At 61.9% G+C, this 115,343-nt stretch carries 84 protein-coding genes, 2 tRNA genes, 10 rRNA genes and 1 riboswitch (2 of these 97 cut by a window edge); of the genes, 39 read left to right on the plus strand and 57 right to left on the minus strand.

Going from position 1 to position 115,343, the window contains the following annotated elements; genetic code table 11:
• The 5 genes from ACN9MY_RS30485 to ACN9MY_RS30505 all read right to left on the minus strand — a co-directional run.
• Positions 1-278 carry the 5' portion of a lysozyme gene (locus ACN9MY_RS30485; protein WP_426166098.1) on the minus strand. 130 nt of this gene lie to the left of the window's left edge, so only the first 278 of its 408 coding nucleotides appear in the window; it begins with the start codon at positions 276-278; the stop codon falls past the left edge of the window.
• 85 nt (positions 279-363) lie between these two features.
• Complete coding sequence (locus ACN9MY_RS30490; protein WP_426172341.1) at positions 364-2,034, minus strand: long-chain-fatty-acid--CoA ligase; 1,671 nt, start codon at positions 2,032-2,034, stop codon at positions 364-366.
• Positions 2,035-2,061: 27 nt separating this feature from the next.
• Complete coding sequence (locus tag ACN9MY_RS30495) at positions 2,062-3,756, minus strand: long-chain fatty acid--CoA ligase (RefSeq protein WP_426319622.1); 1,695 nt, start codon at positions 3,754-3,756, stop codon at positions 2,062-2,064.
• Positions 3,757-3,926: 170 nt separating this feature from the next.
• A complete protein-coding gene (locus tag ACN9MY_RS30500) occupies positions 3,927-5,057 on the minus strand; it encodes an aminopeptidase (protein WP_426166103.1) in 1,131 nt (376 codons plus the stop codon).
• A gap of 9 nt (positions 5,058-5,066) precedes the next feature.
• Positions 5,067-7,121, minus strand: a complete 2,055-nt coding sequence (locus tag ACN9MY_RS30505; protein WP_426336605.1) for a molybdopterin-containing oxidoreductase family protein — start codon at positions 7,119-7,121, stop codon at positions 5,067-5,069.
• Between the two features lie 96 nt (positions 7,122-7,217).
• On the opposite strand from ACN9MY_RS30505, the gene ACN9MY_RS30510 reads away from it, so the two are divergent.
• Positions 7,218-8,414, plus strand: coding sequence for a M20 aminoacylase family protein (locus ACN9MY_RS30510; protein WP_426319627.1), 1,197 nt, complete (start codon positions 7,218-7,220; stop codon positions 8,412-8,414).
• Here ACN9MY_RS30510 and ACN9MY_RS30515 read toward each other — a convergent pair.
• Complete coding sequence (locus tag ACN9MY_RS30515; RefSeq protein WP_426319629.1) at positions 8,411-9,313, minus strand: NAD(P)-dependent oxidoreductase; 903 nt, start codon at positions 9,311-9,313, stop codon at positions 8,411-8,413. The genes ACN9MY_RS30510 and ACN9MY_RS30515 overlap by 4 nt on opposite strands.
• A 137-nt stretch (positions 9,314-9,450) precedes the next feature.
• On the opposite strand from ACN9MY_RS30515, the gene ACN9MY_RS30520 reads away from it, so the two are divergent.
• The gene (locus tag ACN9MY_RS30520; protein ID WP_426319631.1) at positions 9,451-9,996 is read left to right on the plus strand and encodes an acyloxyacyl hydrolase; all 546 of its coding nucleotides are present in this window, start codon (positions 9,451-9,453) and stop codon (positions 9,994-9,996) included.
• A 1-nt stretch (position 9,997) separates the two neighbouring features.
• Here the strand turns inward: ACN9MY_RS30520 and ACN9MY_RS30525 are convergent, their stop codons facing one another.
• Both ACN9MY_RS30525 and ACN9MY_RS30530 read right to left on the minus strand, forming a co-directional pair.
• Positions 9,998-10,732 carry an SDR family NAD(P)-dependent oxidoreductase gene (locus tag ACN9MY_RS30525; RefSeq protein WP_426319633.1) on the minus strand — a complete coding sequence of 245 codons (735 nt, stop codon included), beginning with the start codon at positions 10,730-10,732 and terminating at the stop codon, positions 9,998-10,000.
• Positions 10,729-11,805 carry a patatin-like phospholipase family protein gene (locus ACN9MY_RS30530; RefSeq protein WP_426319635.1) on the minus strand — a complete coding sequence of 359 codons (1,077 nt, stop codon included), beginning with the start codon at positions 11,803-11,805 and terminating at the stop codon, positions 10,729-10,731. The genes ACN9MY_RS30525 and ACN9MY_RS30530 overlap by 4 nt, the downstream gene beginning before the upstream one ends.
• Before the next feature lie 22 nt (positions 11,806-11,827).
• Here ACN9MY_RS30530 and ACN9MY_RS30535 point away from each other — a divergent pair, with 22 nt between their 5' ends.
• Together ACN9MY_RS30535 and ACN9MY_RS30540 are read left to right on the plus strand one after the other, a co-directional pair.
• Positions 11,828-12,988, plus strand: coding sequence for a phosphatase PAP2 family protein (locus ACN9MY_RS30535; RefSeq protein ID WP_426319637.1), 1,161 nt, complete (start codon positions 11,828-11,830; stop codon positions 12,986-12,988).
• Positions 12,985-13,602, plus strand: coding sequence for a CDP-alcohol phosphatidyltransferase family protein (locus ACN9MY_RS30540; protein WP_426319639.1), 618 nt, complete (start codon positions 12,985-12,987; stop codon positions 13,600-13,602). The genes ACN9MY_RS30535 and ACN9MY_RS30540 overlap by 4 nt, the downstream gene beginning before the upstream one ends.
• On the opposite strand, the gene ACN9MY_RS30545 is transcribed toward ACN9MY_RS30540, so the two are convergent.
• From ACN9MY_RS30545 to ACN9MY_RS30600, 12 genes are all read right to left on the minus strand, one after another.
• Entirely contained in the window at positions 13,553-15,343 is a 1,791-nt protein-coding gene (locus ACN9MY_RS30545) for a bifunctional alpha/beta hydrolase/class I SAM-dependent methyltransferase (protein WP_426319641.1), read from the minus strand. The two genes, ACN9MY_RS30540 and ACN9MY_RS30545, sit on opposite strands and share 50 nt — an antisense overlap.
• 10 nt (positions 15,344-15,353) lie before the next feature.
• Positions 15,354-16,199 (minus strand): phosphatidate cytidylyltransferase, encoded by an 846-nt coding sequence (locus ACN9MY_RS30550; RefSeq protein ID WP_426166127.1) that lies wholly within the window; start codon positions 16,197-16,199, stop codon positions 15,354-15,356.
• 143 nt (positions 16,200-16,342) lie between these two features.
• Complete coding sequence (locus ACN9MY_RS30555; protein WP_426166130.1) at positions 16,343-18,058, minus strand: M4 family metallopeptidase; 1,716 nt, start codon at positions 18,056-18,058, stop codon at positions 16,343-16,345.
• 179 nt (positions 18,059-18,237) lie between these two features.
• Positions 18,238-18,350 (minus strand): 5S ribosomal RNA (gene rrf, locus ACN9MY_RS30560).
• An 83-nt stretch (positions 18,351-18,433) separates the two neighbouring features.
• Positions 18,434-21,305 (minus strand): 23S ribosomal RNA (locus ACN9MY_RS30565).
• Between the two features lie 178 nt (positions 21,306-21,483).
• Positions 21,484-21,559 (minus strand) — tRNA-Ala (locus ACN9MY_RS30570).
• Positions 21,560-21,566: 7 nt separating this feature from the next.
• Positions 21,567-21,643, minus strand: a tRNA-Ile gene (locus ACN9MY_RS30575).
• A 67-nt stretch (positions 21,644-21,710) separates the two neighbouring features.
• Positions 21,711-23,241: ribosomal RNA gene (locus ACN9MY_RS30580) — 16S ribosomal RNA — on the minus strand.
• Together the 16S, 23S and 5S rRNA genes with 2 tRNA genes alongside form the textbook arrangement of a ribosomal RNA operon.
• Before the next feature lie 281 nt (positions 23,242-23,522).
• Complete coding sequence (locus ACN9MY_RS30585; RefSeq protein WP_426166133.1) at positions 23,523-24,248, minus strand: phosphatase PAP2 family protein; 726 nt, start codon at positions 24,246-24,248, stop codon at positions 23,523-23,525.
• Positions 24,238-25,863, minus strand: a complete 1,626-nt coding sequence (locus ACN9MY_RS30590; protein ID WP_426166135.1) for a phosphoethanolamine transferase — start codon at positions 25,861-25,863, stop codon at positions 24,238-24,240. The genes ACN9MY_RS30585 and ACN9MY_RS30590 overlap by 11 nt, the downstream gene beginning before the upstream one ends.
• 46 nt (positions 25,864-25,909) lie before the next feature.
• On the minus strand, positions 25,910-27,154 hold the full coding sequence (locus tag ACN9MY_RS30595; RefSeq protein WP_426166138.1) for a sensor histidine kinase: 1,245 nt from the start codon (positions 27,152-27,154) through the stop codon (positions 25,910-25,912).
• Positions 27,141-27,830, minus strand: coding sequence for a response regulator transcription factor (locus tag ACN9MY_RS30600; RefSeq protein WP_426166141.1), 690 nt, complete (start codon positions 27,828-27,830; stop codon positions 27,141-27,143). The genes ACN9MY_RS30595 and ACN9MY_RS30600 overlap by 14 nt, the downstream gene beginning before the upstream one ends.
• Before the next feature lie 20 nt (positions 27,831-27,850).
• Between ACN9MY_RS30600 and cobT the strand changes: the two genes are divergently transcribed.
• The 17 genes from cobT (at position 27,851) to ACN9MY_RS30685 (ending at position 47,849) form a co-directional block, all read left to right on the plus strand.
• Positions 27,851-28,885, plus strand: coding sequence for a nicotinate-nucleotide--dimethylbenzimidazole phosphoribosyltransferase (gene cobT, locus ACN9MY_RS30605; RefSeq protein WP_426166144.1), 1,035 nt, complete (start codon positions 27,851-27,853; stop codon positions 28,883-28,885).
• Positions 28,886-28,891: 6 nt separating this feature from the next.
• Positions 28,892-29,659, plus strand: a complete 768-nt coding sequence (locus ACN9MY_RS30610; RefSeq protein WP_426166147.1) for an adenosylcobinamide-GDP ribazoletransferase — start codon at positions 28,892-28,894, stop codon at positions 29,657-29,659.
• On the plus strand, positions 29,650-30,189 hold the full coding sequence (locus tag ACN9MY_RS30615) for a histidine phosphatase family protein (protein ID WP_426336606.1): 540 nt from the start codon (positions 29,650-29,652) through the stop codon (positions 30,187-30,189). Before ACN9MY_RS30610 ends, ACN9MY_RS30615 begins: the two co-directional genes overlap by 10 nt.
• Positions 30,184-30,404: riboswitch (cobalamin riboswitch) on the plus strand. It overlaps the preceding gene by 6 nt.
• Before the next feature lie 69 nt (positions 30,405-30,473).
• The gene (locus tag ACN9MY_RS30620; RefSeq protein WP_426336607.1) at positions 30,474-32,312 is read left to right on the plus strand and encodes a TonB-dependent receptor domain-containing protein; all 1,839 of its coding nucleotides are present in this window, start codon (positions 30,474-30,476) and stop codon (positions 32,310-32,312) included.
• Positions 32,313-32,331: 19 nt separating this feature from the next.
• A complete protein-coding gene (locus tag ACN9MY_RS30625; protein ID WP_426336608.1) occupies positions 32,332-33,354 on the plus strand; it encodes a FecCD family ABC transporter permease in 1,023 nt (340 codons plus the stop codon).
• 1 nt (position 33,355) lies between these two features.
• Positions 33,356-34,126: an ABC transporter ATP-binding protein gene (locus ACN9MY_RS30630; RefSeq protein ID WP_426166158.1), complete on the plus strand. Its 771-nt coding sequence runs from the start codon at positions 33,356-33,358 to the stop codon at positions 34,124-34,126.
• Positions 34,123-34,725: a cob(I)yrinic acid a,c-diamide adenosyltransferase gene (gene cobO, locus ACN9MY_RS30635; protein WP_426166161.1), complete on the plus strand. Its 603-nt coding sequence runs from the start codon at positions 34,123-34,125 to the stop codon at positions 34,723-34,725. The genes ACN9MY_RS30630 and cobO overlap by 4 nt, the downstream gene beginning before the upstream one ends.
• The gene (locus ACN9MY_RS30640) at positions 34,719-36,023 is read left to right on the plus strand and encodes a cobyrinate a,c-diamide synthase (protein ID WP_426336609.1); all 1,305 of its coding nucleotides are present in this window, start codon (positions 34,719-34,721) and stop codon (positions 36,021-36,023) included. Before cobO ends, ACN9MY_RS30640 begins: the two co-directional genes overlap by 7 nt.
• Entirely contained in the window at positions 36,020-36,571 is a 552-nt protein-coding gene (cobU, locus tag ACN9MY_RS30645; RefSeq protein ID WP_426166165.1) for a bifunctional adenosylcobinamide kinase/adenosylcobinamide-phosphate guanylyltransferase, read from the plus strand. The genes ACN9MY_RS30640 and cobU overlap by 4 nt, the downstream gene beginning before the upstream one ends.
• Positions 36,572-36,573: 2 nt before the next feature.
• Positions 36,574-37,551 carry a CobD/CbiB family cobalamin biosynthesis protein gene (locus tag ACN9MY_RS30650; protein WP_426337666.1) on the plus strand — a complete coding sequence of 326 codons (978 nt, stop codon included), beginning with the start codon at positions 36,574-36,576 and terminating at the stop codon, positions 37,549-37,551.
• A complete protein-coding gene (cobD, locus tag ACN9MY_RS30655; protein WP_426336610.1) occupies positions 37,544-38,524 on the plus strand; it encodes a threonine-phosphate decarboxylase CobD in 981 nt (326 codons plus the stop codon). The genes ACN9MY_RS30650 and cobD overlap by 8 nt, the downstream gene beginning before the upstream one ends.
• The gene (locus tag ACN9MY_RS30660) at positions 38,521-39,399 is read left to right on the plus strand and encodes a cobalamin-binding protein (protein WP_426336611.1); all 879 of its coding nucleotides are present in this window, start codon (positions 38,521-38,523) and stop codon (positions 39,397-39,399) included. The genes cobD and ACN9MY_RS30660 overlap by 4 nt, the downstream gene beginning before the upstream one ends.
• Entirely contained in the window at positions 39,396-40,838 is a 1,443-nt protein-coding gene (locus tag ACN9MY_RS30665) for a cobyric acid synthase (protein WP_426166172.1), read from the plus strand. Before ACN9MY_RS30660 ends, ACN9MY_RS30665 begins: the two co-directional genes overlap by 4 nt.
• A 175-nt stretch (positions 40,839-41,013) precedes the next feature.
• Positions 41,014-43,896, plus strand: a complete 2,883-nt coding sequence (locus ACN9MY_RS30670) for a hypothetical protein (protein ID WP_426336612.1) — start codon at positions 41,014-41,016, stop codon at positions 43,894-43,896.
• Positions 43,866-44,027, plus strand: a complete 162-nt coding sequence (locus ACN9MY_RS30675; RefSeq protein WP_426336613.1) for a hypothetical protein — start codon at positions 43,866-43,868, stop codon at positions 44,025-44,027. Before ACN9MY_RS30670 ends, ACN9MY_RS30675 begins: the two co-directional genes overlap by 31 nt.
• Positions 44,024-45,664, plus strand: coding sequence for an SWIM zinc finger family protein (locus ACN9MY_RS30680; protein ID WP_426336614.1), 1,641 nt, complete (start codon positions 44,024-44,026; stop codon positions 45,662-45,664). Before ACN9MY_RS30675 ends, ACN9MY_RS30680 begins: the two co-directional genes overlap by 4 nt.
• A gap of 307 nt (positions 45,665-45,971) precedes the next feature.
• Entirely contained in the window at positions 45,972-47,849 is a 1,878-nt protein-coding gene (locus ACN9MY_RS30685; protein ID WP_426336615.1) for a reverse transcriptase domain-containing protein, read from the plus strand.
• Positions 47,850-47,904: 55 nt separating this feature from the next.
• On the opposite strand, the gene ACN9MY_RS30690 is transcribed toward ACN9MY_RS30685, so the two are convergent.
• From ACN9MY_RS30690 to ACN9MY_RS30710, 5 genes are all read right to left on the minus strand, one after another.
• The gene (locus ACN9MY_RS30690) at positions 47,905-49,632 is read right to left on the minus strand and encodes a M4 family metallopeptidase (RefSeq protein WP_426166181.1); all 1,728 of its coding nucleotides are present in this window, start codon (positions 49,630-49,632) and stop codon (positions 47,905-47,907) included.
• A 211-nt stretch (positions 49,633-49,843) separates the two neighbouring features.
• Positions 49,844-51,556, minus strand: a complete 1,713-nt coding sequence (locus ACN9MY_RS30695) for a lactate permease LctP family transporter (RefSeq protein WP_426336616.1) — start codon at positions 51,554-51,556, stop codon at positions 49,844-49,846.
• Between the two features lie 70 nt (positions 51,557-51,626).
• Positions 51,627-53,072 (minus strand): LutB/LldF family L-lactate oxidation iron-sulfur protein, encoded by a 1,446-nt coding sequence (locus ACN9MY_RS30700; RefSeq protein ID WP_426336617.1) that lies wholly within the window; start codon positions 53,070-53,072, stop codon positions 51,627-51,629.
• Positions 53,069-53,770, minus strand: coding sequence for a LutC/YkgG family protein (locus tag ACN9MY_RS30705; protein ID WP_426336618.1), 702 nt, complete (start codon positions 53,768-53,770; stop codon positions 53,069-53,071). Before ACN9MY_RS30705 ends, ACN9MY_RS30700 begins: the two co-directional genes overlap by 4 nt.
• Positions 53,767-54,579, minus strand: a complete 813-nt coding sequence (locus ACN9MY_RS30710) for a (Fe-S)-binding protein (protein ID WP_426336619.1) — start codon at positions 54,577-54,579, stop codon at positions 53,767-53,769. Before ACN9MY_RS30710 ends, ACN9MY_RS30705 begins: the two co-directional genes overlap by 4 nt.
• A gap of 108 nt (positions 54,580-54,687) precedes the next feature.
• On the opposite strand from ACN9MY_RS30710, the gene ACN9MY_RS30715 reads away from it, so the two are divergent.
• On the plus strand, positions 54,688-55,383 hold the full coding sequence (locus ACN9MY_RS30715) for a FadR/GntR family transcriptional regulator (protein ID WP_426336620.1): 696 nt from the start codon (positions 54,688-54,690) through the stop codon (positions 55,381-55,383).
• An 80-nt stretch (positions 55,384-55,463) separates the two neighbouring features.
• Here the strand turns inward: ACN9MY_RS30715 and rrf (ACN9MY_RS30720) are convergent.
• The 3 genes from rrf (ACN9MY_RS30720) to ACN9MY_RS30730 all read right to left on the minus strand — a co-directional run bounded on the left by rrf (ACN9MY_RS30720) (position 55,464) and on the right by ACN9MY_RS30730 (position 60,289).
• Positions 55,464-55,576 (minus strand): 5S ribosomal RNA (rrf, locus tag ACN9MY_RS30720).
• Positions 55,577-55,660: 84 nt separating this feature from the next.
• Positions 55,661-58,532 (minus strand): 23S ribosomal RNA (locus ACN9MY_RS30725).
• A gap of 226 nt (positions 58,533-58,758) precedes the next feature.
• Positions 58,759-60,289: ribosomal RNA gene (locus ACN9MY_RS30730) — 16S ribosomal RNA — on the minus strand.
• Positions 60,290-60,754: 465 nt separating this feature from the next.
• Here ACN9MY_RS30730 and ACN9MY_RS30735 point away from each other — a divergent pair.
• Complete coding sequence (locus tag ACN9MY_RS30735; protein WP_426319671.1) at positions 60,755-62,695, plus strand: sigma-54-dependent Fis family transcriptional regulator; 1,941 nt, start codon at positions 60,755-60,757, stop codon at positions 62,693-62,695.
• Positions 62,696-62,700: 5 nt separating this feature from the next.
• Here the strand turns inward: ACN9MY_RS30735 and ACN9MY_RS30740 are convergent, their stop codons facing one another.
• The 5 genes from ACN9MY_RS30740 to ACN9MY_RS30760 form a co-directional block, all read right to left on the minus strand.
• Positions 62,701-63,852 carry a porin gene (locus ACN9MY_RS30740; RefSeq protein WP_426336621.1) on the minus strand — a complete coding sequence of 384 codons (1,152 nt, stop codon included), beginning with the start codon at positions 63,850-63,852 and terminating at the stop codon, positions 62,701-62,703.
• A gap of 174 nt (positions 63,853-64,026) precedes the next feature.
• Positions 64,027-65,742 carry a PQQ-dependent methanol/ethanol family dehydrogenase gene (locus ACN9MY_RS30745; protein WP_426337667.1) on the minus strand — a complete coding sequence of 572 codons (1,716 nt, stop codon included), beginning with the start codon at positions 65,740-65,742 and terminating at the stop codon, positions 64,027-64,029.
• Positions 65,743-65,759: 17 nt separating this feature from the next.
• Positions 65,760-66,152 carry a DUF779 domain-containing protein gene (locus ACN9MY_RS30750; protein WP_426166202.1) on the minus strand — a complete coding sequence of 131 codons (393 nt, stop codon included), beginning with the start codon at positions 66,150-66,152 and terminating at the stop codon, positions 65,760-65,762.
• 22 nt (positions 66,153-66,174) lie between these two features.
• Positions 66,175-67,695, minus strand: a complete 1,521-nt coding sequence (adh, locus tag ACN9MY_RS30755; protein WP_426336622.1) for an aldehyde dehydrogenase — start codon at positions 67,693-67,695, stop codon at positions 66,175-66,177.
• 127 nt (positions 67,696-67,822) lie between these two features.
• A complete protein-coding gene (locus ACN9MY_RS30760; protein ID WP_426319678.1) occupies positions 67,823-68,761 on the minus strand; it encodes a beta-propeller fold lactonase family protein in 939 nt (312 codons plus the stop codon).
• A 150-nt stretch (positions 68,762-68,911) separates the two neighbouring features.
• On the opposite strand from ACN9MY_RS30760, the gene ACN9MY_RS30765 reads away from it, so the two are divergent.
• The gene (locus ACN9MY_RS30765) at positions 68,912-71,041 is read left to right on the plus strand and encodes a TonB-dependent receptor family protein (protein WP_426336623.1); all 2,130 of its coding nucleotides are present in this window, start codon (positions 68,912-68,914) and stop codon (positions 71,039-71,041) included.
• Here the strand turns inward: ACN9MY_RS30765 and ACN9MY_RS30770 are convergent.
• The 13 genes from ACN9MY_RS30770 to ACN9MY_RS30830 form a co-directional block, all read right to left on the minus strand.
• Complete coding sequence (locus ACN9MY_RS30770; RefSeq protein WP_426336624.1) at positions 71,038-73,200, minus strand: TonB-dependent receptor; 2,163 nt, start codon at positions 73,198-73,200, stop codon at positions 71,038-71,040. The genes ACN9MY_RS30765 and ACN9MY_RS30770 overlap by 4 nt on opposite strands.
• Entirely contained in the window at positions 73,197-74,012 is an 816-nt protein-coding gene (locus tag ACN9MY_RS30775; RefSeq protein ID WP_426336625.1) for a substrate-binding periplasmic protein, read from the minus strand. Before ACN9MY_RS30775 ends, ACN9MY_RS30770 begins: the two co-directional genes overlap by 4 nt.
• Before the next feature lie 12 nt (positions 74,013-74,024).
• Positions 74,025-74,486, minus strand: a complete 462-nt coding sequence (pedF, locus tag ACN9MY_RS30780; protein ID WP_426336626.1) for a cytochrome c-550 PedF — start codon at positions 74,484-74,486, stop codon at positions 74,025-74,027.
• Positions 74,487-74,611: 125 nt separating this feature from the next.
• Positions 74,612-75,364, minus strand: coding sequence for a YfaP family protein (locus ACN9MY_RS30785; RefSeq protein WP_426166220.1), 753 nt, complete (start codon positions 75,362-75,364; stop codon positions 74,612-74,614).
• Positions 75,365-75,368: 4 nt separating this feature from the next.
• Positions 75,369-76,166 carry a YfaP family protein gene (locus ACN9MY_RS30790; protein ID WP_426166223.1) on the minus strand — a complete coding sequence of 266 codons (798 nt, stop codon included), beginning with the start codon at positions 76,164-76,166 and terminating at the stop codon, positions 75,369-75,371.
• On the minus strand, positions 76,163-77,848 hold the full coding sequence (locus ACN9MY_RS30795) for a DUF2300 domain-containing protein (RefSeq protein ID WP_426336627.1): 1,686 nt from the start codon (positions 77,846-77,848) through the stop codon (positions 76,163-76,165). The genes ACN9MY_RS30790 and ACN9MY_RS30795 overlap by 4 nt, the downstream gene beginning before the upstream one ends.
• A complete protein-coding gene (locus ACN9MY_RS30800; RefSeq protein ID WP_426336628.1) occupies positions 77,848-82,434 on the minus strand; it encodes an alpha-2-macroglobulin family protein in 4,587 nt (1,528 codons plus the stop codon). Before ACN9MY_RS30800 ends, ACN9MY_RS30795 begins: the two co-directional genes overlap by 1 nt.
• Positions 82,371-83,033 (minus strand): DUF1175 family protein, encoded by a 663-nt coding sequence (locus tag ACN9MY_RS30805; RefSeq protein WP_426166231.1) that lies wholly within the window; start codon positions 83,031-83,033, stop codon positions 82,371-82,373. The genes ACN9MY_RS30800 and ACN9MY_RS30805 overlap by 64 nt, the downstream gene beginning before the upstream one ends.
• On the minus strand, positions 83,030-84,613 hold the full coding sequence (locus ACN9MY_RS30810; RefSeq protein WP_426336629.1) for a DUF2138 family protein: 1,584 nt from the start codon (positions 84,611-84,613) through the stop codon (positions 83,030-83,032). The genes ACN9MY_RS30805 and ACN9MY_RS30810 overlap by 4 nt, the downstream gene beginning before the upstream one ends.
• A 62-nt stretch (positions 84,614-84,675) precedes the next feature.
• Positions 84,676-85,242 carry a zinc-ribbon domain containing protein gene (locus ACN9MY_RS30815; RefSeq protein WP_426166236.1) on the minus strand — a complete coding sequence of 189 codons (567 nt, stop codon included), beginning with the start codon at positions 85,240-85,242 and terminating at the stop codon, positions 84,676-84,678.
• The gene (gene rtcA, locus ACN9MY_RS30820; protein ID WP_426166239.1) at positions 85,235-86,254 is read right to left on the minus strand and encodes an RNA 3'-terminal phosphate cyclase; all 1,020 of its coding nucleotides are present in this window, start codon (positions 86,252-86,254) and stop codon (positions 85,235-85,237) included. The genes ACN9MY_RS30815 and rtcA (ACN9MY_RS30820) overlap by 8 nt, the downstream gene beginning before the upstream one ends.
• A 20-nt stretch (positions 86,255-86,274) precedes the next feature.
• Entirely contained in the window at positions 86,275-87,501 is a 1,227-nt protein-coding gene (locus ACN9MY_RS30825; RefSeq protein WP_426172348.1) for an RtcB family protein, read from the minus strand.
• A gap of 22 nt (positions 87,502-87,523) precedes the next feature.
• Positions 87,524-87,733, minus strand: coding sequence for a hypothetical protein (locus tag ACN9MY_RS30830; RefSeq protein ID WP_426336630.1), 210 nt, complete (start codon positions 87,731-87,733; stop codon positions 87,524-87,526).
• A gap of 134 nt (positions 87,734-87,867) precedes the next feature.
• On the opposite strand from ACN9MY_RS30830, the gene rtcR reads away from it, so the two are divergent.
• The gene (gene rtcR, locus ACN9MY_RS30835; protein WP_426336631.1) at positions 87,868-89,466 is read left to right on the plus strand and encodes an RNA repair transcriptional activator RtcR; all 1,599 of its coding nucleotides are present in this window, start codon (positions 87,868-87,870) and stop codon (positions 89,464-89,466) included.
• On the opposite strand, the gene rtcA (ACN9MY_RS30840) is transcribed toward rtcR, so the two are convergent.
• The 6 genes from rtcA (ACN9MY_RS30840) to ACN9MY_RS30865 form a co-directional block, all read right to left on the minus strand.
• On the minus strand, positions 89,463-90,485 hold the full coding sequence (gene rtcA / locus ACN9MY_RS30840) for an RNA 3'-terminal phosphate cyclase (protein ID WP_426319705.1): 1,023 nt from the start codon (positions 90,483-90,485) through the stop codon (positions 89,463-89,465). The genes rtcR and rtcA (ACN9MY_RS30840) overlap by 4 nt on opposite strands.
• 56 nt (positions 90,486-90,541) lie before the next feature.
• Positions 90,542-92,548 (minus strand): esterase-like activity of phytase family protein, encoded by a 2,007-nt coding sequence (locus ACN9MY_RS30845; RefSeq protein ID WP_426336632.1) that lies wholly within the window; start codon positions 92,546-92,548, stop codon positions 90,542-90,544.
• A gap of 109 nt (positions 92,549-92,657) precedes the next feature.
• A 5S ribosomal RNA gene (gene rrf / locus ACN9MY_RS30850) occupies positions 92,658-92,770 on the minus strand.
• Positions 92,771-92,816: 46 nt separating this feature from the next.
• Positions 92,817-92,929: ribosomal RNA gene (gene rrf, locus ACN9MY_RS30855) — 5S ribosomal RNA — on the minus strand.
• A gap of 104 nt (positions 92,930-93,033) precedes the next feature.
• Positions 93,034-95,905 (minus strand): 23S ribosomal RNA (locus ACN9MY_RS30860).
• A gap of 220 nt (positions 95,906-96,125) precedes the next feature.
• A 16S ribosomal RNA gene (locus ACN9MY_RS30865) occupies positions 96,126-97,656 on the minus strand.
• 388 nt (positions 97,657-98,044) lie between these two features.
• Here ACN9MY_RS30865 and ACN9MY_RS30870 point away from each other — a divergent pair.
• The 10 genes from ACN9MY_RS30870 to ACN9MY_RS30915 are packed head-to-tail and all read left to right on the plus strand — an operon-like array spanning position 98,045 to position 107,394.
• The gene (locus ACN9MY_RS30870; protein WP_426336633.1) at positions 98,045-99,523 is read left to right on the plus strand and encodes a DUF4080 domain-containing protein; all 1,479 of its coding nucleotides are present in this window, start codon (positions 98,045-98,047) and stop codon (positions 99,521-99,523) included.
• 46 nt (positions 99,524-99,569) lie between these two features.
• Positions 99,570-100,691 (plus strand): MlaE family ABC transporter permease, encoded by a 1,122-nt coding sequence (locus ACN9MY_RS30875; RefSeq protein ID WP_426166257.1) that lies wholly within the window; start codon positions 99,570-99,572, stop codon positions 100,689-100,691.
• Positions 100,691-101,530: an ABC transporter ATP-binding protein gene (locus ACN9MY_RS30880; protein WP_426166260.1), complete on the plus strand. Its 840-nt coding sequence runs from the start codon at positions 100,691-100,693 to the stop codon at positions 101,528-101,530. The genes ACN9MY_RS30875 and ACN9MY_RS30880 overlap by 1 nt, the downstream gene beginning before the upstream one ends.
• A 10-nt stretch (positions 101,531-101,540) precedes the next feature.
• Positions 101,541-102,479 (plus strand): MlaD family protein, encoded by a 939-nt coding sequence (locus ACN9MY_RS30885; protein WP_426166263.1) that lies wholly within the window; start codon positions 101,541-101,543, stop codon positions 102,477-102,479.
• Positions 102,480-102,498: 19 nt separating this feature from the next.
• Complete coding sequence (locus tag ACN9MY_RS30890; protein WP_426336634.1) at positions 102,499-103,164, plus strand: ABC-type transport auxiliary lipoprotein family protein; 666 nt, start codon at positions 102,499-102,501, stop codon at positions 103,162-103,164.
• 3 nt (positions 103,165-103,167) lie between these two features.
• Complete coding sequence (locus tag ACN9MY_RS30895) at positions 103,168-104,358, plus strand: VanZ family protein (RefSeq protein ID WP_426336635.1); 1,191 nt, start codon at positions 103,168-103,170, stop codon at positions 104,356-104,358.
• Between the two features lie 25 nt (positions 104,359-104,383).
• Positions 104,384-104,704 (plus strand): (2Fe-2S) ferredoxin domain-containing protein, encoded by a 321-nt coding sequence (locus ACN9MY_RS30900; RefSeq protein WP_055932001.1) that lies wholly within the window; start codon positions 104,384-104,386, stop codon positions 104,702-104,704.
• Entirely contained in the window at positions 104,704-105,336 is a 633-nt protein-coding gene (locus ACN9MY_RS30905) for an alpha/beta hydrolase (RefSeq protein ID WP_426172349.1), read from the plus strand. The genes ACN9MY_RS30900 and ACN9MY_RS30905 overlap by 1 nt, the downstream gene beginning before the upstream one ends.
• Before the next feature lie 37 nt (positions 105,337-105,373).
• Complete coding sequence (locus ACN9MY_RS30910; protein ID WP_426336636.1) at positions 105,374-106,519, plus strand: D-alanyl-D-alanine carboxypeptidase family protein; 1,146 nt, start codon at positions 105,374-105,376, stop codon at positions 106,517-106,519.
• Positions 106,519-107,394: an aldo/keto reductase gene (locus ACN9MY_RS30915; protein ID WP_426336637.1), complete on the plus strand. Its 876-nt coding sequence runs from the start codon at positions 106,519-106,521 to the stop codon at positions 107,392-107,394. The genes ACN9MY_RS30910 and ACN9MY_RS30915 overlap by 1 nt, the downstream gene beginning before the upstream one ends.
• Before the next feature lie 106 nt (positions 107,395-107,500).
• Here the strand turns inward: ACN9MY_RS30915 and pssA are convergent, their stop codons facing one another.
• Positions 107,501-108,283 (minus strand): CDP-diacylglycerol--serine O-phosphatidyltransferase, encoded by a 783-nt coding sequence (gene pssA / locus ACN9MY_RS30920; protein WP_426166280.1) that lies wholly within the window; start codon positions 108,281-108,283, stop codon positions 107,501-107,503.
• Positions 108,284-108,396: 113 nt separating this feature from the next.
• On the opposite strand from pssA, the gene ACN9MY_RS30925 reads away from it, so the two are divergent.
• From ACN9MY_RS30925 to ACN9MY_RS30940, 4 genes are all read left to right on the plus strand, one after another.
• Positions 108,397-109,386 carry a CAP domain-containing protein gene (locus ACN9MY_RS30925; protein WP_426336638.1) on the plus strand — a complete coding sequence of 330 codons (990 nt, stop codon included), beginning with the start codon at positions 108,397-108,399 and terminating at the stop codon, positions 109,384-109,386.
• A gap of 48 nt (positions 109,387-109,434) precedes the next feature.
• Positions 109,435-110,034: an Hpt domain-containing protein gene (locus tag ACN9MY_RS30930; RefSeq protein WP_426336639.1), complete on the plus strand. Its 600-nt coding sequence runs from the start codon at positions 109,435-109,437 to the stop codon at positions 110,032-110,034.
• 456 nt (positions 110,035-110,490) lie between these two features.
• Positions 110,491-111,213, plus strand: coding sequence for a helix-turn-helix transcriptional regulator (locus tag ACN9MY_RS30935; protein WP_426319725.1), 723 nt, complete (start codon positions 110,491-110,493; stop codon positions 111,211-111,213).
• A 31-nt stretch (positions 111,214-111,244) separates the two neighbouring features.
• The gene (locus tag ACN9MY_RS30940) at positions 111,245-111,619 is read left to right on the plus strand and encodes a VOC family protein (protein ID WP_426336640.1); all 375 of its coding nucleotides are present in this window, start codon (positions 111,245-111,247) and stop codon (positions 111,617-111,619) included.
• 7 nt (positions 111,620-111,626) lie between these two features.
• On the opposite strand, the gene mnmE is transcribed toward ACN9MY_RS30940, so the two are convergent.
• From mnmE to rnpA, 4 genes are all read right to left on the minus strand, one after another.
• Positions 111,627-113,006, minus strand: a complete 1,380-nt coding sequence (gene mnmE, locus ACN9MY_RS30945; RefSeq protein WP_426319729.1) for a tRNA uridine-5-carboxymethylaminomethyl(34) synthesis GTPase MnmE — start codon at positions 113,004-113,006, stop codon at positions 111,627-111,629.
• Between the two features lie 134 nt (positions 113,007-113,140).
• A complete protein-coding gene (yidC, locus tag ACN9MY_RS30950) occupies positions 113,141-114,880 on the minus strand; it encodes a membrane protein insertase YidC (RefSeq protein ID WP_426319731.1) in 1,740 nt (579 codons plus the stop codon).
• 8 nt (positions 114,881-114,888) lie between these two features.
• Positions 114,889-115,122 carry a membrane protein insertion efficiency factor YidD gene (gene yidD, locus ACN9MY_RS30955; RefSeq protein WP_426166301.1) on the minus strand — a complete coding sequence of 78 codons (234 nt, stop codon included), beginning with the start codon at positions 115,120-115,122 and terminating at the stop codon, positions 114,889-114,891.
• Positions 115,119-115,343, minus strand: the 3' portion of a protein-coding gene (rnpA, locus tag ACN9MY_RS30960) for a ribonuclease P protein component (protein ID WP_426336641.1). The gene runs 183 nt beyond the window's last position; 225 of the gene's 408 nt are visible here — the last part of the coding sequence; its start codon lies off the right edge, out of view — the gene reads right to left on this strand; the stop codon is at positions 115,119-115,121. Before rnpA ends, yidD begins: the two co-directional genes overlap by 4 nt.

Below are 115,343 nucleotides of genomic sequence, written 5' to 3' on the forward strand. Positions count from 1 at the left end.
TCGATGCGGCGCAGCACCAGCATCGCGCCGCCAGCGCCGAGATTGTGCGTATAGCTGACCAGCGCATCGAACTGCGCCTGCGTGAGGGGGTGATGGCTGACCTGGCGCTGCACGGCGCGTTCTGCGCTGCGCACCGACAGGTCGAACGCTGCTTCGACCTGGTCGGGCGTCATGCCGGGACGGGAGACTTCGTAGTAGCCGCGCAGGCCTTCGCGCTGTCGCAGCGCGCGGCGGCCTTCGGTGCTGAGGGTGAGTGCGAAATTGTAAAGAAGGCCCATATGGTTTCCGGTGGCTGCCAAGGTGGTACGTTCCACTCTACAGCCGGTCCGGAGCCATATTCTGCGCCAGATCAAACTTGCCGGCTTATGCTGCTTTCTTTTCGTCGCGCAGTTGGCGGCGCAGGATCTTGCCGACGTTGGTCTTCGGCAGTTCATCACGGAACTCAATGTACTTCGGCTTCTTATAAGCGGTCAACTCGTGTTTGCAGAACTCGAGCAGCGCTTCCGCCGTCAGGTTCGGGTCCTTGCGGACGACGAACAATTTCACCGCTTCGCCGGAGTTCGCATCGGGTACGCCAACGCAAGCCACTTCCAGCACGCCCGGGTGCGCAGCCACCACGCCTTCCACTTCGTTCGGGTACACATTGAAGCCAGACACCAGGATCATGTCCTTCTTGCGGTCGACGATGCGCACGAAGCCTTTTTCGTCCATGATGCCGACGTCGCCGGTCTTGAAGAAGCCTTCCGGGGTGATCGATTTCGCGGTTTCGTCAGGACGGTTCCAGTAGCCCGCCATGACCTGCGGGCCGCGGATCGCGATTTCGCCGGCGGAACCGAGCGGCACTTCCTTGCCGTCGTCGTCCAGGATCGCCAGTTCGGTCGATGGAATCGGCACGCCGATGGTGCCGGTGAATTCCTTGATGTCGACGCGGTTGGCGGTAGCCACCGGCGAGGTCTCCGACAGGCCGTAGCCTTCGATGATCGGGGTGCCGGTCACTTTCAGCCAGCGGTCAGCCACCGACTGCTGCACGGCCATGCCGCCGCCGTTGCAGATCTTGTAGCTGGAGAAGTCCAGCTTGGAGAAATCAGGATTGTTCAGCAGCGCGTTGTACAGCGTATTCACGGCCGGGAACACGGTCACAGGGTACTTGGCCAGCTCTTTCACGAAGCCAGGGATATCGCGCGGGTTCGGGACCAGGATGTTCATGCCGCCCAGCTTCCAGCCCATGAAGCAGGAAATGGTCAGCGAATAGATGTGGTACAGCGGCAGCGCAGCGACGAACACCATCTGCTTTTCGCTGGGCGCCATCTGCAGCCAGGCTTCGTTCTGCAGCATGTTGGCCACCACGTTACGGTGCAGCAGCACGGCGCCTTTCGACACGCCGGTCGTGCCGCCGGTGTACTGCAGGAAGGCGATATCGTCAGGCTTCTGGTCGGCCGGCTTGAGGGTCAGGCGCGAGCCTTCGGACAGCACCTGCTTGAAGCTGACGTGGCCGGGGATGTTCCAGGCCGGCACCATCTTCTTCACATTGCGCACCACGAAGTTGACGATCATGCCCTTCAGGCCGCCCAGCAGGTCGCCCATCGACGCCACGATCACATGCTTGACCGGGGTCGACGCCACTACCTGCTGCACGGTGTTGGCAAAGTTTTCCAGCACGATCACGGCTTCGGCGCCGGAGTCGTTCAGCTGGTGCTGCAGTTCGCGCGGGGTGTACAGGGGGTTGACGTTGACCACCACGTAGCCGGCGCGGATGATGCCCGCCAGCGCGACCGGATACTGCAACACGTTAGGCAGCATGATAGCGACGCGCGCACCCGGCTTCAGGCCCTTGGACTGGAGCCAGGCGCCGAATTGCTTCGACAGCTGGTCCACCTCGGAGTAAGTCAGGAACTTGTCCATGCAGACGTATGCGTTGCGGCTTGCGTACTTCTGGAACGATTCCTCCATCAGGTGGGTCACGGAGCGGTATTGCGAAATATCGATCTCCGCAGGAACGCCTTCAGGGTAAGACTTCAGCCAGATTTTTTCCATCATGTTGCCTTTCGTGTGCCTTGCCGCTTACGCGGCCTTCTTGTCGTCCGCAGGCTTCTCGTCGCGCAGCATGCGGCGCAGGATCTTGCCAACGTTGGTTTTAGGGAGCTCGGTGCGGAACTCGATATATTTCGGCTTCTTGTAGCCGGTCAGGTTTTGCTTGCAGTGCTCCATCAGCGCTTCCACGGTCAGGTTCGGGTCTTTCTTCACCACGAACACTTTTACCGCTTCGCCGGAATGCTCGTCCGGCACGCCGATGCAGGCGCATTCCAGCACGCCCGGATGGGCCGCCACCACGTCTTCGATTTCATTCGGATAGACATTGAAGCCGGAGACCAGGATCATGTCCTTCTTGCGGTCCACGATCTTGACGTAGCCGCGCTCGTCCATCACGCCCACGTCGCCGGATTTGAAGTAGCCGTCGGCCGTCATGACCTTGGCGGTTTCCTCCGGGCGGTTCCAGTAGCCGGCCATCACCTGCGGGCCGCGGATCGCGATTTCGCCCGGCGTGCCAAGCGGCACTTCGCTGCCTGCATCGTCCAGGATTGCCACTTCGGTGGAAGGAATCGGCAAGCCGATCATGCCGGAGAATTCGGTGCTGTCGAAGCGGTTGGCAGTTGCCACCGGCGCGGTCTCGGACAAGCCGTAGCCTTCCACGATGGTGACGCCGGTTATCTTGAGCCAGCGGTCGGCCACGGCCTTCTGCACCGCCATGCCGCCGCCGTTGGCGACCTTCAGGCCGGAGAAGTCCAGCTTCGTGAAGTCGGGATGGTTCAGCAGCGCGTTGTACAGCGTGTTCACTGCCGGCAGCATGTTGAAGCGGTACTTGGCCAGCTCCTTGATAAAGCCGCCGATATCGCGCGGGTTCGGGATCAGCACATTCAGGCCGCCCTCGCGGATGCCCCACATGGCGCACACGGTCAGCGCGAAGATGTGGTACAGCGGCAGCGCGCAAATGATGGTGCGCTCGTCCGGCGGCAGGTCGGCCAGCTTCGGCGCCGACCAGGCCTGCATCTGCAGCAGGTTGGCGATGATATTGCGGTGGGTCAGGGTCGCGCCCTTGGACACGCCGGTGGTGCCGCCGGTGTACTGCAGGAAGGCGATGTCTTCATGGCGCAATTCGACGGGCGTCAGCTTCATGCTGCGTGCGTGGCCCAGCGCGTCCTTGAAGCGCACCGCGTTCGGCAGCGAGAACGGCGGCACCAGCTTCTTCACGTTGCGCACCACGAAGTTGACGATCATGCCTTTCAGGCCGCCCAGCATCTCGCCCATGTTGGCGACGATGATGTGCTTGACCTGGGTGCGCGGCAGGACCTGTTCCAGGGTGGTCGCGAAATTCTCGAGGATGATGATGGCTTCCGCGCCCGAGTCGTTGAGCTGGTGCTCCAGCTCGCGCGGCGTGTACAGCGGGTTGACGTTGACGACGGTGTAGCCGGCGCGCAGGATGGCGGCGATGGCAATCGGGTATTGCAGCACGTTCGGCATCATGACGGCCACGCGCGCGCCCTTTTTCATGCCGCGGCTTTGCAGCCACGCGCCCAGGCGCCTGGAATGCTGGTCAAGGTCGGCATAGGTGATGAATTTGTCCATGCACACGAAGGCATTGCGCGACGCGTACTTCTGGAACGATTCTTCAAGCAGGTGAACCAGGGAGCGGTATTGCGTGGCGTCGATTTCGCTCGGGACGCCGGGGGGATACGACTTCAACCAGATTTTTTCCATCCTGTGCCTCTTTGTCTCAGTTTTATATGTTTTATTTGCGAAAATAGAACGGCCGTGCTTTCCCGCACTCTAGATGCTATCGTGCAGCATGACACAGGGCAAGCTATTTTCCGGGTTTGGAACGGGTACTCTAGCGGGCCTCCGTGCTGCAAAGCAGCATAGATTGTGCGTCAATTGACGGCGCCCGGTTCCTTGGCAGCGGCGGCCGTCGTAGTCTCATTGGCTTGCGCCATAGAGCGCGCCAGTTCGTGCAGCCTGTCATGCCGTTCCACGGATGGCAGGTTGCTCATGCTCCGCACCGCAGCATAAAACTGTGGGAATGCTTTTTCTTTCACCAGCAAAGCGCGGAAACCTGGCAGCAAATCATTATAGGTTGCAACAGATGCCAAATGGGCATTATTCAACGGTTCCGCAAAGAATCGGTCATAGCCGTTGTAGCCACCCCAGTTGGCCTTGAGGACTTTGTACTCTTCCTGCAAGGCGGCAAAGATGCGCACCTTTTCCTCGCGCTTCTTCCTGGCGCTGGCCTTGCTCGCATAATTGTCTGCCAGCATCTGGCGATGCTTCACCAGCAGGTCCATGAAGTCCTGGCGCCGCACGTTGTAGCGGGCATAGGCTTCGCGCATCGCATCGTTGCCATACAGCTCGAGCCAGTGGTTGACGCCAGCCTCTTCCACCGCCGAGGCAAAGGCTTCGTTGAATTTGGAATCGCCCTGCACGTACACCACCTGGTGCGCCAGCTCGTGGAAGATCAGGCGCGCCAGCTCGGCATCGGAGTGGTTGATGAAGGTCGACAGCAGCGGGTCGCTGAGCCAGCCCAGCGTGGAATAAGCGGGCACGCCGCCGACCTGCACGTCGTTGCCTTCCTTGCGCAGCTCTTCGGCATACGCCTCGGCATCGGCCTTGTCGTAGTACCCGCGGTAGCTGACGCAGCCTGCGATCGGGAAGCACCATTGCACCGGGCGCAGCGACAGTTCGGGCGTGGCGACCACATTCCACAACACATACTGCCGGTTCAGGGGGGCGTAATTCTTGTAGCTGGCGTTGTCGGGCAGCCCAAGCTCCTTGACCGCGAATTTGCGGATCAGCTTGGCCTTCTCGAGGCGGGCTTTGAGCTTGGGATCGGTGGACGGGTCGCCGATCCAGTCGTCGACCGGACGGGCGTCAGACCAGAGCGCGTACTGGCCCTGGGCAGCCTGGAAGTAGTACTTGAATTGCGCACAACCCGCCAGGAGGCCGGCGCACAGACCCGCCGTCGCCAGGTATCTGGCGCGCAGTTTCAGGTGTGCTAACGTGCGCATAAATCATTCTCAGGCGGCTTTCTCGACTTGGACCAGTGTATCGTAAAAAGTCGGCGCGCGACCCATGTCAGTCAGCCGTTGGCTGGTGACCTCATTGGCGTTCTTGCCATCGCCGGCCAGCTTCTTCCACCAGATCGACAGCCCTACCACAAGGCCTTTGCGGGCCTTCGGCGTCACGCGGGCCTTGCACACGAAGGAACCGCGATCATTGAAGATGCGCACCATATCGCCGTGGTTGATGCCACGTGTTGCCGCATCGTCAGGACTGATGTCGAGCTGCGGCTCGCCCTCCGTGGCACGCAAGCTTTGCACGTTGACAAAGGTCGAGTTCAGGAAGTTGCGCGCTGGCGGAGATATCATCGCAAGCGGGTATTTTGCCGCCAGATCGGGGGCAGATGCTGCAGATTCGTAGTTCGCGATATAGGTTGGCAGCGGGTCCAGGCCATCCTTCTTCATGCTTTCTGAGTAGAACTCACATTTTCCGGAAGGTGTGGGGAAATTGCCGCATGCAAAGGGGGCATCGGGAACTTCCAGTTTCTGCCAGCCCTTCTGCTTGAGTGACTCCCAGTCGAATTGCACGAATGCCACCGATGCCAGCGCGTCATCGCTGTCGCGGAAACAAGGGTCGTCAAAGCCCATGCGTGCCGCCAGCAGGCGGAAGATCTCGGTGTTCGGCTTGGCTTCGCCCATTGGCGCGATAGCCGGGTTATTGGCCATCATGTACAGGTGGCCGTAGGCGCCGTGAGCATCGGTATGCTCGAGCTGCGTGGTGGCTGGCAGCACGATGTCGGCATAGTCGGCGGTGTCGGTCTGGAAATGTTCCAGCACCACGGTGAACAGGTCTTCACGCGCAAAACCCGCCTGCACCTTGGACGAATCAGGCGCCACCGCCAGCGGGTTCGAGTTGTACACGATGACCGCCTTGACCTGCGGGCCAAACTCGGGCGACGCCGGACGCAGCAGGTCGTCGCCGATGGTCGTCATATTGATGGTGCGCGGCTGTTTCGCCAGCAAGTCCGGGCGCTGGAGCGCCGCCAGGTTTTTCCTGAAGGTGCCGGATGCCGACAACTGCACGCCGCCCGCCGCGTGGCGCCAGGCGCCCACCAGGGCAGGCAAACAGGCAATATTGCGCACCGCCATGCCGCCGCCATGCACGCGCTGCACGCCGTAATTCATGCGGATGGCGACCGGCTCGCCGCGCTTGGCGGTTTCCCCATATTCGCGCGCCAGGCCTTCCACTTCCTCGACGGTAATGCCGCAGGTGGCCGCCACGCGCTCCGGCGTCCATTCCGCCACGCGCTGGCGCAGCTCTTCGAAGCCGATGGTGTAGTCGGCAATGTATTCATGGTCCAGCAGGTCCTCGCGCACCAGGATGTGCATCAGGCCCAGCGCCAGCGCCGCATCCGTGCCGGGCAGCAGCGCGATGTGCTGGTGGCATTTCTCCGCCGTCAAGGAGCGGTAGGGGTCGATGGCAATCAGCCTGGCGCCGTTGCGCTTGGCTTCCTGGGCACGGGTCCAGAAATGCAGGTTGGATGCAATCGGGTTGCCGCCCCAGATGATGAGCAGCCTGGCATGCTGGAATTGCTCGATATCGGTGCCGATCGAGGCGCCGACCGTGTATTTGTAACCGGTGGCGCCAGCCGTGGCGCAGATGGTCCGGTCCAGCAGCGAGGCGCCGATCTTGTGGAAGAAGCGGGACGACATCGATTCGCCCTGCACCAGGCCCATGGTGCCCGCGTAGCTGTAGGGCAGGATGGCTTCCGGCTCGGCCGCAGCCAGCGGTTTCAGGCGTGCTGTGATCTCGTCCAGTGCCTGCTCCCAGCTGATGCGTTCAAACTTGCCCTCGCCCTTCCTGCCGACGCGCCGCATCGGGTACAGCAGGCGGTCCGGCGAATAGGTTCGTTCGGTATAGCGGGAAACCTTGGTGCACAGCACCCCGGCGGTCGTCGGGTGATCCGGATCGCCTTTCACCTCGGTCGCCACGCCATCTTCGACGGTGACGAGCAGGGCGCAGGTATCGGGGCAATCGTGCGGGCAGGTGGCGCGGACTTGTGTGGTTGACATCTTGATCTGGGTTAGCGACGGCTGAAAACAGTATCGTAAACGATTCCGGAAAACCGCACCGGGAGGCTAGAATGGCAAGACCGATGGAGAACAACAATGAAACTGATCGACCCGATTATCGCGTTTCAGTCCGAGTTGCAGCAGATCCGACGCGACCTGCATGCCCACCCGGAACTCTGCTATGAAGAAGAACGTACCGCCGATGTCGTTTGCGCCAGGCTGACCGAATGGGGCATCCCCTTCGAGCGCGGCCTGGGCAAGACCGGCGTGGTTGGCATCATCCGTAACGGCACCTCCGAACGCGCCATTGGCCTGCGCGCGGACATGGACGCCCTGCCGATGCAGGAAATCAACACCTTCGCCCACGCCTCGAAGCACCCTGGCAAGATGCACGCTTGCGGCCATGACGGCCACACCGCCATGCTGCTCGGCGCGGCCCACCACCTTGCCAGGCACCGCAATTTCGACGGCACCGTTTACCTGGTGTTCCAGCCGGCCGAAGAAGGCGGCGCCGGCGCGCGTGAAATGATCAAGGATGGCCTGTTCGAGCGCTTCCCGATGGATGCGATCTACGGCATGCACAACTGGCCCGGCATGGCGCAAGGCGCGCTGGGCGCCTGTGAAGGGCCGATGATGGCCTCTTCCAATGAATTCCATGTGACCGTGCGCGGCAAGGGTGCCCACGCGGCGCAGCCGCACAAGGGCATCGACCCGATCATGATCGCGGTGCAGATTGCACAGGCGTGGCAGACCATCGTCACGCGCAACAAGAGCCCATTGGATACGGCCGTGCTGTCGATCACGCAGATCCACGCCGGCAGCGCCACCAATGTGATCCCCGACGATGCCAGGCTGGTCGGCACCGTGCGCACCTTCACCACCGAGGTGCTGGACATGGTGGAAAAGCGCATGCAGTCGCTGGCGGAAGGCATTGCCGCCGCCTTCGACGCGGAAGTGGAGTTCACCTTCCGCCGCAACTATCCGCCACTCGTGAATCACGCCAGGGAAACCCGCTTCGCGCTGGACGTCATGAAGTCGGTGGTCGGCGAATCGATGGTGGACGCCAACGTCGAACCGACCATGGGCGCCGAGGACTTTGCCTTCTTCCTGCAGGAGAAGCCCGGCTGCTACATCTTCATCGGCAACGGCGAAGGCGAGCACCGCGACGGCGGCCACGGCCTCGGCCCCTGCGTGCTGCACAACGCCAGCTACGACTTCAACGACCGCCTGCTGCCGATCGGCGCCAGCTTCTGGGTGCATCTCGCAGAAGCGGCACTGCCGCAAGCCCGTTAAGGAAGCTTGTCGGCCTGCGCGCCGAGCCGCACGCCTTCGTTCAGCCGCTCCAGCGCCAGCAGCGCGGCGGAATGATCGGCGCGCGGATAGACATCCTTGATCGACTCATAGCGCTCCGTCACCAGGCTGGTGACGGGCAGCGCCACGCCCGCCGCTGCAGCGGCAGCGAGGATATTATGCTGGTCCTTCAACTGCGTCAGCACCTGCCCGCCCGGCAGGAAATTCCGCTCCAGCATGCGCTGGCCGTGCACTTCCAGCACGCGGCTTTCCGCAAAGCCGCCGCGGATCGCCTCGCGTACCGCCACCGGATCGGCGCCTGCCGCCAGCGCAAGCAGCAAGGCCTCCGCCACGATGTTGATGGTACCGCCGACGATCAACTGGTTGCACAGCTTTGCCACCTGCCCGCTGCCGGCCGGACCAACCAGCTTGGGCTTGCCCATCGCTTCCAGCACCGGCCGCGCCGCTTCGAAATCGGCCGCACTGCCGCCCGCCATGATGGCCAGCGAACCCGCTTGCGCGCCGCCGACACCGCCCGACACCGGAGCATCGATGAAGCGATGCCCGCGCCCCGTCAGCAGCGCGTGGAATGCCTGTGCCTCGTCCTGCCGCGTCGAGCTCATGTCGATCCACAGCGTGCCGGGACGCAGCGCATCGAGCGCAGCATCGATCACGCCGCCGACTGCATCGCCCGCCGACAGCATCGATACCACCACCGCCGCATCGGCCACCGCATGCGGCAGCACGTCGTCCGGGTCCGCGCCGGCGGCCGCCAGCACGCCGGCCTTGCCCGCTGTACGGTTCCAGGCCGTGACCTTGAAACCTGCCGCCAGCAGGCGCAGGACCATCGGCTCGCCCATCAAGCCGATGCCAAGAAATGCAATTCGCAGATGATGCGTCACAATAAGCTCCAGATATGCCAATATTGCAGTGATTCTAACAATTAAGGGGTCGCCTGAAAAAAATTCAGAACGAAAGTAAAATTGCCGGCATTGCCTCAGCAAATATGAAGACTGCGGCAAGGACTAGAGAGAAAAACATGCAAATCAAAAAACTATTCGCTATTGCTGCCGCTGCATTTGTAGCGCAATCCGCTTTCGCCTTCGACACCAATTCCGCCTACGTGGAGGCCGGCTCCGCTTCCAAAATCCGCATGGTGCGCCTGGGCGCCACGCAGGACTTCAACCCTGAATGGAGCTGGTTCAATTCCAACGGCACCCACGTCACCGGCTACTGGGACGCCAGCATCGGCTTCTGGCAGGCCCGCCAATGGCTCAACGTTCACGGCGACAAGGAGAACCTCTTCGACGTCGGCTTCACCCCGGTCCTCCGCTACGAGAATACCAGCAAGAAGGGCTTTTACGTGGAAGGCGGCATCGGCGCGCACCTGCTTTCCAAGACCTACAAGAACAACGATGACGGCCTGTCGACCGCCTTCCAGTTCGGCGACCATATCGCCGTCGGCTATGTCTTCGACAACAAGTGGGAAATCGCCCTCAAGGCGCAGCACTTCTCGAATGGCGGCATCAAGAAGCCCAACAGCGGCGTCGACGTCATCATGCTGAAAGCAGCGTACCACTACTGATTCACTTCTTGCGGTAGCGCTGCACGCCCTTTGGCAGCAGGTTAAACACGCGCACCATCGCGTGCAGCTGCCAGGGGAAGATGCAGCGCGCCTGCCTGCCCGCGATGGCGCGGGTAATGCGGCGCACGGCCTCTTCTTCGGTCTGCAGGAAAGGCTTGCGCTGCGCGCTTCCGCCATTCAGGTCCCTCAGCTTCTGCGTATCGACATAACCCGGAACCACTGCCGTCACATCGATGCCGTGCGGCGCCAGCGCCTTGCGATAGGAATCGCTGATGGCAATCGCGGCGCGCTTGCTCGCGCTGTACAGCGAGCCGTTCGGATATTCGTGCAGCAGCCCGGCAATCGACGCCACCACCACCATCTGGCCGCATCCACTGTGCAGCATGGCCTGCGCTCCCGCATCGAAAGCATGGCATAGGCCGGAGACATTGGTGCGCACCACAGGCAGGCTGCGCATGCGGTCCTGCGCCAGCGCCGCGGCATCGGCATACTGTCCTGCGGTGACGATCAGCAGGTCCAGCCCTCCTTGCGCGAAATCGCCGACCGCATCGAACACTGCCTGGCGGTCGCCGATGTCGAAGCCATAGCGCCGCAAGCCGGCTTGCGCGGCGATGGGATGCCCGTCCAGGCGCGACGGATCGCGCCCGCACAAGGCCAGCTCAGCGCCCTGCTGCGCATAGTGCCCGGCCAGGGCCAGCCCGATGCCGCTGGTTCCGCCGATGATCATTACCCTCATTGTCTTCCCCTGTTGAACCTCGTTGCGTGGCGCAGGCGCAGCCCCGGACTGGCATACGCTTCCATGCCGCGCTGGTAACCGTACTGCCATTGCGCCTCGACGTCGTTCGCATACTCCGCCAGGCTGGGCGGCATCACCAGCCTGATGCGGTTGCCCAGCCAGTCGATGCGCTTTCGCATGCCGCAGCCGCGCAGCGCGCTCGATATGTCGCTGGTGTCGACCCAGGCATGGGCATGCTGCGCGTGCACGTGCTTCAGCCGCGCGTTGCCATCGATGCCGAGAACCTTGCGCAGCGCCGGAATTGCCAGCGCCTGGCCGAACGGCGGCTTGGCTTCCATCGTCACGTGCCGTGCCAGGCCATGCGCGATCTCGATCGGGAACAGGTCGATCACGCCGCCCATATAGTGTTCGCCGCCATGCTGGTGGCAGGCGAAATAGAGCATGTCCGTGATCGAGCTGCGCACGGCGTCGGCAACCGGCATGGCGCTGTCCAGCAGCAGCCCGGGCGCGACCGCGCCGCAGCTCCATGCGGGCGAACTGGCCGGCGCCTGCCATCCTTGCAGCAGGCTGCAGGCGCGGTCGGGGCCTAGCAGGACTTCCGCGAACAGGGCGCGGTCGCCGCGCGCCTGGCCCGCCTGCTCCCGGCCGAACAGCAGTTTCGCTGCGACGATGGCAAGTGCCGGGGACTGCGGGCGCGCCGCCGGCAACGGCAGCGCTGCCGGCAGCTCGAACATGTAATCGTCGAACACGTCGGGCACACGGCTGGCCCGCCCGCGCGACAGGCCGCGCAGCAGGGCCGCTCCCAGCACCGGCAGCGCACGCACGTGCGGCGCTGCGCGCATGCGGCACAGGAACTGGTACATCTCGGGAGAGGCAAGCCACTGCTTGCGCTGCGCGGCATCCGGCAGGGCATGGATGATGGCTGCCGCCAGCGAACCTCCGCAACTGGCGAGGATGATGTCGGGCGCCATGCCGCTGTCTTCGGCCGCAGCGTGCATGCCAAGGTAATAGCCGAAGCGAAATCCTCCTCCCGCCATCACCATGCAGCGCTCGTACTTTTGATCTTCACTCATATCACGTGACATAATGCCATGAATGCAACTCCTGCACCTGATCATCAACGCCCTGCTATTCGGGCTTTGCTACACGCTCACGAACCTTGCTGCCGAAACGGCGCAGGTCCAGCGCACGCTGGCGCTTCCGTTCGAGCAAGCCATCCCGTTCCTGCCGTGGATGATCATTCCCTATGCCAGTTCGGGGCCCTTGCTGGCCTGGGCCTTCTTCAAGGTCCGCAAAGGAGACGCGCTGCGTGTTTATAGCCGCCGCCTGATGCTCGCCACCGTCGCCGCCAGCCTCGTGTTCGCGATTTTTCCTGCCCGCTTCCCCGCCGCCAGGGTGCTGCCCGAGCACGCGTTCCTGCAGCTGGCCTATGGCTTGCTTGACGCCTCGGACCGGCCCTACAACCAGTTCCCGTCCCTGCACATCACCTACTGCATCCTGCTGTGGCTCGCGCTGCGGCCAGCCATTGCCAGCCGGACCTGGCGCATTGTGCTGGCGTGCTGGCTGCTGCTGGTTGGCGCCAGCACGCTGCTGACCTGGCAGCATGCCGTGGCCGATATCGCCGGCGGCATCGCCCTGGCGGCCGCCGCCTGTCACGCAGTGCGCGCCGGCGCCACCGCCCGCCAAAGCGTCGCGTTCTACTACGCCATCATGGCAGGACTGGCGCTACTGGCCGCCAGCCTGTTCGCGCTCGCGTGGCTCTGGCTCTATCTGGCCGCCAGCCTGCTGCTGGTGGCCCTGGCATACGTCCGCCGCAACGCGGCCTTCCTGCGCAAGAACCAGGGCCGGCATCCACCCTGGATCTGGCTGCTGTTCTGGCCCTACCTTGCCGGCTACGCCGTCACCTGGCTGCTGGTGCGCTGGCGCCAGCATGGCAAGCCGCCTTTCGCGCAGGCGACCGATGGCCTGTGGGTAGGCCGCCGCCTGAGCGCCAGCGAAGCGCAGCAACTGCCGCCGGGCTGCAGCATCATCGACCTGAGCGCAGAACTCAGCGAAACCGAACTGCTGCGGCGCGGCCGTTACCGGCACCTTCCCCTGATGGACCTGCAGGCCCCAAGCCGCCAGCAGGTTCGTACCATCCTTGCCGCTATCGACACCGAACGCAGCCAGGGCCGCCCGGTCTACCTGCACTGCGCGATGGGTTACAGCCGCAGCCTTTTCATCGCCCGCATCTACCTTAACTCCTACACTTCATGAGCATTTCGATCTACCAGCTTAAACCGCGCTTCCAGCAACTGCTGCGTCCATTCCTCAACCTGCTCACGCGGCTCGGCATTACGCCGAACCAGGTCACCCTGGCAGCCATGGTGCTGTCGGTGGGTTACGGCGCGGCGCTGGCATTGGCGCCGCAATGCCTTGGGTTGTGGCTCGGCCTGCCCTTCTTCCTGCTGTTGCGCATGGCGCTGAATGCCATCGATGGCATGCTGGCCAACGCGACCGGCAACAAGACAGCCCTGGGCGCTTTGCTGAACGAGTTGTGCGACCAGGTGTCCGACGTTGCGCTGTACCTGCCAGCGGCCTTGCTGGCGGGCGTCTTCACGCACCTGCTGGTGCTGGTCGTGGTGTTTGCACTGCTGGCCGAATTCGCTGGCGTACTGGCCAGCAGCATCGGCGTCGCGCGCCGTTTCGACGGCCCGATGGGCAAGAGCGACCGCGCCTTTGCCTTCGGCCTGCTCGGCCTGCTGGTCTGGGCAGGCGTTGCGCCGGTCTGGCACAACGCCTTGCTTGCGGTGGTGCTGTTGCTGTCGCTGGTGACGGTATTTAACCGCCTGCGCCAGGCGCTGCGCCTTTCTCCGCAAGTGAAACAGTAAAGATACCTTCCAGCCCGATCATTGTTCGCAGCTTGCGGCAACCGGCCAGCGCGACCAGGCCGTCCATCTCGGCCTGCGCACGCGGGCGCATACGCCACGGCTCGCCGCGGTGGTTGGTCAGCGTGTAGGCGATCATGTCCAGCTGCGGGTGCCATGGCTGGCCGGTGTACAGCAAGCTGCCGCCTTCACGCAAGCTGGCCGAGACGCCACGCAGCGACTGCAGCACCATGGTGTTGTCGCTGAACAGCTCGTAGAGGCCCGATACCACGGCGATGTCGTAGCGGCCTTCCTGGCCCTGGTAGCTGTCGGCGCTGAAGGCATCGCGGCGGCAGTATTCGATGCGGGCGCTGACCTGCAGCTTTTCCGCCAGCTTCCTGGCCTGGTCCAGGTTGTGCTGTTCGTAGTCGCACAGCGTGACTTCGATCTCGCGGTCCTGGAAGCGCTTGACGGTCTCCAGCACGTAGCGCGCGGAACCTGCGGCGATGTCGAGGATGCGCACCGGACCAGGGCCCTGGTGGGCCGCGATCTGCTGCGCCAGCATCTGCTGCATCTGCACCTTGCGCAGGCGGATGCCGCGCCATCCCACGGCATCCAGGTAGCCGCGGTCCATGATGCCGCCGAAGCCAAGCTTGCCGTCCGCCTGGTTGCGATAGACATAGTCCAGCGATTCGCCCGAATCAAATCCGTGGCGCAGGCCGATCTTCATGCCATCGCTCAGCGGGCCCATTAGCTTCAGCATATTGCGCTGCAAGCCGAACCAGGCGCGCGTCAGCGCATTGCCGGTCCGGTTGTCCTGCAGCGCGGCGTAGTGCTGCGCACCTTGTCCTTCCCGGTCGGCAGCCGCGAAACGCACCGGCGATGCCGGCTGCGATGCGTAACATTCGTCGATAAAGCTGCGGCTTGCCTGCATCGCAACGGAAGTGTCTTCCTCGTAGAAGATGGCGTGGCGGCAGCGCTGTAGCCTGACATAACGCTTCATTTGCGAAGACAGGCGCTCGAAGAACAACTTCTGCGGCGCTTCATGCACGACATAGTCCTGGTCGGCGGCCAGCATCAGCACCGGCGTGTCGATGGCGGCGGCATCGTGCACGATGCGTTGCGCCGTATCGGCAAGCTCCAGCAGGATCTGGGCCGAGATGCTCTTGGCGATCAGCGGGTCTTGTTCATAGGCGCGCGCCTGCTCCGCCGAATGCGTCAGCATGGTCGAACGAATATAGCTGGTCACGAACAGCTCCGGCTTGAAGCGCCGCGCAAAGCGCAGGCCCGGCTTTGCCAGCGGCACATACAGCTTGATCGCAAAGGCCGCGGCAGCCATGACCAGGCCGCGCACGCGCGGAGCATAGTCATGCAGCCAGGTCGCCGCCACGACAGCGCCAACGCTGTTGGCGATGACCAGCACATCCTCGATCGCAAAGCCATGCTTGCTGCAGAGATGGCGCACGAAGGTATCCAGGTCTTCCACCATGGTGGCGAAACTTGGCGCGGAGCCGCGCTCACCCGGCGAATAACCGTGTCCGCGCGCATCGTAAGCAAAAGCCCAGTCGCCGTGGAAGCCGAATTGCTCGACCAGCGTGCCGATACGGCCGGAATGTTCATGCCCGCGATGCAGGAATACCAGCGCACGTGGCGCTCCGCTACGCGGCGCCAGCGGCATCCAGCTACGGTAGAACAGGCGCGTGCCGTCGGCCGCTTCAAATCCGGACTGGCTCTCACTCCAGGCAAGGCCTCGTTCAATCTTCATTCTTTTTTCCTTATCGATAATTGAGCAGCAGGTAAAGCAGTGGCGCCGTCACCACCAGGCTATCGGCGCGGTCCAGCATTCCGCCGTGGCCGGGAATCAGGTTTGAAAAGTCCTTGATGCCAAGCTTGCGTTTCGCTGCGGAGAACATCACGTCGCCGGCAAAGCCGCCAAGGGACAACAGCACCGCGATCGCCGCCATCCAGGCTGGCCGGCCCAGGCCGAAGTAGGCGCCCATGGCGAGCGACAGCAAGACGGAAACCACGACGCCGCCCAGCAAGCCCTGCCAGGTTTTCTGCGGGCTAATCAGTGGCACGATTTTCTGCTTGCCGAACAGCTTGCCACTGGTGAACTGGGCGATGTCATTCAAGGCCGTCACGATAAACAGGTAGAACAGCCAGGACAGGTTTTCCCTCGGCCCGAAAGGCAGCTGGACAAAGGCGGGGACGAAGCTGATGCCGAAACAGGTCAGCGCAAACAGCAGCCAGGGCAGGGCAGCCAGTTCGCGGGAGTGCAACAGGTACACAGCAGCGGCGCCAGCGGCCAGGGCGAATGCCATGGGCAGGAAAGCCGGCGCGTAAGTGCCCGCGCATGCGGCCATGAACAGGCTGGCGATGGCAGCGGTCCGGAAGCGGCCGGACGCCTGCCCGCAATATGGTGCAAGCTCCCGCGCAGCCAGGCCGCAAATGACGAGTGCAAGCAACGGCGCCCCAACCGGATAGAGGATCAGGCCGCAGCTGACAATGGGGAAGATGAACCACCAGGCATTCACCTGGTCACGCAACTGGCTGGTACGCGAGCCAAGCGCCAAACCCACACCCGTTGAAACGATACCCAGCAGCACATACAGGGCAGCCATTGCGTATCCAAGCTGCGCATTGAAGATTCCATTCATGACTTGCATTTTGCCAACAAGTGGACGATGCACAATCACACATTGTCACGACGCGCAAAAAAAAACCGCCAGGTTGCCCCGGCGGTTCCTGTGCATCGCTGCGCGGCTTATTCTGCCACGTCGGCGCCCACGTTAATGGCAGCGTAGGCGCGCTGGACTGCTTTCGCTTCGGCGCTATTGGCGCCGTATAGTTCCTGCGCTGCTGCCAGCACTTTCAAACGAGCGTCCGCGTAGTTGGTCGACGACGTGAACTTGGTGGTGTTCGCGCGGAACCAAATGCGGTAAGCCTTGTCGATGCCGATACCGGTCATGTTCTTAGGCTGCTGGGTCAGGTATTGGGAGTAGTAGTCGCTGCTCGAATTGGAGCTCGAACCCATGGCCAGGAAGTAGAACATGCGGTTGTTCGGGCCGCTGCTGTAGTGCACATCCAGGCGCTTGATGGTGGACTTCCACGCATCAGGCGACTTGCCATCCTTGCTTGGCTTGTACAGCCAGCGCAGCGGCTGCCCGTTCTTGGAAATTTCCTTGCCCATCACCCAGTCGTTGCCCGATGGGACAGGCAGCGAAGTACCGGTGCCGCCGGCGCGGGCGTAGGCTTCCACCGCTTCGCCCGAAATGTCGGACGAGGACTCGTTCAAGCCGCCGGATTCGCCGCGGTAGGTCAGGTTGGAGGTGGCGGCGGTGATGCCGTGGCCCATTTCGTGGCCGATCACGTCGATCGAACCCAGGTTATTGAAATAGGATCCGCCGTCGCCGATGAACATGCACTTGCAGCTGTCGGAGTAGTAGGCGTTGTCGTAGGCGGTGTTGACGTGCACCGCGATATAGGTCGCGGTATTGTTACCGTCGAGCGAAGACCAGTTCAGCACATTCTTGTGCATGTCGTAGGTATTCATCAGGCCCCACAGTGCATTCACCGCAGCGGTCTGGCCGTTGGCGTTGGTGGTGCTGCCGCCGGAAATGTACTGCTTGCCGTCGCCCCAGATATTGGTGGCGTTGGTGTACACCGCGCCGGCGCTGGTGCCGTGATTGGCGTTGGTGATCGCCATGGCGCCGAAGGTACCGCCGGTGCCGCGGCTGCCGTCGATCATCTTGTACACGCCGCCGGACAGGGTGGTGTTGATCGGCACGTCGCCGTTGTACTGACTGTGACCGGTGCCGACCACGTTCTGCATTGCGCTCCACTGATCGAGGATACGGCCATCGCGTGCGCTGACGACGGTGTCATGGAAGGCGCCGTGCTTGCGGGTCTTCACAATATAGGCCAGCTCATAGCCGGCAACGACGTCCTGCACGTCAACCGCGTTCAGGTCAGCCTCAGCCTTGTTCTCGGCGCCTGGGGCGCGCACGGTCTTCATCAGCGGGAAAATAACCAGCTCGGCGGATGGCGGATCGATCTCCGCGCCGAAGGCCGACACGCTGCGGCTGGCCTTGGCGATCGCGGCTTTACTGCTGATGGAAGGCTTTACATCGAAACGCTTACCCGACAGGCCCTGGCGGCGTTCGCCGACCGATTCGCTGACGATATTGCCGCCCTGGTCGGTGACCACAACGGTTTCGGATTCAAAGATGCGCACGCCCTTGTAGGTGTGGTTGATGCGGCTGATTGCCCTGCCCTGCTCGCCAGGGTGCTGGCTGGCGATGGCGTAGCCGTGATCGGCATCCAGGCCATATTTGCCCCGCTCACCGTTCAGGGTGGAGACCAGGCGTGCTTTCTCCTGGGCGGAGAAGGCAACAGGGCTGGCCATCATGCTTGGGGCGGCGCTGGCTTGTGCAGCAACCATGGCGATCGCGGCTGCGATCAGGCTTTTGCGAAATTCCATTTTTGTCTCCAAATGTCCCGATGAGGTAGGGTGTTGATGGGAATCTAACACTATCGGGGCCTGGAGGCTGAGTCAAAATTTCTACAAATTGAGACATATTTTTGTTGCTTGTCTCGGATACAACTTTCGAAAGCAAAAAGGCCCGCTAGCTTATGCTTAGCGGGCCTCTTCTAATAAGAGCCTGACGATAACCTACTTTCACACTGGTTGCAGCACTATCATCGGCGCAGAGTCGTTTCACGGTCCTGTTCGGGATGGGAAGGGGTGGGACCGACTTGCTATGGTCATCAGGCATGACTTGTCAACAATCCGGGAAGAAGTAAAGTGGGGTAGTGTTCTCAAACACTGTAAGTGCTACATAACCGTCAAGGTTATAGGGACAAGCCGTACGGGCAATTAGTATCAGTTAGCTTAATGCATTACTGCACTTCCACACCTGACCTATCAACGTCCTGGTCTCGAACGACCCTTCAAGGAGCTCAAGGCTCCGGGAAATCTCATCTTAAGGCAAGTTTCCCGCTTAGATGCTTTCAGCGGTTATCTCTTCCGAACTTAGCTACCCGGCAATGCCACTGGCGTGACAACCGGTACACCAGAGGTTCGTCCACTCCGGTCCTCTCGTACTAGGAGCAGCCCCCTTCAAATTTCCAACGCCCACGGCAGATAGGGACCAAACTGTCTCACGACGTTTTAAACCCAGCTCACGTACCACTTTAAATGGCGAACAGCCATACCCTTGGGACCGGCTACAGCCCCAGGATGTGATGAGCCGACATCGAGGTGCCAAACTCCCCCGTCGATATGAACTCTTGGGAGGAATCAGCCTGTTATCCCCAGAGTACCTTTTATCCGTTGAGCGATGGCCCTTCCATACAGAACCACCGGATCACTATGTCCTACTTTCGTACCTGCTCGACTTGTCGGTCTCGCAGTTAAGCACGCTTATGCCATTGCACTATTAGCACGATGTCCGACCGTACCTAGCGTACCTTCGAACTCCTCCGTTACCGTTTGGGAGGAGACCGCCCCAGTCAAACTGCCTACCATGCACTGTCCCCGATCCGGATCACGGACCAAGGTTAGAACCTCAAACAAACCAGGGTGGTATTTCAAGGATGGCTCCATAGGAACTGGCGTCCCTACTTCAAAGCCTCCCACCTATCCTACACAGATTGGTTCAAAGTCCAATGCAAAGCTACAGTAAAGGTTCATGGGGTCTTTCCGTCTAGCCGCGGGTAGATTGCATCATCACAAACACTTCAACTTCGCTGAGTCTCGGGAGGAGACAGTGTGGCCATCGTTACGCCATTCGTGCAGGTCGGAACTTACCCGACAAGGAATTTCGCTACCTTAGGACCGTTATAGTTACGGCCGCCGTTTACTGGGACTTCAATCAAGAGCTTGCACCCCATCATTTAATCTTCCAGCACCGGGCAGGCGTCACACCCTATACGTCCACTTTCGTGTTTGCAGAGTGCTGTGTTTTTATTAAACAGTCGCAGCCACCAGTTTATTGCAACCTTTTCGCCCTTCCACAGTAAAGTGGTCAAGCTACCGAGGCGTACCTTATCCCGAAGTTACGGTACCAATTTGCCGAGTTCCTTCTCCCGAGTTCTCTCAAGCGCCTTAGAATACTCATCTCGCCCACCTGTGTCGGTTTGCGGTACGGTCTCGTATGACTGAAGCTTAGAGGCTTTTCTTGGAACCACTTCCGATTGCTTCGCGAGCAAGCTCGCTCGTCCCAGTCCCTTGAATTACGCGCCCGGATTTGCCTAAGCGCCTTCTATGAACCAGGAACTGCCTATTCCAACAGGCAGACAACCTTCCGCGATCCGTCCCCCCATCGCATCATACGACGGTGCAGGAATATTAACCTGCTTCCCATCAGCTACGCATCTCTGCCTCGCCTTAGGGGCCGACTCACCCTGCTCCGATGAACGTTGAACAGGAAACCTTGGGCTTACGGCGTGCGGGCTTTTCACCCGCATTATCGCTACTCATGTCAGCATTCGCACTTCTGATACCTCCAGCATCCTTTACAAGACACCTTCGCAGGCTTACAGAACGCTCTCCTACCATATCCTTGCGGATATCCGCAGCTTCGGTGACTGGCTTAGCCCCGTTACATCTTCCGCGCAGGACGACTCGATCAGTGAGCTATTACGCTTTCTTTAAATGATGGCTGCTTCTAAGCCAACATCCTGACTGTTTTAGCCTTCCCACTTCGTTTTCCACTTAGCCAATCTTTGGGACCTTAGCTGGCGGTCTGGGTTGTTTCCCTCTTGACACCGGACGTTAGCACCCGATGTCTGTCTCCCAAGCTCGCACTCAACGGTATTCGGAGTTTGCAATGGTTTGGTAAGTCGCGATGACCCCCTAGCCATAACAGTGCTCTACCCCCGTCGGTGATACTTGAGGCACTACCTAAATAGTTTTCGGAGAGAACCAGCTATTTCCAAGTTTGTTTAGCCTTTCACCCCTATCCACAGCTCATCCCCTAATTTTTCAACATTAGTGGGTTCGGTCCTCCAGTGCGTGTTACCGCACCTTCAACCTGGCCATGGATAGATCACTTGGTTTCGGGTCTACACCCAGCGACTGGCGCCCTGTTCGGACTCGATTTCTCTACGGCTCCCCTATCTGGTTAACCTCGCCACTGAATGTAAGTCGCTGACCCATTATACAAAAGGTACGCCGTCACCCCTTACGAGGCTCCGACTGTTTGTATGCACACGGTTTCAGGATCTATTTCACTCCCCTCCCGGGGTTCTTTTCGCCTTTCCCTCACGGTACTGGTTCACTATCGGTCGATTACGAGTATTTAGCCTTGGAGGATGGTCCCCCCATGTTCAGACAGGATTTCTCGTGTCCCGCCCTACTTGTCGTACGCTTAGTACCACCGCTTGGATTTCATGTACGGGGCTATCACCCGCTATGGCCAGAGTTTCCAATCTGTTCCATTATCCAAACGACTATCACGTACAGGCTCTTCCCATTTCGCTCGCCACTACTTTGGGAATCTCGGTTGATTTCTTTTCCTGCAGCTACTTAGATGTTTCAGTTCGCCGCGTTCGCTTCACACACCTATGTATTCAGTGAGTGATGACCTATAAGGCCGGGTTTCCCCATTCGGAAATCTTCGGATCAATGCTTGTTTGTCAGCTCCCCGAAGCTTATCGCAGACTTCTACGTCCTTCATCGCCTGTAATCGCCAAGGCATCCGCCATGTGCACTTATTCACTTGTCCCTATAACCTTGACGGCTACAGGTTCAAGCACTTACTACTGTGTTTGATGAGTTTTACTACTACCCTAAGTAATATCTTTCGATATCGCTTAATAAAACTTTTACTTCTTCCAGATTGTTAAAGAACGATGAACATTTAAGCGTTCAAACCTAAGCGGCTACGCTTACGTTTGAAAACTTGGTGGAGGATGACGGGATCGAACCGACGACCCCCTGCTTGCAAAGCAGGTGCTCTCCCAGCTGAGCTAATCCCCCATTGGTTTGGTAGGGCTGGTTGGGCTCGAACCAACGACCCCCGCGTTATCAACACGGTGCTCTAACCAGCTGAGCTACAGCCCCAACATTGCTGTTCTTCGTATTACAACAGTCGATAAGTGTGAACGTTTGAGTCTGATGCCGACTCTAGAAAGGAGGTGATCCAGCCGCACCTTCCGATACGGCTACCTTGTTACGACTTCACCCCAGTCACGAATCCTACCGTGGTAAGCGCCCTCCTTACGGTTAAGCTACCTACTTCTGGTAAAACCCGCTCCCATGGTGTGACGGGCGGTGTGTACAAGACCCGGGAACGTATTCACCGCGACATGCTGATCCGCGATTACTAGCGATTCCAACTTCATGTAGTCGAGTTGCAGACTACAATCCGGACTACGATACACTTTCTGGGATTAGCTCCCCCTCGCGGGTTGGCGGCCCTCTGTATGTACCATTGTATGACGTGTGAAGCCCTACCCATAAGGGCCATGAGGACTTGACGTCATCCCCACCTTCCTCCGGTTTGTCACCGGCAGTCTCATTAGAGTGCTCTTGCGTAGCAACTAATGACAAGGGTTGCGCTCGTTGCGGGACTTAACCCAACATCTCACGACACGAGCTGACGACAGCCATGCAGCACCTGTGTGCAGGTTCTCTTTCGAGCACTCCCGGATCTCTCCAGGATTCCTGCCATGTCAAGGGTAGGTAAGGTTTTTCGCGTTGCATCGAATTAATCCACATCATCCACCGCTTGTGCGGGTCCCCGTCAATTCCTTTGAGTTTTAATCTTGCGACCGTACTCCCCAGGCGGTCTACTTCACGCGTTAGCTGCGTTACTAAGTCAATTAAGACCCAACAACTAGTAGACATCGTTTAGGGCGTGGACTACCAGGGTATCTAATCCTGTTTGCTCCCCACGCTTTCGTGCATGAGCGTCAGTTTTGACCCAGGGGGCTGCCTTCGCCATCGGTGTTCCTCCACATCTCTACGCATTTCACTGCTACACGTGGAATTCTACCCCCCTCTGCCAAACTCTAGCCTCGCAGTCTCCATCGCCATTCCCAGGTTAAGCCCGGGGATTTCACGACAGACTTACGAAACCGCCTGCGCACGCTTTACGCCCAGTAATTCCGATTAACGCTTGCACCCTACGTATTACCGCGGCTGCTGGCACGTAGTTAGCCGGTGCTTATTCTTCAGGTACCGTCAGCAGCTGTGGATATTAGCCACAGCCTTTTCTTCCCTGACAAAAGAGCTTTACAACCCGAAGGCCTTCTTCACTCACGCGGCATTGCTGGATCAGGGTTGCCCCCATTGTCCAAAATTCCCCACTGCTGCCTCCCGTAGGAGTCTGGACCGTGTCTCAGTTCCAGTGTGGCTGGTCGTCCTCTCAGACCAGCTACTGATCGTTGCCTTGGTGAGCCTTTACCTCACCAACTAGCTAATCAGATATCGGCCGCTCCAGGAGCACAAGGCCTTGCGGTCCCCTGCTTTCATCCTTAGATCGTATGCGGTATTAGCGTAACTTTCGCTACGTTATCCCCCACTCTTGGGTACGTTCCGATATATTACTCACCCGTTCGCCACTCGCCGCCAGGCCGAAGCCCGCGCTGCCGTTCGACTTGCATGTGTAAAGCATGCCGCCAGCGTTCAATCTGAGCCAGGATCAAACTCTTCAGTTCAATCTCTGTTTTTCGATATTGCTATCGAGGTCACTCACTCAAAATACTGACGAAATCTCTTTCGAGATTTACGTTTATTTTGTGCGAGCGTTATAACGTATATTTTGAGCATCGAGCCCGAAGGCCCGGGCATATCGTCAAACGCCCACACTTATCGACTGTTGATTTTTAAAGATCGCTGCCTGTTTGTTCGACGAAGCGTTGTGTTCGTCAGCAGCAGAGAAGCGAGATTATGCGGTACAGCGTGCAACTCGTCAACCCCTTCTTTTTCTCGTTTCGCTTTACTGATTTGTCAGCGCTGCGTTGCGAGGGACAGAACTATAACCAAACGCCTGGTGTTTTGCAAGTAAATAGTTCGCCATCACGACTGCGCAAGCGATCCAGGCCGACCACAATGTATGCGTAAGGAAGTGGGCACCGCGCAGTTGCTGCACAAAGCCGACCCCTAATGCAAAGGCCATCGTCAAGGCGCCGACGCCAAAGGCCTTGCGCGGCTGATCCGGCCACCAGAAGGCCGACAATGCAATCAGCCACAAGGCGCTGGACGCGTGCCCGCCCGGCAGGCAGTGGCCCGCTTCGACACCGGCCGGCATCAGTTCGAGCAAGCGGATATAAGGCGCGTGGCCGCCATAGCGTTCCAGGTCCCACGGGCAGTGCGAGGTGCTGGCGCGCTTCAGCAGGCTCACCACGACCGGTACACTGATGGCCGACATGCCTAGAACCCTTACGCCCAGGCGCTGTGCAGGAACCCAATGCAGCTGCGGACGCCAGATGTCCCACAGCGCCAGCACCACGGCGCCGCCGGCCATGCATGACAGCAGGGCCTTGAGGATGACATGGTTGAATTGCTCGGTAAACCAGGTGTGCTGCAAAGGGAAGACACCACGCGCGCGGTCGTACACCAGGTCTGCCAGGCGCAAGTCAACGTCCGTGAACTGGCCGAGCAGCAGGATCAGGACGGCCGACGCTGCCAGCGCCAGCAATCCCCAGGATTTCTTAAGCATCATTGATACACGCATGGAACATGTCTAACTTGGGGTTGTAAACAGCGGTATTCACATTCAGCATGCCGAGCGTGGAATGGAATACGTTATCGTGCGAGAACGGCTGGCTGCTGCGCGCGGCCAGGCAGTTGCGGTCAAGGTGGAAGCGCTGGCTGAAACCGTCCGACAGCCACAGCATCATCGGCACCTTGCGCTGTTCCTCCGGCGAAAAGATGTACGGAGCACCATGCAGGTACATATTCTTCTCACCCAGCGATTCGCCATGGTCGGAGAAATACAGCATGGAAGCCGGTACCCCCGACTCTTTCAGCACCTTGATGGTCTTGTCGAGGAAGTAATCGGTGTACAGGATGGTGTTGTCGTAGGCTGCCGTGATTTGTTCGCGTGTGCACTGCTCCAGTTCATTGGTCTGGCATACCGGGCCGAACTTCTTGAATTCGGGCGGGTAGCGCTTCCAGTACGCAGGGCCATGGCTACCCTTCTGGTGCAGCACGATGACCAGGTCCCTCCTGGCGTCGCGGATCAGCTCCGGCAGTCCTTCGAGCAGGTGTTCGTCGTAGCACTCTTCGGAATTGCACAGCGCATTGCCGGCGACAGGCTTGGACATGTCTTCAAAGCGCACACGGTCGCACACTCCCTTGCAACCGGAATTATTGTCGCGCCAGATCACCTCGAGCCCGGCGTGCTGCAGCACGTCCAGCAGGCCTTCCTTGCTGCGCGCCTTGTCTTCCGAATAATCCTCGCGCGTGAGGTCGGAAAACACACAGGGGACCGAGACCGCCGTGGCAGTACCGCACGAGCTCACATTCGTGAAGTTGACCAGCGACTGCACTTGCGCCAGGCGCGGGTTGGTTTCGCGCCCATAGCCGTTCAAGGAAAAATTCATGGCGCGCGCAGTCTCGCCGACCACGATGATGGTCACCGTACGCTGGCTGGTGCCCGCCGCGGCCCACAAGCTGCCTCTGGCGGCATCCGTGCCGAGGGGCGCAATCACGGTCGCCGTCGCCCATTTGCGTTTGAGGTAGCTGTTCGTAGCCTGGAACACATTGGTAGGCGTCAACATGAAGCGCAGTTCGCGGTGTTCGCGAATGGCCGGCGCCAGGGTTTTGAACAGCACGATCAACAAGCCGGCAGCAAGCAGCAGCGAACCGGCCACCAGCCCAGTATTGACCAGCACCTCGCGACGCAGGGAACCATAGCGCACCGGCAGCCGCCAGATCAGCCACGACGGGATCACGCCCAGCAGCAGCACCGATTGCACCAGTTTCCAGCTAAACAGCTCGCCGGCCTCGCGCACATCGGTTTCCACCACGTTCTGCACCATGGAGGCATCGACCACGATGCCGTACTGGGACATGAAATAGGCCGTCAATGAGGACAGCAGCAATAGCGCGATCACAACAGGCTTGAACAGGCCGCGGAAATTCACCAGCGCCAGCACCCCGTTGAACACCAGCACCAGCAGCAGCGCGGATCCAAGATAGACCAGCAGGTTGGCGAGCTGGAACCCGCCCGTAGCCGACACGAAGCCCTTCCAGAAGCTGATGTTATAGATCAGGACCAGGAAGGAAGCTGTGGCAAGGGGAAGAAAGGCGGAATGAATGCGAGGAAATTTCATCCTCGCACGATAGCTTGCAGTAGGTAAAGGCTACGTCAAGGCGGCGTTAAGATTGCGTTAAATCAGCTGGGAAGCCGATGGAGAAACGGGTACCGCCGCCCTCGCGTTGCTGGACATGCAACTCGGCGCCAAGATACACACAGATGCGCTGCACCAGCCCCAGGCCGAGGCCGGTGCCGGACGAGGCGCCATCGCCTTCCGGGCCCGATTCGCCGCGCAGGCGCGCCAGCGCTGCCGCAGGCAGGCCTGGCCCGGTGTCTTCCACCACGATCGAACGCTGCTCCAGGCGCAGCACGACTTCGCCCCGCTCCGTGTAGGCGCATGCGTTGCGCAGCAGGTTTCCGATCGCGGCCTGCAGCAGCTCGCGCGAGCCGTGGACGGTGAAGTCGGCTCCATCCAGATAGCGCAAGGTGACCGGCTTGCCGGCCACCAGGGGCTGGCAACGCGTGGCTTCGTATTCCGCCAGCTCGGCAACCGACTGCGGCGGCGCTTCCAGGCCTTGCGGCGAACGGGCCAGGCGAAGCAGCACGCTGGCCACGTCGCTGGCTTCGCGCGCGGCGCGGTAGATCCGTTCGGCCGGCGCTTGCAAGCCAGGCTCGCCCTCGGTACGCGCGATCAGCACTTCCGCCGCGCCGCTGATCACGGTCAGGGGCGTGCGCAATTCGTGGCTTACGTCCCCGGTGAAGAAGCGTTCACGGTCAAGGAATTGCTTGAGCTCTCCGGTGCGGCCGGCAAAGGCGCGCGCCAGCACGCCCAGTTCGTCGTTGCGCTCAAGGCAGGGCAATTCTTCCTGGCGCTGTTCGACCGCCTGCGAGAGCAGCGTCATCGGCGTGACAATACGGTTGGCGAGGAAGCGCGCCAGCACCAGCGAACAGATGACAAAAGTGAGGAAGCCTGCAGCGAACATCGAATAGACCACGATCTCGATCGTTTCATATTCGCTATCGTGATCCACCACGACGAATTCCCCATGGCCATCGTTCCCGGCCAGCACGTGCAGGTCGGTTCCATCGACTGTGATCTCGCGCACGCCATGCGGCAGCCCGCGCAGCGAGCGCGGGATGTCGGCGCCGTGGTGGAAGGTCAGGCCGGCCGGCATCTGCACCGGCATGCCGCCGGTATGGCGCGGGGCGGCCCATAACGCCACTTCTTCCAGGCGCTCGTCGACCAGTTTTTCCTCGATGCCTTCCACTGCCAGGGCGGCAATAACGGCAAACACGGCGGAGACTGCGACCGCGAAGGTCATGTAGGCGCCGACGATGCGTCGGCGCAGCGAATCAGTTTTCTTCATCTGCGTTCACCAGCTTGTAGCCGATGCCCGGGATCGTGCGCAGCATGGCAAAAGGATAAGGTTTGTCCAGCGCCTGGCGCAGCGCATGGATGTGGGTGCGCAACGCGTCGCTGTCGGGACGCTCGTCGCCCCACACCTCATGTTCCAGCGCATCCCGCGTAACGACGCGCGGTGCTTCCTTCATCAGGCTTTTGAGGATGGTATAGCCGGTGCGGGTCAGCCCCAACGGGCGTCCGGCGCGGCGCACCTCGTAATTGACAGTATCGAAAGTCAGGTCGCCGAACTGCAGCACCGGCGCCGCTGCCTGCACGCCGCGGGCGCGCCGCACCAGGGCGCGCAGCCGGATTTCCAGCTCCACCAGTGAAAAAGGCTTGACCAGGTAGTCGTCGGCGCCGCTCTCGAAGCCTGCGACCTTGTCTTCCAGCGTGTCGCGCGCGGTCAGCATCAACACCGGCGTGGCCTTTCCAAGCTCGCCGCGCAGCTTGCGACACAGCTCCATGCCGTTCAGGCCGGGCAACATCACGTCCAGCACCACGGCGTCGTATTCATGCTCGGTTGCCAGCGCCAGCCCACCGTAGCCATTGGCTGCCGTATCCAGTACGTAGCCCTTGGGCTCAAGGAAGCCGTACAGGTTGGCGACAATATCCTTATTGTCTTCAATGATAAGTATGCGCATACGGGCATTATAATTCCGCGATGACCATCCCACACATCACCCCACTCAAAGACGAAGCGCTCGCGGCCCGGCTGGATAGCGCCATCAACAACAAGACCAAGCCACTGGGCAGCCTGGGAGCGCTGGAGGCGCTGGCACACAAGGTCGGCATGATCCAGCAGACCACCAGCCCGCAGCTGCGCGAGCCTGCCATCCTGGTGTTCGCGGGCGACCATGGGGTGGTGGCGGAAGGGATTTCCGCCTTCCCGCAGGATGTGACCTGGCAGATGGTGGAGAACTTCCTTGCCGGCGGCGCCGCCATCAATGTCTTCGCGCGCCAGAACGGCTGCGCGCTGAAAGTGGTGGATGCGGGCGTCAAGCATGATTTCGGGACGCGCGAAGGCCTGGTTAACCGCAAGATCGCCCCAGGTACCGCCAATTTTGCGCAACAGCCGGCCATGTCGGTGCAGCAGTGCATGGAGGCGATCGAGTGCGGCATGGACCTGGTGGCCGAGCTGCCGGGCAATGTGCTGGGCTTCGGCGAAATGGGGATCGGCAATACCACCTCCGCCGCCGCGCTGATGCATCGCCTGACCGGCACTCCGGTCGCCGATTGCGTTGGTGCCGGCACCGGCCTGGCGCCGGAAGGCGTGCTGCACAAGCAGCACGTGATCGAAGCCGCCATGGCCCTGCACGCCGATGCGCAGGGCGGGCTGCAGGCGCTGGCTGCTTTCGGCGGCCTGGAAATTGCGATGATGGTCGGCGCCATGCTGAAGGCAGCCGAACGGCGCATGGTGCTGCTGGTTGACGGCTTTATCGTCACCAGCGCCCTGCTGGTCGCGTCGCGCGTGCAGCCGGCGGTGCTGGATTACTGCGTGTTCTCGCATTGCTCCGACGAGAATGGCCACAAGCGCATGCTGGACTTCCTTGGCGGCCGCCCGCTGCTGAACCTCGGTTTGCGCCTGGGCGAAGGCACAGGCGCCGCGCTGGCCGTGCCGCTGCTGCATGCCGCCGTCAACTTCCTGAACCAGATGGCGACTTTCGAGTCGGCCCAGGTCAGCGAGAAGTCCGAGTAAGCGCCCATGCAGCAGTTGCGCCTGTTCTTCATCGCACTGCAATTCTTCACGCGCCTGCCTATTCCTCGCTGGGTCGGTTTCGAGCCGGCCTGGCTGCACCATGCCTCGCGCTACTTCCCTGCCGTGGGACTGGTGGTGGCGGCGATTGCGGGCGGAGTGTACGCGGCGGCGGCGCTGGTGCTGCCGCCGCTGCTTGCCGTGCTGCTTTCCACGGCCGCCGGCATCTATGCCACCGGAGCCTTCCACGAGGACGGTTTTGCCGATAGCTGCGATGGCCTGGGCGGCGGTCACACGCGCGAGCGCGTGCTGGAGATCATGAAGGATTCGCGCATCGGCGCGTATGGAGCCATCGGCATCGGCCTGATGCTGGCAACCAAGGTGGCGGCGCTGGCCAGCATGCCGAAGCTGGCGGTGCTTGGTGCCCTGCTGGCGGCCCATCCGCTGTCGCGCCTCATGGCCTGTTCGCTGATCTGGCGCATGGAGTATGCGCGCGCGGAGGGCAAGGCCAAGCCGCTGGCGCAGGAAATGCGCGGCGGCGAGTTCGCCATCGCGACGCTGACGGCCGCGCTGCCCGCGGCGGGCGCGCTGGTCGTGGGCTGGCTGCCGCCGGCTGCATTGGGCGCCGGCCTGGCCGGCATGCTGCTGGCGACGCTCTGGCTGGCGCGCAAGTTCCGGCAACGCCTGGGCGGCTATACTGGCGACTGCCTTGGCGCTGTCCAGCAATTGACCGAAGCCGTGTTCTACGTCGCGGCACTGGCCTGCATGTGGAACTGATCCTCGTCCGCCATCCGCAGCCCGATGTCGCGCCCGGCCTGTGCTACGGCAGCAGCGACATTCCGGCAGCAGCGGACGCCCTGGCCGCCGGCCACGCCGCCCTGGCGCCGCAACTGGCCAGCGCCCTCACCCGCGGCTACCGCCTGTACTCCAGCCCCCTGCGGCGCTGCACGGCCCTGGCCTCCCTGCTGGGCGCCTTCACGTCCGACCCGCGCCTGGTGGAAATGGATTTCGGCGCCTGGGAGCTGTGCAGCTGGCCCGACGTCGCGCGCGCCGAGGTCGATGCCTGGGCCGCCGACCTGCTCGATTACCGCCCTGGCGGCGGAGAAACCGTGCGCGAGGTGGCGCGCCGCGTGCAGTCCTTCCTCGATGAGTTGCAGCACGACGCCATTGTCGTCTGCCACGCCGGCACCATGCGCCTGATGGCGGCCATCGCCGCCGGTGAGCCCTTGCAGCAGGCGGCCGCCAGGCCAAACCACATCAAGTATTGCGGGATCCTTCGCTTGTCCTGGCCAGCCAAGTCCGTATAATGGCGGGGTTTTGGTGCCCGCAATCGAATTCTCGAATGCAGTTAAACGGGAAACACGGCGCTGTCCCTGACAGCCAACGTGTGCTGCCCCCGCAACGGTAAGCAAGTGCCGCCTTCAATGTGCGGCAGCGACCTCCCGGCCACTGTGCGCAAGCATGGGAAGGCCAGGCCGCCAGACTTGCCAGCCCGGATACCGGCCAGACCAGGTGGGAACGCGCCCTGCGCCCGTTCCTGTTCATGCCGGCTTACGGGGACGTGGGCCGGCGGCTCGTTACGAAAGTTGTCATGTCCTTTCCCCTTACCCGGCAAGCGGCCATCGCGTCGCTGGCACTGGCCGTTGCCGCACCTGCCGTCGAAGCACAAACCCAGGCTGCCGTACTGAATTCCGTGCTGATCACCGCCACCCGCACGCCGCAAGCAGCACGCGACATCATCAGCGACACGCTCAGCATCGGCCCAGAGGAAATCGCGCGCAGCGGCGCCGGCTCCATCACCGAACTGCTGCAGCGCCAGCGCGGCATCGAAGTGAGCCGCAACGGCGGACCGGGCACCAATGCCAGCGTGTTCCTGCGCGGCTCCAACGGCAACCAGGTCATCGTCCTGATCGACGGCGTACGCATCGGCTCCGCCAGCAGCGGCGCGGCCGCCTGGAATGCCATTCCGCTGTCCGCCGTCGACCATATCGAAGTCGTGTACGGCCCGTTGAGCACCCTGTACGGCGCCGATGCCATCGGCGGCGTGGTGCAGATCTTCACGAAGAATGGCCAGGGCAGCCCGGCGATCGATGCCGGCGTATTGGCAGGCACTTACGGCACCCGATCCGGCACCGCAGGCATTGCCGGCAGCGCCGGCGCCTTCAACTATGCCCTCAGCGCGGGCAAGGAACGCTCCGGCGGCTTCTCCGCCACGCTGCCGGCCAGCTCCAGCTACAACAGCGATGACGACGGCTACGACCGCAAGCACGCCAACGGCCAACTGGCCTGGCAGGTCGCGCCCGGCCACGAGCTGGGCGTGCAGTTCCTGCATAGCGACCAGGAAGCGGATTACGATAGCGGCACCAAGGTGCGCGCCTGGAGCACGCAGAAGCTCGACACCGCCGCGCTTTACTCGCGCAACCGCCTGAGCGACGCCTGGCAGATGACGACGCAAGCCGCGCAATCGCGCGACAAGTCCGGCAGCTTTGCCGCCACCGCCAGCCAGATCGATACCAAGCAGACCCAGTTCAGTTGGCAGAACGATATCGCGCTGGGCACCGACAGCCTGCAGCTGCTGGCCGAACACCGCAAGGAAGAAATCGAATCCAACACCGCCGCCCTGGTGCGTGAGCGCAGCACCACTTCCTGGGCCGCCAGCTACAACATGAAGCGCGGCGACCACCTGCTGGCCGCCGCCGCCCGCAACGACGACAGCTCGCAGTATGGTTCGAAGAGTACCGGCTCGCTGGGCTACGGCTACCGCATCACGCCGGGCCTGCGCGTCAACGCCAGCTACGGCACCAGCTTCCGCGCGCCGACGTTCAATGAGCTGTACTACCCCGGCTACGGCCTGCCGGCCAATCGCCCGGAAGAAGGCCGCAACCGCGAAATAGGCGTCCACTTCGAACAGGGCGGCACAGCGCTGGGCGCCGTGGCATACCGCAACAAGCTGACCGACCTGCTGGTGAACATCGCCCCTTGTCCGCTGCCCGGCTTCCGCCTTGGCTGCGCCTACAACGTCAACCAGGCCACGCTGGAAGGCATCTCCCTGTCGGCACGCCAGCAGCTGGGCAGCAATTTCACGCTGTCCGCGAGCGCCGACCTGCAGAACCCGCAGGACGACATCAGCGGCAAGCTGCTGGTGCGCCGCGCCAAGCGCCACGGCAACCTAGCGCTGGAATATACTGCGGGCAGCCTGAGTACCGGCGCCGAGTGGCAGCTTTCCGGCTACCGTTTCGACGATACGGCCAACCGCAACCGCCTGGGCGGCTACGGCTTGCTGAACCTGTATGCGGCCTGGGAATTCGACCGTTCCTGGACTGCCACCCTGCGCTGGAACAACGTGGCCGGCAAACACTATGAACTGGCGCGCAATTACGCCACCGCCGGTTCCACCGTGTATGCCGGCCTGCGCTTCAGCTACAAATAAATGAGATAAGCTGCCCGCTATGCATCCACTTTCCGCCAACCTGCGCATGCGCGCCGTCACCGTCATCATCCTGCTGGTGCTGTTATCGCTGGCCAGCCTGGTTGCCGCCGGCATGATCGGTTCGGTCAGCATCCCGCTGGCCGACATGCCTGGCGCGCTGCGGGAGTTCATCAGCGGGCAACCGACCTCATTGCCTGGCCACTTGCTGGGCCTGCGCGCCGAACGCGCGGCGACGGCGTTTGTCACCGGCGCTTCCTTGTCGCTGGCCGGCGTGATGATGCAGGCCTTGCTGCGCAATCCGCTGGCCGACCCTTATGTGCTGGGCATTTCGTCCGGCGCATCGGTTGGCGCACTGGCGGCATTGCTGTTCATGTGCGCGGCGTGGATGGTGGATGCCGCCTCCTTCGCCGGCGCGGTCGTGGTATCGATGATGCTGTACTTCCTGGCGCGGCGCGACCTGCGCGGCGGCACCGCCGCGGAAGGCGGCACTGCCCTGCTGCTATTGACCGGGGTGATCCTGTCTTCGGGCTGCATCGCCCTGGTCACCCTGATGCTGTCGATTGCGCCGGAAAGCCGCCTGCGCACCATGGTTTTCTGGCTGATCGGCGACCTGTCCGGTTCCCCGATCCGCTGGCTGCCGTGGATTGTGCTGGCCGGCGGGATGGCGTTCGCCCTGCGCGCTGCACGTTCGCTGAACGTGATGGCGCTGCATGCGGAAGCGGCAGCCACCCTGGGCATCCGCGTGAGCGCGCTGCGCAAGGGCCTGTTCTTCTGTTCCGGCCTGCTGACCGCCAGTGCTGTAACAACGGCGGGCAGCATCGGCTTCGTCGGCCTGATCGTGCCGCACGCTTGCCGGTTCGCCTTCGGCCCCGACCATCGCCTGCTGGTGCCAAGCGCCGCGCTGGTCGGCGGCGCCTACCTGGTGCTGGCCGATACTGTGGCGCGTACCATCATCGCGCCGCAGCAACTGCCTGCGGGCGTGGTCACTGCGCTGGTGGGCACGCCGGTCTTCCTGTACCAACTGCACCGGCTGAGGAAATAAGATGATCGGCACCCATCAACTACGCCTTGCCATGGGCAAGCGCACCCTGGTCGACAGGCTGGACTGGCAGGTCGGCGACGGCGAATGCTGGAGCGTGATCGGCCGCAACGGCGCCGGCAAGAGCACCTTGCTGCGCACCCTGGCCGGACTGCGCCAGCCGGAAGCCGGCCATGTCAGTATCGACCGCCGCGCACTTGGCGAATGGCCGCTGCAGGAACTGGCGCTCAAGCGCGCCTTCCTGGCGCAGGCCCGCAGCGATGCCTTCTCGTACTCCGTGATCGAAACCGTGCTGTCGGCGCGCCATCCCTACCACGACAACCGGTATTGGGAAAACAGCGACGACCACCAGGCCGCCATTGCCGCCCTGGCCGCAATGGAAGTCGACCACCTGGCGGCACGCGACGTGCGCACGCTGTCCGGCGGTGAGCGCCAGCGCGTGGCCATCGCCGCCATGCTGGCGCAGGATACGCCGCTGCTGCTGCTCGACGAACCGGCCAACGCGCTGGACCTTGCGCACCAGGTCAGCGTGATGTCGCTGCTGTCCAGGCTTTGCCGGGAGCAGCGCAAGACCGTGGTGATGGTTGGCCATGACCTGACGCTGGCGCACAGCGTCTCTTCCCACGCACTGCTGCTGATGGGCGACGGGCGCTGGCTGGCGGGCCCGGTCGAGGAAGTGATGCAGCCCGCTGTCCTCAGCGAATACCTCGACCATCCAATCGAAACCGTCCGCCACGGCGAACGCACCATCTTCATTCCCGGGAGCCCCCAATGAGCGATATCAACGACCGCCACCGCGACCGCATGGCGCGCAAGAAGGCCATTATCGACGCCAAGATCGCGGCAGCCGACAAGAACATCGGCGTCCTGATCGTCAACACCGGCAATGGCAAGGGCAAGAGCTCGAGCGGCTTCGGCATGGCGATGCGTGCCATGGGGCACGGCATGAAAGTGGGCGTGGTGCAGTTCATCAAGGGCGCCATGTCGACCGGCGAAGAACAGTTCCTGCGCCGTTTCCCTGAAGAGTGCAGCTTCCACGCCATGGGCGAAGGCTATACCTGGGAAACGCAGAACCGCGAGCGCGATATTGAAAAGGCGCAGCAGGCCTGGCAGCAGGCGCGCGCCTTCCTGCGCGATCCATCCTACGGCATGGTGGTGCTGGATGAACTGAACATCGCCCTGAAGTACCGCTACCTGGACGTGCACGACGTGATTGCCGACCTGCTGGATCGTCCGGAGATGCAGCATGCGGTGGTTACCGGCCGCGCCGCGCCGCAGGAACTGATCGACGTCGCGGATACCGTCACTGAAATGACCGTGGTCAAGCACGCGTTCAAGGCCGGCATCGCAGCGCAGCCGGGCACGGAATGGTAGCCCGCGCCGTCCTCATTGCAGCCGCCGCATCCGGCCAGGGCAAGACCACTGTCACGGCAGCGCTGGCGCGCAAGCTGGCGAGCGCCGGGCGCCGCGTGCGGGTCTTCAAGTGCGGACCGGATTTCATCGACCCGATGGTGCTGGCGCGCGCTTGCGGCTCGCCGGTCGAATCGCTCGACCTGTGGATGGTGGGCGCTGAACGCTGCCGCGCCCTGCTGGCCGAGGCGGCGGAGCAGGCCGATGCGATCCTGGTCGAAGGTGTAATGGGCCTTTACGATGGCACGCCTTCCGCCGCCGACCTGTCGCGCGAATTCGGCTTGCCGGTATTGGCCGTGATCGATGCCGGGGCCATGGCGCAAACAGCCGGGGCGTTGGTGCACGGCTTGCGCGATTATGGGCCGGTGGCCATGGCTGGCGTGGTGGCGAACCGCATCGCCAGCGCCGGACACGCGGCCATGGTCGCGGCCTCCCTGCGCGACATCCCACTGCTGGGCACCCTGCCCAAGCAGGCCGCATCGCTGCCCGAGCGGCATCTGGGTCTTGTATTGCCGGACGAAGTCGCCGGCCTCGATGCATTGCTCGACACGCTGGCCGGCCAGCTGACGCTCGATCTCGCAGCCTGGGACGCCTTGCCAATCATGTCGATTGCGGCTGGCGCAGACGCTGCTGCCGGCAACGGCGCGCCAGGACGGCCTCTTGAAGGCTCCCGCATTGCCATCGCACGCGACGCGGCCTTCATGTTCCTCTACCCGGCCAACCTGTCGACGCTGGAAGCACTCGGCGCGCAGCTCGACTACTTTTCGCCGCTGGCCGACGAGCCGGTGCCGCGCGAAGCCACGGCCGTTTACCTGCCTGGCGGCTATCCCGAACTGCACGCCGCAGCGCTCTCCACCGGACAGCGCTGGCAGGCATCGCTGCGCGCCGCGCATGCCGACGGCCTGCCCATCGTCGCCGAGTGTGGCGGCATGATGGCGCTCGCGGACTCGCTGCAGGACAAGGAAGGCAAGGAGTGGCCGATGGCCGGCCTGTTGCTCGGCAAGGTCGCCATGCAGGCCCGCCTTGCCGGCCTGGGAGCGCAAGCGATGCCTACCGCGCAGGGCCCGCTGCGCGGCCATACCTTCCATTACTCGCGTCTGGAGACCTCGGTGCCCGCCGCCGCGACGACGCAAAAGCATCCAAGCGGCGCCGCGGGCGAAGCCGTTTACCGCGTGGGTTCGCTGCAAGCGTCCTACTTCCACGGCTATTTCCCGTCCAACCCCGCCGCGGTGGCGGCCTTGTTCTTGCGGAGCGCTGCATGACACGCACACTGGTCTTTGGCGGCGCCCGTTCCGGCAAGAGCGTCCACGCCGAGCAGCTTGCGGCGGCTTCCGGCAAGGAGGTGGTCTACATCGCCACAGCCGCAGCGGGCGATGCCGAAATGTCGGCCCGTATCGCCCAACATCGCGCGCAGCGGCCCCAACACTGGCGCACCGTCGAAGAGCCAGTCGCGCTTGCAGCCGCCCTGGCCGAATGGCGGGCGGCGCACCGCCTGGTGCTGGTCGATTGCCTGACGTTGTGGCTGTCCAATCTGATGTTCAGCGACGGCACGCAATACCCGGAAGTCGGCACGATCGAGCTTCCGGCGTGCTTCCACGAACAGCGCGCGGCCCTGCTCGGCGAGCTGGCGGTCGAGCGCGGCGAGGTCGTGCTGGTGTCGAATGAAGTCGGCATGGGCATCGTGCCCTGGGGCGCCGTCTCGCGCAGCTATGCCGACGAAGCCGGCCGCCTGAACCAGTCGGTTGCCGCCGTCTGCGACCGGGTCGTCTTTGTCGCGGCGGGCCTGCCGCTGATGCTGAAAGGCGCCTGATGCTGCTGGCTGGCCTGGACTGGACCACATTCGCTGCCGCACTGCTGGCTGGCGTGCTGCTCGACGCCATCCTCGGCGAAGTCTCGCGCCTGCATCCGCTGGTCGGCTTCGCCCGCCTGGCCAACGCAATCGAAGCGCGCCTGAACCGTTCCAGCGCCGCCGCCCCGGCTGCACCCGTTGCCCGCTTCGCACTCGGCGCACTTGCCTGGGCGCTCGCCGTAGTGCCTCTCACCATGCTGGCAGCATGGACCTTCGCACAGCCGCTGCCCGCCGCAGCACAGGCGGCCCTGCACGCCACCCTGCTGTACTTCTGCCTTGGCCTGCGCAGCCTGCGCGACCACATGATCCCGATCGGCCGGGCCCTGCAATCCAAGGACCTGCCGGCCGCCCGCGCCCTGACCGCCCGCATCGTCAGCCGCGACACCGAACAGGCCACCGTTTCCGAACTCGCCAAGGCCGCCACCGAATCAACGCTGGAGAACGGCAATGACGCCGTCTTCGGCACCCTGTTCTGGTTCGCCATCGCCGGCGGGCCCGGCGCCCTGCTGTTCCGCCTCGCAAACACGCTCGACGCCATGTGGGGCTATCGCACTGAACGTTTCAACCTGTTCGGCCGCAGCGCGGCCCGCATCGACGATGCGCTCAACTATCTGCCGGCGCGCCTGACCGCCATGAGCTACGCCCTGCTGGCGCCCGGCGCCGGAAGCACGCGCCGCGCATTGGCCTGCTGGCGCAAGCAGGCTCCCGCCTGGAGCAGTCCCAACGCGGGGCCGGTCATGTCTACTGGAGCCGGCGCGCTCGGCCTGCAACTGGGCGGGGCAGCAAGCTATGGCGGCCAGACCGAACAGCGCCCGCCGCTCGGCGAGGGCGCCGAAGCGTCTGCCGCCGACATTACGCGCGCCTGGCGCCTGGTGCGCAACGCAAGCGGGCTATGGATTGCCGTCATGCTCGCCATCGCCTATGGAGTACATCATGCTTGAACACGGCGGCAAGCTGCGCGAAGCAGCGCAACGCTACGGCCGCAACGACTGGCTGGACTTGTCGACCGGCCTGAATCCGGGCGGCTATCCAGCGCCAGCCTTGGCCTCCGACGCCTGGCATCGACTGCCCGAGAACGATCCGGCCCTGCTGCAAGCCGCACAATGCTACTACCGCGCACCGCGCATGCTGGCAGTCGCGGGAACACAGGCGGCAATCCAGGCCCTGCCCCGCCTGCGCGCGCCATCGCGCGTGGTGATCGCCAGCCCAAGCTATGCCGAGCACCTGCATCATTGGTCGCAGCATGGCCACCGCACCAGCCCAGTTCCTTACAGCGAACTTGACGCCGCCGTGGCCACGGCCGACGTTGTGGTGGTCTGCAACCCGAACAACCCTACCGGCGCCTTCGTACCGCGCGCAACCCTGCTCCGGTGGGCGGAAGCGCTGGCAACTCGCGGCGGCTGGCTGGTCGTCGACGAGGCCTTCGCCGACACCGATGGCGCCCACAGCCTTGCCGACGCCACGCAGGCCGCTGGCCTGGTTGTGCTACGCTCCGTCGGCAAGTTCTTCGGCCTGGCAGGCTTGCGCCTCGGCTTCGTCGCGGCGCGCGACGACATCCTCGCGCCGCTGGCCGACATGCTCGGCCCCTGGGCAGTAAGCGGACCGGCGCAGCAAGTCGCGCGCGCCGCGCTGGAGGACAGCGCATGGCAGGGCGCCGCGCAGGAAAAGCTGCACGCTGCCGGCACCCGGCTGCGCGCGCTGCTGGCCAGCCACGGCATCGCCAGCAACGGCACCTCGCTGTTCCAATGGTGGCCTGAACCGCTTGCCGAAGAATTCCACGACCACATGGCGCGCCGCGGCATCTGGGTACGCCTGTTCCGCGAAGCGGCGCGCGGCATCCGCCTCGGCCTGCCGTCCGACGAGGCAGGCTGGCAGCGCCTTGAACTGGCATTGAACGAATGGACGAACCGATGAAAAGTTACCTGCTGATCTCCGCACTGTGCGCCGCCCAACTGCAGGCGCACGCCGCCATCACCGTCAACGACGATGACGGCAAGCCGGTCACCCTGCAAAAGCCGGCGCAGCGCGTCGTCGCACTGGCGCCGCACGTCACGGAACTGCTATTCGCAGCCGGCGGCGCCGAAAAAATCGTGGGTGCGGTCAGCTACAGCGACTATCCCGAAGCCGCCAAGCAGATTCCCCGCGTCGGCGACAATCGCCAGGTCGACATGGAGCGCCTGCTGGCGATGAAGCCGGACCTGCTGGTGGTCTGGCGCCACGGCACCTCCGAGCGCCAGATCGACCAGCTGCGCCAGCTCGGCATCCCGATGTTCCACAGCGAGCCGAAAAAACTGGACCAGATCGCCGACAACCTGGAAAAGATGGGCAGGCTGCTTGGCACCGAGCCCGCCGCCAACGCGGCAGCGAAGGAACTGCGCCAGAAGCTGGCTGCCCTGCGCGCGCAATATGCGGCGCGTCCGCCGGTGCGCACCTTCTACCAGGTATGGGACAAGCCGCTCTACACACTGAACGGCGAACACATCGTCAGCGACGCACTGAAAGCATGCGGCGGCCAGAACATCTTCGCCGACCAGAAGGTCACGGCGCCGGTAGTCAGCGTGGAGGCCGTGCTGCAAGCCGATCCCGAAGCAGTCTTCGCCACGGCGGAAAAGGACTATGGCGGGGTCGGCCTGTGGCGCCCTTACAAGACGCTCAAGGCGACCAGGCAGGACAACCTGTTCACGATCGACGGCAGCCTGCTCAATCGCGCCGGTCCGCGCATGATCGCCGGCACCGCAGTGCTGTGCGAAAAGCTGGATGAAGCGCGCAAGCACCGTCCTGCAAAATGAGCTTCCCTTACCGTACCCTGATGGTCCAGGGCACCACGTCCGACGCCGGCAAGAGCACCATTGTCGCGGCCCTGTGCCGCCTGCTGAAACAGCGCGGCGTGCGCGTCGCGCCCTTCAAGCCGCAGAACATGGCGCTCAATAGCGCGGTCACCGTCGACGGCGGCGAAATCGGACGCGCCCAGGCGCTGCAGGCGATTGCCGCCGGCATTCCGTCGCACACCGACATGAATCCCGTGCTGCTCAAGCCAAGCAGCGATATCGGCGCCCAGGTCATCATCCACGGCAAGGTGCGCGGCGACATGAATGCGCGCGACTACCACCAGTACAAGACCGTCGCCATGGCGGCCGTCCTGGAATCCCACCAGCGGTTGTCGGCACAGTATGAGACCGTGGTGGTGGAAGGCGCCGGCAGCCCGGCGGAAATCAACCTGCGCGACCGCGATATCGCCAACATGGGCTTCGCGGAAGCCGTCGACTGCCCCGTCATCCTGTGCGCCGACATCGACCGCGGCGGCGTGTTCGCCCACATTGTGGGCACCCTGTCCTGCCTGTCGGAGAGCGAACGCCGTCGCATCATCGGCTTCGTCATCAACCGCTTCCGCGGCGACATCAAGCTGCTGGAGCCCGGCCTGGACTGGCTGGAACAACAAACCGGCAAGCCGGTGCTGGCAGTGCTGCCCTACCTGCATGGCCTGTACCTGGATGCCGAAGACGCGGTGCAGGCCGTGCAGGCCGAGCGCGGCGCCTTCCGCGTGGTGGTGCCAAGCCTGCCGCGCATGAGCAACCATACCGACTTCGATGCGCTGCGCGCCCACCCCGGCGTCGACCTGCGCTTTGTACGCAAGGGCGAAGCAATCCCGCCTGCCGACCTGCTCATCCTCCCGGGAAGCAAGAACACGCGCGACGACCTGGCCGCGCTGAAGGAAGGCGGCTGGCCGCAGGCGATCGCACGCCACCTGCGCTATGGCGGCAAGGTGATCGGCATTTGCGGCGGCTTCCAGATGCTGGGCACCCAGGTGGACGATCCGCACGGCGTGGAAGGCCGGGCCGGCAGCGAGACCGGCCTGGGCTTGCTGGACATGCGAACGGAGCTCACGCGCCACAAACGCCTGGCGCAAGTCTCCGGCCAATGCGCCTTCAACGCTGCGCCGGTCAGCGGCTACGAGATCCACATGGGCGTGTCGCACGGCCCCGCACTGGCGCAACCAGCCTTCTTTATCGACGGCCGGCCGGAAGGCGCCGTCTCGTCCGACGCCCAGGTGCTCGGCACCTACCTGCACGGGCTGTTCGACCACCCGCAAGCCGGCCGCGCCTTGCTGCACTGGGCCGGCCTGGCAACGCAACACACCGTCGATACCAACGCCTTGCGCGAAGCTAGCCTGGATCGGCTGGCTGCCGCCTGCGAACCGCTGCTGGAAGCGCTGCTCAAGACGGCGTAGGAATTGCTTTATTTGCAAACACTTGCAAGATTGGCTAACATCGTCCTGTTGAGTAACCGGATTTCAAGTCAAGGCCCGCACTACAGTGAAGCTGATTCGGAAAAGCAGCCTGGTTCGCAGGCAAAAAGACGCCACCATCCATTGCGAGATTGAGCTCTGCGAAGTGGCGGGCGCAGTGGCAGGATCTCCTGGCCGCTACCTGGTCAACCTGCGCCAGGGCCGCACCGGCGAAGAGTGGCGCGAAAGCACGCGCACTCCGCAGCCGGTCGACTGGCAAGCCGCCGAAACCCTGTTTGAACTGGCGCTGATCGAACGCGCTGCGCAAGGTTTCGTCGACCCGGCAACCGCGCCCGAACCGGCCCTGCCGCAAAGCGCGGTATCCGCTCCAGCCCCGGCGCAAACGCCATCCGATCCTGCCGCCGTCGCGCTGCTGCAGCAACTGCAAGCGGGAAACTGGAAAAAGCTGGACCAGCACCACCGCAACCGGGTCATCTGGCGCATCGGCGAACGCCGCCTGCGCGGCGCCGTCCCCGCCATGGTCGACCTGATAGCGCGCGGCGACGTCATGCAGGATTACTGCCTGGCCTGGGCGATCGGCCGCTGCGGCGATGCCGGAGCCGCCGTCGCCATGCAGGAGCTGCACGCGCGCGGCCGCAGCGATGCCGTGCGCCGCATCGCCCTGCAAGCCTGGCTGATGCTGGCCGACGGCGCCGCACTGCAGGCGCACGCGGCCCGCTTGCTGGCCGACTGGCCGGCAGTCCTGCGCAACGCCTGGGACCAGCAGGATGAAGAAAAATTTCTGTCGATTGCCGCCGGCGACGACGAGTGGCAAGGCCTGTCGAAGTCGGACTGGCTGGAGCAGTTGCACCAGGTGGCCCTCAGCCAGCCGATGGCGCGCCGCCTGCTGCGCACCCACCTGAAGCGGATGCGCCTGCGCGCCGGGACTTTCCGCGCCGTGCGCCATATCTACAAGGCAGCCGAGATGGCCGGCGATGCCGAGCTGTGGGGCCTGATCCAGCAGCGCTTTGACACCGATACCCATACCAGCAGCAGCCAGTGGATTTATGTGCGCCGCGCCTACGTCAAGTACGCGGAGGAAGCCTCGCGTCCCGACAGCAAAGTGGCTTACGGCCTGCGCACGCGCGACTACCTGCGCCGCCGCGGCTGGCGCACATTGCGCCGGCTTGCGGAGGACGGCGACGCGGCCTACGTCCGCATGGCGCTCGGGGTCCTGGCTGCGATGGATGACAGCGACGCCGGCCAGGCAAGCGCCCGCGGTGGCCGTTTCTACGACAGCTACAGCTACTGGATGGTCTTCAACCGCATGCTGCGCGCGCGCGGCCATTGGCTTAGCAACCGCCCGGGCACGAGTTGGTACCAGCCGCACCCGATCCAGCCCGACGACAGGCGCCAGGAAGCCTTCCCCGAGCTGTGGGATGCGCAGCCGCAGGCCCTGCTCTCGCTGATGCAGCAAAGCCGCTGCGCCGGCGTGCACGAATTCGCGGCGCGCGCGCTGGCCGACAACAAGGCCTTCTGCGCCGCCCTGGAGCCGGACGTGATCCGCGAGCTGTTGCGCAGCCCCTACCTGTCGACGGCACGCTTTGCCTTCCAGGTGGCGCGCCAGCGCTTCGAACCGGGCATTCCGCCAACCGAGTGGCTGCTGCTCCTGATCCAGTGCACCTTGCCGGAAGCGACCCAATACGCGCTGGACTGCATCGTGCGCGACCCGCTGAACTACGCTGCCGACCCGCTGCTGGTCGCGACCATCGCCTGCGCTCCGCTGGAGGCGGTACGCCGCCAGGGCCGCATGTTGTGCCAGGTCGCTGCGACCTTGCCAGGCCAGGCTCCGGCCATTGTCATGCAACTGCTTGACTGGCTGGACAACTGCGCCGACATCGACGATGCGCGCAACGCCGTGCCGCCGATTGGAGCCGACCTGCATTGGCTGATCGAGAATCCGCTGCGCGATGCCGCGGCAGGCGCACCGTACGAACGCCTGCTGCAACTGCTTGGCCACGCGCTGGCTGCGGTGCGGCTCCTGGCCTGCCAATGGCTGATCTTGCATCCCGCGCCCACCGGCATGCTGCCCGGCTCCAGGCTGGCCATGCTGCTGAAGGATGAAGATGCCGAAGTGCGCGGCGCAGCGGTACGCCTGTTCGGCACGCTGCCGGACCAGGTGCTGTGCGCGCAGTCGGAGCTGATCATCGCCTTTGCCACCAGCGCCGAGGCAAGCGTACGGCGCGGCGTCGATCCGGTCATCCAGCGCCTGAGCGTCGCCGATGCCGGCTTCCGCCAGGCGCTGCTGGCCGGCCTGCTCGACGCGCTGTTCCGCAGCGAAACCGGCGAAGGCATGCATGCCGACCTGGTGGCCTGGGTCACCGGTCCCTTGAAGGATGAGGAACAACTGGCCGATACCGCCTTGCTGGCGCGCCTGCTGGCTGCGCGCAGCAAAGGCGCCCAGCTGCTCGGTGCGCGCCTGCTGCCCGGCTTCCGCCCCGAACAGTTTGACGTCGCGGCCTGGGCCGCTTTCGGGCGCAACCCCACGGCCAGCGTGCGGCAATGGGCTTTCCAGGCTTATCGTTCCGCTCCTCAGCGCGTACGCAGCCAGATGGAGGCGGCGCTGCGCATTTTCGACAGCCGCTTCGACGACAGCCGAGAGTTCGCCTCGGCCTTCTTTACCGAGGCCTGCACCCGCGACGACTGGACGCCGCTGCTGCTGGTAAACCTGTGCGACCACCAGGACCCGGCGGCGCAACGCTTCGGCCGCGCCATGATCACCAGGCATTTCGACGTCGGCGACGTGACCGAGCTGCTGGATAAGCTGAGCCAGCACCCTTCCGCCAATATGCAGCTGTTCGTCAGCTCCTGGCTGGAAAGCGCCTGCGCCGGCGACGTGCACAAGCTGCAGCGCATGGAACCTTACTTCCTCAGCGTGCTGTCGCAAGTGAATCGCGGCCGCGTCGTGAAAAGCCGCGTGCAGGCGTTCCTGCGCGCGCAGGCCGAACTGTCGGAGGAAATCGCCGCCTTGTGGCCAGGGTATTTGCACGCCAGGTGCTGACAGTCGCCATCGCCGACAAGGCGCAATACATCGAAGGCCTGCGCACCATCCAGCAGCGTTATCCCGGGCTGCCGGCAGCCATCACGATCCATACGCCAGCAGCCATCGCCGGCCGGGGAAGCAAGACATGAGATTCCAGTACCGCTACTACGGCGAGACCTACGTCAGCAACAGCGCCGCGTCGACCGATATGCGCTTCGTGCCGGATACCCTGCGCGCACCGACCCACTTCGTCGCCGACATCAACAAGCACATTCCTTTCCGCGAGGCGATCTCCGCCCTGCACGATGTCGTGGTCGCCGACCAGCGCTACCAGCCCAAGGACAAGACAGCCTACAAGGAATGGGTAGCGCAAAACGAAGGCATGATGCTGGCGCAGTTCCAGGCCCGCGGCAGCGAGCTGAAAGAGCAGTTGCAGCCGCTGCAAGCTGAAATACGTGCGCTGCGCGAGCGCAAGTCGAAGCTGATGAAGCCCTTCTACGATGCGCAAGCGCGGTACTACAACTACCTGTACCAGACCAACCGCGAACTGTGGATCGCGCTCGACCCGGTCATTACCGTGCATCCGGACCGCGTTTTCTTCGAGTGTTTCAGCCGCGACGAATCGAGCTACGCCTCGCTCAGTTGTAGCCACAATGTGTTCGACCACATCGGCGACTTCGCTTGCGGCACCACCAATATCGACTACTCGGAAAGCCTGTACGGCGAATTCCAGAAGATTCGCGACTACAAAAGCACCAGGCTGTCGATCGATCCGGGCGGCTTCCACGTCAGGACCGCCGACGATCCCGAATTCATCGAAGAGAAAATCGACGTGCCCGACACCTGGGTGCGCGGCTTCCTGCAGGTCAGCAGCGCAATGAACATGGTGGCGCGCCGGCTGGACCTGCACCCGATGGACGTGCACAACTTCTGCCTGCAGATGCGGCGCAAGAAGGAGCGCGTCGGTCCGCGCTCGATCCGTTTCGTGCTGGCGCCGGGAGAACCGGTGCGCGCGGTGTTCGAACCTTGGAACGAGGAAGTGGTTTGCCGCCGCTCCATCTATCAGGGCAACGTGGCGGAAGAAGTTCGCGTCTGGGGCCGCCGCCGCCTGATGCTGCTGGAGCGCCTGATTCCCGTCGCCCAGAGCTTCACTGTGCACCTGATGGGCAGCGGCCTGCCAAGCTTCTGGATCGCCAATATGCCCGGCATGCAGTTCACGCTTGGGCTTTCCGGCTGGACCGCCAACGACTGGTCGCATGCCGGCCAGTTCGATTTGCTCGCGCCGCGCGGCGAGATCGACAACGACAGCAAGAAAAAAGTCTTTGCCGCGCTGGGCAAGCGCTGGTTCGCCACCAGCGCCCAGTTGTCGCTCGACACCGGCCTCGATCGCATGCTGGTCGAACGCGCGCTGACCCTGTACACCCAGGCCGGCCGCGTGATCTACGACCTGGTGAATGAAGTCTACCGCCTGCGCGAACTGGCGCGCGAGCCGCTGCCGCTGGACACGCTGCGTTTCGCCAGCCCCGAGGAGGAGGAGGCCCGGAAGCTGGTCGCCCTCCATGCAATGAGCGGACACGCCGTGGAAGCGGTTGCAGACGGCAGCATCCGCCTGAGCGCACAGGCAAAGCAAGGCGACCGCCAGTACCAGGTCATGCTGCGGCTGGATGCCGACGAACGCATCGTCGATGGCGCCTGCCAATGCAACTTCTTCACGTTCAACCGCATGCACAAAGGTCCTTGCGCGCACATGCTCGCGCTGCGCATGTCGCGGCAGCAGGCGGCTTGAGGATGACGATCGATATGAAAAAAGCAAATGAACTGATATACTCGTTCCAGCAAACACGGCGGGATGGCTCTTGCAACCCGAACGGTGGATCGCCGTTCACGTATTCAGCTCTTCCCATGCGCCACTGGCACGCTCTTCACAGTGCCATACTGACACCGGTGCCGCAAGACGGTGTGACTGCCCTGCAGTCCATTCGCAGCACCGGTGTCGTATGGCATCGAGTGGAGCGCCCCAGTCTTAAAGGCTCTTCGATGACAATCCCGCCGTGTCTGCATCTTTCGCGCTCGCCTCGCCAGGAGGCCATGCAATGAGCGCCACCGAATCCAGCCCAGTCACCACGCGCGCAGAATTGATGGAGCGCCTGCGTAACAGCTCGCGCCAGGAAGTCGTGCTGGGCGAGATGCAGCGCCTCGGCTTCTGGCCTGCCAATACCGGCGAGCCTACCGAACTGGAAGAAGTCGTCAAGCGTGAAGCTGAACTCAGCAGCGCCCTGCACCGCCTTGGCCAGGAACTGCGCACCATCCAGGACCCGGAACAGGCTCTCAAGGCGATGCGCAAGGAGCGCATGGCCAAAGCGCGGCAACGGCGGGAAGAGACCCGCCAGAAGCGTGCGCGCGAACGTTTTGAACGCGCGACGGCCTGGCATCAGCGCCAGTCCACCGAACTGCTCTACCTGGGCGAAGGCGTTTCCGCCGGCCTGAATCACGCCGAGAGCAATGCCGAAAAACTGGCGCGCTGGTCGCTGCCTGCAATGAACAACGCGAGCGAACTCGCAACCGCCATGGGCATCACGCTGCCCGAGCTGCGCTTCCTGAGTTTCGAGCGCCGCGTATCGCGCATCAGCCACTATCGCCGCTTCGCCATGCCGAAGAAAACCGGCGGCGAACGCATCATCTCTGCGCCGCTGCCGCGCGTGAAGCGCCTGCAGTATTGGGTGCTGGACAACATCCTGGCCAAGGTGCCGCTGCACCCTGCCGCGCATGGGTTCATCCCAGGCCGTTCGATTGTCAGCAATGCCCACCCCCACGTGGGCAAGTCCGTGGTCATCAACCTGGACCTGAAGAATTTTTTCCCGTCCATCAGCCTGCCGCGCATCAAGGGCGTGTTCAGGGAGCTGGGCTACAGCGCACAACTGGCCACCACGCTCGGGCTGGTTTGCACGGAGACGCCCGTTGAAGAAGTCAGCGTGGACGGCGAAAGATTCTTTGTCGCCACCGGCGAGCGCGCCCTGCCCCAGGGCGCTCCGAGCAGCCCGGCGCTGACCAACATCCTGTGCCGGCGTCTCGACGCTCGCGTGCAAAGCTGCGCCGCAAAGCTTGGCTTCACCTACACCCGCTATGCCGACGACCTGACCTTCTCCGGCGATGCCGCCGCGCGCAAGCTGGCCGGCAAGCTGCTATGGCGCGTCAAGCAGATCATTGCCGACGAAGGCTTCACGCCTCACCCGGACAAGCAGCATGTCATGAGCGATGCGCATTGCCAGAGCGTGACCGGCATCGTGGTCAACAAGAAGCTGTCCCTCGACCGCGATACCTTGCGCCGCTTCCGCGCGACCCTGTTCCAGGTCGAAAAAGACGGCCCGGCCGGCAAACAATGGAACGGCAATGAAAACGTGATCGATGCGCTCGAAGGTTACGCGCAGTTCATCAAGATGGTCGACGCCGAGAAAGGGGCACCGTTACTGCAACAGGTGCGGGCAGCCCGCGCGAAATGGACTGCGCAAGCGCCGGCAGCAAGCGCACCTGTCGCCCGCCGCAGCAGCGGCTTCCGCGCTTTGTCGGCGCAAGGCAAGGAACCGTGGGCCGGCTTCTGGCAAGCGGCAATACCGGCTGCGCCCGTGCTGGAGAAAACGCAGGAGCAGTTGACGCAGGCAAAAGCCGCTGCAAGGCAAAAGCCTGCTGCGCCCACAGGCTCTCCTTCGAGGCCGGCGGCAAGGCCGGCTACCACGCCGCAGCCTCCTACGCGCGAAAGCCGCGGGATGTTCACCGGACGTCCATGGGTGGCTATCCTCATCCAGCTCTACTTCGCCACGACCTTGTGCCTGAACTTCCGCACGCCGATTCCATTCGTCGCCGCCGTGGTACTTGCAGTGCTGGCATGGCGAAATTTCAGTGCCGGCTGGCCGCGCTATTTCTTCACCATGTTCGTAGCGGTGATTGCGACGGTCGTGCTGCGGCACGCTTAAGCCGAAAAAAAAACCGCCAGGTCACCCTGGCGGTTCTCATGCAGGGACGCGCAGCTTATTCAGCGACGTCTGCACCCACGTTGATCGCGGCGTAAGCGCGCATGGCCGCCTTGGCCTCAACGCTGCCAACGCCATACAGTTCCTGCGCTGCTGCCACGACTGCTGCACGTGCGTCAGCATAGGTCGAGCCGGAAGTCAGCTTGGTGGTGTTGGCCTTGAACCAGATGCGATATGCCTTGTCGATGCCGATGCCGGTCATGTTCTTCGGGGCCTGGGTCAGGTACTGGGAGTAGTAGTCGCTGGTGGACACCGAGCTCGAACCCATGGCCAGGAAGTAGAACATGCGGTTGTTAGGGCCGCTGCTGTAGTGCGGGTCCAGGCGCTTCAGGGAAGTGCTCCATGCATTCGGGCTCTTGCCGTCCTTGCTTGGCTTGTACAGCCAGCGCAGCGGGGTACCGGTCTTCGAGATTTCCTTGCCCATCATCCAGTCGTTGCCGGCGTTGACAACGCTGCCGGTGCCGCCGTTGCGTGCGTAGGCTTCCACCGCTTCGCCGTTGATGTCGGACGAAGATTCGTTCAGGCCGCCGGACTCGCCGCGGTAGGTCAGGTTGGACGTTGCAGCGGTCACGCCGTGGCCCATTTCGTGGCCGATCACGTCGATCGAACCAAGGCTGTAGAAGCTGGAACCGTCGCCGATGTACATGCACTTGCAGGAATCGGTGTAGAAGGCGTTGTCGTAAGCGGTGCCCACGTGTACGGCGATGTAGGTTGCGGTGTTGTTACCGTCCAGCGACTTCCAGCCCAGCACATTGCTCATGGTGTCGTAGGTGTTCTGCAAGCCCCACAGCGCATTGACGGCAGCGGTCTGGCCGTTGGCGTTGGTGGTGCTGCCGCCGGAAATGTAGTTCTGGCCATCGCCCCAGACGTTGGTGCTGTTGGTGTAGATCACGCCCGGAGTCGGGTTGGAAGTCGAAGCGTGGTTGGCATTGGTGATTGCAGCACCGCCGAACTGGCCGCCGACGCCGCGGGTGGAATCGAGCATCTGGTAGGTGGTACCGGACAGGGTGGTCTGGATCGGCACGTCGCCGTTGTACTGGCTATGGCCGGTGCCGACCACGCTCTGCACCATGCTCCACTGGTCCAGCAGGCTGCCGTCCCTGGCGTTCACGATGGTATTGTGGAAAACGGCTTCCTGTCCCTTGGTCATGCGGGTCTTCACCAGGTAGGCGAGCTGGTAGCTGCCCACCACGTCTTTCACGTCCAGTGCATTCAGGTCGGCTTCGGCCTTGGTTTCGGCGCCGGCAACGCGCACGGTCTTCATGACGGGGAAGATGATCAGTTCAGCGGACGGCGGGTCGATGTGGCTGGCGGCTGCCGGCAGGGTTGCCATTGCCTTGGAAATGGCGGCGCTGCCCGACAGGGTTGGCTTCACGTCGAAGCGCTTGGCAGACAGGCTGGCGCGGCGGTCGGTCACCGATTCGCCAACGATACTGCCGGCCTTGTCGGTCACGATCACGGACTCGGATTCGAAAATGCGCACGCCCTTGTAGGTATGGCTCATGCGGCTGATCGCCTGGCCTGAAGCGCCCGGATGCTGGGAGGCGATGCTGTAGCCGTGGTCAGTATCCAGGCCGAACTTGCCGCGCTCGCCGTTCAGGGTTGCCAGCAGGCGTGCCTTTTCCTGGGCGGAGAATGCGACTGGGCTGGCCATCATGCTGGCGGCGCCAGCCTGTGCTGCTACAAGGGTGATCGCTGCCGCGATCAGGGTCTTGCGAATCTTCATTTTTGCTCCATTAGTCCCGTGATTGTCTTGTGTTTTGTCGTCCGGTTTCTCCGGCTCGAATACCAACACTAGCTAGGTTGCATGGAGCTAGTCAACGTTTGCACAAAATTGAGACAACCTTCTGTTGTATGTCGTATTTGAGACTTTCGAAAGAAAATGGCCTGCCTTGCCTTCATTCGCAAGACAGGCCTGGACCAGTTTGCGGCCCGCGTCAGTGCGGCACCATTCCGGGGAACACATAGGCCTGCAAGACCGTCATCAGGCCCACGATGGCGGCAAACAGCAGGCTGTGTTTGAGCGTGAAGCGGAACAATTCGGACTCCCGCCCGACCAGGCCCGTGGCTGCGCAGGCAACGGCAATCGACTGCGGCGAAATCATCTTGCCGGTCACGCCACCGGTGGTATTCGCGGCCACCAGCAAGGTATCGGATACGCCAACCTGGTGCGCGGTGGTGTTCTGCAGGGAGCAGAACAAGGCATTCGACGAGGTATCGGAGCCGGTCAGGAACACGCCGAGCCAGCCGAGGAAAGGCGAGAAGAACGGGAAGGCCGCGCCGGTCCCGGCCAGCACCAATGCCAGCGTGGAGGACATGCCCGAGTAGTTGGCGACGAACGCAAACGCCAGTACTAGCCCGATCGACAGCACGGGGCGGCGCAGTTCAAGGACGGTGTCACGCAAGGCCCGCAAGCCGTTGCCCAGGCTAAAGCGCAGCAAGACCATCGACAGCAATGTCGAAACCAGGATCGCCGTGCCGACGGCCGAGACCAGGTCCAGCTTGAAGACCGCCTCATATGCCTTGGGCGCTGCGACGATCGGCGCCATCTTGACCACCATCATGTCCAGGTATGGGACGTGAAATTTCAGCACTGTGCCGGCCAATGCGCCTTTGGCAGCGAACAGCGCCTTGAACTGCGGCAGGCTCCACACCGTCACCACGGCGGTCAGCAGGCCGAATGGCGCCCAGGCACGCACCGTTTGCGCGGTGGTGTATGGCGATTGGCTGCGGCTGCGCGGCTGCGTGCCCGCTGCCGCAGCACCGCCGAACGGCGACATGGCCGCCGTGCCGCCGCCCATCGAAATGGTATTGCGTGCCCCGGCCTTGGCGCTGGCGGGCTGCCATACCTTCAGGAAGCCGGTCAGGGCGCCCAGGCTGACCAGGGCGGAGGTGATGTCCGGCAGTTCCGGGCCTATATAGTTGGAGGTGATGTACTGCGTGACGGCGAAACTGCCGCCGGCCACCAGCGCTGCGGGCCAGGCCTCCTTGATGCCGCGCTTGCCGTCCATCATGAACACCAGCCAGAAAGGCACCAGCAGCGACAGCAGCGGCAGCTGGCGGCCGGCCATGGCGCCGATGTTCATCGCGTCGAGGCCGGTGACCTGCCCCGCAACGATAATGGGAATGCCCATGGCGCCAAAGGCTACCGGCGCGGTATTGGCAATCAGGCACAGGCCGGCCGCGTACAGCGGATTGAAGCCCAGGCCAACCAGCAGCGCGGAAGTGATCGCCACAGGTGCGCCAAAGCCTGCCGCCCCTTCCAGGAAGGCGCCGAAGGAAAAGCCGATCAGCAGCATCTGCAGGCGCTGGTCGTCCGTAATCGATACCACCGACGCGCGGATGATTTCGAGCTGGCCGGTACGCTCAACCACCTTGTACAGGAACACCGCGCTGATAATGATCCATGCGATGGGCCACATTCCGTAAGCAAAGCCGTAGCCCGCAGCAGCCAGCGCCTGCGGCACCGGCATGCCATAACAGAAAATCGCGACCGCAAGCGACAATGCCAGTGTCACGGCGGCGGCGACATGGCCTTTGAGGCGCCAGACTGCCAGCGCGACAAAGAAAAAGAGAATGGGAATGGCGGCGACCAGGGCCGACAGCGCCAGGCCGCCCAACGGGGCGTAGATCTGGTTCCAGGTTTGCATTTGACTCTCCTCCAATGGTTTGAAATTTTTCTTATGCCGGCGCCAGGCGCCGTAATGGGTGCAACAATCCTTATTCCGCCTGTCCCCTTTCCCGCAGCAGGTCGGACAGGCTGCGCCGAGCGGGCACCAGCGGTGCACGGTGGCGCGTCCACCCCAGTTGGGAGGACGGAGCGAAGTCTCGCAGCCGGGTCGCCAGCCAACGGAACCAGCGATAGGCCGAGGGGCGCGCGAAGGCGCCGCTCCAGAAGCGCCACACCAGCCGGTCACCGCGGCTGAAGCTGGCCCCCTGGCCGCGCAGGGGATGCTCGACCTGCTGCGCAGGATCGCGATTCGCCTCGGTGCGCAGCCGCACCAGCAGCGACGGAATCGGAATGCGCACCGGACATACTTCGGCACAGGCGCCGCACAGGCTGGAAGCTGTCACCAGGTCGGCCGTCTCTTCCAGTCCCAGCAGATGCGGGGAGATGATCTTGCCGATCGGCCCCGGATACGTGGTGCCGTATGCATGTCCGCCCACCCGCTCATATACCGGGCAGTGGTTCATGCAAGCGCCGCAGCGGATGCACTGCAAGGTGGCGCGCAACTGCTGGTCGGCATAGGCCTGTGTGCGGCCGTTATCGAGCAGGACCACATGCATTTCGCGCGGACCATCCAGTTCGCCGGCGCGGCGCGGACCGGTGATCAGGTTGAAATAGGTGGTAATGGCCTGGCCGGTGGCCGAGCGTGTCAGCAGGCTCGCCAGCGGCACAATATGCTCCAGCCTCGCCACCACCTTCTCCATGCCCATCAGGGCGATATGCACATCCGGCACCGTGGTCGACAAGCGGCCGTTGCCCTCGTTCTCCACCAGCCACAGGGTGCCGGTATCGGCTGCCGCAAAGTTGACGCCGGACAGGCCGATATCCGCATCGGCGAATTTCTGGCGCAGGCTGCGCCGGCCTGCCAGGATCAGCGTGTCAACATCTTCGGTATAGGGCGTGCCGGGCAGGTGGCGTTCGAACAGGGCGCCAATCTCGGCGCGCGTCTTGTGCAGGGCCGGCATGACGATATGCGAGGGCTTCTCCTGCGCCAACTGCACGATGTATTCGCCCATGTCGGATTCGATACAGCCGATGCCGCGTTCAGCCATATAGTGGTTCAGCTCCACCTCTTCGCTGGCCATCGACTTGCCCTTGACGATACTGCGGGCACCGTGGCGCTGTGCGATTTCATGGATGATGGCGTTGGCTTCGTCCGCCGTGGCGGCCCAGTGCACGTCCACGCCTAACGCCTGCAGGCTGGATTCGAACTGCACCAGCAGGTCCGGCAGGTTGGCCAGCGCATGCTGGCGTATCGCTTCGCCCAGGTCGCGCAGCTGTTCCAGTTCGCCAGTGTCGGGGAATTGGTTGCTGCGCTTGGCCTGCAGGAAATCCATCGCGCCGCGCATGCTGGAGCGCAGGGCCTGGTCCTGCAAGGCTCCGCTGACCCGCTCGCGAAAGTCGGCAGGCGAAACAAAGTGCATTGGCCGCGCGTTCATGCCTGCACCTCCCTGTCGTCATCAACGATCACCACCCACAGTGCGGCTGGCCCGTGCGCGCCGTAGGCCAGGGTTTGCTGGATATCCGAAGTTTTTGAAGGGCCCGATACCAGCACCAGGTTGGTCGGCATGCCTGCGCACCAGCGCTCGGCGTGCACGGCCGCATGCAGGTCGGCATGCAGCGTGCTCGCATACACCAGCGCCACGTGCAGCGGCGGCACAAGCGATACGGTACGCGGCGTGCCCGCATCGGGCGCCAGCACCAGCGTGCCGGTGGTGGCGATTCCGGAACGCGCCACGGTAAAGCCTGCATCCACCGAGGAGAACAATGAATCCTTCCACGCTTCCAGCGGCTGCGCGAACGAGAGAGCCTGCATGCCGGCTGGCAGTGCGGCGGCAAGCGCCGTGCCTTCGGCTGTGGCATGGTCGAGCAGCAAGCGCTGCACGCCGGCCCGCCCAAGCTTGCCGACCAACAGTGCGGGCCATTTCGCGGCGCTGCTGCGCCAGACTTCCGTGCGCACCGAAGTCATGACGCGCTCCATGACGTCCGCTCGCTGCTTCGGCGAGGCTGCGCGCAGGGCGCCATGTGCATGATGCTGGCTGATGCGCGACTCCACGTCGCGGCTGTCCGGCGTCGCGGCCGGCGCGGCAATGCGCAAGGCGCCCAGGATGCGCTCGCGGCTACCCATGCTGCTCATTGCGCACCTCCATCCTGCTCCGGCGCGGCGGCATGACCGTTCAGGCGGCGCCACAGGAAGCTGGCCATATGCTCCACTTTGAGCGGCGCTCCCTGGTGCTGCGCTGCATGACCGATATTCAGCAGGCAGCCGCAGTCGGCAGAAACCAGGCGCGTGCAGCCTGTCGCGCAGGCCGCAGCGATCTTGTCGGCGACCATCGCGCCGGAAATGTCGGGATGCTTGAGCGAGAAGGTGCCGCCAAAGCCGCAGCACTCCGATTCGCGCTGATGCTCCACGCGTGTCACGCCAGGCAAGGAGTCGAGCAATGCCACGCCATGCTCCCTGGTGCCCATTTCGCGCCGGGCGCCGCAAGAGGTGTGCAGCACCACCTTTTCATCGCCCTGCGCAGGCGCAGCCTGGAAGTCGACGTGCAGTACATGCAGCAGGAATTCGCTCAGTTCGTAGATCCGACCTGCAAGCTCGCGTGCCTTGGCGGCAGCCTCCGGATCATCTTTGAACAGTTCGGGCCAGTGATGTCGCATCATGCCCGCGCAAGAGCCGGACGGCACGACGACAGGCCATGGCTGCGGGAACAAATCCAGCTGCGCGCGCGCCACGGCTTGCGCCTGCTCAGGGTTGCCGCTGCTGTAGGCAGGCTGGCCGCAGCAGCTCTGGCCGCGCGGGAAGTGCACGGTCACGCCTTGCTGCTCGAGCAGGCGTACCGCATCGAGTCCCGCTTCCGGCATGAACAAGTCGATCACGCAGGTACCGAACAGGTACACATGTTGATGGCGCTGGCTTGCCAGCGATGGGTAGTGTCGGGGCCTCATGGCGCGTCTCCTCTGTTTTGCTTATTCCGTCGACAGGTCCCATAATTCCCGCATGCCGGCGGCGCCGCAAACTGGTTGGACCATGGGCCGCAAAAGGAGATCGCCAAGATGAAAACAAGCGGGCTGGTAGAAGAGGTTCAACGCCAACTGGAAGTGGCGCTGCTGGATGGCCGCTATCCCGCCAACGCAAAGCTGCCGTCCGAGCGCGTGCTCGCCGAGCAGTTCTCAGTGTCGCGCAATACGATCCGCGAGGCGCTGCAAAGAATGGTGGCACGAGGCCTGCTGCGCAGCCGCCCTGGCGCGGGCATGTTCGTGGGCGATCAACTACGCACCGGCAGCGCATCGCCGTGGGCGCAACTGGTCGTCGATCATCCGGTGCTATTGAGTGAGGTGCTGGAATTTCGCCGTGTGCTGGAAGGCGCCACGGCCTATTACGCCGCGCTGCGCGGTACTGATGAAGAGTATGCCGGCATTCGCGCCCTGCTGGCGGGACTTGAGCAAGCGCGCCAGGACGATCACGCCGCGAAGGAAGCGGCACTCGACGCGGAACTGCATGCGGCCATCGCACTGGCATCTCACAACAGCATGTTCCTGCACCTGCATGCCAGCGTGCTGGGAATACTGCGCGAACACATTACGCTGAATGGCTCCAATTTGCGGGCACTGGATGACGAGGTATCCGGCCAGCTATTGCAGCAGCACCGCGCAATCTGCCAGGCCATTTGCGCGCGCAAGCCCGAGGCGGCGCGCACCGCGATGCAAGCGCATATCGACTACGTGGCGGGCAAGCTGGAGGCGGCCTGACTGGTCCAACCAGTAACCCATCGGACGCGCAAAACAAAAAGCCCGCCGGCATTCATGCCTGGCGGGCTTTTCTAATAAGAGCCTGACGATAACCTACTTTCACACTGGTTGCAGCACTATCATCGGCGCAGAGTCGTTTCACGGTCCTGTTCGGGATGGGAAGGGGTGGGACCGACTTGCTATGGTCATCAGGCATGACTTGTCAACAATCGTGGAAGAAGTAAAGTTGGGGTAGTGTTCTCAAACACGGTAAGTGCTACATAACCGTCAAGGTTATAGGGACAAGCCGTACGGGCAATTAGTATCAGTTAGCTTAATGCATTACTGCACTTCCACACCTGACCTATCAACGTCCTGGTCTCGAACGACCCTTCAAGGAGCTCAAGGCTCCGGGAAATCTCATCTTAAGGCAAGTTTCCCGCTTAGATGCTTTCAGCGGTTATCTCTTCCGAACTTAGCTACCCGGCAATGCCACTGGCGTGACAACCGGTACACCAGAGGTTCGTCCACTCCGGTCCTCTCGTACTAGGAGCAGCCCCCTTCAAATTTCCAACGCCCACGGCAGATAGGGACCAAACTGTCTCACGACGTTTTAAACCCAGCTCACGTACCACTTTAAATGGCGAACAGCCATACCCTTGGGACCGGCTACAGCCCCAGGATGTGATGAGCCGACATCGAGGTGCCAAACTCCCCCGTCGATATGAACTCTTGGGAGGAATCAGCCTGTTATCCCCAGAGTACCTTTTATCCGTTGAGCGATGGCCCTTCCATACAGAACCACCGGATCACTATGTCCTACTTTCGTACCTGCTCGACTTGTCGGTCTCGCAGTTAAGCACGCTTATGCCATTGCACTATTAGCACGATGTCCGACCGTACCTAGCGTACCTTCGAACTCCTCCGTTACCGTTTGGGAGGAGACCGCCCCAGTCAAACTGCCTACCATGCACTGTCCCCGATCCGGATCACGGACCAAGGTTAGAACCTCAAACAAACCAGGGTGGTATTTCAAGGATGGCTCCATAGGAACTGGCGTCCCTACTTCAAAGCCTCCCACCTATCCTACACAGATTGGTTCAAAGTCCAATGCAAAGCTACAGTAAAGGTTCATGGGGTCTTTCCGTCTAGCCGCGGGTAGATTGCATCATCACAAACACTTCAACTTCGCTGAGTCTCGGGAGGAGACAGTGTGGCCATCGTTACGCCATTCGTGCAGGTCGGAACTTACCCGACAAGGAATTTCGCTACCTTAGGACCGTTATAGTTACGGCCGCCGTTTACTGGGACTTCAATCAAGAGCTTGCACCCCATCATTTAATCTTCCAGCACCGGGCAGGCGTCACACCCTATACGTCCACTTTCGTGTTTGCAGAGTGCTGTGTTTTTATTAAACAGTCGCAGCCACCAGTTTATTGCAACCTTTTCGCCCTTCCACAGTAAAGTGGTCAAGCTACCGAGGCGTACCTTATCCCGAAGTTACGGTACCAATTTGCCGAGTTCCTTCTCCCGAGTTCTCTCAAGCGCCTTAGAATACTCATCTCGCCCACCTGTGTCGGTTTGCGGTACGGTCTCGTATGACTGAAGCTTAGAGGCTTTTCTTGGAACCACTTCCGATTGCTTCGTGAGCAAGCTCACTCGTCCCAGTCCCTTGAATTACGCGCCCGGATTTGCCTAAGCGCCTTCTATGAACCAGGAACTGCCTATTCCAACAGGCAGACAACCTTCCGCGATCCGTCCCCCCATCGCATCATACGACGGTGCAGGAATATTAACCTGCTTCCCATCAGCTACGCATCTCTGCCTCGCCTTAGGGGCCGACTCACCCTGCTCCGATGAACGTTGAACAGGAAACCTTGGGCTTACGGCGTGCGGGCTTTTCACCCGCATTATCGCTACTCATGTCAGCATTCGCACTTCTGATACCTCCAGCATCCTTTACAAGACACCTTCGCAGGCTTACAGAACGCTCTCCTACCATATCCTTACGGATATCCGCAGCTTCGGTGACTGGCTTAGCCCCGTTACATCTTCCGCGCAGGACGACTCGATCAGTGAGCTATTACGCTTTCTTTAAATGATGGCTGCTTCTAAGCCAACATCCTGACTGTTTTAGCCTTCCCACTTCGTTTTCCACTTAGCCAATCTTTGGGACCTTAGCTGGCGGTCTGGGTTGTTTCCCTCTTGACACCGGACGTTAGCACCCGATGTCTGTCTCCCAAGCTCGCACTCAACGGTATTCGGAGTTTGCAATGGTTTGGTAAGTCGCGATGACCCCCTAGCCATAACAGTGCTCTACCCCCGTCGGTGATACTTGAGGCACTACCTAAATAGTTTTCGGAGAGAACCAGCTATTTCCAAGTTTGTTTAGCCTTTCACCCCTATCCACAGCTCATCCCCTAATTTTTCAACATTAGTGGGTTCGGTCCTCCAGTGCGTGTTACCGCACCTTCAACCTGGCCATGGATAGATCACTTGGTTTCGGGTCTACACCCAGCGACTGGCGCCCTGTTCGGACTCGATTTCTCTACGGCTCCCCTATCTGGTTAACCTCGCCACTGAATGTAAGTCGCTGACCCATTATACAAAAGGTACGCCGTCACCCCTTACGAGGCTCCGACTGTTTGTATGCACACGGTTTCAGGATCTATTTCACTCCCCTCCCGGGGTTCTTTTCGCCTTTCCCTCACGGTACTGGTTCACTATCGGTCGATTACGAGTATTTAGCCTTGGAGGATGGTCCCCCCATGTTCAGACAGGATTTCTCGTGTCCCGCCCTACTTGTCGTACGCTTAGTACCACCGCTTGGATTTCATGTACGGGGCTATCACCCGCTATGGCCAGAGTTTCCAATCTGTTCCATTATCCAAACGACTATCACGTACAGGCTCTTCCCATTTCGCTCGCCACTACTTTGGGAATCTCGGTTGATTTCTTTTCCTGCAGCTACTTAGATGTTTCAGTTCGCCGCGTTCGCTTCACACACCTATGTATTCAGTGAGTGATGACCTATAAGGCCGGGTTTCCCCATTCGGAAATCTTCGGATCAATGCTTGTTTGTCAGCTCCCCGAAGCTTATCGCAGACTTCTACGTCCTTCATCGCCTGTAATCGCCAAGGCATCCGCCATGTGCACTTATTCACTTGTCCCTATAACCTTGACGGCTATCAGTTACAAGCACTTACTACTGTGTTTGATGAGTTTTACTACTACCCTAAGTAATATCTTTCGATATCGCTTAATAAAACTTTTACTTCTTCCAGATTGTTAAAGAACGATGAACATAAAGTTCAAACCTAAGCGTGGTCGCTTACGTTTGAAATCTTGTTCCAACAGCCGATAAGTGTGAACGTTTGAGTCTGATGCCGACTCTAGAAAGGAGGTGATCCAGCCGCACCTTCCGATACGGCTACCTTGTTACGACTTCACCCCAGTCACGAATCCTACCGTGGTAAGCGCCCTCCTTGCGGTTAAGCTACCTACTTCTGGTAAAACCCGCTCCCATGGTGTGACGGGCGGTGTGTACAAGACCCGGGAACGTATTCACCGCGACATGCTGATCCGCGATTACTAGCGATTCCAACTTCATGTAGTCGAGTTGCAGACTACAATCCGGACTACGATACACTTTCTGGGATTAGCTCCCCCTCGCGGGTTGGCGGCCCTCTGTATGTACCATTGTATGACGTGTGAAGCCCTACCCATAAGGGCCATGAGGACTTGACGTCATCCCCACCTTCCTCCGGTTTGTCACCGGCAGTCTCATTAGAGTGCTCTTGCGTAGCAACTAATGACAAGGGTTGCGCTCGTTGCGGGACTTAACCCAACATCTCACGACACGAGCTGACGACAGCCATGCAGCACCTGTGTGCAGGTTCTCTTTCGAGCACTCCCGGATCTCTCCAGGATTCCTGCCATGTCAAGGGTAGGTAAGGTTTTTCGCGTTGCATCGAATTAATCCACATCATCCACCGCTTGTGCGGGTCCCCGTCAATTCCTTTGAGTTTTAATCTTGCGACCGTACTCCCCAGGCGGTCTACTTCACGCGTTAGCTGCGTTACTAAGTCAATTAAGACCCAACAACTAGTAGACATCGTTTAGGGCGTGGACTACCAGGGTATCTAATCCTGTTTGCTCCCCACGCTTTCGTGCATGAGCGTCAGTTTTGACCCAGGGGGCTGCCTTCGCCATCGGTGTTCCTCCACATCTCTACGCATTTCACTGCTACACGTGGAATTCTACCCCCCTCTGCCAAACTCTAGCCTCGCAGTCTCCATCGCCATTCCCAGGTTAAGCCCGGGGATTTCACGACAGACTTACGAAACCGCCTGCGCACGCTTTACGCCCAGTAATTCCGATTAACGCTTGCACCCTACGTATTACCGCGGCTGCTGGCACGTAGTTAGCCGGTGCTTATTCTTCAGGTACCGTCAGCAGTCGTGGATATTAGCCACGACCTTTTCTTCCCTGACAAAAGAGCTTTACAACCCGAAGGCCTTCTTCACTCACGCGGCATTGCTGGATCAGGGTTGCCCCCATTGTCCAAAATTCCCCACTGCTGCCTCCCGTAGGAGTCTGGACCGTGTCTCAGTTCCAGTGTGGCTGGTCGTCCTCTCAGACCAGCTACTGATCGTTGCCTTGGTGAGCCTTTACCTCACCAACTAGCTAATCAGATATCGGCCGCTCCAGGAGCACAAGGTCCGAAGATCCCCTGCTTTCATCCTTAGATCGTATGCGGTATTAGCGTAACTTTCGCTACGTTATCCCCCACTCTTGGGTACGTTCCGATATATTACTCACCCGTTCGCCACTCGCCGCCAGGCCGAAGCCCGCGCTGCCGTTCGACTTGCATGTGTAAAGCATGCCGCCAGCGTTCAATCTGAGCCAGGATCAAACTCTTCAGTTCAATCTCTGTTTTTCGATATTGCTACCGAGGTCACTCACTCAAAATACTGACGAAATCTCTTTCGAGATTTACGTTTATTTTGTGCGAGCGTTATAACGTATATTTTGAGCATCGGACCCGAAGGTCCGGGCATATCGTCAAACGCCCACACTTATCGACTGTTGATTTTTAAAGATCGCTGCCTTGTATTGTCGACGAAGCGTTGTGTTCGTCAGCAGCAGAGAAGCGAGATTATGCGGTACAGCGTGCAACTCGTCAACCCCTTCTTTTTCGCTTCGCTGCGTTGTCGTTTGACTGCGCTGCGTTGCGAGGGACAGAACTATAGCCGACCGGCTCCCAGAGCGCAAGGGGTATCTGGCATCTTGTTTGCTTGCTTAACAATGTAACGCGTCTGGCAATCTGCTTTTGTTCAGTTTTGACACAGGTGCTACATTAAGGAAAGCCACAAAGGCTGCTGGGGGAGACATGCAACAGGAAACTGTTCCAAATGTGAACAACGCAATCATCGAGACTGCGCACCTGCGCTCACGCACTTATGGCCTCGATCCGTGCAGCGACGTAGACCTGGGCCCCATCGACCGCTGCTCCCTATCCCATATCATTGAGCAGAACCGCTTGTTGCACACGCATGCCGTGCCGGCAATGGAAACGCTCTACCAGCAGATCGTGAACACTCACAATATGGTGATCCTGACGGACGCCAAAGGTGTGATCCTGCACTCCCTTGGCGACGAGGACTTCCTGGAGAAGGCCAATCGGGTCGCCTTGCAGGCCGGCGCCACCTGGTCCGAGCAATGTAAAGGCACCAATGCGATCGGCACCGCCATCGCCGAAGCCAAGCCGGCCCTGGTGCATGCTGATCAACATTTCCTGCAAGCCAACCACTTCCTGACCTGTTCCGCGGCACCAATTACCGACCATGCCGGCAATGTGATTGGCGTGCTCGATGTCTCGGGCGACCAGCGCTCCTTCCATAAGCACACCATGGCCCTGGTACGGATGTCGGCCCTGATGGTGGAGAACCAGCTGTTTGCCGCCGCTTTCGAAGACGTCATTACCCTGCACTTCCACGCCCGTGCTGAATTTATAGGCACCCTGATGGAGGGCATCGCCTCATTTACCCCCGGCGGCCGCTTCATCGCAGCCAACCGCGCCGGCCTATTCCAGCTTGGCCTGTCGTTCGCGGCGCTGCAGTCCCATACTTTCAGCTCCCTGTTCGGCCTTCCGGTGTCGGCGCTGTTCGACCATTACCGCACTGCGGCGCCGGGACTGCTGGACCTGTGCCTGCATAGTGGCGTGCGCGTGTTCGGCCGCGCCCAGCTTCGGTTGGCCAACAACCACTTCCAGCACCCGATCATTTCGGCGCGCGAGGAAAGCCACCCGGCGCAGACCAATCCGGCCCACACGGCGCGCCGCCTGTCCGGCCTGCGCTACCTGCGCACCGGCGACCAGCAGCTTGAGGCGGTCATCGACAAGGTCACCCGCGTGCTGGGCAAAGACATCCCGATCATGATCATGGGGGAGACTGGCACCGGCAAGGAATTGCTGGCGCAAGCCATTCACAACGACTCGCCGCGCGCCCAAGGGCCATTCGTGCCGGTCAACTGCGCCTCGATTCCAGAGACCCTGATCGAGTCGGAACTGTTTGGCTATGAGGACGGGGCGTTCACCGGTGCGCGCAAGAAGGGCGCAGTCGGCAAGATCCTGCAGGCGAATGGCGGCACCCTATTCCTCGACGAAATTGGCGACATGCCCTTCCCATTGCAAGCCCGCCTACTGCGCGTGCTGCAGGAACGGATGGTCACGCCACTGGGCAGCGACAAATCGATTCCGGTAAATGTGGAAGTAATCTGCGCCACCAACCACAACCTGCGCGACCGCATGGCCAAGGGCCTGTTCCGCGAAGACCTGTATTACCGCCTGAACGGGCTGGTTGTGAAATTGCCGCCGCTGCGCGAACGCACCGACCTCGAGACCGTGGTCAACAAGATCCTGACGACCGACAGTGGCGGCAAGCGCTATACCGTCGCGCCAGACCTCATGCAGCTCTTCCTGCGCCATAAATGGCCGGGCAACTTCCGCCAGCTTACCAACCTGCTGCGCACCGGCGTGGTCATGGCCGGCGACGAGGACGAGATCGGCCTGCAGCATATGCCGGACGATTTCCTCGACGACATGCGGGAGGCCCAGGTGGAGTTTCCTGTTGCTGCTGCCGCTGCCCCTGCCGCCGCCAGCGTAGCCGCCACTGCGGCCACCATGCCTTGCACCGGCGCGCGGCTGGAAGACATGGAGCAGGCCCTGATCGTGCGGACCCTGGAAGCGCATGGCGGCAATGTCTCCGCCACGGCACGCGCCCTGGGCGTTTCGCGCAACACGATCTACCGCAAACTGCCCCATCTCAAGTAGGCCGGTTAGAAGAACAGGATGCCGCCGAAAGCGGCGCCATTCATCTTTGCCTCGCCACCGGTGAAGGATTTCGAGCGGGTCTGCCCCACTTCGCCCACCAGTGTTATTGCGCCGGTCAGCGCGTAATAGGCGCCAGCCGTGAGGTTGGCGTTCGACTTCAACCCGTTCGTTCCCGCAGTGTTGTCGTCGTTCTTGCTGATGCCATACCCTAGGCCCAGCTTCAGCTTTTCGCTAGCCTTGAACGTGCCCTGCAACAGCCAGTGCTTGCTGCGCACATTCCCCTGGTCCGCATCCGACAGCACACCGAGGCCCTTGCCGCCCTCGTAGTTCGCCAGCAGTCCGAAGGCACCCTGCTGGAACGAAGCTCCCGCCTCCCATCCGGACATGGTGAAGTCGCTGGCCCCGACTGCGACCGCCTTGAACTTCTGCGACTTCGCCCCGATCCACGCCTTCAGCAGGCCATCGGCGTAAGTCAGCTGGGCCTGGACCTGCGGATTGGAACGCGTCGAATACTGTGCCGCAGACACGATTGGTGAATCCGCCACCGGATTGAACACGCCGGCATCGACGCTGAACCCGGACAGCTTGGGCGAGCTGTATGCCATTTGCCCGTAGTAGCCAACGTAGGCATAGCCCGCACCGATATGGCCCAATGAGACCCGGCCGCGCTGGGTAGCCTGCACCGGTGCGCCGGCGCCGATCAGCGTCATGTCGCCGAAGATGGCGTTGGCGCCGAAGATGCCGTTGTCCCGCCCCAGCTTGAAAGTCCCCAGGTCAGCATTCCCGAAGCTGAAATACGCCTGGCGCACGTCGACTTCACTGTTCTGCGCGATGGCGCTGTCGGTTGCCGTTGCGTGATAGATGCCAATGTGCGCCTTGATGTCGAAGCCGGACTGCTTCGTGGTGGCTGAAGTAACCAGTCCATTCGGCAGCAAGCCGTTGCCGATGGTGGTGCGGCGATCTTCTCCACCGCAGCCGATGCCTTCAGTCGCCAGCGCCAGGCCGCCCACTGCATCGCCGCTGCACGACACATACGTATAGTACGCGTTGACGATGCCGCCAACATTCACGTTCCAGTCGCCGGCCTTGATATCCACGGCATGGGCTGCTGGGGCCAGCATTGCGCCGGCAGTGGCGGCAAGCACGATCTTCTTCATTGTTGTCTCCTCGGTTTGATTGATGGATGCTGCACAAGGGACAGGGCAATTTGCGTGCCGGTTCGGCGCGCTAGGGAGCGTATGAAGAATTCGCTCCGACCTGCGCAATATCGGATCAGCGCTGTTCAAAAAAAAAGCAGCCCGCAGGCCGCTAATGCAACACATGGAGATCGTTTATTTCGGCGCCAGCTTGAAGACCCACACCGATCCGCCCTGTTCGAGCAGATTGACTTTCTTCGCCACTTCGCCGCCCCACAGCGGCACCGCACCGCCCCAGCCGGAAACCACGGCCACGTATTGCGTGCCGCCGTCCTGCCAGGTGATTGGCGGCGCCACGACGCCGGAGCCGGTCTGGAATTTCCACAGTTCCTTGCCGGTCTGCGCATCAAGCGCCTTCAGGTAGCCTTCCGGCGTGCCATAGAACACCAGGCCGCCGGCAGTCGCCATCGCACCGCCCCACAGTGGAGCGTTGTTCTTCACTTCCCACTTGATCTTGCCGGTTTTCGGATCGACCGCGCGCAGGGCGCCGATGTAGTCGTCGAACAGCGGCTTGATGGTGAAGCCCGCGCCAAGGTATGCACCGCCTTTCTTGTAGCTGATCGGCTCATTCCAGATGTCCATGCCCCACTCGTTTGCCGGAACGTAGAACAGCTTTGTCTGCGGGCTGTAAGCCATCGGCTGCTGGTTTTTCGCGCCAAGGAAGGCCGGCGCCGCGAAGACCGATGCGCCTTTCTTGCCTTCTTCGCCCTTGGTCGGGTCGCCGGGGCGACCTTCGACGATGTAGTTCGGACGGCCGGTCTTCAAGTCGATTCCGCTAGCCCAGGTGATCTTGCGAACGAAGGGGAAAGCGTTCTGCAGCTTGCCGTCGTTGGCATCGATCACATAGAAGAAGCCGTTGCGGTCGGCCTTGCCGCCATAACGCTTGCCATCCATGTCGAAGGTAACGAACTCGTTGGCGCCATCGAAGTCCCAGGCGTCGTTCGGCGTATTCTGGTAAGCCCATTTGATGGCGCCAGTCTTCGGATCAAGTGCCACGGTGGACGAGGAATACAGATTGTCGCCGGGGCGCAGGTGGCTGTTCCATGGCGCCGGATTGCCGGTGCCAAAGTATGCCAGGCCTGTCTTCGGATCGTAGGTTCCGCCCATCCAGGTAGACGCGCCGCCGGTCTTCCACAGCTCGCCCGGCCACGACTGGTTGACCGAGCCGGTAACGCCGGTCTCCGTTGCCTTGCCTTCGCTGTCGTACTTGTAGCCCATATGCCCCTCGACCGTCGGGCGCATCCACAGCAGCTCACCCGTCTTCGGGTCGCGGCCTTCCACACGGCCGACGATGCCGAACTCGCCGCCCGAAACGCCGGTCAGCAGCACGCCATTGGCGACCAGCGGCGCGGCAGTCATCGAATAGCCCGCTGCGTAGTCGTCCACCTTTTCCTTCCAGACTACCTTGCCGGTTTCCTGGTCCAGTGCGACCAGCTGCGCATCCAGCGTGCCGAAGATCACCAGGTTGTCATACAGCGCCGCGCCGCGATTGACCACGTCACAGCAAGGCATGATGGCGTCCGGCAGGCGATGCTCATACTTCCACAGCTTGCTGCCGGTCTTGAGGTCGATGGCGAAGATGCGCGAGTAGGACGCGGTCACGAACATCTTGCCGTTGTAGATCAGCGGCTGCGATTCCTGGCCGCGCTGCTTCTCGCCGCCGAACGAGAACGACCACGCCGGCACAAGGCGGCTGACGTTCTGCGTGTTGATCTGCTTCAGCAGCGAATAGCGCTGCCCTTCCGAGCCCATGCCGGAGGAAAGCACGCTGCTGGTGTCCTTCGCAGCGTTATCCAGCATTGTCGTGGTCACGCTGGCAGCCTGCGCCAGCGTCGCCGCCCCCAGCAGCATTCCGATGGTGATGTATTTCACGTCCTGTCTCCTTTTTTATGGTCTATTTGCCCGAGTGCCGTGCACTCCTCGTCGGTGAACAGGCGCGAACGAAGCAGGAAGCGTTTGCCGGTGCCGTTATCGAGCGAGAACATGCCGCCGATGCCGGCCACCACATCCACGATCAGTTGGGTGTGTTCCCAGTACCCGTACTGTTCAAGCCCGATATAGAAAGGCGCGCCGCCCAGGCTGCCGAGGTAGACGTCGGTCTCGCTGACGTCGAACTCACCCGCCGGATAGCACATCGGCGCGCTGCCGTCGCAGCAGCCGCCCGACTGGAAAAACATGATCGGTCCGTGCCGCTGGTGCAGCTGGTCGATGAATTCCAGCGCCGGTGCGGTCGCCGTGACCCTGGCAATTGCGTTATCCATGCTTCGCCCCGCCTTTCCTGCCTCAGAAGAAGCCCAGCGCGTTAGGGTTGTAGCTGACCAGCAGGTTCTTGGTCTGCTGGTAGTGGTCGAGCATCATCTTGTGGGTCTCGCGGCCAATGCCCGACTGCTTGTAGCCGCCAAACGCAGCGTGGGCCGGATAGAGGTGATAGCAGTTGGTCCAGACGCGGCCAGCCTGGATGGCGCGCCCCATGCGGAAGGCGCGGCTGCCGTCGCGGCTCCAGACGCCGGCGCCCAGCCCGTAAAGGGTGTCGTTGGCGATCGCCAGCGCTTCGTCTTCATCCTTGAAGGTAGTGACCGATACCACCGGGCCGAAGATCTCTTCCTGGAAGATGCGCATGGTGTTGTCGCCTTTGAATACGGTTGGGCGCACGTAGTAGCCGCCTTCCAGGTCGCCAGCCAGCACTTGGCGCTCGCCGCCTGCCAGCAGTTGTGCGCCTTCCTGGCGGCCGATGTCCATGTAAGACAGGATCTTTTCAAGCTGCTCCTGCGAAGCCTGGGCGCCGATCATGGTGCCGTGGTCCAGCGGGTTGCCTTGCTTGATCGCTGCCACGCGTTTCAGCGCGCGTTCGATGAAGCGTTCGTAGATCGATTCCTGGATCAGCACGCGCGATGGGCAGGTGCAGACTTCGCCCTGGTTCAGCGCGAACATGGCGAAACCTTCCAGGCATTTGTCGAAGAAGGCGTCGTCGGCCGACATCACGTCTTCGAAGAAGATGTTGGGCGACTTGCCGCCCAGTTCCAGCGTGACCGGGATCAGGTTCTGCGCCGCATAGCCCATGATCAGGCGGCCGGTGCCGGTTTCGCCGGTGAAGGCCACCTTGGCGATACGCTTGCTCGAAGCCAGCGGCTTGCCCGCTTCCAGGCCGAAGCCGTTCACCACATTCAGCACGCCAGCCGGCAGCAGGTCGCCGATCAGCTCCAGCAACACCATTATGGAGGCCGGGGTTTGCTCGGCTGGCTTGAGCACGACACAGTTGCCGGCGGCCAGCGCAGGGGCCAACTTCCATACCGCCATCAGGATCGGGAAGTTCCATGGAATGATCTGGCCGACCACGCCGAGCGGTTCATGGAAGTGATATGCATAGGTTTCGGAGTCGACCTGCGCCACCGTACCCTCCTGGGCGCGGATGCAGCCGGCGAAGTAGCGGAAATGGTCGATCGCCAGCGGAATGTCTGCCGCCATCGTTTCGCGGATCGGCTTGCCGTTGTCGATGGTTTCAGCGGTCGCGATGAGCTGCAGGTTCTGCTCCATGCGGTCAGCCATCTTGTTCAGGATATTTGCACGCTCGGTCGGCGAAGTCTTGCCCCATGCAGCCTTGGCTGCGTGCGCGGCGTCCAGCGCCAGCTCGACATCCTCGGCGGTGGAGCGTGCGATCTCGCAGAAAGGCAGGCCGGTGATCGGCGTGATATTGGCGAAGTACTCGCCTTTGACCGGCGGGACGAATTTGCCGCCGATGAAGTTATCGTAACGGGTCTTGAAGGGATTGGCGACGCCCAGTTTGCTGATGTCGGCGAGATTCATGTCGTCCTCTATATTGAGTGGTTGTGGGTACTGCCTTATTCGCAATTGCCGTGCCAGCGGCTTTTGCTCCTTGGCCGAAGCACCGCGCAACAACAACTGTTCCAAACTTGAACAACTGTTGCGCAAATCAACGGATCACCACGCCCCAGGGCAGTTCGCCGACCGGGATATCAGCCACCTTGCGTGCGGTAGCGGTATCGATCACCGAGACTTTGTTGGAGCGGCCGTTGGCGACATAGAGCTTGCTGCCGTCCGGAGTGATCGCCATATTCCAGGGACGCTTGCCGACTGCAATCGTGGCGGTCACTTCATTGCGGGCGGTATCGATTCGCATCACGCTGCCGTCCATCCCGTTGGAGACGTACACGCTACGCCCGTCCGGGTGGACGGCGATGCCGTTTGCATTGCGTCCGGCGGGAATGGTGGCCAGCGTGCGCAGCGTGGCCGGGTCGATCACGTACACTGCATTCGCCATCTCGCACGCGACGTACACCCGGCTGGAATCGGGCGCGAAGCCGATCCCGCGCGGGCGCAGGCCTACCGCGACGGAGCCGGACTGGCGGCGCTGCGCCACGTCAATCACGTCGACCTGCTCCGCCTCCTCGGCGCTGACATAGAGGTAGCGGCTGTCCGGGCTGAAGACTGCGTGCTCCGGATTGCGGCCTTGCACCGGGATATCCGCCAGCCGCGCGTGGGTGACGGCATCGAACAGCGCCACGCTATTGCCCTCTTCCACGGCTACCGCCACCAGCTTGCCGTCCGGCGAGACGCTGACGCCCTCCGGCGAGCGCCCCAGCGCCAGCGTTACGCTGCTGCCCGCCATGCTGTCGATGGCCAGCAGGCTGCCGCTGGAGGCATCGCTGACAAAAAGCTGGCGCCCGCCCGGATCAATGCCGATGCCGCGCGGCCGTTTTCCGGCATTCAACTGGCGTACCACGCTATCGGTTGCGGTATCGATGACGCTGATGGTGCCGGACTTCTCGTTCGGCACATAGGCGAATGGCGCGGCAAAAGCGAGGCTGGCGGCGCCTGCAGCACACAATGCTGCGAACGGGTTTGCCTTCATGATGTCTCCTTTGGTATGGTGTGTGCCCGTTAGTTATGCAAGCGATATGCCAGCAAACGTGCGGCCTGTCGTTGGCTTGGCAGGCATATTGCTTATGTGATCGGGAGACCCGCGCAGCGGGCACGCTGAACCGATCCGAGGAGACTGAACATGAACCCCATTCGCTTGAACGCCATCGCCGCCCTGCTGGCCAGCCTGTTTTCCCCCATGCTGGCGCATGCTGCGTCGGCCGAAGCCACGCCGGAAGGCGCTGCGATCGCCGACGTTGTCGTCATCAGCGGCAGCCGCGTCGAGCATTCCAGCTTCGACCTGCCGGCCGCGATCAACGTGCTCGATGCACAGCACATCCGTGACGGACAGTTGCGCGTGAATGCCTCGGAGTCCCTGGCCGCCGTTCCAGGCGTGGTGGTGCAGAACCGGCAGAACTACGCACAGGACTTGCAGGTTTCTTCGCGCGGGTTTGGCGCCCGGTCGGCTTTCGCCGTGCGCGGCGTGCGCCTGATCACAGATGGCATCCCGGCCAGCATGCCGGACGGCCAAGGCCAGGCCGCTACCTTCAACCTGGACATGGCAGAGCGCATCGAGGTGCTGCGCGGCCCCTACTCCGCCATCTACGGCAACCATGCCGGCGGCGTGATCCAGCTCTTTACCCGCGACGGCGAAGGTGCGCCGACGGTGGAAGCCAGCTTTGCCGCTGGCAGCGACGGCCTGCGCAAGACCGACCTGAATGCGCAAGGAAGCGCTGCCGGCATAGGCTATGTGCTGGATGCCTCGCGCTTCGATACCGATGGTTACCGCGACCACAGCGCCGCCCGCCGCGACCAGGCGATGGCCAAGCTGACCATGCAGCCGCTACCCGGTGCGAAGCTGGTGCTGGTCGCCAACGGTCTGCGCCAGGAGGACACGCAAGACCCGCTGGGCGTAACCTGGGCCACTTGGCAACGCGACCCGCGTGCCGGCGAAATCGATGCCACCGACACGCAAGTACCCAAGCGCACGCTGGCGGAGCGCTATAACACCCGCAAGAGCATTGACCACCAGCAGGGAGGCGCCAGCTGGGACCAGCGCTTCGAGTCAGGCCGGCTGCACGTCGGCCTGTGGGGCGGCAATCGCCGCGTGACGCAGTTCCAGGCGTTTTCCAAAGGCTTCCAGGCGCCGGCCAGCCATTCGGGCGGAGTGGTCGACTTCGACCGCGATTTCTACGGCACCGACATCAACTGGCAGGACATGCGCGAACTTGCCGGCGGCAGGCTGACGACCACGGTGGGCGTCGAGTACGGCCGATCGAGCGATGACCGCAAGGGGTATGAGAATTTCATCGGCAATACGTTCGGCGTGCAGGGCAAGCTGCGGCGCGACGAGAACGACGTGGTGTCGAACACCGATCCCTACCTGCAAACGGAATGGCAGGGCGAACGCTGGCAGTTCACCGCGGGCCTGCGCCACAGCCGCATGCGAGTATCAGTGGACGACCATTTCCTGGGCAATGGCAATGACAGCGGCGCCCTGCGCTACAGCCGGACTACGCCCCTGCTGGGAGTTTTGTACAAGCTGTCGCCGGCGGTGAACCTGTATGCGACGGCGGCGCGCGGCTTCGAGGCGCCAACCTTGAATGAGCTGTTCTATTCCGGCACCGGTGCCGGTTTCAACTTCCAGTTGCGGCCAGCGCGCAGCACACACATCGAAGCAGGCATCAAGGCACGTGCCGGCGACACCCGAATCGATGCCGCATTGTTCCAGGTGCGCACGCACGATGAACTGGTGGTCGATGCTTCGAGTGGCGGCCGCACCAGCTACCGCAACGCCAGCGAAACCCTGCGCCAGGGCGCCGAAGTATCGTTGGACAGCAAGCTGGGGGCTGGCTTCAGCGGGCGCGTGGCAGCCACCTTGCTGAAGGCGACTTACGAAAAGCCCTTTGGCAGCGTGCGTGAAGGCGCCCGTTTGCCTGGCGTGCCGCGCGCCAGCCTGTTTGCCGAACTGGCATGGAAGTCCAGCGGCGAGCACTTCACTGCAGCGTTGGAATCACTTTCGGTGGCGAGCGTGTATGCCGAAGATGCGAATGCCGACAAGCCAGCGCCTGGCTACAGCATCCTGAATGCGCGTGTGGTCGCAAAGCAGTCGACAGGCGGATGGCGCATCAGCGAATTTGCGCGCCTGAACAACCTGGCCGATCGCCGTTACATCGGTTCGGTGATTGTCGGCGACAGCAACAAGCGCTATTACGAAGCCGCTCCCGGACGCAACTGGGTGATGGGCGTCAGCGCCCAGTACCAGTTCTAGTAATTGATGCGCAGCCCGGCTGTCACCGTGCGTGGTGCGCCGGGCGCCACGAAGCGGGCCTCTTGCGCCTGGCCTGTGGAGAAGAAGTCGGCAGCCATCGCGCCGAAGGTTTCATATCGGCGATTGGTGGCGTTATTGATACGCACCTGCCATTCCCATTTTTCATTCGGACGGTAGCTGGCTTGCAAGCCAAGCAGGGTATGGCCGCCAACGCGCCAGCCCGGCCGCGCGCCATCTTCGTTGCCAAGGATGGCCATGCTGGAGGCGGCTTGCAGGGTAGCGCTCAATGACAGTGCCTCCGACACGTGCCAATCTGCGCCAAGCTTGAAAGTGTGGCGCGGCAGGCCTGCCATCCGTGTGCCTTTCCGTACCGTCACGTCGCGGCTACCGGTGAACAGGCTGCCATCTGCGCCGTACACGGCATCGAGGAAGCTGTAGACAATCGTCAACTGCACACTGGCGGCGCGCAAGCTGGCCGTGATGTCTGCCCCTTGATGCCGTGTGCGGGGAAAGTTGGCAAAGTAGCCGTGCTGGGAGACGCCGGCTGTGCGGAACAGGATGTCGTCCCTGTTTTGCGTGCGATAGATGGCCAGCGAAGCTTGCTGGCCATCCTGCTTCCAGCGAGCGCCCGCTTCCACGGTACGTGACACGACCTGCTTCAGGTATGGGTCCGATTGCAGGCCGACTGGCAAGCGGCAGGGTTGCTCGGGGTCCGCGCATCCCAGTTCGATCACGGTCGGTACGCGGTTGCTTTGGGAGGCATTGGCGAACAGCGTGAGCTTCGGGGCCGCCTGGTAGGTCACGCCGAGCGCTGGATTCAGCTTACGGTAGGTGAAGCGTTCGTGCTGCCCCGCGCCGTCATCGTGTCGGAGGGTGTTTGACAGGCGCGCCCAGGCGTAACGCGCGGAGGCGGTCAGGGACCAGTCACCGCCCAGCGTCCAGGTATCGCTGGCGAACAGGGAAGCGCTGCGTGCCATACCATCGACAGCTGCTTCCAGTTCCGGCTCGCTGCCGGGCAGCGCCAGCACTTCGCGCCGTGCGCCGAACTCCCCGGCCTGGCTGAACTGCGCGAAGGATACGCTGCTGCGGTCAAACGTCGTCCCAAGCGCCAGCCGGTGCGCACCGAGTGTACGCTGCCAGCTCGCATTTGCGCCCTGGCTGCGCTGCCGTGTCACGGCCGTGTTGAAGCTGGCGGGTACCGGATCGCCGCTACTGCCGTCTTCTGCGTCGTCGCCGACATCGCCGTTCACGCCATCGCGCCGGCTACTGCGGGCGTAAGCGGACAAGGATAGCTGCGCTCCCCCATCGAGATGCCTGAGCAGGCTGGCCTGCACCTGGCGCAACTGGTTGCGGCTGCGGTCAGGACTGGTGTACACCGCCCGCCGGTCGGCTTGGTACAAGCCGTCCGGCAGCAGGCCGTTCCCCACCAGCCGACTGCCGCCTGCCAATACCGATATGTCCCATTCGAAAGGCCCCGCGCTGCGCCCTGCCTTGGCGAACAGCCTGGCCAACTGCCCCCGCGAGTCGGCCCGCCAGCCGCGGTCGTGGAACAAGGTGGCCGCCACATAGCTGTGCCATCCGCCATCGCTATGCGCTCCGTGCGACAGCTCCACTTGCCGACGTCCATAGCTGGCGCCAGTGACGCTGATGCTGCCGCCCGGATCATCCCGTCCATTGCGCGTCACCAGCACCAGCGCCCCGCCCAGCGTATTCAGTCCATACAGCGGGTTCGATCCCGGCGCCAGCAGCACTTTCCCGATGGCGGCTTCCGGCAGCATGTCCCAATTCACGACATCGCCGAACGGCTCGTTCACCCGCACGCCGTCGAGATAGACCGACAATCCCTGCGCAGTGCCAAGCAGCGGCGACGCCCGGAAGCCCCGATACGTCACGTCATGCTGGTAGGGACTGCCGGAAACCTCATTCAGGTTGACGCCCGCCAGCGTGCGCGCCATGGTTTCCGCCAGGGTCTCGCCCTGCAGCGGTACTGCGCCAAGCTGCACGGCATACGGCAGCAGACGGCGGTCGGTGACGAGGGCGGCAACAGGTGCAATGCCGACGATCTCCACCGACGGAATTCCGCCGCCCGCACCGCCTTCCTCGCCACGCGCTGCCGCCGCAAGGAGCGCCAGCAGCCCGCCCAAGGCGCTGCGCTTCATGGCTTTGCCAGTTGCACGCCATGGCGCGCAAAGATCTCCTTCAGCTCACCGCTGGCAGCCAGTTCATTCAAGGCCGCCTGCAGTTTGCGCGCCGCCTCAGTATTGTCCTTGCGCACCGCCATGCCAACCGCCCACCCGGCGCGCGGCAGGCGCTGGAAACTGACCTGCTCCACCGGGAAAGCAGGGTCGCCTCGCAATTCGGATTCGATCTCCGAGCGCGTCGCCAGCACCGCATCCAACTCACCGGCCTTGAGCTTTTGCAGAGCCTCGGCCGCCGTGTGGAACAGATGCACCTGGTCGCGGAAACGCCCATTCCCCTCCCCCAGCATCACCATGCCCGCCAGGGAAACCTGCTCCACCCCAATGCGCTTGCCCGCGAGGGAAGCCATGCCATCGAACACGGGAATGCTGCGTGCACTGCGCACCAGGCGCACTGCCTCCACGTGGTAGGGCGCGAAGATCTCCACCTTGTCGTTGGACGCCATCAGCGCGCGGTCCACCGGTACGTGCAGCATGACGTCCGCCGGGCCGTAGCCCAGGTAGTGCCCCTTCCATACCATATTACGCAAGTCGTCGTTCAGGTTTTCACCCGCAGGGAAAGGCAGCAGGCTCAGTTTCAGCGACAGCTTGCGGGCCAGGGCCGCAGCCAGGTCGACATCGACGCCCTGGCCTTTGTCGGAGAACGGGGCGAACTCCTGGTAGACGGCGACCTTCAGGATGCCGGTTTCAGCATGTACCGGCAGTGCAGCCACCAGCAAGGCGCAGCAGATCAGCAGCATAGCGCGGAGGCCGCGCAGGCGCAGGATAAGCATGGCGGCCTCGCGTCAGTTGGTAACGCGACGGGTTTCCAGGTAGGTCTTGATGGCCCACATGGCTTCCTGGTTGAAGACCCCTTCGAACGGCGGCATGTACACGGCGCCGTTACGTACCTTGCCGCCGCGGATCGAGGTCAGGAAGTAACGGTCGATCTCTTTGTAGCACGCCTGCTTCTTGGTCTCGTTGCGCATGCCGACGCAATCGCGGTCCAGCATGCGCAGGTCGGGGGCAATGCCGCCGGAAACTGCTTCCAGGCCGTGGCAGCGGGCGCAGTTCTGGTTATAGGCGGAAGAGCCGATCTTCAGCGCCAGCTTGTTGTCTTTGTAAGGGTTTTCATCGCGCCATTTATCGCCGAGGACTGGCAGGCCGGTCGTGTCGACGCCCTGCGGCGTCACATTTCCGTGTGCGACGGCGAACGATGAGGTGGTAACTGCGGCCGCTGCGGCAACGGCAAGGATCAGGCGTTTCATGGATGTCTCCTGCATGGTGTGGTTGTAATACCCATGCAGGAGCAAACGGCGTGCCATGATTTTCCGCCTTGTGGGGCAGGACAGCTGCTCCAGTTTGGAACACCTGTCACAGGCCAGGTGTCACATCAGGGATAGACGAAGGACTTCACCAGGGTCAGTTCGCCCGCGGCACGCAGCGGCACCATGAAGGTCTGCTGCTTTTCGCTCGGCGTGTTCTCATTGGTGATGATCGAGACGGTGGCCACGGTGATGACCTGCTTCTCGGAGTTGCCGCCGAAATAATTCACATAGACGTGGTAGTTGCCCTTGGCCGGCGCCGGGCTGGAATAGATCTCCGGGCCATAGCCGCCGGTGACGTCGACATCCAGCCCGCTGCCGTCGGGCAGCATGCGCTGGCCAAACCAGGAGTGGCCGCCACTCGGCGTGATCACGTGCAGGTCGACATCGGTGCCCGGACTGTCCCAGGACAGCACAACCCGCAGGCGCGACTTGGTCTTGCCGCTGTAGCTGTCGTAGAACTGGCTGCGCGCGCGGCTCTTGCCGTCCGGCGAACGCACTTCGACGCCGTTCGAGCCGGGGCCGAAGATGTAGGGACGCGCAAAGCTGCCATCTTCCTGCAACTCGACCGGCATGGCGACGCCGTTGACAATCAGCTTGGCTGGCTTGTTCCGGCCGGCGCCCGCGATCTTGCCGCGGATCTGCGCCGTTTCGGCCTGCCCTGGCTGCATGTTCACGACCGATGCCGGGTAATTTACGGTCTGGGTGTACTGCTCCTCGCTGCCGCCCGAATGGCGCCAGCCGCTCTTGGGCGATTCAATGCTCACTTGCGCCATGGCGCAGGCGGGCAACAGCAACAGCGGGAGGCAGAGTTTCTTCATGTGCTCAATATACAAAGGATTTAACAAGGGTCAGGTCGCCGATTTTGCGCAGGGGGACAACGAAATCCTGCCGCTTCTCGCTAGCGGTGTTTTCGTTGAATACCAGGGTGATGCGCGTCGTGATGATGGGGCGCTGGCGCGTAGCTTCGTCAAAGTGGTAGCCCGAGCTGCCGAAATTGCCCCAGTAATTCACCCACACCTGGTAGGTACCGTGCAGCGGCGAGGTCATGGTGAACATTTCCGGACCGGGCCCGTCCACGCTGTCCGCATCCAATCCTCCGCCATTGGTGAGGAATGGGTGCGCAAAGAAGGCGTGCTGGCCATCCGGCGTAATGATGTGCAGGTCGATCTCGGCCTGGTTATCGTCCCAGGCGCCGATGATGCGCAAGCGCGGCTGCGGACGGCTGGTGTCCGCCTCGTAGAACTGCATGCGCTTCAGGGACTTGCCGTCCGGCGAACGGATTTCGACGCTGTTGGAACCGGAACCAAACGCATAGCCGCGCGCATAGCGGCCTTCGTCGTCCGTATACAGCGGCGTCGGGTTGCCGTTCACGATCAGCTGGTGGAAGGGTCGCTTGGTGCTGATCTTGGCCAACTGGCCGCGAATCATGGTGCGGTTTTTCTGCGCGCCGCGGTCGATCAGCGAATATGGATAGCTGACGGCGAGCTCGCCGGATTTGTCGGTCATGCCGGCACGATTCCAGCCACCGACGGGTCCCGTCAGCGTCTTGTCCTGCGCCAGCAAAGGCGCGGCGGCCAGCGCCAGCATCAGTGCGGAACTTAATTGGATGCGTGTTTTCACATAGCCTCCTGTGAGAGGTCATTCAGGCGGCGCGCCAGGCGCTCCACGTAGTCTTCGTCCTGCCCGCGCGGGTGGCGGCGCAGCCCGATGTGCAGGTATTCGTGCGCCAGCGTGATGCGGTCTTCGCGCGTCGCCAGCGGCCGCATGAAGATGCGGTTGCGCGACTGTTCGGAATACGGCGAACCGGCCGTCAGTGCGCACACGGCTGGCAGCTGCGCCGGCGCTTCGTAGCCATCCTCGCGGCGCAGCATGCGCTCCCAGCGCGGCAGCGCATAGGCCAGCCACTGCTCGTTCTTTGCGAGCCGGGCACAGGTGGTTCCGGTATTTCCCGCAATGGCGAGGGTTGTGTGGGGGTAGGCTGCGGCCAGGATGTCATCGAAACCTTTGCCGGCGCGCGCCTGCGCCTGCGCGTCGCTCCAGGCCAGGACGTTGGCACTGCCTTTGGTGCTGTGGTACTGCACCTGCGCGCCATCGAGCACCAGCTGGTCCGTCCAGCGCGCCACTTCCAGTGCGGCGGCGCTAGCCGGATTGGGACTGACGCGCTGGGTGGCGCTGCTGTCTGTAATGTACTGGCAGGACTCAGCGCGACGCGCGTTCTGCTGCAGGTAAGTCCGGGCCGCGATCGCGAAGGCACGCGCAGCTTCCGGCTCGGTGGTGCCGGCCTCGCGGTCGATCACGCGCGCAACGTATTCGTTCACGCCCATGCGGCCGCGAATCTGCGACTTGCCGTTCGCACCGGTAGCCAGCGTCAGCTCACCGCTGCTGCGGATCGGCAGGCTCTTGCCGTTTTCAAACTGCACCACGTAGCGGCCATTCAGCGCACCGGGCGCCGCCAGGCCTTCCGCTGTGCGCACGGAACGCACCGGGTAACGAGCGAAATAGTCGACCACGACGCAGCCGCTGTCTTCCGCTGCCTGCATGGGCGGCAAGGCTGCGGCAATTTGCGGCGCCCATTTCTGGAAGATGCCGGTGCTGCTGTCGCTGCCGCCAAACCATACCGGCGTGCCGTCGGCAAGCCAACCGGCCGCACCGCCCAGCCTTGCATCCGCGCGCTTGGGGTGATGCCATGAGTAGGTCTTCACGCGCAGCTGGCTGCCGAACCAGCGCACGCTGCCAGCGCCGCGGCCGTCCAGCACCACACGCAGCAGGGCTGCTTCCGCTTCCGTGCGGCTCGCGGGCGGAATGCTGCCCAGCACGCGCAACAGGCTGCCGAGCGTCACAAGGCGGGCCGGCTCCAGGCGAGCTGGATCGGCCAGCCAGGCGAATTCACCGGCGGGCGCGCTGCCAAGCCGGCGCGTCCAGTATTCCTGCCACGGACGCTGTGCGATTCCAAGGCGTTCCGGCGCGAAGAACAGGCCGCAGGATTGGGCCAGCGCGGCGTCCCGGCCGATGCTGCCGCCGGCTTCGCAGCAATATACTTCCTCCTGCTTGCGGCCGCCGCAGTTGTAGTCTGGAGTGGGCAGCTTGCTGTCCACCGCGTACACATAGACAAACAGCTTCCACAGGCTGCCAAGCGGGATCTCGGCGCTGGCGGCCATCGCTTGCGCCGCCGATGCGCTGCGCTGCTGCAGCTGCACTGCCTGTACCTTGCCGTCGCGCCACCATGCCAGGTCGAGCGAGGCCGCCGCCGCGACAGGCGCAGCGCAGGCCAACAGCAAGGCGGGCAGCAGGCGTGGCAGCATTACTCGAATTTCAGCGTACGCGTGGTCTTGCCGCCGCCTTCAAAGGCTTTTTGCTCCGGCTGGTACATGCGATGGAAGCGGCTCGGCGGCAGGGTGTAGCTGCCCTTCTGGCCGAAGCGCAGCAGGTGGCGCACGACCACTTCGCCGCTCAGCGGCTCGATCGGCACGGCATAGCCGTCGCGGCGCTCGACGTGGCGTGCACGTTCCAGTTGCACAGGCTCGTCGCCTGCCAGCTTCATGCCCCAGGTGGTCGATTCGACCATCGCGCCCGGTGGCAGGGCCACCTCCAGCAAGCCAAAGCGGTGCGTCGCGCTGCCGGCTTTGAGCTTGATCTCGTCCATGTAAAGTTCGTCCGTGCGCAGCGCTTCACCCGGCTTGACCAGTTCCATGGTGTAGCCCTTGGAGCCGGCTTTCATGCGCAGGATGCGGCGCTCGATGCCGACATCCAGCGAATGCGCTTCGACGGCGCGGCTGTCATATTGCACGATCGCGACGGTACCGGCCGGCGCGGCCTGCGCCAGCTTCAGTTGCTCCGGCAGGGCCTTGGCATCGGTCCAGCGCCATACCGGCTGGCCGCTGCGGCTGTCCATCTGCTGCCATGCGCCTTCCAGCGCCGCCACAGGCGGCCTTGCGGCAGGCGATCCACCCAGTTTCTTCTGCACCCAGACCAGGGTCAGGGCACGGTCCATGGTCGGCATGTCGGCACGCACGGCCGACAGCACTGCGTCGGCCTGCGTTGCCGGCAGCTCGCCGGCCAGCATCAGCAGGGCCTGGGCCACCGGCGCCGGCGAGACGCGCAGTGCTGCCCATGCCTGCGGCAATTGCTGCTGCAACTGCGTCGGCAGGGCAATGCCGTTCTGCGCTGCGACGACGGACGTCAGCCCGATCGCCATGGAACGGGTCACGCTGTCCTGGCCATCAGCCAGCAGCACGCTGCTGGTGACGCCTTGCTTGCGCGGCGTAGCGCCGACTTCCAGGCTCGACGCATCCGCTACCAGGCTTTCCGCCAGAGTCTTCGTCGGCAAACCCATTTCATGCATCATCCACAGGCTCATGGCGCGCTCCAGCGGCGCGTTGTTCTTGCCATGCTCGCTGTAGACGCTGACCAGGTTGTTCCAGTGCTCGCCCGGCAGCTCCAGGCGCAGAGCGCGCGAGGCATACCAGTCGGCGTAGTAAGCGTAGGACGTCATCAGCGCGTCGCCTTGGGTTGCCGGGCCCCACCAGCTGAAGACGGCGTTCGGACCGGCCATGGATACCAGTCGCAGGCGCTGCGCCTGCATGATGGCCATCAAGCGCTCGCGTACCAGGCCGGCGTCCGCCGGCATGCTTTGCGTTGCCATGGTCAGCGGGATCAGGCGGCTGGCCGTCTGCTCCACGCAGCCATACGGGTAGTCGATCAGGTCATCGGCAATGCGGGCGAAGTGGCTCGCAGCGCCTTGCGCGAAGGAGACGCGGATATTGCGTGCATCGGCCGGCAGTTTCAGCGCGTTGTCGGTGCCGGTCAGCGCGACGCTCATGCTGCGCGGGCTGGTCCAGGCGGCAGGCTGCTCCTGCACCTTGGTGTCCAGCGCATCAACCAGCTTGCCGTCCTGCTTCACCTCCAGGCGCAGCGGCGCGGTGCCGACGGCAACCGGGAATTCGACGTAGTTCACGCCCGGCTTGGCCGACAGCTTCTCCACTTTAGGCTGCGGACCGCCGGACAGCGTCACCTCCAGGGATTTCGTATCGCTGGTCTGGTTGAAGATGGCGACGGAAGCGCGCGGCGCGTCGCCGGTGCGCAGCCAGTCCGGCGACGTCCACTTGGCGTAGAACGATTTGTCCGAGCGCAGGTAGCCGGTGCGCTGGCCGACGCGGCCCTGCGCATCCATGGCACGGCCAGTGATGCGCCAGCGGGTCAGCGCATCCGGCATGGTGAAGGTGACGCGCGCCTTGCCGTCCGCATCGGTCTTCAGCGAGGGCGCCCAGAACGCGGTATCGATATTGTCGCGGCGCGGGCGTTCCAGCACTTTCACGCCACGTTCGTTGTAGTTGTGGCGTGCCGGTACGTTCTCGCGACGGCCTTGCGCCATGTCGTAGCTGATGAAGGACAGGCTGGCCGTGGTGCGCACGTTGTTGCGGCGAGGGTGGTAGAAGAAGTCCGCGATATCGGGGGCGATTTCCGGCTGCAGCACGTAGATCATTTCATCCACCACGCCCAGCGCCACCAGGGTGGACAGCGGCTTGCCGTCCAGCTGTGCCGTCACATCGAGCGTGACTTTTTCCCCCGGCTGGTAGACCTCCTTGTCGGTCTTGAAGGTCAGCGCAATGCGCGGCTCAATCACCTGCAAGCCGGCGTTCTGGAACACAAAGTCGCCATTGCGGGTGTACGCCACGGAGAAGGTCATGTTCGGCCCGTGCTCCTCCTTGACCGGAATGCGTACGCGCCACTGATTCTTCGCCACGCGCTTGGCCTGGTACCAGTCGGCGCTGCCGCCCATCAAACCGTATTGCTCCACCTTGTCGCGTTCCATGGTCAGCAGGGCCTGGTCGACCGCGTCTGAGAAGGTTACCAGCGCTTCGGCAGTTTCGCCTGGGCGATAGCGCACCTTGTCCATCACGATCTCGATGCTGCCTGGTGCCGCCTGCAAGCCTTCGCCGCTGACCCAGTGGCTGGCGCCCGCCAACAGGTTGCCGCGCTCGTCGCGCAGCGAGAGCTGGTAGGAGCCTGGCTTGGCGAAGTTCACGTCCCAGCCTTTGGCGGCAGGATCGAATTTCCCTTCGGTCTTTTCCTGTTTCTCGAGCTGCACCATCTCCCAGCGCACCGGGCGTGCTGCGCCCTGGCCGTCCGCCACCAGGTCGAAGTGCACCTGCTGGCCCGGTTCGGAGAAGGAGCGTGCAGCCTTCAATTGGTAGCTGCTGATGGAGCGTTCGATCATCAGCTCGCGCGTCGCCTTGACGCGGTAGGCCGCGCCGTCGGTCGCCATCACGGTCAGCACATAGCGCGACGGATCAGCGGCCGGCGGCAGCGTGAACGAGTAGTCGCCGCTGCGGTCGGTCTCCGCTTCCTCAGTCTTCAGCTGCACCGGGAACATGCCGCTATAGCGCAATTCGCCTTCCACCATGGTGTTTTGCTGGCCGCGCAGAGACAGCGACAGCTTGGCGTTCTTTACGGGCTTGCCGTCCGGGTAGCGCAGAGAGATCGTGCCGCTGACTTTTTCGCCGGTCTTGAATTCCGGCTTGGCCGGCTGGACGTTGATTTCGAAGTGAGGCTTGACGTATTCCGCCACGCGGAACGCAGCACCGTACAGGCCATCCTTGTAGCTGAAACGCAACTCATAGCCGCCAGCGGTGGCCTGCTCCGGCAGGCGGAAACGGGTTTCCGTGCCAGTTTCCGGCGACAGTTGCAGGGTTTGCGTCAGCACCGGCGTGCCGTTCGGATCGAACACGGTCAGGCCGATCGGCGCCGCAGCGGCAGCCTGCGACAGGCGCGCCGACTTGAATTCGCGGCCGAGGAACTTGACGTTCACTTCATCGCCAGGACGGTACAGGGGACGATCCGTCACCGCATACATCTTGGTGTTATAGATCTCGCTGTCGTAGTAGAAGTTCTCCGACACGAACACGCCGCCACTGCGGTCTTCGCCGATCACATAGGTGTGCTCAGGGCTGCTGCGCTCCATCGACACTACGCCGTCCCTGGCGGTCGTGCCGGATTGCAGAACGCCGGTGCCGTCGGTCCACATCACGTTGGCATCGGCCACGGCGGCGCTGTTGTCGCGGCGCGCGGCCCATACCAGCATCTGGCCGGATGACACCTTGGTCACCGCCATGGTGTCGGACACGAATACCAGCGTGGTCGCACGGTGCTCGCCGATGATGGCTTCCACCAGGTACAGGCCCGGCTTGCGCTTGCCGACGGGGATCATCACATTGCCGCTATTGCCGGCAATGAATTCGCTGCTGGAGCCGTCCATCTTGACGCCCTTCGGCGGCTCGATTGCCTTCGCCTGCCAGATCGGATAGCGGAAGCTGTCCACCATCTCGAAGCCCTTGATCGGCTTGTATTGCGGATTGTTGGCGAATACGGTGGCGCGCTTCATCGCTTCGCCGTTCGTCGCCAGCTTGGGCTGGTTGGTAGTCACCGCGTGGCGGGCTTCGGACGAGAAGATCCGGCGCCATGCCAGGCGCGATTGCTTCCACCAGCTGTCCCACAGGAAGCTCAGGGCATTGGCCAGGCCCTCGCCCTGGTAATTGCCGTCCACCTGCACCCGGTGCAGGTTGCGCTGCTTCTTCAGGAATTCCAGCGGCTGCGGCACGCGGTACACCACGATGTCCGCACCGGAATACTGTTCAAGCTGCGAGCGGCCGAAGTCGCGGCCGGGCACTTCCAGGCGCACGCGCGCCTCGTCCGTGCTGCCATAGCTGGCATCGGACAGCAGGAAGAACGGCTCGCCCTTGAACAGCGTATAACCGCTGGACGGCGCCTCCTGTGCCGACGCGCCGGCCAGCGCGGTCAGCGCCAGCAGGCCTGCGAGGCACAGCTTCAGGACAGAAATGACAGCCGGAACACGCCGGCGAAGTTGGGATTGTTGACCGCTGGTTGCCACCGCGTGTCCTTCCATGTCGTTAGTTGTTGAATATCGACGGTACGGAGACCGTTATCTGTCGGGGTGACGGTGCCAGTGTGGTAAGCGATATGCGCCCCCATCCACACCATCAAATGTTGTTCGTCGCCCTGGTCGTAGAACAGCAGGTCGCCGGGAAGCGCCTGGCTGATTTCCCGCGCCACAAAGCGGCTGTTGTGCTGTACCAGCGCCAGCGCCGTGACGAAGTGGCCTACCTTGCCCTCGCCTTGCACCCAGCGGTTGCGCAGGGCTGCCTGTTGCGGCGTCAGGTCCAGTTCCGGCGGCAGGCGCCGGTCGCTGGCGATGCCGTTGGCACGCATCCACCTGGCGTCGTGCACGGACAAGGCTTCGTTGACGGCAAAGCGCACCAGGCCTGCGCAATCGCGGTGGTGCCAGCGCGGCGAAGGCCCTTGTTCGACCTGGGCGCTGATGATGCGCAGCATCCACGCCTGGAAGGCGCGCGACTGTGCCTGCGACAGGCGTACCTGCGCATCATTGGCACTGGTCAGCGCCAGCACCCGTGGCGCCGCTACAGCAGCGGCGCACGCGGCCAGCAGGCGTAGCGTACTGCGACGCTTCATTTGCCCGCTGCCTGCCATTCCAACGGCTGCCACGCAACGCCTTTGCTTGGCACGGACTTGAGAACCATGCGGTAAGGCGGATACTTCTTCAGCGCCTGCAGGCGCGGCACCAGGTGCGCGTCGACTGCGCCGCGCAGGACCGGCTCGCGCTGGCTTGGCAGGGTATTGAAGCTCTCTTCTTCGATCAGCTTGGCCAGCGAAGCCGGTGCGATCAGGCCCACGGTATGCTTGGCATCCGGCAGCAGGTCCGAGGCGGCAGGCATTTCCTTGCGCTTCACAGCCAATACCTGGTCGACCAGCTTGGCGTCAGCCGAGAAAACCACGGTCTTGCCGCTGATCGCCAGCGTTGGCGTGGTGTCGCCCTGCGCGGTGGAAACCGCGCCGCTCCAGCGCAATTCACCCTTCTTGCCTTGCTGCTTCTCGACGCCCTTGCCGTCGCGGATCGCCGTCTGGAACAGGCTTTCGAACAGCGCCTCGTTGCCGCCGGCGCGGTTGGCCACGAATACCGGCGTATGCAGGCGGGAGTTGCCATACCAGCAGGCGGCAACCGGACCACTCAACTCGGTTGCCAGCGGCAGCACCGGCTGGCTGGTCTTGCCGCTGATGCTTTTCAGCACCGGCTGCAGGCTGTTCCAATCCACCGGCAGCGTGAAGCAGCTGCTTGGGTTGTACGGCAGCGCGCTCCACAGGGCGCTGCTGTCATAGCCCTCTTTTGGCAGCTTGGCCGCATCAAGCAGCACTTGCGAGCGCCAAGCGCCCTTGCTGAAATCGAAGCGCAGCGCTTCCAGACCAGCGAAGAAAGGCTGGTAGCCGAAGGACAGGAAATCTGCCTTGATGGCGATGCTATGGCCGTCCTGTGCGGCTTTCTCGAAGTGGAACTGGTCGTGGAAGACTTTCTGCTGCGCGGAATCCTTTCCCAGCAGCTTGGCGACCGTGGTTTGCGCCTTATCGTCGCTTACCTTGCGGTCGGCGCCATACAGCATGCCAGGGTGGGACAGGATCACCATGCGGTCGCCGTGGGCTGCGAACAGCAGGTTGCGCTGGTAGGCATAGTTCAACGCGTACACCGGCACCTTGTCGTCATCGACGCGCAATTCGCCGGCGACAGTGAGCTGGGTATCCTTCAGCGCCACCTTGCCCGCTTCTTCCAGCACGCGCGCCAGCTTGCCCCGCGAGACGGAGATCACATAGTGTTTGAGGGAGCCATCGGCATCGCGCCACATGGCCACTTCCGCCGGCTCGTCCAGCACCATGCGGATCAACTGGTCGCCCCATCCCAGCTCATGCTCGTAGGCGATGCGGCGCAGGCTGCCCTTCAAGCCCAGGCGGTCTTCGGTCTGCTCGTAATAGAACAGGAAGTCCTCGCGCAGCACGTCGCGCGCCAGCGGCACGGTCAGCAGATCACGCGGCAGGCTGGAAAGGCTTTTGGTAACGACCAGGGCATCCGGCTTGGATAGGTCGATCTTCAGGCTGTTGACAGGGCCAGTCATGGCGCCCCAGCCAAAAGCCCGGTAGGCGAAAACGCCGCCGGCAACGACAGCAACTGCCGCGGCGATCTTGGCCAAAGTCTTTTTGTTCATGGCGGGTCCGGCAAAGTTATATTAAATACAACGACGCCGAATTTTGCCATGGAGTAATCAAATTAGCTAGTCAAATTCGCAATCGTGCGGGCAGATTGCAGCAATCGCTGGAGCGCCTGGGTACCGTCGTACTCAGGAATCTGCCGCAAGGCAGCGTTTTTTATCCTTCCCAGATGGGACAGGTTTTTCAGTTTCCCTTGCTGGAACAAGAAGATGCAGTCATCCACGAAATACATCATCTCCTTACGTGACAGCGCGTCGCGCGCTTGCAGCTCCGCGTAGCGATCCATACGGCGCTTCGCTGCGTGCTGCTTGCGGCGGCACTCGACGCAACGCACGCAGTCGGCGTCAATGCAAAAGCCTAGCGTCTCGTACCAATAGCGCTGCTCGCGCGCATAAAAGATAAACGTACGGGAGCAATCCTCGCAGGTCTTCAGCATGTCCACATAGTATGGACGCGGATAAATTGTGTAGAGCTGCACGCTCACGTCTGCGCGAAGGGCTGTCTGCGGAAGAATCTGCGCGCTACCGTAACGCCAGTATGATTCGCGCACCTCCTGGTCGGTGAGATTGAGCGGCGAGCGGCGCGGCTTCCCGCGAAATCGCGGGTGCGGCACCACCTTATCCACGCTTTACCTCGCAATGGCAGCATGCATCGCGTTTATCGAAAGTGATCGCCACCGGCAGGAAGCGCGCGATCACTTCCGCGTTGGTGCGGGTGTGCTGCGACAGCACGTCCATGGTGAAGCTGCCGCCGCCGGCCAGCGCCATCGGAACCAGCAACTGGTCAGCCAGATGTTCGCTGACCGCAGCGCCCGATGCGATGAAGCGGCGCGCCTGTGCCACGGCGTCGCGCGCCACTTCTTCAGCGCGCCGGGCTTTTTCGCCGAAGGCGACGAAGACTTCCGTTACGTGCTCGTGGTCCAGCGTGATCAGCAGCGCGTTGCCTGGACCCCAGTTGTCCGGCAGCGTCTTGAAACGCAACTGGTCGCCAGACCAACCCATGGCACTCGCCACGCAATCCAGTTCACGCTTCGCAACACCACCCGGTACGGCAGCAACCAGGCTCTCAGCGAAGGCTTCGCGCCGTTCGCCGCGCGCATCCAATGCCAGGTGGCGCCAGGCTGCCAGCGGTTTCACGGTCGCCCGTACTGCGCCGCCGCCTGCAGGATAGAAGCCCGTGCGCTCCAGGTGGAATTCAAGCTGCGCGCCCATATCGGCCATGGCGCGGCCATAGGCGCGCTGCAGGAATTCGGCGGGCGGCGCCTTGGAGTTATGGGTGCCACCGCTGACGCGTACTACGGACTCACCCGGCGCATACAACAGCGCCGGCACCACGGTCTGCAATACCAGCGTGGAACTGCCGGCCGTACCGATCTGGAATTCATACACGCCGGCCTTGATCGCACCTGGCACGAACGACAGGCTGGTCGAGCCAAGGGCGTCGCCCTCGACTTTCGCGCCGGAGATTTCCGCGGCCGCCTTGACCGAAGCAAGGTGCTGACGCATCAAGCCCGGTTTCGAGCGGTTGGCGCGGATGTTCGAGATACGGAACGGCTGGCCAGTAATCATCGAGAGCGTCAGCGCGGTGCGCAGCACCTGGCCGCCGCCCTCCCCTTGGGATCCATCAATTTCAATCATTCTTGTTCTTATCCTTGTTCTTACCCTTTGACGCACACCACCTGCTTCAGGGTATGCACGACTTCAACCAGCTCTTCCTGCGCCTTCATGACCGCCTCGATGTCCTTGTAGGCCATCGGGATCTCGTCGATCACGCCTTCGTCCTTGCGGCATTCGACGCCTTCGGTCGCCTTCACCTGGTCTTCCAGCGAGAAGCGGCGCTTCGCCTCATTGCGGCTCATGGTGCGTCCGGCACCGTGGCTGCAGCTGTTGAAGCTCTCCGGATTGCCTCTACCGCGCACGATGAAGCTCTTCGCCCCCATCGAGCCCGGAATGATCCCCAGCTCGCCTTCGCGTGCCGACACCGCCCCCTTACGGGTCACCAGCACGTCCTTGCCGAAGTGGCGCTCTTTCTGCACATAGTTGTGGTGGCAGTTCACTGCTTCCACGTGCGTCTGGAACGGCTTGGTGATGACGGTGCGCACCGAGGCAATCAGGTTCTGCATCATCACTTCACGGTTCATGCGGGCGAACTTCTGCGCCCAACCCACCGCCTCAACGTAGTCGTCATAGTGCTGGGTACCTTCTTCCAGATAGGCCAGGTCCTTGTCCGGCAGGTTGGCGATATGGGTACGCATATCCTGCTGCGCCAACTCGATGAAGTGGGAGCCGATGGCATTACCCACGCCGCGCGAACCGGAGTGCAGCATGAACCACACCGAACCTTCTTCATCCAGGCACACTTCAACGAAGTGGTTACCCGAACCCAGGGTACCCAGGTGGCGGTAGTTGTTGGTGTTTTTCAGCTTCGGCGTTTTCTCGCAGATCACGTCGAATTCATCCTTCAACTGCCCCCAGGCGACGTCCACGGCCGAAGGCGGGTTTTCCCACGAACCGCGGTCGCGGCCGCGGAACTTCGGGGTCAAGCCGTGCGGGATCGCTTTTTCGATCGCGCTACGCAGGGGACCCAGGTTATCCGGCAGGTCACGCGCATTCAGCGTGGTCTTGGCGGCCATCATCCCGCAACCGATATCCACGCCGACTGCCGCCGGAATGATCGCACCGAGGGTCGGGATCACGCTACCGATGGTCGAACCTTTACCCAGGTGGACGTCCGGCATCACCGCAATATGCTTGTAGATGAAGGGCATCTTGGCGGTATTGGCCAATTGCTCGCGGGCTCCCGAATCAACCGGCACGCCCTTGGTCCACATCTTCACCGGGCTACCACCCGACACTTCCATCACTTCGAATTCTTTATCTTTCATCATAATTCTCATCTTCTAACGATTAATCTGCGCCGACAAGGGTGGAGACCACGCCATTCCACACCGTGCGGCCTTTGCCGGGGAGCGGCTCGGCATGCCAGCTGAGGGTGGTGTGGCGGCGGCTGGTGGAAATATTCATCGCCGCGTGCATGCCGCCGTAGCTGCGTTTTACGGGTTTCCTGCCGACTGCGCCGGCACTGATGGTCCAAGCCTTGATATTTGATTCCGCCATTTTGATCTCCTTTCGTCTTTGCGTATCTCTTCTATTGCAAAGGGTGTGCCAGCTTGCTAAGTCATTGATAAATATAGATTCATGAAAATCAATGATTGTGGTAAATTATCTGTAAAGATAAATATTTATACGCAATGAAAAAGAAGATCGTCATCCTGGGTTTCCTCGGTTCGCAACTGGACGGCGGCCCGCGCACGCCGGCGCGCTGGGAGAAATGGCGTCCGAGCATCTCCCTCCTGCAGCACGAAGACCTGGTGGTCGACCGCTTCGAGCTGCTGGCCAGCGCCCACCACGACAGCCTGGCGCGGCAGATCGAGGAAGACATGCACGCCATTTCGCCCGAGACTGTCGTGCAGCGCCACACGCTGCCGATCAGCGACTGGTGGGATTTCGAGGACGTCTACAGCCAGCTCTTCGACTTCGCCCGCAATTACCGCTTCGATACCGAGAACGAGGAATACTGGGTACACATCACGACCGGCACCCACGTCGCGCAGATCTGCCTGTTCCTGATGACGGAAGCGCGCTATTTCCCCGGCCGCCTGCTGCAAACTTCGCCGCCACGACGTGCAGTTCCCGGCAAAACCGGCGACTACGTCCTGATCGACCTGGACCTGTCGCGCTACGACCAGATCGCGCAGCGCTTCTCCAACGCGCAGCGCGAAGGCGTGGAATTCCTGAAATCCGGCATCGCCACCCGCAACCCCCATTTCAACCTCCTGATCGATGAGATCGAACATGTGGCGGCACGTTCGCGCGCGCCAATGCTGCTGATGGGGCCAACCGGCGCCGGCAAGTCTTTCCTGGCGCGGCGCGTGTATGAGTTGAAGAAGGCACGCCACCAGGTCGATGGCGCCTTCGTCGAGATCAACTGCGCCACCCTGCACGGGGACGGCGCCGGCTCAACCCTTTTCGGCCACGTGAAGGGCGCCTTCACCGGCGCTGCATCGGACCGCCCAGGCTTGCTGCGCACTGCACACAAAGGCTTGCTGTTCCTCGACGAGATCGGCGAGTTGGGACTGGACGAACAGGCCATGCTGCTGAAGGCAGTCGAGGAGAAGCGCTTCCTGCCAATGGGCGGCGACCATGAAGTGCGAAGCGATTTCCAGCTCATCGCCGGCACCAACCGCGACCTGGCGCGCGAAGTGGCAGCTGGCCGCTTCCGCGAAGACCTGTTCGCCCGAATCAACCTGTGGACCTACTCCCTGCCCGGCCTGGGCGACCGGCCGGAAGACATCGAGCCCAATCTGGACTACCTGCTGGCGCAGTTCGGCGCAGAGAACGGTTCGATGGTGCGCTTCAATACGGAGGCGCGCCAGCAGTACATGCGCTTTGCGGCATCGCCGGAAGCGCTATGGAACGGCAACTTCCGCGACCTGTCGGCCAGCGTCACCCGCATGGCAACGCTGGCCGATGCAGGACGCATCACGGCGCCGATCGTCACAGCGGAAGTCTCGCGCCTGCAGCGCCAATGGCAGCCGCTGGCAGAAGGCGTGAAGGCCGTTGTCACGCTCGACGGATTGTTCGACCAAGAGGCGCTCGAGCAGATCGACCTGTTCGACCGCATGCAGCTTGAATCCGTGATCGCCATTTGCCGCCAGTCAAAGACCATGTCCGACGCCGGCCGCAAGCTGTTCGCGGCCTCGCGCCTCGGCAAGGCAAAACCGAACGACGCGGACCGCCTGAAAAAATACCTGGCCCGCTTTGGCCTTGCGTGGGAACAGGTCAGCTAGACCTTCGCGCGCACGTGGCAGGTGTTGAAGCGTTCGCCCTGCTCGAAACCTATCGTCACCGGCAGGAAATGCGTAATGACTTCCGCATTGGTGATGGCGTGCTGAGACACGTGGTCCAGCGTGTAGGCGCCTCCGCCTGCCAACGCCATCGGCAGCATTACCTGGTCGCCCAGATGCTCCCCCACAGCGGCTCCCGAGGCCAGGTAACGCCGAGCCTCCAGCGCCGCCTCGCGTGCGACTGCCTCGGCGCGGACACCGCGATCCCCGATCGCTGAGAACACTTCCGTCACGGTCTCGCTCTCAATCGTCAGCATGATTGCGTTGCCTGGGCTAGCCGACGACGGCGACAGCACTTCGCGCAGTTGTTCGCCTTCCCACCCCAGCAGGTTACGCACGGTCGCGTATTGGCGTTGCGCCACCTGAGCCGGCAGGCGCGCCGCAATCGCCTGCGCGTAGGCTTGCAGCAAGCCGCCCCGGTCGAGGAGGTCGAGCCGACGCAACTGCTTGCAGGGCCAGACATTGGCCGAGATACCGCCTCCGCCAGCCGGATAGAAGCCATAACGTTCAATATCAATCTCGACGTCCGCCCCCATGGCCGCGAGCACGCGGCAGTAGGCTCGTTGCAGGAATTCGGCTGGCGGCGCCTTGGGATTATGCGTGCCTCCGGTGACTGTCACGACGGTCGGCTGTTCAGCGAACAGCAAGGCGGGAACCAGGGTTTGCAGCACCAGCGTTGTGCTGCCGGCAGTGCCGATATCGAAGTCGTATACGCCCCCGGTCACACGGCCGGGTGAGAATTCCAATGACGTGGAGCCGACTTCGGCGTGGGTGACAGTCGCTGCGCAGGCGATAGCTGCTGCGCGTACCGCCGACAGGTGCTGGCGCCGCAAGCCGGGTGGCTGGCGATTGGCGCGGATATTCCGGATGCGGAAAGCCTGGCCGGTGATCATCGACAGAGTCAGCGACGTGCGCAGGATCTGCCCACCACCTTCGCCCGTCGAACCGTCCAGTTCAATCATCGCGCACCTCCCTGCCGGCATTATGCTGCTGCCGGAAGGGAGGCGGCGCACGAACATCAGTAAGTGTTAAGTGCCTTCGAGAACTTAATCAACCACAAGCGGCTTGGACGCTCGCGGTCATCGCCGCGCGCAACACGGATCGTATTGGCCGCGTTGCAGCCGGCTGCATTGCTCGTGATGATGGTGCCGTTCGCATCGACATTGCACTTGGTGACGTCGGCATCCGCAACAGCGTCGCCGGATGGCGTGAAGATCTTGGTCTTGAGGCCGAAGTCATTATCGTTTGCCAGTGCCAACGTGTTGCCGTCAACGATGGTCAGGCCTTCCGCCTTTTCCGCCAGCCAGCCGATGGCATTCAGGTCCAGCAGCAAAGTCTTCTTCAGCGTGACCACCTTGGACCAGTCGGCTCCGTTGACCGCCACGGCACCCATCGAGCTCTTTTCCAGGTCGGATGTGGCCGGGTTGAACGCCGCGGCGTTGATGTCGGTCGCGCTGCCGATTTCCACCAGCATCAGTTTGTTGAACACCTTGGCGCCCGGTGCGGCGCCTTGCTCGATCACGATGAACTTGCCGTTGCCCAGTGCGACCATATCGCCCAGCTTCGCGTTGCCTGTGCGGCCATCCGCGTAATCGGCGCCGTTCAATGGATAGGCAAACATGCGGCCCGTGGTGCCGGTAACTGGATCAAATTCGATCCAACGGGTGAAGCGTGCAAAGCGTTCCACCTGTTCGTTCTTGCCGGTCGCCGAGTACAACGCGCTGCCGTCGGCCAGGGGACTTTGCAGGAAGCCGTGCAGCTTGTCGGTCGCAGTGTCGAGCGCCATGCCCTCCATGCCGCGGTTGGCGCGGCGCTTGGCAAGGATCGCAGGCAGGCCGCTGCCTGGAGCATAGCGCGACTGGATCACGCCGCTCGCGGCATCGATCTTCAAGATGAAGGGACCGTATTCATCGGACACCCACAACGCATTGCGCTTCTTGTCGAAGGCGATGGCTTCGGTATCGAGACCATTCACGTTGTACACCGCCTTGGTCGTGGCATCGTATTTCATCGCATCGAAGACCGGCACTTCAGCGGAGTTGCCCAGCGTGCCGGCCGGGATGGCCAGGCCGGAGCTGTTGGTATTTGCGGAGACCTTGATCGGCAGCGTGGAGTTCAGCACCGCGCCGCCCTTGCCGACCGTGATGACGCCGATCGATGGCGTGAAGCTTGGCGAAGGGAAGATCTTGGCGCCCATGGTGCCGCTGCCGCCTGGATTAGGGACGTTCGGACCATCGCCATTCGGACCGCGGTCGGTCAGGCCATAGAATTCCAGGTCACCGCTGGCGGTCGTGCCTTTGAAGGCCAGTGCAGAACCGTAGGACGGCAGGAAGCCCAATGGGAAATCGGCCTTCACCTTGGCATTGCTGCCTTCGTATGGAATGTAGAAGCTGTTCGCAGCCTGGACCTGGTAGCGCGTTACGGTGACCGTGGCACCCGCCTGGGTAAAGGTTTCCTGCACCGGCGTGCCGACCTTGGATGCCAGCGTGTCTTCGAAGTGTTCGCGCACCAGTTGGCGACGCTCGTCATCGACGCCGCGCGCAGCATACGCAGTGCCGGCGGCAACCAGGTTGGCAGCCATGGTCTTGTTGAAGTCTGCTGCCGCGGCGCCGAAATCGGCCGACTTGCCGGCCAGCGCAGCCTTCACTTCGGCCGTGATCTTGATGCCATTCGAGGGATCATTGTCTTCATCCAGCAGCTGCAGTGCCAGCAGGCGGTTCACGACCTTCGCATCCTTGACGTCGGACGCGCCGGCCAGTTGCAGCGGGGTGATGATGGGCGCGCATGCAGCGCTGCCCAAGGCAAGGCCGCCTACGCTGAAGCTGACGGTGTCGCCTTCCTTGCAGGTGAACTCGCCTTTGGCGCCGGTTGCAGCCTTGGCAGCCGTGCCGGCCACGTAATCCGCGCCTTCCACGGCGCCGTCGACGAAGGCACCGTTGACCGAGAGTTTGACGGGTTCATTGCTGCCGCCGCCGCCGCAGGCGGCAAGTGCGATAGCAAGGGGAAGGAGCGACAGGGATTTCATGCTGGCCTCTGGAGTTTAAAAGGCGCAGCTTAACGAGAGGAAGTGACCTGCCGATGACACAAAAGCAAAAAGGCCCGCTATTCAGCGGGCCTTTTTGGCTTGTTACTTAGTCTGACGATAACCTACTTTCACACTGGTTGCAGCACTATCATCGGCGCAGAGTCATTTCACGGTCCTGTTCGGGATGGGAAGGGGTGGGACTGACTTGCTATGGTCATCAGACTGACCGGTACTTGGTTCGCGCTTGGCGCGTCACCAGGAATTATTAGCTTGACGATAACCTACTTTCACACTGGTTGCAGCACTATCATCGGCGCCAAGTCGTTTCACGGTCCTGTTCGGGATGGGAAGGGGTGGGACCGACTGGCTATGGTCATCAAGCATGACTTGTGTGCAGCGCGCCTGGCGCGCTGCGCAATCTGGGAAGAAGTAAAGTGGGGTAGTGTTCTCAAACACGGTAAGTGCTACATAACCGTCAAGGTTATAGGGACAAGCCGTACGGGCAATTAGTATCAGTTAGCTTAATGCATTACTGCACTTCCACACCTGACCTATCAACGTCCTGGTCTCGAACGACCCTTCAAGGAGCTCAAGGCTCCGGGAAATCTCATCTTAAGGCAAGTTTCCCGCTTAGATGCTTTCAGCGGTTATCTCTTCCGAACTTAGCTACCCGGCAATGCCACTGGCGTGACAACCGGTACACCAGAGGTTCGTCCACTCCGGTCCTCTCGTACTAGGAGCAGCCCCCTTCAAATTTCCAACGCCCACGGCAGATAGGGACCAAACTGTCTCACGACGTTTTAAACCCAGCTCACGTACCACTTTAAATGGCGAACAGCCATACCCTTGGGACCGGCTACAGCCCCAGGATGTGATGAGCCGACATCGAGGTGCCAAACTCCCCCGTCGATATGAACTCTTGGGAGGAATCAGCCTGTTATCCCCAGAGTACCTTTTATCCGTTGAGCGATGGCCCTTCCATACAGAACCACCGGATCACTATGTCCTACTTTCGTACCTGCTCGACTTGTCGGTCTCGCAGTTAAGCACGCTTATGCCATTGCACTATTAGCACGATGTCCGACCGTACCTAGCGTACCTTCGAACTCCTCCGTTACCGTTTGGGAGGAGACCGCCCCAGTCAAACTGCCTACCATGCACTGTCCCCGATCCGGATCACGGACCAAGGTTAGAACCTCAAACAAACCAGGGTGGTATTTCAAGGATGGCTCCATAGGAACTGGCGTCCCTACTTCAAAGCCTCCCACCTATCCTACACAGATTGGTTCAAAGTCCAATGCAAAGCTACAGTAAAGGTTCATGGGGTCTTTCCGTCTAGCCGCGGGTAGATTGCATCATCACAAACACTTCAACTTCGCTGAGTCTCGGGAGGAGACAGTGTGGCCATCGTTACGCCATTCGTGCAGGTCGGAACTTACCCGACAAGGAATTTCGCTACCTTAGGACCGTTATAGTTACGGCCGCCGTTTACTGGGACTTCAATCAAGAGCTTGCACCCCATCATTTAATCTTCCAGCACCGGGCAGGCGTCACACCCTATACGTCCACTTTCGTGTTTGCAGAGTGCTGTGTTTTTATTAAACAGTCGCAGCCACCAGTTTATTGCAACCTTTTCGCCCTTCCACAGTAAAGTGGTCAAGCTACCGAGGCGTACCTTATCCCGAAGTTACGGTACCAATTTGCCGAGTTCCTTCTCCCGAGTTCTCTCAAGCGCCTTAGAATACTCATCTCGCCCACCTGTGTCGGTTTGCGGTACGGTCTCGTATGACTGAAGCTTAGAGGCTTTTCTTGGAACCACTTCCGATTGCTTCGTGAGCAAGCTCACTCGTCCCAGTCCCTTGAATTACGCGCCCGGATTTGCCTAAGCGCCTTCTATGAACCAGGAACTGCCTATTCCAACAGGCAGACAACCTTCCGCGATCCGTCCCCCCATCGCATCATACGACGGTGCAGGAATATTAACCTGCTTCCCATCAGCTACGCATCTCTGCCTCGCCTTAGGGGCCGACTCACCCTGCTCCGATGAACGTTGAACAGGAAACCTTGGGCTTACGGCGTGCGGGCTTTTCACCCGCATTATCGCTACTCATGTCAGCATTCGCACTTCTGATACCTCCAGCATCCCTTACAAGACACCTTCGCAGGCTTACAGAACGCTCTCCTACCATATCCTTGCGGATATCCGCAGCTTCGGTGACTGGCTTAGCCCCGTTACATCTTCCGCGCAGGACGACTCGATCAGTGAGCTATTACGCTTTCTTTAAATGATGGCTGCTTCTAAGCCAACATCCTGACTGTTTTAGCCTTCCCACTTCGTTTTCCACTTAGCCAATCTTTGGGACCTTAGCTGGCGGTCTGGGTTGTTTCCCTCTTGACACCGGACGTTAGCACCCGATGTCTGTCTCCCAAGCTCGCACTCAACGGTATTCGGAGTTTGCAATGGTTTGGTAAGTCGCGATGACCCCCTAGCCATAACAGTGCTCTACCCCCGTCGGTGATACTTGAGGCACTACCTAAATAGTTTTCGGAGAGAACCAGCTATTTCCAAGTTTGTTTAGCCTTTCACCCCTATCCACAGCTCATCCCCTAATTTTTCAACATTAGTGGGTTCGGTCCTCCAGTGCGTGTTACCGCACCTTCAACCTGGCCATGGATAGATCACTTGGTTTCGGGTCTACACCCAGCGACTGGCGCCCTGTTCGGACTCGATTTCTCTACGGCTCCCCTATCTGGTTAACCTCGCCACTGAATGTAAGTCGCTGACCCATTATACAAAAGGTACGCCGTCACCCCTTACGAGGCTCCGACTGTTTGTATGCACACGGTTTCAGGATCTATTTCACTCCCCTCCCGGGGTTCTTTTCGCCTTTCCCTCACGGTACTGGTTCACTATCGGTCGATTACGAGTATTTAGCCTTGGAGGATGGTCCCCCCATGTTCAGACAGGATTTCTCGTGTCCCGCCCTACTTGTCGTACGCTTAGTACCACCGCTCTGATTTCGTGTACGGGGCTATCACCCGCTATGGCTCCTATTTCCAGAGGATTCCACTATCAGAACGACTATCACGTACAGGCTCTTCCCATTTCGCTCGCCACTACTTTGGGAATCTCGGTTGATTTCTTTTCCTGCAGCTACTTAGATGTTTCAGTTCGCCGCGTTCGCTTCACACACCTATGTATTCAGTGAGTGATGACCTATAAGGCCGGGTTTCCCCATTCGGAAATCTTCGGATCAAAGCTTGTTTGTCAGCTCCCCGAAGCTTATCGCAGACTTCTACGTCCTTCATCGCCTGTAATCGCCAAGGCATCCGCCATGTGCACTTAGTCACTTGTCCCTATAACCTTGACGGCTACAGGTTCAAGCACTTACTACTGTGTTTGATGAGTTTTACTACTACCCTAAGTAATATCTTTCGATATCGCTTAATAAAACTTTTACTTCTTCCAGATTGTTAAAGAACGTTACTACTCAAACCTAAACCCGAAGGCTTACGTTTGACCAGTACCTAACAACAGCCGATAAGTGTGAACGTTTGAGTCTGATGCCGACTCTAGAAAGGAGGTGATCCAGCCGCACCTTCCGATACGGCTACCTTGTTACGACTTCACCCCAGTCACGAATCCTACCGTGGTAAGCGCCCTCCTTACGGTTAAGCTACCTACTTCTGGTAAAACCCGCTCCCATGGTGTGACGGGCGGTGTGTACAAGACCCGGGAACGTATTCACCGCGACATGCTGATCCGCGATTACTAGCGATTCCAACTTCATGTAGTCGAGTTGCAGACTACAATCCGGACTACGATACACTTTCTGGGATTAGCTCCCCCTCGCGGGTTGGCGGCCCTCTGTATGTACCATTGTATGACGTGTGAAGCCCTACCCATAAGGGCCATGAGGACTTGACGTCATCCCCACCTTCCTCCGGTTTGTCACCGGCAGTCTCATTAGAGTGCTCTTGCGTAGCAACTAATGACAAGGGTTGCGCTCGTTGCGGGACTTAACCCAACATCTCACGACACGAGCTGACGACAGCCATGCAGCACCTGTGTGCAGGTTCTCTTTCGAGCACTCCCGGATCTCTCCAGGATTCCTGCCATGTCAAGGGTAGGTAAGGTTTTTCGCGTTGCATCGAATTAATCCACATCATCCACCGCTTGTGCGGGTCCCCGTCAATTCCTTTGAGTTTTAATCTTGCGACCGTACTCCCCAGGCGGTCTACTTCACGCGTTAGCTGCGTTACTAAGTCAATTAAGACCCAACAACTAGTAGACATCGTTTAGGGCGTGGACTACCAGGGTATCTAATCCTGTTTGCTCCCCACGCTTTCGTGCATGAGCGTCAGTTTTGACCCAGGGGGCTGCCTTCGCCATCGGTGTTCCTCCACATCTCTACGCATTTCACTGCTACACGTGGAATTCTACCCCCCTCTGCCAAACTCTAGCCTCGCAGTCTCCATCGCCATTCCCAGGTTAAGCCCGGGGATTTCACGACAGACTTACGAAACCGCCTGCGCACGCTTTACGCCCAGTAATTCCGATTAACGCTTGCACCCTACGTATTACCGCGGCTGCTGGCACGTAGTTAGCCGGTGCTTATTCTTCAGGTACCGTCAGCAGTCGTGGATATTAGCCACGACCTTTTCTTCCCTGACAAAAGAGCTTTACAACCCGAAGGCCTTCTTCACTCACGCGGCATTGCTGGATCAGGGTTGCCCCCATTGTCCAAAATTCCCCACTGCTGCCTCCCGTAGGAGTCTGGACCGTGTCTCAGTTCCAGTGTGGCTGGTCGTCCTCTCAGACCAGCTACTGATCGTTGCCTTGGTGAGCCTTTACCTCACCAACTAGCTAATCAGATATCGGCCGCTCCAGGAGCACAAGGTCCGAAGATCCCCTGCTTTCATCCTTAGATCGTATGCGGTATTAGCGTAACTTTCGCTACGTTATCCCCCACTCTTGGGTACGTTCCGATATATTACTCACCCGTTCGCCACTCGCCGCCAGGCCGAAGCCCGCGCTGCCGTTCGACTTGCATGTGTAAAGCATGCCGCCAGCGTTCAATCTGAGCCAGGATCAAACTCTTCAGTTCAATCTCTGTTTTTCGGTATTGCTACCGAGGTCACTCACTCAAAATACTGACGAAACCTCTTTCGAGATTTACGTTTATTTTGTGCGAGCGTTATAACGTATATTTTGAGCATCGGACCCGAAGGTCCGGGCATATCGTCAAACGCCCACACTTATCGACTGTTGATTTTTAAAGATCGCTGCCTTGTTTGTTCGACGAAGCGTTGTGTTCGTCAGCAGCAGAGAAGCGAGATTATGCAGTGTTTCGTATAACTCGTCAACCCCATCTTTTTCGCTTCGCTGCGTTGTCGTTTGACTGCGCTGCGTCGCGAGGGACAGAACTATAGCGGACCCGGGGCCTGCGCGCAAGAGTAAAATGTCAGGTTTCGCAAATCGGTTTCGCTGCTGTCATGACTATCCTGCTTTCCACCCTCAATGCGCGCTACACCCATGCCTCGCTCGGGCTGCGCTACCTGCTCGCCAATATGGGGGAGCTGCAGGCGCAGACGCGCATCCAGGAATTCGTGATCGGCGCGAAGACGACCGAGATGGTGGAGCGCATCCTGGCAGCACAGCCCAAGATCGTCGGGTTCGGCGTCTATATATGGAACGTCGAGGAAACCTGCCGCCTGGTGGCGACGCTGAAGCGCGTGGCGCCACACCTGGTCATTGTTCTTGGTGGACCGGAAGTATCGTACGAAACGGGCGAGCAGGAGATTGCACGCCTGGCCGACTACATCGTGACCGGATGGGGAGACGTGACCTTCCCTAAATTGTGCGGCGAAATCCTGAACGGCCCGAAGCCCTTGATGAAGGTGCACGCAGGCGTGCAGCCGCCCATGGCGGAGATCAAGCTGCCATATTCGATCTACTCGGATGAAGACATCGCGCACCGCACCTTATATGTAGAAGCCTCGCGCGGCTGTCCGTTCAAGTGCGAGTTCTGCCTGTCGTCGCTGGACAAGACTGCGTGGCCGTTCAATATCGATGCCTTCCTAGCGGAGATGGAAGCGCTGCACGCCCGCGGCGCCCGCACCTTCAAGTTCGTGGACCGCACCTTCAACCTGAATATCAAGACCAGCCTGAAGATCATGCAGTTCTTCCTGGATAAGCTGGCCGCCGCGCCAGACGATCCGGTATATGCCCACTTCGAGCTGGTGCCGGATCATTTGCCGGATGCACTGAAGGAAGGCATCGCGAAGTTCCCACCCGGGACGCTGCAATTCGAAATCGGCATCCAGAGTTTCAACCCTGTGGTACAGGCCAACATCTCACGCAAGCAGGACAACGCCAAGGCCGCCGACAATATCCGCTGGCTTTGCGAGCATTCGGACGTGCACATGCACGTCGACCTGATTGCCGGCCTGCCCGGCGAAACCGTCGAGAGCTTCGCGGAAGGCTTCGACAAGCTGTGGGCCTTGGGCCCGCATGAAATCCAGTTCGGCATCCTGAAGCGGCTGCGCGGCACGCCGATCATCCGCCATACCCAGGAATTCGGGATGGTGTACGACCCCTACCCGCCCTATACGATCCTGGCCAACCGCGATATTGATTTTTCAACCATGCAGCGCCTGGTGCGGTTCGCGCGCTACTGGGATCTTGTAGCGAATTCGGGACGCTTCACGCATGCCGTGCCTGTGCTGCTGGGTGACACTCCGTTTAAATCGTTTATGGCGTTTTCTGATTGGCTTTATGCCAACACGGACGCGACGCACAGGATTGCGCTGGACCGGCTGGCAGTGATGGTCGGGCGCTGGCTTGGGGTTGCCGGCATGGACGCCGCAGCGGTAGCTGAACTGCTGGCACGCGATGGACACGGGGTGAAACAGAAGTCGACGGCGCCTGCAAGCGCTGCGCCGGCACGGCAGGTGCGGCACCTGGCAGCGTGACCCGCGCTGAGTGGCGCGACAGGCGAAACTCTTTTACACTGGTGGCATGCCTATTGCTCAAGAGCCAACGTTATCTATCAGCCCAGACGGGCGCACGGTTTCAGCCGGGGGAACCTGGCAAGTCAGTGCACTCGCCAGCAAGCGGGTAATGAAGGCGATATCCGGCTGCCTGGATCATGTGAAAGACATCCACGCCGTCGAGTGGGACTTGAGCGGTGTTGAAATGCTGGACCACGTCGGCGCGCAACTGCTGTGGAGCGCCTGGGACTACAAACGCCCGGCCAAGCTGAAGCTGGTCAACGGGCAGGAAGAAATCTTCAAGCGCATCGAGACTGCCGGCAAGCTGGAAATGCCGCGCCCGCGCAAGGAGCGCTTCGGCTGGGTGACCACGCTGGGCTTTGGCGTCCTGCACTTCCTCGAACATATGCGGGGCTTCGTGCAGTTGATTGGCTCGGTGGTGCAGGACGTGGGGCGTTTTGCCACGCAACCGATGCGCGGGCCGTGGCGCGAAATCTCAGCCAATATTTTCCACGCCGGTTTCCAGGCGCTGGGCATTACCGCGCTGGTCGGCTTCCTGATCGGCGTGGTGCTGTCTTACCTGTCGGCGCAGCAGCTTCGTAATTTTGGCGGCGACATTTACCTGGTCAACCTGCTCGGCATGTCGATCGTGCGCGAGCTGGGCCCATTGATGGCGGCGATCCTGGTGGCGGGCCGCTCCGGATCGGCCATCACTGCGCAACTGGGCGTGATGCGCGTGACGGAAGAACTGGATGCGATGCTCGTCATGGGCATTTCGCACGGCTACCGCCTGATCATGCCCAAAGTGCTTGCGCTGGCGATCTCCATGCCCCTGCTGGTGATCTGGACCGACGCGGCGGCGCTCATCGGCGGCATGATTGCCGCGAAAGTGGAGCTGAACCTGTCGATCCGCTACTTCATCATGAAGCTGCCGCAGGTCGTGCCGCTGGCGAACTACTACATCGGCCTGTTCAAGGGCGCGGTGTTCGGCATGCTGATTGCGATGGTGTCCTGCCACTTTGGCCTGCGCATCGAACCGAATACGGAAAGCCTTGGCCGCGGCACCACCACTTCGGTGGTCACGGCGATTACGGTGGTCATCCTGGCGAACGCGGTATTTGCGATCGTCTTCAATGGAGTGGGTTACTGATGAACGACCTGCCACAACAAGAAGAGGAAAACTGCGGCTGCCCCGAGAGCGAGAGCAAGCTGACGCTCGATGGCAGCGTGCCTGCGGTGGAGATCACCAACCTGCAGACCAAATTCGGCCGCACGGTCATCCACAATGACCTGAACCTGACCATCGAGAATGGCGAAATCCTGTCGATCGTGGGCGGATCAGGCACCGGCAAGACCGTGCTGCTGCGGCAGATGCTGGGACTGGAACGCCCAACCAGGGGTTGCGTGCGCGTCTTCGGCGAGGACATCACGGTCGCGTCCCAGGGCCACCTGCAGGAACTGCGCAACCACTGGGGCATGCTGTTCCAGCAGGGCGCGCTGTACTCCGCCTTGACGGTGTTCGAGAACGTAGCGCAGCCGATGATGGAACTCGGCACCCTGCCCCCGCACCTGATCCGCGATGCGGTGCTGCTGAAAATGAATATGGTGGGCCTGGGGCCGGAACATGCGAACAAGATGCCGAGCGACCTGTCGGGCGGCATGATCAAGCGCGTGGCGCTGGCACGCGCCCTGGCGCTGGAGCCGAAGCTGCTGTTCCTGGACGAGCCTACCGCCGGCCTGGACCCGGACCTGTCGGAGAGCTTCGTGTCGCTGATCAAGTCCCTGCACCGCGAGCTGCGCCTGACCGTGGTAATGGTGACGCACGACCTGGATACGCTGTTCGCGCTGTCCACGCGCATTGCGGTGCTGGCGGAAAAACATGTGTTGGCGATCGGGCCGACCCGCGAGGTGATCAAGACCGATCACCCGTTTATCAAGGAATTCTTCCTGGGCGACCGCGGCAAGCGCGCGCTGGAGGCCCTGGAATAAGGAGCAAGGCATGGAAAACAGATCACACGCTTTGATGACAGGTATCTTCACGATCTCGCTGCTGATTGCTGCGATCCTGTTCGGTATCTGGTTCAATCGCGACCGGGTAAAGTATGACCCCTACCTGATTGCGACCACGCAGTCGGTGCCCGGCCTGAATCCGCAGGCGGCGGTGCGCTATCGCGGGCTCGAAATCGGCAAGGTGGACGACATCGATTTCGACCCCAAGCTGGCCGGCCAGATCCTGATCCACCTGAGCATCGACCCGGCGACGCCGATTACCAAGACCACGTATGCGACGCTGGGCTACCAGGGGGTGACCGGCATTGCCTATATCCAGCTGGACGACGAATCTGTCGGCTCTCCGGCGCTGGCGACCAGCAAGCAGAACCCGAGCCGCATCCCGCTGCAACCGGGCCTGTTCGACCAGCTTGAAAAGCGCGGCACGGCAATCCTGGAAAAGGCGGAAGAAGTAGGCAAAAAACTGGATACCCTGCTCAGCCCAGATAACCAGAAGACGATGCTGGCCGCCTTCAGCGACGTGAGCGAGGCAGCCAACTCTTACAAGGACCTGGCAGCGAAGCTGGATCCGGCCGTGCAGAAGATCCCTGCGCTGGTGGAGCACGGCGACCGCGCCTTGCAGTCGGTGGATACGCTGGCCAATGAGGCGAGCAAGGTGGCGCGCACGCTGCAGGGGCCGGACGGCGCCGTGCAGCGCATTACCGCCTCCGTCGATCGCGCGACGACTTCCGTCGAGGCGGTGGCCAGCGGGGTTGAACTGGAAACCCTGCCGGGCGTGACCGGGCTGGCCGACGAGACCAAGTCTTCCATGCGCGCCATTCGCCGCACCATGAATAATATTAGCGATCGCCCATCGAGTATCCTGTTCGGCGCGCCCGGCACGCCGCCGGGACCGGGCGAACCTGGCTTTGACCCGACGGGAAAATAAAGGCAAACAAGGACCAGCAATGAAGAAAAACAAACTCCTGATCGCCGTTGCAGCTGCCGCCGCGCTGGCTGGCTGCGCCAGCAAGGGCCCGCAGCCGACCTCCTACGACTTCGGGCCGATGGGCGCACCGTTGCCGGCAGCCAGCCTGGCGTCCGCCACCGCAGGCAGCAGCGGCACCAATGGCAGCAATGGCAGCAATGGCGCCGCCGGCCCGGCAGCTGGAATTCCGGCCCTGGTCGTATCGGACGTGAGCGGGCCGGCTTCGCTCGACACGCAGCGCATGTTCTACCGCCTGATGTATGCCGACGCCCGCCAGTCGCGCCCTTATGCCTACAACAACTGGTCGGTAACGCCGCTGCAGCTGCTGTCGCAGCGCCTGAAAGCGCGCATCGCGCAAGCCGGCGTCAAGGTCGTGTCGACCACCGACGCGGCCGGCGGCCTGCCCCTGCTGCGCCTCGAGGCAGACGAGTTCTCGCAGAACTTCGACAGCGCCACCCGGAGCAGCGCCAGCATCACCCTGCGCGCCTCGGTATTCCGCAACCACAAGCTGGTCGACCAGCGCACCTTCAGCCGCACTGCGCAGGCCCCGAGCGCCGACGCGGCAGGCGGCGCCAGCGCACTGGCCGAAAGCACCGACGGCATCGCCGCCGACATCCTGGCCTGGCTGGCAAGCATGCCCAAGTAAACCATGAGCGAAGAAGCGCCCGCCCCAGCCCCCGCGCCGACGCCTGCCCCGGCCCCCAAGCCGCCGCTGCGTACCGGCTCACCGGTGGCACGCGCCACCCTGCTCGCCTATACGGTGCTGATCGTGTATGCGAGCTGGTTCCCCTTCTCCGGCTGGCAGAACCAGGGGCTGTCGCCGCTGATCTTCCTTGAGTGGACTTCGCTGCCGCGCTACTGGACGGGCTTTGATGCCGGCATCAACGTGATCGGCTACGTCCCTTTCGGCATGCTGCTCGTCTATGCGATGCGGCCCAGGATCACCGGCTTCTGGGCCTTCCTGCTGGCCAGCATTGCCGGCATGCTGGTCTCCGGCACGATGGAAGCGGTGCAGACCTACCTGCCGACCCGCGTTTCCTCCAACCTGGACTTCTACACCAACAGCGCGGGTTCGATCATCGGCGCCTTCATCGGCGCGCTGACCGCGCACAAGCTGATGGACACCAGCAATGCCTACAAGCTGCGCCAGCGCTGGTTCGCCCAGCACGCCAGCCAGGGCCTGGTGCTGGTAGCGCTATGGCCGCTGACCCAGATCTACCCGCAGGGCTTCCTGTTCGGCCTGGGCCAGTTGCTGCCGATCCTGTCCGAGTGGCTTAGCGAATTGCTGGACATGGAGATCGACCTGGCTGCCATGGTGCGGCCGGACGTGACGTTGACGGTGGAGCAGTACTGGCTGTCCGAGACCATCGTTACCGCCTGCGGCATGGTGGGCGCCGCCCTGACCCTGCTGTGCATCCTGCGCAAGCCGGCCCCGCGCGCGCCGCTGGTGGCCCTGCTGGTGGTCGCCGCCGTGCTGGTGAAATCACTCTCGACCGCGCTGCAGCTCGGCCCCGACTCAGCCTTCGTGTGGGTCACGCCGGGAGCCCAGGGTGGCTTCCTGATCGGCGTGATCATGCTGGGCGGCCTGATTTTCGCGCCCCACGTGGCGCAGCGCCGGCTGGCGGTGGCGACGCTGCTGCTCAGCCTCCTGATCGTCAATACGACCCCGACCAATCCATACTTCAGCGAAACGCTGCAGACCTGGGTGCGGGCGAAATTCCTCAACTTCTACGGCGCGGCCCAGTTCCTGTCGCTGGCGTGGCCATTGGCAGCCCTCTGGTACCTTTGCCTCCCATCGCACAAGCTGAACAAGGAAACCCGGGAAACCCCGGTAAAATAAGCGCCTGCATTAAGAAAGGCTTCAGATGAGCGACAACCAATACTACAAGCATCACGTGTTCTTCTGTACGAACCACCGTGATGACGGCCGCGAAAGCTGCGGCCCGCGCGGCGCCGAAGCCGCACAAAAGCACGCCAAGAAACGCTGCAAGGAACTTAACCTGAACGGCGAAGGCAAGGTGCGCATCAATTCCGCCGGCTGCCTGGACCGCTGCGAACACGGCCCGGTCGCCGTGGTCTACCCCGAAGGCACCTGGTACACCTACGTTGACACTGCCGACATCGACGAAATCGTCGACAGCCACCTGGTCAACGGCAAAGAAGTAGAGCGCCTGAAAATCAAATGATGAACAAGAATTCCGAGAAGTTTTCGCTGCAGGGCGGCGCCGGCCTGATGGAAGGCCTGATCGACATGCCGGCCGGCACGCCGAAAGGCATCGCCCTGGTGGCCCACCCGCACCCGCTGTACGGCGGCACCATGGAAAACAAGGTGGCACAGACCCTGGCGCGCACCTTCGTGGCGCTGGGCTATGTGGCCGCACGCATCAACTTCCGCGGCGTGGGCGCATCCGAGGGTGTACATGACCACGGACACGGCGAAACCGACGACATGATGATCCTGTACCAGCACATGGTTCAGCGCTTCCCCGGCCTGCCGGTGTCGCTATCGGGATTCTCGTTCGGCACCTTCGTGCAATCGCACCTGGCGCAGCGCCTGGCCGCTGCCGGCACCCCGGCGGAACGCCTGGTGCTGGTCGGTACCGCCGCTGCCAAATGGCAGATCGCCGACGTACCGGCAGACACCATCCTGATCCACGGCGAAAACGATGAAACGATCCCGTTGATCGACGTGCTGGATTACGCACGCCCGCAGGACATTCCTGTGATCGTGATTCCCGGCGCCGACCATTTCTTCCACCGCAAGCTCGGCCACATCAAGAATTGGGTGATCGCCTTGTGGGGATCGAAAGCACAATGATTTCCCCCGCAACCCCTATCAGTAAGAACAAGCACCAATGAAAAAGATCATCGCTGCACTGGCAACCAGTGTGCTGCTCATGACTTCCGCGGTGGCGCAGACGCTGCCGCCGCCGACCATCGCCGCCAAATCCTGGCTGCTGCTGGATTCCTCCAGCGGCCAGGTGATCGCCGCCCAGGACCCGGATTCGCGCGTGGAACCGGCTTCCCTGACCAAGATCATGACCGCCTACCTGACCTTCCAGGCCATCAAGGACAAGAAGCTGACCCTGGACCAGAAGGTGAACGTGTCGGTCAAGGCTTGGAAAGTGGACTCCAGCTCGTCGAAGATGTTCATCGATCCGGCCACCCCGGTCTCGATCAACGACCTGCTGTACGGCCTGATGGTCCAATCCGGCAATGACGCCGCCGTGGCACTGGCGGAAGCCGTAGCCGGCGACGAATCGACCTTCGTCACCCTGATGAACCGTGAAGCGCAGCGCATGGGCATGACCAATTCCCACTTCGCCAACGCGCACGGCCTGCCGTCGCCGGAGAACTACACCACCGCGCGCGACCTGTCCGTATTGGCGCGCCACGTGATCCAGGATTACCCTGAGTTCTACAAGATCGATTCGGTGAAGAGCTTCACCTACAACAAGATCACCCAGCAGAACCGCAACCGCCTGCTGTGGCTCGACCCGACCGTCGACGGCATGAAGACCGGCCATACCGAATCGGCCGGCTACTGCATGGTGGCTTCGGCCAAGCGCCCGGCCGGCAACCTGGAGCGCCGCCTGATCTCGGTGGTGATGGGCACCAATTCCGACGGCACCCGCACTGCGGAAAGCCAGAAGCTGCTGAACTGGGGCTTCCAGAACTTCGACACCGTGAAGCTGTATTCCAAGGGCCAGGCCGTCTATACCCCGGAGATCTGGAAAGGTTCGCAGGCGACCGTGAAGATCGGCTTTACCAACGACGTGCTGGTGACCGTGCCAAAGGGCGTAGCAGCCAAGATGAAGCCCCTGCTGGAGCGCAAGGACCCGCTGGTGGCGCCTATCGCGGCCAATACCCGCGTCGGCACGCTGAAGATGATGGTGGATGGCAAACCGCTGCTGGAACTGCCGGTTGTGGCGCTCGAAACGGTTGACCAGGCTTCGATCTTCGGCCGCGCATGGGATTCCGTGCGCCTGTGGATGAAGTAATGGCGAAACTGGGCCTTTCCCGCGTCGTCGCGGGCATGTGGCGCATGACCGAATGGGACATGACGCCGCAGCAGCGGCTGGCCTTCATCGAGCAGTGCATCGCGCTGGGCGTGACTTCCTTCGACCATGCCGACATTTACGGCGGCTATGGCGTGGAAGGCTTGTTCGGCGAGGCGCTGGCGTTGAAGCCTGCGCTGCGCGAGCAGATACAGATCGTGAGCAAGTGCGGCATCAAGCTGGTTTCCGGCCGCCGGCCGACGCATACCATCCAGCATTACGACACCAGCTCCGCGCATATCGTGGCGTCGGTGGAGAATTCGCTGAAGGAGCTGCGCACGGATTACCTGGATTTGCTGCTGATTCATCGTCCGGACCCTTTGATGGACTTCGATGAGGTGGCAAATACGTTCCAGCGCTTGCGGTCTGAGGGGAAGGTGCGGGAGTTCGGGGTGTCGAACTTTTCGCGGCATCAGTTCGAGACGCTGAACAAGCGGGTGCCGCTGGCGACAAACCAGGTGGAGTTTTCTCCGCTGCACCTGGAGCCGATGTTTGATGAGACTTTCGATGGGCTGCAGGACCTGGGCGTGCAGCCGATGATCTGGTCGCCTTTGGGCGGCGGGCGCTTGTTCACCGCCGGCGACGAGCAGGGTGAGCGGCTGCGCTTGAAGATCAAGGAAGTGGCGGATGAATTGAATCGTCCGTTTGCGAGCGTGGTGTTTGCGTGGATTATGCAGTTGCCTTGCAGGCCGGTGCCTTTGACCGGCTCCGGTCGCATTGAGTCGGTCCAGGTGGCGGTCGAAGCGACGCAGTTTTCTCTTAGCAGGCCGCAGTGGTTTGAGATCCTGCGTGCGGCGCGGGGGCATGAAGTGGCCTGAAAAACCGGCACCCCGGTGCCTGACCCGCAGGGTCAGGCACCGATACGCGGCGGCCGCTGGACAGGTGTCAGACCCTGCGGGTCTGACACCGAATTACCGGTTCTAATCAGTCATCCGGAAAAACCTGCGGCGGCGCAATCCCGCGCCACCCGGCACGCCAGGCCAGGTTCAGCCCCACGGTGAACGCAATGTACACCACAAAGAACAGCACAAAGTAATAAGCCCGCAGCCAGACCAGCAACCCCACATTCACCGCCAGCAGCACCAGCGCCGCGGTGGACTTCTTCTGCTTCGAGCTAGGGAAGCGAATGGTCGACACCATCAGGCTGCCCACCACAAACAGCAGGGCTACGACGAAATAGCCCTCAAGGCTCGAATCCGGAAACTCCGGCCACGCCACCACCACCGACGCCACGCAAGCCGCGCCCGCGGTAATCGGCATCCCCACGAAGTACTTCGGATCGGTCCGTCCCACATTCACATTAAAGCGCGCCAGCCGCAGCGCACCGCAAGCGACGAAGAAGAACGCCGCAATCCCGCCAATCCGCAGCAGGGTCGGATCGGCCGGCCCCATCTGCACGAAGCCATAGCAGTACAGCAGCACCGCAGGTGCGCAGCCAAAGTTCATCACGTCGGCAATCGAGTCGAGCTGCACGCCGAAGTCGGAACCGGTACCGGTGGCGCGCGCCACGAAGCCATCCAGCGCGTCGAAGATCCCGGCCAGCACCAGCAAGGCGGCCGCCAGGCGGTAGTCCTGCGCCAGCCCGAGATGGGCGTTGTCGACGGAGATCACAATGCTGGCAAAGCCGCAGGCGATCGAGAGCAGCGTTACCGTGCTAGGTAAGGCAAATTTGGCGCGTTGGAGTCGCTGATGTCGTTGAGTATTCAAATTAAGGCAATGATGATCAAAAAAGAAAGGCTATTTTACCCTGCTCGAGGATTTACAAAAGAAACACATATTGCCTGAAATTGGCATAGAATCGCGCCATAAAGGAGTTCATTATGAATACCCTCATTAAATGGCACCAAAAGCCGATAGCCCTGCTGGTCGCAGCCTTGCTTACCGCTTGCGGTGGCGGCGGCGGCGGTGACAGTTCCGCACCGCCGGTGCTGACCCCGCCGGTGACCAATCCGCCAACGACAGCGTGCGTTGTATCGCCGACCGGCCTGCCCGGCGCCACGGGCGACACGGCCATCGACGGCTTCAACTGGTTCAATTACCGCCGCGCCGACATTGGCCTGGCTATGCTGTCGTGTAATGAACTCCTGAACAAGGCCGCCCTGGCCCACTCGAACTACCTGCGCCTGAATAACATCGTGTCGCACGACGAGGTTCCTGGCAACCCAGGCTTTACCGGCGCGACGTTGCCGGACCGCCTGGCCAGCGCAGGCTACATCCTGGGCGAGAACAACTATGCCTATGGTGAAGTGATTTCCGCTGCCAGCGACCGTTCTGGCTTCTACCACGCGGAAGAATTGATCGCTGCGATCTATCACCGCTTCGTGATCTTCGAACCCCAGTTCCGCGAGATGGGCACTGGCGCCTCGACCTCGGGCAGCGGCTACACCTACTTCACCTCCGACATGGCGACCCACAACGGCTTTGGCGCCGGGCTGGGTAAAGGCAACACTGTTACCTACCCGAAGAATGGCCAGGTTTCTGTCCCGACCTCGTTCGACAGCGATACCGAATCGCCCGATCCGGTGCCGAACCTGAATCGTGTCGGCTACCCGGTCAGCATTCACTCGGATATCACCACCACCGACGGCATCAAGGTGACTGCGGCAAACTTCACCATCCGCCCGCGCGGAGGTTCGCCGCTCGCCACGCGCCTGTTGACGAGCGCGACGGACTCGGAACACACGCGGAAACAGTCCGCAGCCATTGTTCCGCTGACAACGCTGCTGTCCAACACGACGTATGACGTCAGCTTCGTGGGCACGGTCGACGGCATCGCCGTGACGAAAAACTGGTCATTTACGACAAAATAGAGTCCCGCCCCTAGCCCACATCGGGACAGAGTGCTAAATTCTGTCCTGATGAACAAGCTTCTTTCCAGCGCACCAATACGCCAGCGCCTCGACATCGAGGAGGGACTGGACCGCCTGATGGGCGAGCGTGCGCTGTATCTTCAAATCCTGCGCCGCTTCCTGCAGGACTATCGCGATTCCTGTGAACGTATCCAGTCGCTGCTCGCGCAGCAGCTGGACGCCAAGGCGCAACTGGCAGCGCACTCCCTGAAAGGTTCCGCCGGCCTGATTGGCGCGCAGCTGGTGCACGACCAGGCGGTGCTGGTGGAAAACGCGATCGCCGACGGCGCCGACCCGGCCGCCCTGGTAGAGCAACTCGCAGTGCTGCTGCGCGAGACTTGCGGCAGCATCGACGATCTCTTACGCGAGCATGGCGACAAAGCCGCATCGAGCGAAACGCCGGCAGTCGATCCCGCGCAATTGCGCGCACTGATCGAAGAACTGGTGGGACTGTTGCGTGAGGGTGATGGCGCGGCCATCGACCTGGTGGAGAAATCGGCGACGATACTTGCAACTGCGCTGGGCGTGCCGACCTTCCAGATGATTGCGGCGGCTACGCATGCATTCGATTTCGAGACTGCGCTGGACGTGCTGGAGATGGAACTCTAGCCGCTATCAACCTGAGAAGTGCGCCTCTTCATCGAAGGAATCCGCGCACTCCTTGCCGCAGAACCGGCGCACTGCATCCAAGGGTTTTTCGCAGTACCAGCAGGAGCCTTTGGGAGGCAGAGATTGGCGCACGCCGCTTGGACGCTCGGCCGTTGCGACACTTTGTGCGGGTGGGATTTCCTGTTGCGTCTCCACGATATTCCCCTTTACTGACAAGCCCTGGAACCAAGGTTACTGCTTTGCGCGGACAGGAGCATGACCTGCCTCAACAAAATAATAGCAGGATTAAATCAGTGGCATAGGGGACGCAACGTGCGCCAGCGCACCAAAAGAAACATAAATATTCCAATGGGATGCGCCGGCGCGATAGGACTTTGTTCCGTGACATCACAATGATGCGGAAGCCGCGAAGATGCCTTATCTTTGCATCCCGCTTTCACTGCAACTGCCAAACCCATGTCACGTTCCGAACGCCTGCTCAATCTCTTGCAAGTCCTGCGGCGCTACCGCCGCCCGGTCAGCGGCCAGGTCCTGGCCAATGAACTTGGCATCAGCATCCGCACCTTGTATCGCGATATCGCCAGCCTGCAGGCCCAAGGGGCCATGATTGAAGGCGAACCGCGTATCGGCTACGTCATGAAGCCCGGCTTTATGCTGCCGCCCTTGATGTTTGGCTCGGAAGAGCTGGATGCCCTGGTGCTGGGCATGCGCTGGGTCGCGGATCGCTGCGACCCGACGCTGGTCGAGGGAGCCATGAATGTGTTGGCCAAGGTTTCAGCCGTGTTGCCAGCAGAGTTGCGACGCGAGTTGGATGAGTCGGCGCTGCTGGTTGGCGCCCCATTGCGCAGGCCTGGCAACCCGCCGTCTCCCGACATGCTGCGCAATGCCGTGCGCTCCGAACAGAAGCTGCTGATCACTTACGCGGATGGCAGCGGCATCCGGACGCAACGCGTAGTGTGGCCTTTTGCCTTGGTCTATTTTGACCAGGCCAGGGTGCTGATGTGCTGGTGCGAGCTGAGAAACGGCTTCCGCAACTTCCGTGCAGATCGGATTCTGGCAACAGCGGAAACGCATGAACGCTATCCGAAGCGACGCGCCGCCCTGCTGCGCGAATGGCGCAAGGCGCATCGGGAAGCCGCCGAATCAATACTGCCAGAATCTGGCAGGATAGGAACTTAAACTGGGCCCTCTTTCAAATCAGGAGCTCAGAATGAAATTCGCATCGGTACGCGTGGTGACGCAGGATCTCGACAGCATGATCGCGTTTTACCAGCACCTTTCCGGCATCACGGCAAACCGTCCCGCAGAGGGTTTTGCAGAAATCCACTTCAACGGGGCCGTGCTGGCCCTTTCTTCAGAACGGCTGATCGCCCTGTTCAATGTGGGCGCGGCAAAAGCAGCAGCCAATCAATCGGCAATCCTGGAGTTTGAAGTCAGCGACGTGGATGCAGTGTTCGAGCGGGTAGCCGGCAATGGCGTTGATATCGTCATGCCGACAACGAGAATGCCGTGGGGGAACCGCTCCTTGCTGCTACGCGACCCTGACGGCAATCTCGTCAACATCTTCTCCCGTCCCGCCAATTAGCGGTGCTTCATTTGCCGATGCAGAAGCGGGAGAAGATCACGCCCAGCAGGTCGTCGGAGGAGAACTCGCCGGTGATGGTGGAAAGCTGCACTTGCGCGAGACGCAGTTCTTCCGCGAACAAGTCCAGCGACTGGTCGGTTTGCGCCGCGTGCTGGCCGGCATAGTCAAGGTGGCGGGACGCGTTGCGCAAGGCGATCAGGTGGCGTTCGCGCGCGAGGTAGAGCGACTCGCCGGTCTGCTGCCAGCCGGCGATGCGCAGCAGTTCCGCGCGCAGCAGGTCGATGCCGGTCTTCTCGTTGGCGGAAAGGTAGATGTGCGTTGCATCGGCCATCTGGTCGACCGACGGCTTATGGCCCGACAGGTCGATCTTGTTCCAGATGCGCAGCACCGGCACGCCTTGCGGGAAGTTCGCGACGATGGTTTCGTCATGCCGGGTCGGGCCGTGGTCGGCGTCCAGCAGGTGCAGGATGACGTCGGCCTTGCCCACTTCGCCCCAGGTGCGTTCGATGCCGATGCGCTCCACCACGTCCACCGTTTCATCGTGGCCGCGGATACCAGCGGTGTCGATGATGTTGAGCGGGATGCCTTCGATCTGGATGGTCTCGCTGACCTTGTCGCGCGTGGTGCCGGCGATCGGCGTGACGATGGCGACTTCGGCGCCGGCCAGTGCGTTCAGGAGTGAGGACTTGCCCACGTTCGGCTGGCCGACCAGCACCACGTTCAGGCCTTCACGCAGCAGCGCGCCTTGCGAGGCTTGCTTGAACACCTGGTCGAGGGCTTCGACGATGCCTTTCAGTTGGCCGCGTGCATCGGACTTTTCGAGGAAGTCGATTTCTTCTTCCGGGAAGTCGAGCGTGGCTTCCACCAGCATGCGCAGGTGGGTGACGCGTTCTACCAGGGCGTGGATGGTCTGCGAGAAGGCGCCGCTCAGGCTTGCGCTGGCGGATTTGGCGGCGGCTTCGGTGGAGGCGTCGATCAGGTCGGCGACGGCTTCGGCCTGGGCCAGGTCCAGCTTGTCGTTCAGGTAGGCGCGGCGGGTGAATTCGCCGGGTTCGGCCAGGCGCAGGCCTTGTTCGGCGCCGGCTTCCAGCACGCGCTGCAGCAGCATTTGCAGGACGATCGGGCCGCCGTGCCCTTGCAGCTCGATGACGTCTTCGCCGGTGTAGGAGTGCGGGGCTTTGAACCAGATTGCGATGCCCTGGTCGATCACGGTGCCGTCGGCTTGCGTGAAGGGGATGTAGGTGGCGTGGCGGGGCTTGAGGTCTGCGTCCTTGAATAGGGCTTTTGCCAGCGCCTGCAGGTTCTTGCCGCTGGCGCGCACGACGCCGATGCCGCCGCGGCCGGGGGCTGTGGCGATTGCTGCGATGGGGGAGGAGTCTAGGTTCATTTGGTGATTTTATTCTCTAAAACCGGTAAACCTGTGTCAGACCCGCAGGGTCTGACACTGTCTGCTCCACGGCCTGGGGTTTCGGCGGTTTTCCGGTTAAAAAAAGCCCGCGTCTGGCGCGGGCTTTTCAGTAATTACTTGGCTACGCCAACTTCTAACTTCTTGGTAATCACCCACTGCTGCGCAATCGACAGCAGGTTGTTCACCACCCAGTACAGCACCAGGCCGGACGGGAAGAAGAAGAACATGACCGAGAAGGCAATCGGCATGAACATCATCATCTTCGCCTGCACCGGATCCGCAGGCTGCGGGTTCAGGCGGGTGGTGATGTACATCGAAATCGCGTACAGGATCGGCAGGATCGCCCATGGGTCGTGCTGGGTCAGGTCGGTGATCCACAGCGCCCATGGAGCGCCGCGCATTTCAACCGACGCGTTCAGCACCCAGTACAGGGCGATAAACACCGGCATCTGCACCAGGATCGGCAGGCAGCCGCCGAGAGGATTGATCTTCTCGGTCTTGTACAGCTCCATCATGGCCTGGTTCATCTTCTGCGGATCGCCTTTGTAGCGCTCGCGGATGGCGGTCATCTTCGGCGTGACGGTCTTCATCTTCGCCATCGAGCGGAAGGAAGCGGCGGACAGCGGGAAGAACAGCAGCTTGATCGCCACGGTGAAGGCGATGATGGTCCAGCCCCAGTTGCCAACCACGGAGTGGATGGCAGCCATTGCCGCCCACATCGGGCGCGCCACGATCGCCAGCCAGCCGTAGTCCTTGACCAGGTCCAGGCCTTCGGTCACTTGCTTCAGGGTGTCGGTGTCCTGCGGGCCGGAGTACAGGCGGGCATTGTTGGTGACCGACGCGCCTGGCGCCAGGGTGCCCAGCGGCTGCACGACGCCGATGGAGTACAGGTTGTCGCCTTCTTTCTTGGTGAAGATAGTGCGCTCCAGCTTATCCTGCGGCACGAAAGCGGACACGAAGAAGTGCTGCGCAATCGCGACCCAGCCGTCCTTTGCCTCGGTCACGTGGCCAGGCTTGAACTTGGGATCTTCCGCCAGCGACTTGGCATCTTTCTCGATCTGCTTGAACTCGTACTTCTTATAGTGGCTCTCCGAGGTGTACATGGTCGGGGCGATGAACGATGGGTTCATGAAGCCCGAACCTTCCGGCGGCGTGCCGTCATGCTTCAGCTGCAGGTAGAGCTGAGGGCTCACCGGAGCGGCGCCGGTGTTGGTGACGGTATGCTGCACATCCACCACGTAGTCGCCCTTCTTGAAGGTGAAGGTCTTGACCAGCTTGACGCCGCCCTGCTCCGCTTCCAGCACCAGTTTGACCTGGTTGGCATCATTCAGCACGCGCGCGCCCGGCTGGGCCACGAATGGAGTCTGGTGGTTAGGCAGGTTAGGCGCGTTCACCAGGCCGGTTTCGCCCAGGTAGATATGCTTGCCGTTTTCGCTGAACAGCACTTCGGTGTTGTTGCCACCCTTAGGTTTGCAGAACTCGAACAGGCCCCAGCAGCCGCCCAGCCAGCCCGGATCGGCGCTGCCCTTGTGCTTCAGCAGTTCCAGGCGCTTGATGGTGCCGCCCAGGGTGTCGATATCGACGCGCATCACGTCGGTGGTGATGGTCACCACTTCGGTCTTGATCGGAGCAGCAACCGCAGTGCCATTCACCGCAGCAGCAGCGCCGGCGGCAGCGGCAGCAGAAGCAGGCGTGCCCGCGGCAGTCGCGGAGGCCGAAGCTACGGCGGCTGGCTTGGCAGGAGCCGGAGCAAACATGGACGGCTTGCCGGTCGAGATCATCCAGTTATTCCACAGGATAACCAGCGAGACCGCGAAGACGATCCACAGGATTGAGCGTTTATTGATATCCATTCGGTTCTTCAGGAGTGGTTGAAGTGCTTGGGCGGCACGGGATCGACCCCGCCCGCGTTCCAGGGATGGCAGCGGCAAACCCGGCGAAACGCCAGGTAACTGCCATGAGCCGCACCATGCTCGCGCACAGCTTCGAGCGCATAGTTGGAGCAGCTAGGGTAAAAACGGCAACTCGGTGCACCCATCAGCGGACGGATGACCCATTGGTAAAAGCGCAGCAGGATGGTCAGCAGCGTTTTCATTTTGCCGGCCTGGCCTTGTTAGCCGATGCAAAGAGGCGCGTCAGTTCCTGGCGCAGTTCGGCCTTCAGCTTGGCCGTGGTGGCCGGGCCGTCCTTGCTATTGACGGGGCGCGACAGGCGCACCACGCAATCAATGCAGGGAAGGCTGGACACGCGGAACAGTTCGCGCGTGACGCGCTTGATGGTGTTGCGGGTAACCGCGCGCGGTGCAAAGCGTTTGGC

The sequence above is a fragment of the Pseudoduganella sp. R-31 genome (assembly GCF_049913235.1).
In the GTDB taxonomy this organism is placed as follows: Bacteria; Pseudomonadota; Gammaproteobacteria; order Burkholderiales; family Burkholderiaceae_D; genus Rugamonas.

Bases quoted from the DNA above. Each gene is read 5' to 3' on its own strand.
- ACN9MY_RS30805 (WP_426166231.1), bottom strand. From the start codon at position 83,033: ATGAAGCGTCGCAGTACGCTACGCCTGCTGGCCGCGTGCGCCGCTGCT.
- ACN9MY_RS30600 (WP_426166141.1), bottom strand. From the start codon at position 27,830: ATGCGCATACTTATCATTGAAGACAATAAGGATATTGTCGCCAACCTG.
- ACN9MY_RS30845 (WP_426336632.1), bottom strand. From the start codon at position 92,548: ATGAAATCCCTGTCGCTCCTTCCCCTTGCTATCGCACTTGCCGCCTGC.
- ACN9MY_RS30590 (WP_426166135.1), bottom strand. From the start codon at position 25,863: ATGAAATTTCCTCGCATTCATTCCGCCTTTCTTCCCCTTGCCACAGCT.
- ACN9MY_RS30705 (WP_426336618.1), bottom strand. From the start codon at position 53,770: ATGAGCAGCATGGGTAGCCGCGAGCGCATCCTGGGCGCCTTGCGCATT.
- ACN9MY_RS30905 (WP_426172349.1), top strand. From the start codon at position 104,704: ATGAACAAGAATTCCGAGAAGTTTTCGCTGCAGGGCGGCGCCGGCCTG.
- ACN9MY_RS30700 (WP_426336617.1), bottom strand. From the start codon at position 53,072: ATGAACGCGCGGCCAATGCACTTTGTTTCGCCTGCCGACTTTCGCGAG.
- ACN9MY_RS30785 (WP_426166220.1), bottom strand. From the start codon at position 75,364: ATGAAGAAACTCTGCCTCCCGCTGTTGCTGTTGCCCGCCTGCGCCATG.
- ACN9MY_RS30685 (WP_426336615.1), top strand. From the start codon at position 45,972: ATGAGCGCCACCGAATCCAGCCCAGTCACCACGCGCGCAGAATTGATG.
- cobD (WP_426336610.1), top strand. From the start codon at position 37,544: ATGCTTGAACACGGCGGCAAGCTGCGCGAAGCAGCGCAACGCTACGGC.
- ACN9MY_RS30500 (WP_426166103.1), bottom strand. From the start codon at position 5,057: ATGCGCACGTTAGCACACCTGAAACTGCGCGCCAGATACCTGGCGACG.
- ACN9MY_RS30745 (WP_426337667.1), bottom strand. From the start codon at position 65,742: ATGCTGCTGGGGGCGGCGACGCTGGCGCAGGCTGCCAGCGTGACCACG.
- ACN9MY_RS30890 (WP_426336634.1), top strand. From the start codon at position 102,499: ATGAAGAAAAACAAACTCCTGATCGCCGTTGCAGCTGCCGCCGCGCTG.
- rtcA (WP_426166239.1), bottom strand. From the start codon at position 86,254: ATGATTGAAATTGATGGATCCCAAGGGGAGGGCGGCGGCCAGGTGCTG.
- rtcR (WP_426336631.1), top strand. From the start codon at position 87,868: ATGAAAAAGAAGATCGTCATCCTGGGTTTCCTCGGTTCGCAACTGGAC.
- ACN9MY_RS30765 (WP_426336623.1), top strand. From the start codon at position 68,912: ATGAACCCCATTCGCTTGAACGCCATCGCCGCCCTGCTGGCCAGCCTG.
- ACN9MY_RS30665 (WP_426166172.1), top strand. From the start codon at position 39,396: ATGAGCTTCCCTTACCGTACCCTGATGGTCCAGGGCACCACGTCCGAC.
- ACN9MY_RS30630 (WP_426166158.1), top strand. From the start codon at position 33,356: ATGATCGGCACCCATCAACTACGCCTTGCCATGGGCAAGCGCACCCTG.
- ACN9MY_RS30900 (WP_055932001.1), top strand. From the start codon at position 104,384: ATGAGCGACAACCAATACTACAAGCATCACGTGTTCTTCTGTACGAAC.
- ACN9MY_RS30895 (WP_426336635.1), top strand. From the start codon at position 103,168: ATGAGCGAAGAAGCGCCCGCCCCAGCCCCCGCGCCGACGCCTGCCCCG.
- ACN9MY_RS30710 (WP_426336619.1), bottom strand. From the start codon at position 54,579: ATGAGGCCCCGACACTACCCATCGCTGGCAAGCCAGCGCCATCAACAT.
- ACN9MY_RS30510 (WP_426319627.1), top strand. From the start codon at position 7,218: ATGAAACTGATCGACCCGATTATCGCGTTTCAGTCCGAGTTGCAGCAG.
- yidD (WP_426166301.1), bottom strand. From the start codon at position 115,122: ATGAAAACGCTGCTGACCATCCTGCTGCGCTTTTACCAATGGGTCATC.
- ACN9MY_RS30490 (WP_426172341.1), bottom strand. From the start codon at position 2,034: ATGGAAAAAATCTGGCTGAAGTCTTACCCTGAAGGCGTTCCTGCGGAG.
- ACN9MY_RS30585 (WP_426166133.1), bottom strand. From the start codon at position 24,248: ATGATGCTTAAGAAATCCTGGGGATTGCTGGCGCTGGCAGCGTCGGCC.
- ACN9MY_RS30940 (WP_426336640.1), top strand. From the start codon at position 111,245: ATGAAATTCGCATCGGTACGCGTGGTGACGCAGGATCTCGACAGCATG.
- ACN9MY_RS30925 (WP_426336638.1), top strand. From the start codon at position 108,397: ATGAATACCCTCATTAAATGGCACCAAAAGCCGATAGCCCTGCTGGTC.
- ACN9MY_RS30595 (WP_426166138.1), bottom strand. From the start codon at position 27,154: ATGAAGAAAACTGATTCGCTGCGCCGACGCATCGTCGGCGCCTACATG.
- ACN9MY_RS30740 (WP_426336621.1), bottom strand. From the start codon at position 63,852: ATGAAGAAGATCGTGCTTGCCGCCACTGCCGGCGCAATGCTGGCCCCA.
- yidC (WP_426319731.1), bottom strand. From the start codon at position 114,880: ATGGATATCAATAAACGCTCAATCCTGTGGATCGTCTTCGCGGTCTCG.
- ACN9MY_RS30770 (WP_426336624.1), bottom strand. From the start codon at position 73,200: ATGAAGCGCAGCGCCTTGGGCGGGCTGCTGGCGCTCCTTGCGGCGGCA.
- ACN9MY_RS30530 (WP_426319635.1), bottom strand. From the start codon at position 11,805: ATGAGTGAAGATCAAAAGTACGAGCGCTGCATGGTGATGGCGGGAGGA.
- pedF (WP_426336626.1), bottom strand. From the start codon at position 74,486: ATGAAACGCCTGATCCTTGCCGTTGCCGCAGCGGCCGCAGTTACCACC.
- ACN9MY_RS30930 (WP_426336639.1), top strand. From the start codon at position 109,435: ATGAACAAGCTTCTTTCCAGCGCACCAATACGCCAGCGCCTCGACATC.
- ACN9MY_RS30775 (WP_426336625.1), bottom strand. From the start codon at position 74,012: ATGCTTATCCTGCGCCTGCGCGGCCTCCGCGCTATGCTGCTGATCTGC.
- ACN9MY_RS30880 (WP_426166260.1), top strand. From the start codon at position 100,691: ATGAACGACCTGCCACAACAAGAAGAGGAAAACTGCGGCTGCCCCGAG.
- ACN9MY_RS30610 (WP_426166147.1), top strand. From the start codon at position 28,892: ATGCAGCAGTTGCGCCTGTTCTTCATCGCACTGCAATTCTTCACGCGC.
- rtcA (WP_426319705.1), bottom strand. From the start codon at position 90,485: ATGATTGAACTGGACGGTTCGACGGGCGAAGGTGGTGGGCAGATCCTG.
- ACN9MY_RS30830 (WP_426336630.1), bottom strand. From the start codon at position 87,733: ATGGCGGAATCAAATATCAAGGCTTGGACCATCAGTGCCGGCGCAGTC.
- ACN9MY_RS30525 (WP_426319633.1), bottom strand. From the start codon at position 10,732: ATGAGGGTAATGATCATCGGCGGAACCAGCGGCATCGGGCTGGCCCTG.
- ACN9MY_RS30760 (WP_426319678.1), bottom strand. From the start codon at position 68,761: ATGAAGGCAAACCCGTTCGCAGCATTGTGTGCTGCAGGCGCCGCCAGC.
- ACN9MY_RS30545 (WP_426319641.1), bottom strand. From the start codon at position 15,343: ATGAAGATTGAACGAGGCCTTGCCTGGAGTGAGAGCCAGTCCGGATTT.
- ACN9MY_RS30875 (WP_426166257.1), top strand. From the start codon at position 99,570: ATGCCTATTGCTCAAGAGCCAACGTTATCTATCAGCCCAGACGGGCGC.
- mnmE (WP_426319729.1), bottom strand. From the start codon at position 113,006: ATGAACCTAGACTCCTCCCCCATCGCAGCAATCGCCACAGCCCCCGGC.
- ACN9MY_RS30825 (WP_426172348.1), bottom strand. From the start codon at position 87,501: ATGAAAGATAAAGAATTCGAAGTGATGGAAGTGTCGGGTGGTAGCCCG.
- ACN9MY_RS30690 (WP_426166181.1), bottom strand. From the start codon at position 49,632: ATGAAGATTCGCAAGACCCTGATCGCGGCAGCGATCACCCTTGTAGCA.
- adh (WP_426336622.1), bottom strand. From the start codon at position 67,695: ATGAATCTCGCCGACATCAGCAAACTGGGCGTCGCCAATCCCTTCAAG.
- ACN9MY_RS30495 (WP_426319622.1), bottom strand. From the start codon at position 3,756: ATGGAAAAAATCTGGTTGAAGTCGTATCCCCCCGGCGTCCCGAGCGAA.
- ACN9MY_RS30715 (WP_426336620.1), top strand. From the start codon at position 54,688: ATGAAAACAAGCGGGCTGGTAGAAGAGGTTCAACGCCAACTGGAAGTG.
- ACN9MY_RS30870 (WP_426336633.1), top strand. From the start codon at position 98,045: ATGACTATCCTGCTTTCCACCCTCAATGCGCGCTACACCCATGCCTCG.
- ACN9MY_RS30795 (WP_426336627.1), bottom strand. From the start codon at position 77,848: ATGCTGCCACGCCTGCTGCCCGCCTTGCTGTTGGCCTGCGCTGCGCCT.
- ACN9MY_RS30735 (WP_426319671.1), top strand. From the start codon at position 60,755: ATGCAACAGGAAACTGTTCCAAATGTGAACAACGCAATCATCGAGACT.
- cobU (WP_426166165.1), top strand. From the start codon at position 36,020: ATGACACGCACACTGGTCTTTGGCGGCGCCCGTTCCGGCAAGAGCGTC.
- ACN9MY_RS30550 (WP_426166127.1), bottom strand. From the start codon at position 16,199: ATGGCTGCCCTGTATGTGCTGCTGGGTATCGTTTCAACGGGTGTGGGT.
- ACN9MY_RS30520 (WP_426319631.1), top strand. From the start codon at position 9,451: ATGCAAATCAAAAAACTATTCGCTATTGCTGCCGCTGCATTTGTAGCG.
- ACN9MY_RS30625 (WP_426336608.1), top strand. From the start codon at position 32,332: ATGCATCCACTTTCCGCCAACCTGCGCATGCGCGCCGTCACCGTCATC.
- ACN9MY_RS30535 (WP_426319637.1), top strand. From the start codon at position 11,828: ATGCAACTCCTGCACCTGATCATCAACGCCCTGCTATTCGGGCTTTGC.
- ACN9MY_RS30660 (WP_426336611.1), top strand. From the start codon at position 38,521: ATGAAAAGTTACCTGCTGATCTCCGCACTGTGCGCCGCCCAACTGCAG.
- ACN9MY_RS30750 (WP_426166202.1), bottom strand. From the start codon at position 66,152: ATGGATAACGCAATTGCCAGGGTCACGGCGACCGCACCGGCGCTGGAA.
- ACN9MY_RS30915 (WP_426336637.1), top strand. From the start codon at position 106,519: ATGGCGAAACTGGGCCTTTCCCGCGTCGTCGCGGGCATGTGGCGCATG.
- ACN9MY_RS30640 (WP_426336609.1), top strand. From the start codon at position 34,719: ATGGTAGCCCGCGCCGTCCTCATTGCAGCCGCCGCATCCGGCCAGGGC.
- ACN9MY_RS30910 (WP_426336636.1), top strand. From the start codon at position 105,374: ATGAAAAAGATCATCGCTGCACTGGCAACCAGTGTGCTGCTCATGACT.
- cobO (WP_426166161.1), top strand. From the start codon at position 34,123: ATGAGCGATATCAACGACCGCCACCGCGACCGCATGGCGCGCAAGAAG.
- ACN9MY_RS30695 (WP_426336616.1), bottom strand. From the start codon at position 51,556: ATGCAAACCTGGAACCAGATCTACGCCCCGTTGGGCGGCCTGGCGCTG.
- cobT (WP_426166144.1), top strand. From the start codon at position 27,851: ATGACCATCCCACACATCACCCCACTCAAAGACGAAGCGCTCGCGGCC.
- ACN9MY_RS30810 (WP_426336629.1), bottom strand. From the start codon at position 84,613: ATGAACAAAAAGACTTTGGCCAAGATCGCCGCGGCAGTTGCTGTCGTT.
- ACN9MY_RS30885 (WP_426166263.1), top strand. From the start codon at position 101,541: ATGGAAAACAGATCACACGCTTTGATGACAGGTATCTTCACGATCTCG.
- ACN9MY_RS30680 (WP_426336614.1), top strand. From the start codon at position 44,024: ATGAGATTCCAGTACCGCTACTACGGCGAGACCTACGTCAGCAACAGC.
- ACN9MY_RS30540 (WP_426319639.1), top strand. From the start codon at position 12,985: ATGAGCATTTCGATCTACCAGCTTAAACCGCGCTTCCAGCAACTGCTG.
- ACN9MY_RS30505 (WP_426336605.1), bottom strand. From the start codon at position 7,121: ATGTCAACCACACAAGTCCGCGCCACCTGCCCGCACGATTGCCCCGAT.
- ACN9MY_RS30620 (WP_426336607.1), top strand. From the start codon at position 30,474: ATGTCCTTTCCCCTTACCCGGCAAGCGGCCATCGCGTCGCTGGCACTG.
- ACN9MY_RS30935 (WP_426319725.1), top strand. From the start codon at position 110,491: ATGTCACGTTCCGAACGCCTGCTCAATCTCTTGCAAGTCCTGCGGCGC.
- ACN9MY_RS30555 (WP_426166130.1), bottom strand. From the start codon at position 18,058: ATGGAATTTCGCAAAAGCCTGATCGCAGCCGCGATCGCCATGGTTGCT.